Genomic DNA, 86,924 nt, shown 5'->3' on the forward strand with positions numbered 1-86,924 from the left:
ATTTATAATGTTAATTAGTGTAGATAAAACTCAGACTTTTATATGCGATAGCCCTAAAGTTCTATCCAACGGGTGGGATACTTTTCAATTATTTTAGTGGAGTACTTTTCAGTTATTATCTACAATACTATCCATCCTGCAGATATCCGCCCGCTACAAAATAGAAAAACAGAGAGGAGAAATATTCTTAAAGTAAATACATTGTCAAACCACAAAAAAACAGAATTATGAACAGTACATGATAAACAAATACAGTCCGTATCGGATATACGGACAAAAAGAATTGGGAATGTAGCGACCATTCCCAAATTCCAATTGTTAACCGGCAGGGAGCAACCTGCCAAGTATAAAAAATTAATATCTACAAAATTATGCATAAAAATTCATTAACCGGGCAAAATCATAAAGATTTTACTCTGAATCGGTTCGTCTGTATATCAGCCCTCTACTTATTTCTGCTCTTTACAGGCACATCAACCCTGAATGCCCAAAACGCAAAGCTCTCCTTGCACAAAGAAAACGCGACATTCGAGGAGGTATTTAAAGAGATAGAAGCAAAAACAGGCTACAAATTCGTTTATAGCACCTCCGATATCGACAAAAACGAAAGGGTCTCCATCCAAGAGACCGATCAAAGCTTGAACGAGGTGCTGCGGAACCTGTTCCGCAGCAAAAGAAATATTTCTTTTCGCATATCCAATAAGCACATCGCCCTGTTCCTGGCACAAATGAAAAAGATTTCCGGAACGGTCATCGACACACAAAAAGAACCGGTCATCGGCGCCAACGTCCTCATAAAAGGAACAGCGACAGGAACAATCACCGATATCGATGGCAAATTCAGTTTGGAAGCTGCCGAAGGCGACATCCTGCAAGTTTCTTTTATCGGATACAGCACGCAGGAGGTCACAATCAACCAAAAACAAGTGTTCAACATCACACTGGCAGACGATGCCGAAATGATCGACGAAGTCGTCGTTACGGCCTTAGGTATCAAACGGGAACAAAAAGCGTTGGGATATGCGGTCCAGGAAGTGAAAAACGACCAGCTGACCGTTGCCAAAGGTTCGGACGTCGCTACCTCATTGACGGGTAAAATTGCAGGTTTGAACATCAAGAATAGTACGGAATTTGCAGCCTCCCCGACCATCACGTTGCGCGGGAGCACGCCTTTGCTGGTGGTCGACGGAATCCCCCACTACAATGTCAACCTGTCGGATATCCCGGCTGACGACATCGAATCCATCAGCGTCCTGAAAGGTTCCACGGCATCGGCCCTTTACGGTTCGAGAGGCGGTGACGGAGCCATCATGGTCACGACTAAAAAGGCACAGAAAGACGGATTGGACATCTCTGTAAACTCCAACACGATGTTCCACGCCGGTTTCCTGAAGTTGCCCGAAGTGCAAAATTCATACAGTTCGGGAGGAAGCGGGAAATATGCACCCGGCGATTATGTATGGGGAGACAAGCTGGACATCGGGCGCACTGCCAGCCAGTACAACCCGCTCACATACGAATGGGAAGAGATGCCGTTGACATCCAAGGGCAAGGATAACTTCAAGAACTTCCTCGAACAGGCATTGGTGACCAACAACAATATCAGCATCTCCCAAAAAGGCGAATACGGGAGCGTACGCGCATCGCTGAACCATATCTACAACAAAGGACAGTATCCGAACTCCAGACAACAGAAACTGACTTTCTCCGTCGGAGGCGCGATGGATTACAAAAAGTTCCATCTGAAAGCCGACATCGCATACAACAAGAATATCTTTTCCAATAACTACGGAACCGGCTACGGCATGGGTAGTTACATGTATAACCTGCTCATCTGGACCGGTGCGGAATATGATCTTAGGGAATACCGCAATTATTGGCGGGCCGGAAAAGAACAGGAAGAGCAGAACTGGATGGACGACTGGTGGTACGACAACCCCTACTTCCTTGCAAACGAACGGACGAACCAGCGCCATCAGGACCTGACAAACGGAAGCCTGGACATGAGTCTGGACGTGACGGACTGGCTGAAACTGGTCATGCGTGTCGGAGGCGATGCTTTCAGGAACCAGTTTACGTTGAAAGAACCGATCAGTACCCGCGGCAACAGAAAGGGAGGATTCCGCCTGTCCAACTATTCGGGCTACAGTACGACCGACGACATCATGTTGCTGGCAAACAAAAAGTTCGGTGACTTCGCCGTCGACGGCTTCCTGGGCGGTTCCATCTATTTCAGGGAGAACGATTACCAGAGTTCATCCACGAGCAACGGTTTGAACATGCCGGGATTCTTTTCACTGAACGCGTCGGTCGATCCGGCGAGCACCTCTTCGTCTGTCACAAAAGAACAGATCAACAGCTTATACGGGAAAGTCGGATTGTCATGGAAAAGCGCGGTCTTCGTGGAAGTCACCGGACGTAACGACTGGGCATCCACGCTGGCGAAGTCCGAACGGTCTTATTTCTATCCTTCGGTATCCGGCAGCGTGGTCATTTCCGAACTGCTCCCGCTTCCTGAAATCCTGAATTTCTGGAAAGTAAGAGGCTCATGGACACAAACCAAATTCCCGACAGGCGTCTATGACATCAATTCGACATATAGCGTCTCCCGGAATTACTGGGGCAACATGACAGCCGCCTTCTATCCTTCGACCATCCGCGACGTGTCGTTGCGGCCACGCGCTTCCCGTTCATACGAAATCGGTACGGAACTGTATTTCTTCAAAAACCGTCTGAAGTTCGACCTGGCTTACTACCATAAGATCATGTACGACCTGCAGCGTTATGTCGATATGAGTTATGCCAGCGGTTTCTCCAACACGCTGATCAACTACGGCGAAGAACAGTTGAGCCGCGGTGTCGAATTTACGATCAGCGGCGATGTCATCAAACAAAAGGACTTCACCTGGACCTCTTCGTTCAACTGGGCGGCCGACAGGTACTATTACTCCAAGATCGATGAACAATACTCCACTCAAAAACCCTGGGTCGCACCCGGAAAGACCTGGCACTGGTTGGAAATGTACGATTGGGAAAAGGCTCCCGACGGGCAACTGATCCTTTACAACGGCATGCCGAAAGAAAGCGCCTATCCGACTTACGCAGGCACCTACAACCCGAAATGGATCTGGGGCTGGTCGAATACGTTCAGCTATAAAGACTTCACATTGAGCTTCTCGTTCGACGGCCGTGTCGGTGGCCACATGTTCGACTACATGAGTTCACGCCTGTGGCATTCGGGCCGCCATATAGACTCGGACAACGATTTCCGGTTTGACGAAGTCGTAAACGGAAACCACAAAGGATACATCGCCGAAGGCGTAAAGGTCGTATCGGGAGATGTGAAATATGATTCCGATGGAAATATCCTGGAAGACACCCGCGTCTTCGCTCCGAACGACGTAGCCGTTTCTTACGAAACGTACATGCGTTCTTACAACGGCAGCGAACGGAAATCCAATTTCTTGAAAAGCAAGACATTCTTCAAGTTGCGGGAACTCTCCCTGTCCTACCGGCTGCCGAAAAAATATTGTACCCATCTCGTAAAGGGAGCGGAAATAGCCCTTGTCGGACAGAACTTGCTGATCTGGACAAAGGATTTCAAATTCTCCGACCCCGACGTGGACACGGAAAACATCAACTCTCCCTCCATCCGTTACGTAGGTGCTAATCTGAAGTTCAATTTCTAAAATAAACATGACATGAAAAAAATAAAATCATATATCAACCATTTCTTGCTGATTATTTGTGCATGTATGGCCTATAGTTGCGACGGATTCGACGCTATCAACACCAATCCCGACGCGGCAACTACGGCAACCCCCGGTATGTTGGCTACAGGGCAATTGAGAGAAGCGCTTCGAACGGGCGGGAAATATGATGCCAAGTGGTTCTTCGGCGACATGTTCTTCACTAAAATGATCAGTTGGCATGAAGCCGCCGAAGATAGCAGGAAAGTCCAGTATAACCAGATTTCCACAACCGGATTCAGCGTGTACAAAGACTTGACCAACTGCCTCAAAATGGTCGAACTGGCAGCCGATATCGACAAGGACGCCTACGAAGGGCTGGCTCTGTTCATCAAGGCTTTCCGTCTCTACGACACGACAATGGCTTTGGGCGACATTCCCTATTCGGAAGCAATGAAAGGCGAAGAAGGAAACACACGTCCCAAGTACGACACGCAGAAAGAAGTCATCTTGCAAATGCTGGACGACCTTGATGCCGCTTATACGCATTTTTCAAATGCCACCCGCAATTTCGACGGCGATATCGTCTATGGAGGCGATCCTGTCAAATGGAAGAGAGCCGTGTCGGCTTTGCAATTAAGAATCCTGCTCAACTTGTCCAAAAAGGAACAGGATGCCGAGTTGAACGTCAGACAACGTTTCTCCTCGATCGTCGCCAAGCAAGAACTGTTCGAATCGAACGCTGACAATTTCCAGTTCATCTACGGTACGCTTTCTTCCCAACTTTATCCTCTCTACCTGTCACGGTTCAACCCCTATCCGGGAGTATCCGTCACAATCGTGGATGTATTGAAAAAATACCAGGACAACCGCCTGTTTTTCTACTGCGAACCGACGAAAGCCCAAACAGCAGCAGGCGTGCCGGATAGCGAATGGGATGCTTATCAAGGGATCGATCCTTCAAGGATCTACAGCGAAATCATGGATTTGTACACTTCCGGGAATATCTCCAACATCAACTCCCGCTTTTGGGAAATCGAAACTTGCCAGCCCACTATCCAGCTGGGATATGCCGAGCTGAACTTCGTCCTGGCCGAAGCTTGCCTCAGAGGCTGGATCGACGGCGATGCCAACCGATATTACCATACGGGGATAGAAGCCAGCATGAAGTTCGCGGCTACCTACACGCCTGCCGCCTACCGCCACGGTCGGGAAATAACAGACGACTATATCCAATCCTTCCTGGCAAAACCGGAATTGCAGTTGGGCAAAAAAGCCGATACGTTCGAAAAGGATTTGGAAGAGGTACTGACTCAAAAATATCTGGACCTGTTCATGCACAACTCCTACACTTGCTATTACGATTACCGCAGGACCGGCTACCCCGTGCTACCTGTCAACCCGCAATCGAACATGAACACGAAACCGGACCAGATGCCGCTAAGATGGCGATACGAACAACGCGAATACGACTTCAACCGCGAAAACCTGGAAGAAGCGCTTCAACGTCAGTATGACGGCAAAGACGACTGGAACGACAAAATGTGGATCATCAAATAATCACCGTACAACAAATTCAACATGAAACAATTCATAATTTGGATCGGACTGATCGCTTTGCTTTGTACAAGTTGTACATCCAAACAGCAGCATGAATTGAGCGTCTTGCATCTGAACATCTGGATGGATGCGACAGTCGTCGATCATGGCTTCGATGCCGTAGTGGATGAGATCGTCCGGGTAGATCCGGATATCGTAATGTTCAGCGAAGCCGGCAACAGAGACGGGGTACTCATCGTACCCCGCTTCATCGAGGCTTTGCAGAAAAAAGGCAAGAACTATTTCGGAGAAAGCAGTTCGTTGGATGTCGCCCTTTTATCCAAATATCCGATATTAGAGCAAACGGAAAACATCCCGCATAAAGACCGTACCATCAGAACCCGGTTGGATGTAAAGGGAAAACAGGTGGTGGTCTACACCGGACACTTGGACTATACCCATTACGCCTGCTATCTGCCACGCGGCTATAACGGCGTGACTTGGAAAAAGATGGACGCACCGGTAACGGACGTTACGGAAATAGAGAAAGCCAACAACGAATCTTTGCGAGACGAATCAATCCGTCTCGTCATTGAGGACGCGAAAAAACAGCAGGCTGACTTCATCATCCTGGGCGGAGACTTCAACGAACCTTCCCACTTGGATTGGACGGAAGAGACAAAAGAGATGTGGGACCATAACGGGACAGTCGTCCATTGGGATTGCTCGACTTTGCTGTACGAAGCCGGATTCCGGGATGCCTACCGCACGAAATATCCCAACCCCGTCACTCATCCCGGCTTCACCTTCCCTTCGGACAATCCGGCCATGCCGGTCGAAAAGCTGACCTGGGCGCCTGATGCCGACGAACGGGACCGCATCGATTTTATCTATTACATACCAGCCGAAGGTTGGAAAGTAAACGATGCTGTTGTCGTAGGTCCAAAGTCCTCCATTGTCCGTAGCCAACGTGTCGAAGAGGACAGCCAAGACCTCTTTTCCACTCCAACCGGCACATGGCCGACGGACCACAAAGGGGTGTTGATTACGTTTGGATTCTAACTTCATGAAGAAGGTGTGTCAAAAGAAAATCCTGCTTACAATAGACATAATTTAGGCACGGATTTCACGGATTTACACGGATAAATTTATTATCTTTCCGTGTAATCCGCGTAATCCGTGCCTTAAAGATCGTGATAAAGGAGTTTTGGCACACCTCCTTCTTTTTTCTGGTCTAACCCAATGATTACTTCTTCGCCTTCGCCATATCCAACGCCGAAGTCGTCGTGTAATACTTCGCCAGCATATTAGGCACTTCCCAATCCGGCAATTTGCCGTCCTTCAGATATTCCAGGAAATGTTCCGTCACCTGGCCGAAATGAGCTTCATGGCCTACACGGTATTTTGCGGGGATTTCGACCTGCCATACGCCGTCGCCGACCTTATTCAGGGCCACACCCGGATATTCCTTAGAGACCTTTTCCATAGAAGCGGTCAAGTCCTTTTCGTAAGCGGCCAGATCCACGCCCTTCACTGCTTCGACAAACAGTTCAGGCTGGTAGTTCTGTTCCTTGCCCTGGCGAATGACCAGGTCGGCCTTGCTGCCTTTCATGACGGAGAAGTGGGTATCGCCGCCGCCTTCCGGGAAGGTATAATTCCAGATCACCGAAACCTTCGCTGTCACACCTTTGATCTTATACACGATATCACCGTTGCAATAGACTTTCAATGTATCGTTTTCGACATCTTTCTTCAAGAAATCGGGATAGGCTTCCGTCCCCGTCACCTGTTTGAATTCTTCCGGGCTGATGGAGGTAGTCCAACGGTTGGCATCTATCAGTTCGATATCTTTCTTATAGTCGATAACCTGCTCAGGGAAGGCTTCCCACTGAACCAGGTCGACCAGGTGAGTCGTCACGTCGACAATGCCTTCCCCCTGCTGAGTCACATCCAGATACCATACCGGACGAGTCAACGGCTTATTGTCGACCAGCTTAAACAGATGGTGCACACTCTCTTTCACGATAGCCGGTTCTTCGGGCGAGCCTTTCAACTGCTCGCCATAAACAGCCGGGATAGTGGAAAGTTCGCGCTGCAACATCGTAGTGATCTCATTCCGTTCGGTCATGATGTCATACAGCATGATGTTTTTCTGTTTGGCGATAGCGAAACATTCTTCCAGCAATTTAAAGCTCTGGCTGTTGATCGCCATCGGTTTGTCGGAAAGCACATTGATGCCGGCCTCAAGCGTTTTCTTGATGTATTCGGTCTTCTTGCCGTTGTTTCCAGCCTGGATCATCACGTTTCCCTTCTTCTCGGCCAACATTTTCTCCAGATAATCATCCCCCGTATAAACGATTTCATTCCAAGCCGTCGGATTCTCCGCACGCGTGTTAAATCCCTGGATACGCTTCAGGTGCTCATCCACGTCGAAACCGGTGGGTGCGTACACATGAACATCTTTGGAAACTTGCGGATACGACACTTTCTGCACTAATGCGGCATGGAAATGTCCGGGATCGAGCGTGATCAACTTCACTTCTCCCGGTGCGCCGGTAAAGCCTTCGGCAGCCTTCTCCTGCTTTGTGTTACAGGAAACTCCGACCAACAGAGCCGCCATGGAAAATACAAGATAGTTTTTCATACTATTATAATTAAATTATTGATAAGCATTTTTTTACATTAGGCTGTTTGCGGCAACAAAGATAATATAAAAACAAAAACATCATGCAGAAAAACATCAAACGTTTTCCCCCTTCTTCCTCTTCTCCCGTATGTACAGTTCCACCGCCTCATGTGCCAGGCGGCGGAACTCCTCTTCGCCGGCGAGGTTGTAAAGGAGGGCGGCGAGGCGGGCGTAGTAGCTCAGGCGGAGGTCGCCCCTTTTTTAATCGCACTGTAGCTGCGGCTACCGGCAGACAGTTCGCTTCTATAAAAACGTTCGGTTATCCGGTAATGTCTCATCAACTTTTCAACGAAAAGTCCCAACAGAGGGAATGTCAACACTGTTTTCACGTTATAAATATTTAATTATTGATATATACATTGACATACGTTCACAATGGCCCCGACATGGCGGGGACATCATGAACGGAAAAATATACAACTTTGCCAAAAGTTTCAGAGGCTACTCCGGACGCTCCGTTCCCAAGCAGCATATCTGAACATTGAACAAATTTAATAAAACATTTTACATGGAAAACACATTCCGCCCCTCGCGCTTCGTCTCGCTCCGTGCGACCGCACCGTCTCCCTGCACATGGGAAGAAATCGTACAAGAGCTGACCGGCGAGCGCCATGCCGCCGCCACCGCCCTGTTCCGCACGCTTGCGGCCGGCAAAGGGCAAGACGCCGAAACATCGAAACGGCAGCAAAGCCGGATCAAGCAGAACCAACCCGCCTTCGTCCCTTCCGTCCTCCTGGAGGGAGGACGCTCCTCGAAGCATATCAAAGGCTATCCGGGCTCCATCATGGTGGACATCGACGACATCCCCGAAGAGATCTTCGACAAGGTCCTCGAACAGGTGAGAGCCGACCCGCACTCGTTCCTTGCCTACAAGACCTTGTCCGGACGCGGCATACGCGTCATCGCATGGATGGAAGGCGAAGTGACAAAAGAGAACTTCCCCGCCGCCTGGCAGACGGTGAACGCCTACTACGCCCGGCTCACCGGCATCGCCATCGACCGACAGTGCAAGAACGCCACCCGCATGTCCGTGATCTGCCACGATCCCGACGCGCTCTACCGCCCCGACGCGGAACGGCTGGAGTTCGCACCCCAGCCCGACGCCAAGGGCGGAAAAGAACCGCCTCCCTCCGCAGGAAAAAAGCGCAGAGGGTGGAAAACCTCCGCCGCACAGGCCGAAAGCACCGTGCGCCGGCTTGTGGAGGAAGAGGGCGTACACTACGCAACCGGGAGCCACAACGACTACATCAGCCGGTGCCTCTACCTGATGAACCGTTTCGGCGTGCCGGAGGCCGAAGCCGAGGCGTGGGCCGCCGAGCTGTTCTCCGACTACGACACGGCCTCCGTCCGCTCCACCGCGAAGAGCTGCTACATGCTGACCGCCGAGCACGGCACGATGCGCCTCTCCGACCTCGCCTCACGCGACGGAAACGGGCGTCGACGCAAAGCCACGATCGAAGAGATGGAACGCTTCATCGCCGGCTACATGCAACTGCGGATGAACCAGCTGACGCACCAGCTCGAATACCGCCCCGTCACCGACGGCATCCCCGCGTCCGACGACTGGGCGCCCATGAACGACACGGTCGAGAACTCCCTTTGGTGCTCCATGCGCCGCGAAGGGCTGGAGGCGGACCTCTTCCATTTGCGCACGCTCCTGCTCTCCGACTTCGCGCCCCGCTACCACCCGCTGGAAGAGTTCCTCGAAAAGGCGGGACCGTGGGACGGCGTGACGGACCACATCGCCGACCTGGCCGCAATGGTACACACCGCCGACGGTTGCGACGCGCGTTTCGAGCTTTGTTTCCGCCGCTGGTTCGTCGGGATGGTCGCCGCCGCACTCGACCCGAAGGTGGTGAACCATGTCATACTCGTCCTGATCGGGCGGCAGGGATGCTTCAAGACGTCGTTCTTCCAGAACCTCCTGCCGCCTGTCCTCCGACGTTACTACACCTCCAAGACCAACTCGCAACGGCTCACGAAGGACGACCTCTTCACCATGACGGAGAACCTGCTCGTCAACTTCGAGGAGATCGACTCCATGCAGCGCAGCGAACTGAATCAGCTCAAGGCCATGACCACCACGCTCTACGTGAACGAACGCCCTGCCTACGGGCGCAACAAGGTGCACCTGCCGCACGTGGCCTCGTTCTGCGCGACGGGCAACAACCTCCAGTTCCTCACCGACGACACCGGCAACCGCCGCTGGCTGCCGTTCGAGGTCACGGCGATCGACAACCCCTGGACCGCCCATATTGACTACGAAGGGCTCTACGCGCAGGCGAAGCACCTGCTCGACACCGGCTTCTGCTACTGGTTCCAGGACCACGAGATCGAGGAGCTGAACCTCGCGAACCGCCGTTTCGAAACGCCCAACCCCGCACGCGAACTGATCCTGATGTACTACCGCCATCCCGTTGATTACGAAAAAGGGACTTACGTCACCGCCAGCCAGATCGTCGCCCGCTTCGGCGGCAGCATCCGGCTGAACTCGGTGCAGGTCGGAAGGGTTTTAAAAGAGCTTGGCTACACATACACACGGACCATGCATGGCAACATCTGGCTGGTCGTCGAACGCACGACGGACGAGATGAAAGGCATCCTTCCCGAACCGGGCAATTCAGACATACCCCCTATCGACCTATGATAGATGATAGATAAAATGCCCTTTTTGTAAAACTTTTCCGAGTTTGAATTAAGAAACGTCACCTTAAAGGCGGCGTTTTTTAATTCGTTTTCCATAAACTTTTACAGAAACAGGCTTTTATCTATCATCTATCATAGCAAAACACTGATAATCAGCAATAGCATTTTTCAACACCCTCTTTTAATTTATTTCATGCAATAGAGTTTTATCTTTCCGTGTAATCCGCGTAATCCGTGCCTTAAAGATCGTGATAAAGGAGTTTTGACACACCGCCAGAAAAGCTATGCTTCGGACTCCCTAACCCATAGCCTTAGCCACCCTAAAGCAATGGGTTACGGTTCGCCGAGCGCCCCGACGATCTCCCGTACCTGGGCAGGGGTGTAGGAACGCGAGCCGGGCAGCTTGCCAAGCTCGGCAAGGCGGGCGGCGAGGCCGGGGTAATGGTCGATCCACCCCACCAGCTTCCGGTAGGCGGCCTTGGGGGTCAGGCAGGGGTTGTAAAGTTGCGCCAGCTCCGTACGGCCGTAGCTGCGGATGCGGAAATCAGTCTGTTTTTCCATGTCTTCCTTGTTTGATTTATTCCTACGAATATACGAAAAAACAATGAATTACAAGCTGTTTCAGGTGATAAAAAATATAACATGCACCTTTCGCACCCCGTTTTTGCCCTATAATGCGCACCTTTCCGACAGAACTCCCCGTAACTCCCCTTTACGCGCAAAGGCGCCTGCCGGGGGTGCTATCTTTGTTGTACCGGAAAGGGAAGAAAGGCAGGGCAGCTTCCCGGAACGGTAATCGGTTTCTTTATTATCCACTTTAAAATCAAACAAACATGATTCGTTACAAGAAGTATCAGAACCAGACCAAGTCCACCCCGCTCAGCGGCAAGTGGCTGGCAAGGGCGGTGGCGGACGAGACGCTCGACACGCGTGCCTTGGCCGAACACATGGCCAAGCACAACACGCCGTATTCGCAAGGCGCGATCCACGGGGTCCTCAAGGACATGACCTCCTGCATCAAGGAGTTGCTGCTCGACGGCAAGAACGTGAAGCTGGACGACCTCGCCATCTTCGGCGTGGGGATCCGCGGAAAACCTGCCGAAACGTCGAAAGACTGGTCGGTCACGACCCACGTGGTCGGGCTGCGCCTCAAATGCCGCGCCACGGGGACACTCGCCATCAACCAGCTGAAACTCGAAGCGCAGCTAAAGGAGCTTTCGCCCTACGACGTCGAAGGTGAAAATACCGGCGGTGGCGGCGAGGAGGAGCGGCCGGGGGAACTGTAGGGAATTAAAAATTAATAATTAAAAATTAAAAAATTAAAGATTGTAAATTGTTATGGAAGAAAAGAACGAAAAAAAGTCTGTCTGGGGAGTCATCCTCAAAGTGATCATCGTCGTGGCTACGGCCATCGGTAGCGCTTTCGGCGTCACGGCTTGCATATAGGGACAGGGAGAGCCGCACATGAGACGCATCACGCTATTCATCATCCATTGCAGCGCCACGCGCTGCGGGCAGCCCTACTCGTTCGAGGATTGCCGCCGGGACCATATCAATGGCCGGCATTTCCGCGACATCGGCTACCACTACTACATCACACGCGACGGCCGGGTTCATCCCGGCCGGCCGCTCTCCCTGGAGGGGGCGCATTGCTTCGGCCACAACCGCCACAGCATCGGCATCTGCTACGAAGGGGGACTGGACGGCAACGGGCGCCCGGCAGACACCCGCACACCGGCCCAGAAGACAGCCCTGGCGCAGTTGCTGCAAGAGTTGGGCCGGCAATTCCCGGCAGCCCTCACCGTGGGACACCGCGATCTGAACCCCCAAAAGGCCTGCCCTTCATTCGACGCGGCGAAGGAATACAAAAAAGACGCACCCCGTGGGAGGCCCTGAAGCCTCCGCGGGAGTGCGTCTCGTTTACGCTGTTATTGTTGTTATGCGCGTTTTCTCACGTCATTTTCCGGCCGGAACTTCTTCACCGACTTTCAACGGGGTGATGTTGTTCTCGGCACCCGGATAGCCGATGTTCTGGTTGATAACGCCACCGGTATTGCTGGTGATGGAACCTTCCGGAACCGGCCAAAGGACATGGTGCGTGCTGAAGCGATATTCGGCATAGTTCGTCTTTATTCCCTTGTTATAGAAATTGCTTTTTGCCGAAACCCAATCGAAATAGAAGTTTACCCCTAAATCTTTGCAATTTACGCCTGTCCCTTCGGGGCCTGAAAAGTCATCCAGTTTATACACACGTCCGCCAAACACCTCACAAGGTTTACCTGTCAAGGCATAGATATACGAAATACGGGTCAATTCCGAATGACGGGCTTCTTCATAATACAATTCGCGGGCACGTTCGTCCAGAACAGCACCGATATTGACATCCGAAGCAGTCAACGGATCTGCGCCAGCACGTAGGCGGACGACATTCAGCATGTTAGCCGCTTCCTGTTTCATGTCTTTCCAATAATAACATTCGGCCAACATCAAATAGGCTTCTGCCGAGCGATAAATATACCAAGGAGTTTCACCCCCCTTACGGTCAGTCGTGACAGAAGGGTCAGGAACAAACAATTTATAATGCGGCCATTGATACCAGCAACGGATTGAATCTGAAACTGCCATGTTAACCGGTTTAACAGGATGCTTACCATACCATTCTGTTCCTTTAAGTGCAGGAGCATTGTAATAAAGGTCGAACACGCCTTTCCAGCTATCCCGGTTATATACCCCTCTCAGATCGTTTTTTTCCTTTTCAGTCCATATATCATATTGGAAATAGTTAGTCGGACGGCATGTCCCGATACCACGACCGACATTGGCATCATTGTCGAGTTCCGTATCTTTAGCATCCGAAGCCGGGGAAATAGCCATGCCCGTTTTGCCTTCAGGTGTCCTGATAGAGCCATTTGCCCAATAAGGAACGGCATTCCTCATAATTTCCATGCGAGCACGCCCTTCAACCTCCGGATAGGAAACGACATACAGGATGCCTTCCGTATTCGACATATCCAGTTTTGCCTCCACACTGTGCAAGTCGTGCATCAGGTTCGTATTGGGCTTCGTTTTGTTTGTCGTAAAACGTTCAGTCATCAACGGATTAGCTGCAATAACTTCCTTTCCGACCTCGATCGCCCTGTCAAAATGTCCCAAAGACATGCAGACTTTCATCAACAGAAAACCACATGCCCATTTGTTAGGTTTTCCCCGGTCCACTTTTTCCGGAACCCACTGGTAAGCAAACTCCAGATCCTTCTCTGTCTGTTCCAGGATGCTCCATCTGTCATAGGTATAGAAATCGATTTTGGGTGTTTCTATTTCCTGGCTGATGTAAGGCACGTCCCCGAACTGATGCGTCAACTTATAATAACGATATGCACGCTGAAAATAAGCAGCGCCTCTTACCTCATTTTCTTCAGCTTCATTTTTAAAAGTCGCATTTTTCATTCGGTTTAAAGTGATGTTGGCATATTTGATCCCCTTAAAACCTTCATCCCAATACCATTGGACCCTGTTCTTATTGACATCACTGGCTGTACGGCTCGGCAACAAGTCAGCGTCCATATCCATCAAGGGACCCGATTTATCCGTCATCCCGTTGACAGCAATATCTGAAGTAAACATTTCCGTCAGAATAGGAGCGCCGTCTCCAAAATACTCATGACGCATATTTCGTTCACATGCGACCAATGAGGCATACAATCCGGCCGCATCCACGTATGTGTTTTCCGGCGTATAGATAGACAGCGGTTTCGGTTCCAACCAGCTGTCGCTACAAGAATTCAACAAAGGCAATCCAGCGACTGCCAAAACAAGACACTTCTTTATATGTTTCATCGTTTAATCCCCTCTTTTATAAAGTAAAATTCACACCAATATTGAATGTTCTCGGAACCCATCGGTCACTCTTATCCGGATCTTCTTCAGGATCCCTGAACGTATATCCGGACAATACGAACGGATTGCGGACACTTACAGACAAACGCATGTTCTGTACGGAAACCTTCTTCAGGAAATTTTTCGGGACACTGTAGGAAAGCGTGATATTTTCCATACGGACAAAAGACTTGTTCACATAATGGTTGCCCAGGTTCTTTGATCCCAACCGGCCGAATTCATTTGTAGGGTTATCAATCGTCCAACGTTCGATATCCAAAGCACTGTGGCGGTCAGCCAAATCAATGGCATTGGCGGCCGGATTGAATGTCCCGTATTTTCCTATATGAGAATACATCATGAAAGACAAAGAGAAGTCTTTATAAGAAAATTCATTTCTCCATGACAGGTAGAAACGAGGAGTCTTGTATTTCTGGAATATTTTATCCTCATCATTCAATACGCCGTCACCATTCTGGTCGACATATTTAAAATCGCCCGGCTTATTCCCATACTTAGCAGCTTCTTCCTCTTCTCCCAACTGCCATACGCCATCGCCTTCGTAATCCCAGATCTGGTCAGGATCATGGCCGATAAACCATTTGTTCTTATAGTCGTCGGATTCCTTCTGACCGATTACATTGCCGTTTTCATCTTTTACATCTTCCATATCGCCATAAAGATGTTTGATCTTACGACGGTTGAAAGAAAAAGTAACGCTCGAATTCCAGTTGAAATCCTTTCTGCTCAGCACATCTCCATTCAGAGACAATTCGAAACCACGGTTCGTCAAGGCGCCTAAGTTCGCTTTTACATCGGAAAAGCCGGTAATGTCAGGTAAAGAGCGTTTTACCAACAGGTCGTTCGTCTCAGACATATAGGTTTCCATGGAACCTCTCAATCGGTCATTGAACAAAGAAAAGTCCAAACCGATATTATAAGAACCTGTACGTTCCCACTTTAAAGCGGAATTACCCATATGGTTTACATAAACCTGGGAGGTGACATACACATTGCCGTTCTGATCAATATACGGACTCAAAGAAGAGTTCAACCATGCCAACGCTTCATACTGCCCGATATCACGGTTACCGTTCTGCCCCCATGAAAAACGGAGCTTACCATAGTTCAACCAATCGCTTGCCGGTTCCATGAACTTCTCGGAAGTAAATACCCATCCTAAAGCTACTGCCGGGAAGGCTGCACGCGGATTCATCATGCCAAAGGCAGAGTAGCCGTCACGGCGGACAGATGCCGTTATCATATACTTTTCCTTATAAGAATAATATAAACGCCCCATCAAGGCATCACCCGTTCTATATGTGTCCTGATTTCTGCCTTCATCCCTCAAAAACGACAGGACGGTTCCGGCTCCCATGTTATGGTATCCCAACTGATCGCTTGGAGAAAAATTTTGGGAACTTATAAAAGTATCCCAGTATTGGCCTTTTTCAGCATTCGCCAACAGCGTCACTTCAAAATTGTGCCCTCCGTTGAATTGACGTTTCCAACGGATAATATTATCCAAAAGCCAGTTGAATGTTTTCGAATTCCTGCGCTCTGCATATCCGCCTTTTCCGGCCCATTCCGGATGTTCGGCTGATTCATGTTTCATGAATTCATACCATTTATACTTCGGGGTAAAGTTCATCTGGTATTCAATTCCGAACGGAAGTTTTACTATCGCATAAATATTAGCATTCAACGCATGCTCTATTTCGCGCTTGTCGCGATACAAATTATCGAAGAATGGGTTCTTCGTATTGTTGTCGCCTGAAGGATACATCCGATACGGGCTCTCCGGATCATCGATATCATTTGTAGTATAAGGCGAATTATTTGTACGCTGCCCGACATCTGCCGCTTGTGCTCCTTTATCCTTGGTTGAGAACTGGGAAGTCAAACCGACAGTCAGGAAATCGGTAACTTTCGATTCCAGATTCAAACGCGTACGGAAGTTTTTGAAACGATCGCCCACCCGAATACCTTCACGGTCAGCATAACCTAAAGACCAATAATATGAAAAATCTTCTTTCTTATTTGAAATACTGGCCGTATAATCCTGTTGCAAAGCTGTTTGAAAAACAATATCATCCCAATTGGTTTCAATGCCATTCAAATAGTTTTCGATTTCGATTGTCTTTAACTCCAACCGACCCAACCAAGTTGTCAACATATCCTGATCCGATGGCAAAGTAGTCACAGGAGTAGCTTGGTCATAATTATACCAAGTCAACGGATCGACCCCAATTCCGCTTAATTGGCGTGGATCTGTAAATTTTCCAGGTACTTTCGCCAATTCTCCAGGTGTCAACTTTCCTTCCTCATAATCTTTTCGAAATTGAATAAACCCTGCACCATCCAACGCAGACGGGATTCGTGAAGGCTGTGCAAAACCGACGTTTGCATTGAAAGAGACAACAGGTTTGCCCGTTTTTCCTTTTTTAGTCGTAATGGCGACTACCCCATTCGCTGCTTTCGCTCCGTAAACAGCGACGGAGCTTGCATCCTTCAACACATCGACAGATTGAATATCCATCGGGTTGATATCAGACAAATCACCGTCATAAATAACACCGTCCAAAACCAACAAAGGAGAAGAACCGGCCGTCAGTGTATTTTTCCCACGTACCTGCAAATCTGCCGTACCGGCAGCATCAGTAGAAAGACCGATTGAAAGCCCCGAGGCACTTGCGCGAAGAAGATCCTGGACGGAACGTGGACTTTCTTTTTCCATACTTTCAGCTTTTACTGTCGAGATCGCCCCCGTCAAGTCTTTCTTCTTGGCCGTGCCGTAACCGATCACAACCACTTCTTCCAGCTCTTCCGTGTCTTCTTTCATCGTCACGTTGAGCGTTTTCTGATTTCCGACCGGAATCTCCTGGGAGATATAACCGATATAAGAGAACACAAGGATGGTCTTGCCTCCTTTTACAGAAACACTGTATTTCCCATCCACATCCGTGATGGAACCATTGGTCGTCCCCTTTTCCATCACATTCACACCAATCAGAGGTTCACCCGACTGGTCTTTTACGACACCGGTGATTATCACATTCTGAGCAAAAGACTGGGTAACAAACAGCCCTAACAGAATTGAGATCAAACCGAATCGTAGCAAAAAATTCAATTTACACTTTTGCATTTTGATTTAGGTAATATATTAGACATAAAAAATCACAACAAAACATGATCATCAAGGCATTAAATGCCAAAAGGAAACCAAACTGAAATTTTCGAGAATAAAAACAAAGACATCATGATATTACATTTAATTCATACCGTAGTTCTTGGGGAACTGTGGTCAGATAAATCTTTTTTTTGTTCAAATAAAAATCTATAATTTGCAATTATTAGAAAAAGTGCGTATGTTTGCGGCCACAAAAACAAAAAAAATAGAGTGAGTGTTAATTTTTTATCTAACAAATACCACAGTTCCCCAAGAACTATAGAAGGATAAATGGTCGATAGCATTTTATACATTATATAAACAGTCATCTCTTCCGCATAACGGCGGATGTGAAGACTGACGTATTGTCACACTTCCTGCCACCTGAACTTTTCCAAACCGATCCTTGTTACTTTGGCATACGATTTGTAGAATAGTTAATGCAACTCGAAAGAGAAAAGCAAATACAGGAAAATAATAACAATTAAAATAGTAGAAAATTATGGGAAAAATTATCGGTATCGACTTAGGAACAACCAATTCTTGTGTTGCCGTACTCGAAGGCAACGAACCGGTTGTAATTGCAAACAGTGAAGGTAAAAGAACAACACCTTCAATCGTTGCTTTTATTGAAGGCGGCGAACGAAAGGTCGGTGACCCTGCAAAACGTCAGGCTATCACAAACCCGGAAAAAACAATATTTTCTATCAAACGTTTCATGGGTGAAACCTATGATCAGGTTCAAAAAGAAATCAGTCGAGTGCCTTATAAGGTGGTGCGTGGCGACAACAATACACCGCGTGTCGACATTGAGGGACGCCTCTATACTCCTCAGGAAATTTCGGCTATGGTGCTTCAGAAGATGAAGAAAACGGCTGAAGACTACTTAGGACAGGAAGTGACGGAAGCCGTCATCACCGTTCCGGCATACTTTAGCGACGCACAGCGACAGGCTACTAAGGAAGCCGGTGAAATCGCAGGCTTGAACGTCCGCCGTATCGTAAACGAACCGACTGCCGCTTCTTTGGCTTACGGTCTGGACAAGACGAACAAAGACATGAAGATCGCCGTATTCGACTTGGGTGGCGGTACATTCGATATTTCTATACTGGAACTGGGTGACGGTGTGTTTGAAGTGAAATCGACAAACGGTGATACTCACTTGGGTGGCGATGACTTCGACCATGTGATCATCGACTGGTTGGCAGAAGAATTCCTGCGCGAAGAAGGCGTCGACCTGCGCAAGGACCCGATGGCTTTGCAACGTTTGAAAGAAGCTGCCGAAAAAGCCAAGATCGAATTGTCAAGCACGACAAGCACGGAAATCAACCTGCCGTATATCATGCCGGTAAACGGTGTTCCCAAGCACTTGGTCAAGACACTGACACGTGCTAAATTCGAACAGCTGGCAGACAGCCTGATCCAGGCTTGCGTCGAACCGTGCCGTCAGGCTTTGAAAGATGCCGGCCTGAGCACTTCCGACATCGACGAAGTCATCCTGGTAGGTGGTTCGACACGTATTCCGGCCGTACAGGCTATCGTTGAGAAATTCTTCGGCAAGGCTCCGTCCAAAGGCGTCAATCCGGACGAAGTGGTAGCTGTAGGTGCCGCTATCCAGGGGGGTGTATTGACAGGCGAAGTAAAAGACGTTCTGCTGCTCGATGTGACCCCGTTGTCATTAGGTATCGAAACTATGGGTGGCGTAATGACCAAACTGATCGAGGCCAATACGACTATTCCGACCAAGAAGTCCGAAACATTTACAACTGCCGTTGACAACCAGCCTTCTGTAGAAATCCACGTATTGCAGGGCGAACGTTCACTGGCTAAAGACAACAAATCGATCGGCCGCTTCCACCTCGACGGAATTCCTGCCGCACAGCGTGGCGTTCCACAGATCGAAGTCACTTTCGATATCGATGCAAACGGTATCCTCAACGTATCAGCCAAAGATAAGGGCACAGGCAAAGTGCAGAGTATCCGTATCGAAGCTTCCAGCGGTTTGAGCGACGACGAAGTAAAACGCATGAAAGAAGAAGCTCAGGCAAACGCCGAAGCCGATAAGAAGGAAAAAGAACGTATCGACAAACTGAACCAGGCCGACAGCATGATCTTCCAGACGGAAAAACAGTTGAAAGATCTGGGCGACAAACTTCCGGCCGACAAGAAGGCTCCTATCGAAACAGCCCTGAACAAGTTGAAAGAAGCCCACAAGGCCCAGGATATCGCCGGCATCGATGCCGCCACGGCCGAACTGAACACCGTATTCCAGGCTGCAAGCCAGGAAATGTACAACGCCCAGAACGCCCAGGGTGGCGCACAACCGGGTCCCGACTTCGGCCAACAAGCCGGAAGCAACGCCGGAAACAGCAACAAGCAGGATGGCGGTGTGACGGATGTTGATTTCGAGGAAGTCAAATGATTCCGATAAGGATACAGATAATAAACAATAAGCAAAAGCGTGCAGCTCAATGAGTTGCACGCTTTTTGCGTTTATGGGGTTCATGGTTGCTATGTGTTTTCTATGGGCTTTTTTATCTCTTATTTGCGACATGTTTGCGACACGTCTTATTTGGCGATAAGGTACAACTTAAATTGATATAAACCATTTAAAACGAGAAGAATATGCCAAGATGAAATTACACTATTCAAAGAAGTTGTGAGGAGTGCGGTAAAATCTTTACTCCTCCCACATTAGTGTCGAAGTATTGTTGTCCGACTTGTTCCAAGAGAGCGTATAAGAAAAGACAAGTCGCAAAAGAGAAAGAAGCGATACGCCAAGCACTGATTAGACGAATACCATCCTGCAAGGGGTATCTAACCGTAAAAGAGGCTATGTTGATTTACGGCATTAGTAAAGATGTACTTTATCGTATGATACGGCAAGGATTGATACCGTCATACAATTTTGGCCAGCGTCTGATACGCCTTAGTCGGCAGTATATGGATGAACATTTCAAAACAAAGGCAGGGAGTAGAAAGAGAAAAAAGGAAGCATTGTCCTTTGAACCCAAAGATTGTTATACCATCGGAGAGATCGCAAAGAAGTTCCATATCAATGATAGCAGTGTATTTAAACACATACGCCGTCATTCTATTCCTACACGCCAAATCGGCAACTATGTTTATGTTCCCAAATCTGAAATTGATAAATTATATAAGTCGTTATGAAGAAAGCATTACCTAATACCAAAGTGACCGTCAAGCTCAGAAGGTCGAATTATAAAGAAGAGTGGTTTCTGATTATAGAATCATACCCAGTTTATAAGCGAGGTTCAACTCGGGCAAGCCGTGTGGTGGAATCCCTTAACCGGACTATATCCACGCCTGTTTGGGACAAATCGTCCATTGCACGTATTTTGCCTCAAAGGTCAGGGTATAGATATGCGCTTTAATCGTGTTGATAATTCTGATAAGATTCGTGGTATATCATTTTGTCAAGATGGGTATAGTGTGGCTGGTTCCAAACTTGACCGCGATTTGAGTTTTAACAGCCTTTGCGTTACATTGGGCAATGTAACTGCGGAACTGATTATTCAACCTCATCAAGCCATAATCTCCGGTGGAGGTGGAGGAACAAGTAATGAACAGGGATGGCGAGACGATAAAGACAAGGATAACCAAAGATACGAACCTTTTTATAAACCCTCAAAACGTAGAAGATAATGAAAGAAGATGTAGTGGCAGCCAATCTTGCGAATTTGCGCCAAAGTATCAATGAATTGAAAGAGAGTATTGAAAAACAGAACGCTACTGTTCCTAAATCGGGACAGACTGTGAATTTGGGATTTGACGAGAAGACCATCTATAATGGAGTGGCTAAGACCTTCTGCGCTTGTTGGAATGATGCGCTGTCGGTAGTCAAGAAGCACGTTTGGAAACAACAGCCGGACACATTGCCATTTTCATTATGGTTTCCAAAACTTGTTGAACTGTTTAAGCAAAAGTCCAAACTTCTTGAATATCTTTACAGGCACGTTTGTGATTACAATGTTAATCGTATGACCATTGAAGCAAATACTGAGTGCATATTGAAACGGCAGAATGAGATTTTGGCAAAAATTCATGAGTTGAAAAGCCCTGTAACCATTATTTCACCCAATATCAATGGAATGTTTATACGGGGTTATCATATAAAACTCCGATATGTTGTAGCCTTTATTGTCGCTATTGTTACGTGGGCGGTTGCTGCTTCTGTTAGTAGTATGAGGTATAAGGAAGAGGGCTTTGCGTATTATTCGATGTTTCGGGCAATAAAAGAACAGCATCAGAACCTGATAGAAAAAACGGGGATAAATCAAAGATAAATATGGAATAACTTTTTTTGGGGGAATCATTCGTGGTTCATACTATTGTTTTTCCTTTCATAAACCACTTCTGACTCAGCCACCATGAGTGTATCATCTGTATCAGTCAGTTCGTATGCCTTGATTTTCCTATCTTCAAGAAAGATATGATTTAGTGTATAAGCTAATGACTCAAGCGTTTGCAAGCGGAGTTTAGGTTTTAATTGACACTCCCAAATTGTGATACAATGCCAGCCCATAGCAGCAAGCTGGCATTGTTCTTTTTTATCTCGTTCCTTATTCCTTTCTATCTTGTTTGACCAAAAATCAATGTTGGTTTTAGGCAGACGAAAGTATTTGCAGTTTTCATGACCATGCCAAAAACAGCCGTTCACAAAAATGACAGTTCTGTATTTGCGAAGCACCAAATCAGGATGACCAGGAAGGCGTGGATGGTTTAGCCGATAGCGGAAGCCACGGCTAAAAAGGAACTTCCGAACCAGTAATTCTGGTTTAGTGTCCCTCCCTTTTATAGCGGACATACAACGGTGACGTTGTTCTTTGGTTAGTCTATCCATATAGTTTTATGGTTTAACACATTCCTGTATAGGATTAGATGTTTCAAGATTGCATACAATTGTAAAGTAAATCAGAACGATGCGAAATCTTTGTTTTTGTAAATTTAATGATTTAATCCCTTAGGATGTTTTTTCGTTTTCTATCAAGTACAAACGAATTTCCATATCTCTATTAAAGATGGATTGCATAACATTGTCCAATTCATCCACAAAATTAATCCAACATTCAGAATGGAATATAGACTCAATAACATGAATTATATTATGTAGTTCATTAAGCAATGGAACATCATCTAATTCTAACAATTTGTTTCTTAACAGACCAATCATTGATTTGTGTTTCTTAAATTCGGTAAGGCATTTTTCTATATATATATTGATTACATGTAGTCCCAATTCATCTGTCTTTAAAACAGCATGTTTCATCTTTATTATTTGATGTCCAATGAACAGAATACTAGTAGCAAGAGACATTATATCCTCATAATTTAAAAGCTTTGCATCAACAGTTTCTTGTTTCTCGGAGATAAAAATAGGATATAATGAATTGTTGTTTTCTTTAGTGCCCAATAAATGTCGTACATTATAATTGCGAACCATAGATGAAACTCTATGCTTATTACCGTTTTTGTCAATATACAGTGATTGTACTGATATTGTTATGATCGATTGTCTTAGAATATATTCCTGACTTGTATAAATATCATATTTCCCAAGTATATTTGTCAGAATATCATCAATATGCATGTAAGCTCTATTATATTCTTCAATGTCGTAGAATTCAATTACTATATTGAGATTTTGTTTCTCTCTATTTATAATACAATTTATTCCTTCATCAAAAAAATCATTTCTAATGCTATTTGCTATTTTTTGAGGTAAATTGGTCTCCAATTGTTTATATCTTGCCATCTGAGATGCTATAGTTACGTTGGTGATATTACGACACAGTGTTTCCCAAAGAACCCATAATGATAGAATTGAGTTGTATTCTTTTTTGTCCAATAATTCAATATTTTGTTTATCAGAAATATAATCCAACAATTGTTCCTTGAATTTCGTTTGCATTACCTTTATTGCGATCAATGCTTCGAATAAACAAGCCTTTGACTGCATTCTATTATTATCTTTTTGTGATAAAACAGTAGGGAATTGGTGATAGAATCCTAAAAGATTTGATAAATAATTATTGATAGATTTAACAAATGCATCCCATGAGCTGTTTTTCCCACAATCGGAACTGTCTGTTATTCCATAACCAAATTCATTGGAATTGACAAAAGTTAATTCAGGAATTTCTTTACTCGTAGAAGATATACATAAATCGTATGCTTCTTTTATTTCTTTCAAATTAAATACACCCTTTTTAAAAAAGGTGGAGAATGCATTAGTCAACCGCTGGTTTGCAGTTGCAATTTCTTTTCGTATGGATATGAGTTTTGATGCATAATCTTTTTTATTAGGTATGCCGATTTTATTCTTATATTGATTAACAATGCATGCCCTTATTTCATACATAGCATCTATTGGAAGATTTGATTTTTGAATATTTTTCTCTGAATCAATAATCATATTTGATAAATCATCTTTGCCAAATTTTACATGATAGTTTTCCTTTTCAGGGAATGCTTTTCTTAACAGATTTATAATTTTGACTAGATGAGAATTTGTTGAATTGTCTTTTATCTGCTGATTTGGTGAATAATCATGTCCTCCAATGTAATCAAGATAGCAGGTTGCTTCAATACTGCTGTCTGAAATATTGAAATTGGTTATCAATTGTTCTATTCTAAGTTTTTTAACAAAGGTATTTTCAAGAGTTTTCCAACAATCTTTCTTTATCTCTGATGACTTCAAACCAAGAAGTATGGATGAGATTTCATCTGTAGTTAAAGGTGCTAATTCAAGTTCTCCTTTTAAATTAATACATGGAGAGGAATGTCCTAAACTTATGCGGTATAATGCATCTGATAAGGTTACCCAATCAGAACTAGAAGAACAAGAGACAGTAAGTTCATTACTGATAAATTTATTTAGAAGACAGAATATCTGATACTGAGAAGGGAATGAATTAACTATATCAGAAACATCAGGTACATTAGGAAAGTTATTTAACAAATCATGCAAACTTTGCCTAATGTTAATTTCTGTGAGATTTATAGGCAAATGGTATTCCCAAAAAGAACCACTCTTCTCTTTGAGTTGATCTATTAAATGACGGTTTTCATAGATATACTCTTCTGTTCCCTTCCATATTAGTGCACGAATAATGCCAGCAAACAAGTTTGCCGGGAGTATAGATTCACTAAAAGCAGAAGAGATTAATTGGTTTGTACTCATTCCTTCCCTATAGAGATTGAGCAAATACAAATGAGCATCAGTTATTTCTAATTTATAATAAAGAGACAATGCATTTTTTATTATTGCACAGCTATCGTTTCTGTATATTGACTCTATCAATATTTTAGTTCTTATTGGGTGAACTTCGGATAAAATTCCATTAGTATTTTCAACAAAAAATTCACCGTTATATTTTTTGATAGCGTGTTGGACATTAGAATATGAACCATTTCCGAGTAACGCCTTGGAGTTTCTATTTATATTGCCGCCGAGATAATTTGCGGTGACAATTTTTTCAAAAATGGACATTTCATATGGTAGTAATGTCTCCCATTGTGATATAAGTTTGTCTTTCAATGCTTGACCTTGAGTTATGAAATAAACAAATTCAAGTAATGGAACATTGTTACCAAGTCTATCCCAAGAAGATTCAAAATCAGCAGTTACCTGATGATTTCGATGGTGCAATGCATCATAAATGAGTTTTGCTTCTTCCTTAGTTAATACTAGTTCAATATCTTTGTACATAACTTCACTCCCCAATTTAGAGCGATATTGATTCCAATCTTCATTTCTGAGTGAAATTAAACAACATACATTTTTTATCATGCTAAATGCTTTAACTAACAGAATCCAAGAATCATCAGATGGCTTAGCATCGAAAAACAACATTATAGGGACTGTTATCCCGGTACATAACTCTATTAAAGTCGCTTGTAAATTTGATAAATTATTTTTGTCGCAGGAAGTTATTTCATATGCTAATGCGCAGTTATCTTTAATATAACGATAGGCCAAAGTACTTTTCCCCTGTCCTGAAGCCCCATGAATGATAACAACATTTTTTTCTTTGAATGCATTATGTATTGCAATATTTTTTTCAGGTCTAATTATATCTAAATTATTGGCAATGTGATTTGATGATACAGAAACGCCAGAATAAAATTGTTGCTTCAGGATGTCTGTGTCAATATGAAGAGACTGCTCAAATAGAGGGATCACACGAATACCAAATTCACTCAATGCGGTCTTCTGCCTGTTTTCAAAAGTTTGATAGCATTGTAACTCTCTTATAAATTCTTCATAAGTAAAATCGTGATGTTTTTCGGCTTTATCGCTTACCCATTGGAGCATGTATTTGATTTCTTTTTCGGGATTGAATATTGGAAATTGTTTCTTCAATTTCCCGATGATTTCACTATATAAAGTATCTTCATTAACAATATTTACTTCATATTGTGATGACAAAAGTTTGGCATATTTCTTTAGTTCTTTATTCTGAGAAAGAAATTCATATAGAAAAGGTGCATTTTGAAGATAATTACTCACTTCTCCAAATGAGATAAAACGTATGCATGCATGCCTGTCTCTTGATAGAGTCTGGATAGCACGCTTAAAAAAAGATGTTGTACCAGCAGGTGAAGCTAAATCGGATGGCTGAATTTTTTTATTATAATTCTTTATTTGAATGGTTTCAATAACTCGACCATTCTTTTTGATGTCTAAATCCTCAATACCTTCAGGAACATAAAGCAAATTAGAATCGCAATCGTTTATTACTCTGTGTATTGTATATAGAAATTGAGTTCTAAATCCTCTTATTGTGTCACTTACTGCCATAACTTTATTTGATAAATTACAATCCTTTATCCATTATAACTTTCTTATCCAACTCTTCAAAGGTCGTATCAATAAACGTGTAGTTTATCATCTTGCTTGTATTGATGGGCTGAATGTTAGCATATTGTTTGCGGAAGTATCGCAGTTCAAAAGCGAGACGAAGGTCGTTAATTCCTTCCTCTCCCTCTATTTGCTTCACCTCTTTTGATGTGATAGTTCTAACTCCTACTATCTCATATATATCACGAATCCCTTCTCCTTTAAAATAGGGCATGAAATAATGTAGGTTTTGCAGAGCAATTGTCGTTGGGAAATGACTACCTGTGTAGTAGAGGGTGGCATTGCCATCCTTGAAACTTTGTAGATAGCCTTTTCGACTACTGTTAATCACTAATCCAATGAGTACACGATTACCGACTTCTACGAATGCACCCTTTTGTGGTATCACTTTCGATACGATTTCGTGCGACTTGTTTTGGATAAGTTCTTCAATGAATTGTTCCAGAAGTAATCGGTTATGAGTGTCTTTTGGACGGAGTGGGAATGCTCCAATATTTACCTCATCAATGGTTTTACGGAACTTGGATACGGCAACATCTGCCGGTTCACCATCACCTGGGAACAGAATGTAGCCGCCTATGACCTCTTTTTTCAAAGCATCCGATTGGTGGTCTTTATAATAGATGGCATCGCGGTAACGGTGCATTTGGTTGATGGCATCTTCCGGTGGAACATCAACACCATTTTTGTTCTTCCCGTCAATACGGTATTTCGCATCAAAGAGATAGGTCATCTTCATTCCTTGTTGCAAATCGTTCTTGGCGAGTTGCAGTACAATATCCGGCTTTTGGGGTACGGTTGGTACTACCAAATCCTTTATGCCCACAGAACTGCTTTTGTGCTCCGAACTCTTGGAATTGTAAATAAGTTCAGCCAGTTCCACATTATCTTTCTTAAAAAGAATACGCGAATGTTCTCCTTTGCCTAAATCCCATGTAAACAGACCATTCATTTCCATACGGTTTCTATGGTCTATATCTTCATCAGATAAGTGCAGTTTTTCTTTTACTATATGGCTTACTTCTATGAAACACCAGATTTCATAAAGCGTTGCAATATCTTTGGTTTGCAAGCGATATATGCCATCATTCAGTGAATAGGAGCGTTGGAGTAGGCTCCATGTACGATATACTTGACTATATCCGGTAGCCTTTTGTAAAACTAAACTTTCTTGATTCATTCCTTTGTAGTTTCCTACAGTGCGGAAAAAGGAATTTCGTTGCAGATGTTTAAGTGCTGTTAATGTGGTTTGCATATCGTCCTTCATCACATCGGAAGCATTTTTCACAGCTTCTATACGCTTTTTCAAGATTTCATATTTGTCAGTAATTTGTCCAAGTGCAAATTTCAGAAACCTGTTTTCCTGTGTATCATTTGTCCATACATGTTCCTCTACACGGTATAAATGAGAGCAGTCATTTCTGTGTTCTGCCAATTCGTTTTCTATGTAAGAGGGAATAAATGTCAGCTTGTCAGCACGTTTGTAAGCATCCTTCCCATGTAGCCGATGCCGTGGGCGGTCAATGATATTTTTACAAGCCTTTATGAATTTCTGTTGTTCATTGGCAAATACGCTCCACCAGATTATTTCTGGGGTATCTCCGTTCGTATCGGGCGAAAAGCCATGAAAGGTTCTTCGCATATAATCAAGTGAAAGCATCCTGTACTCCTGTTCGATATCCTCGATAATGGTTTTCCAATGCTCGTGATAGTTGAGCTTTGTGCTTAACACTTCAAAAGAGAAAACAAACCTACGGATCTCTGTCCCTACTTGATATATGAACTGTATTTCACTGCGCCCAACCTCATTCCCATAGTTCAAGAAACCGGCTAATATCTGTCTGCGAAAAGTAAATTTCTCATTTTCATTTTGAAGAATGGAACCGAACTGTGCTTTTTTCACATAGTCCTTGAATTCAATCCAAATAGGATAATCGACATTATCAAAAAACACGGCAGGGGCTTGTTGGTTGTCCTCAATCGCAACTCTTTCTCCGATACGGTTGCTTAAAGTAACAGATGCCACTCCCTCCGACCAAGAGTAAGTAGAGTATAAACCTTCTTCTCCCACATTGCTCTTAGCCTTGCGCCAAATGTCATCGAACTTTGTACATTCGACAATCATTTCAAAATCCTGATGCTTTATGGTAAGCAGTTCCATCGTCCTTTGCGAATATCTGATTGTTTTTAGCTCCAGAAACTTGTATAGCCGGATGATAACCGTTCTTGCATCTCTTTCAGTTTGACTATGGAAACGGATTCTATTTTCTTATCTTCTCCGGTCAATGCCAACAGTTGCGCTTCGATAGTGGTAATCAACTTTTCAAGAAGTGAGTGCTTGACTTTTGTGTCGTCTCCTTCAATATGCGACAGTATTTTCATGCTTGTTATTTCATCCAATGCTGTTGCTATAACTTCATCCTCACTGAACTCATTTCCGTTTTCATCCATGTTGTATGGCAAATTGTTTACCACATAAAGTAAAAATTCGTTTCGCGTGCGGTAGGCGATTTTGAATGGTGTGCCATTAAGGACATCATTCACGGCTTGCAAATAGGTTAGTGCCTTGTTGCAAACATCTTCGTTCTCTGCATATACATCTACACCTTCTACGGCTGTACCGATAAGCATATCGCTATTCAGTTTACCAATGCGTTCATATTTGCTGTCCAATCCGGCATACAAATCCACTTCATTCATTTCTATGGTCATGGCACGATCAAGTACCTTTCGGGAGAAAGAGAAGGTTGTCTCGTCCATATTTACCGTACCCACAACAATAAGATTTTGTGGGATGGTGATGCCTTCTTCCAAAAAGCGACTCCTTAATGCTTCATTGTTTCTTGTCAGTTCGGCAGTCAATACCCGATACCAATCTTCCATACTTTTCTTTAAGATGGGATCTGTGGAAATTGTACTATCTTCATTACTTTTGCGAGATTCTATTACGCTAAGAAATTCAGCAAAGTATTGTTCTACAGGAGCAAGATTCATTTCATCCAGACAAAGGAAGTAAGGTACATCTAAGTTTTCCCAAGCTTGTGTGATAAATCTTAAGAAATCACCAATCACATATATGGGGCTTCCACTGACACGACTCACATATCCCATGAGTTCGGTCGAATCGTGCCAATTAGGTTTTACTTGAATTATCTCGAAATTTTTAGGTTTCTGAGCTTTGTATTCAGCGGAATTTTCGTCCCAACACGCACGGGCAAGTTCACGAACAATGCGACTTTTGCCTGTACCGGAAATGCCAGCAAGCAAAAGGAAGGGCTTGGTCTTGATGGCGGTTATATAGGAACGGAATTTCATGTTAACAATGGTTTCTTCATTTATATTCTTTGCCATAACAGGCTTTTTTGAATATGTTACTTCTTTATATTCTTGATAAATTTCAAGATATAAATTTAAAAGTTTAAGACCTTTTTCTTCATCTTCTATATTCCACAATGTATAATAAATGGCTCCAGCTCTATATCTTTCATCCGTAACATTCGCATTCCCATCTTGCTTGAGAAATTCGTTTTTTTGATTTAGGATGCCTCTGATAAGTTGAGTGTTTTTAGTAATATCTCTTATTCCCAGCCTTGGCCCGAACAGACCAGGCACAGTTGTTCCTTGGTTTAGAGTCAAATAAACTTGTTTATAATCTGATGAAAATAAAAACACCAGATATACACCTTCACGGGTGGAATTAGTTATATCCTTATCCATAATAGCAATCCAAGGCGTTTTTGTAGCTCTTCCTACTCCTACAGATCCCTTTATTGTATAACGGACTGAAACATTGCCTAAAAATTTATTGAATGCTGAGGGAAGTTGATGACATATTACATCTGTAGCCTCCCTATTTATATCAGAAGTCTTTTCTGCGTTTTTAAAAGAATCCGCTTTTGCAAATACTTTGCGAAAAAGGATATTTATATCTTTTATTATCATAAACTCTTTCTATGAATACTTAAATTATTCTCTGTGATATACTAAAAATAGATTCTTAAAATGTAGAAGTTATAGAGATATTATTTGATTGACCAAAGTAAATCTTTCACATCCACTTCTAAACATTCTGCAATCTTAACTAATGTCTCCAAATTCGGTTGCATGGTATTTGTACACCATTTTGAAATAGTTCCCGGATCTTTTCCTAACTGTTCTGCTAACCATTTATTGGTGCGTTTCTTTTCGGCTAAAACCACCTTCAAGCGATTTATGTCTTTATTCATATGTTCTATGATATATTTAATGAACAAAGGTAATCATTAAAATATAAACTCAGTTCAAATTATAATGATTTTCTAATAAATATATGTCGAAAAACGACTTTATATTGAAATATATTTCAATGCATATATTAGGAAACTTACTTAGATTGATTTTCTTTCTCCCTTCTTTCCCTAACTTTCTCCAATCCCGGCATCTTTTTAGCCAATGCACTTTCTCCGGCAGGAAAATAGAGAGGAAAAACTTTATATAAGAAACTCACAATTTCACTACGGCTTTTATCCATATTGTAAAAAGCAGAGCAGACAAAGTACATTAGTTCTTGCTGACTACATGTTTCTTTGGGCTGTATGCTTATTGAGGGGGCAACTATCAAGTCATGTTCAGCAAATGATAAGGCACTGGCAAGAATAGCTTCCTGTTCTTCTTCGGTAAACATCTTTATTTTTCCAGCCAACCATTCAAGCTTTCTTTGCTGAAGTGCTTGTTGCTTTTCGTTTTGATGCTCCAATAGGATTGCTACATTTTCTTGTTGCTTTTCTGTCAAGGCGTTTTCTAATGCTTGGTTCTTTCGTTTAAGAACATTGAACTTCAGTAAAGCGGCAATATACATACAGAAATATCCTACTGCAATATCGAATATTAGGACAAGCAGATTATTGTTACTTGAATTTTGTGTGTCACCAGCCATATACTCACTAATAGGGATAACAGCAAATAGCATGATGATGGCTATTGCATAAAGTACCCTGTATCGCATCTTGTGGCTTACTTGCGGTAAAGAGGCAAACAAAAAGGCGATAATCAAAACGGCAATTATTGCACTGAATGGTATGAAAGATGTCTCCATAGTTTTATTGCTCAGTTTGAGGGTTAACAATAATGCGCCAATAGCCACCATGATCTGCTCCTTCACGAGACAAAATTCCCATAGAACGAAGCTTTGAAATATGTTTTTCTACGGCTCGGGAGCTTATTCCTATTTTATAGGCCATTGCTTCTGCAGACATTGATGGGTCGGAAATGACGAAATCAATAATCTTTTGTGCGGTTTTCCCAATGCTTTTAGATTTGTTTTTCGAATCTCCGAACTTTTTCTCCGAACCTTTTTGGATTATCTCCGAACCTTTCTCCGAACTTTCTTGCGTATCACCAAAGGTTTTCACCGAACTTTTGCTGTTTCCACCGAACTTTTCCACCGAACTTTCTTCGTTTTCAGGGTACTTTTCGAGGGTACTGTTTACCCTGTTAGCCACTTCCTCAACAGGTATTCTTCCGTTGTCACCCCAGTTCAGATTATAGAAAGTGGTGTAGAAAGAAGTCGCTTCCGTTTGATATTGAGGTTCTTTGCCTTGCAGGAAATTGGGTAGTTTTTCCGTAAGCTCCCGCATTTTGCGTAAACCGGAGCCACGTTTCTCCATATAGTCCAACTGTGTGAACATGTCTGCAATGACAGGGTTGCGGCGCATGGACGGCACTTTGTATATGTCACGGTCTTGAATCTGTGTACCGTCAAGCATTGCGCCCGGTGATACTAGTTCTACTCGGTCATCGTAAATGTCAATATGTACTTCACCGCCCATCACGGTGTAATCCCGATGGATAAGGTGGTTTACCAATCCTTCGAAGATAGCACGGTCTGAATAGTCGGGGAGGTTTAGACGATAGTTCGGCATCTTCACCCAACCGCTCATGGTATAGTTCTTGATGAAGTCCATGCCATATTTCAAAAGCAATACAAGATTTGCCCGATGCTCTACGGAACTGATGGCATCATCTTTATAGAATCCAGTCCAACGGGTACAGAAGATACGGGATTGAAATACCGTGCAATTATCAACAAACAGCAATCCGGCATTGGTCAGTTTACCTTCAGGAGTTACCAGCCCGAATGATTCCAAATGCTTATCGTTCCATTCCTGATGGGTTTGCTCACGGAAGGTATTGGCAAGGATGATGAAAGAGTGCTTGCTGGCATCCACTTGGGTAGGTAGTGAATCCCACGTCATGTGCGTACCCTTCAATACCAACGAAAGAAGTTGTTGTGAATTGCACTCCACACTTTCATTACCCACTCGTGTATAGGCGGTACGTGTTCCGTCTTGATAATAATAATAAGGTGTAAGCGTTCCTGCCTTTACTTTCACTTCAAGCAGCGTATGTCCTTCATGTTCTATTGGGATGAGCTGTACTTCCGGCACAGGGTCAAGCCTTACCTTTATCATTTCACTGATGAAGTCTGCATCGGCTTGCGGATTTTCCAAACCTACAATCATTCCGTCATCGTTTACTCCATAGAACAAGCTGCCACCGTCCGTATTGGCAAATGCCGACACCGATTTAAGCCATGACTTCACTTTCTTACGTTCCAGCATTTCCTTGAAATCGTAAGTCGAACATTCCGCTATCAAGGTATTGTTATGTATCTGCATCCTTTTCTTATTGTTGTTGGGGTATAAACCATCTGTTTCCAGATACAAAGTTATGGATAAAAACGGAGAAACTGTTAAAATCACTGTTTTCTTTTGATTTTTATGCTTTTATCCTGCGTTCTTTATCAAGAAAAAGTGTACTTTTGTGGATGAGAGCCATTGTTGCTTATAGATGCTTATTTTCGGATTTGCGATATATTTGCAACACGTGTACGTAAATTGCTGATAGAGATAATATGTTGATTTTGAGGAAGTGAAGTAAACATATTTTTCACATAACACAAAAAGCGATTGCCGGGCATAACCGACAATCGCTTTTTTGTGTTCAAATCCGAAATCCTATCAGGGAAATATCACTTGATTTCAAACGTATCCGCGTCTTTCCATGCCGGGAACTTAGCCCTCAGGTCTTCCAGGTCTGCGCGGGTAAGCGTACAGGTACGGGTAACTTCCTCACGTTTGCCGGCATCCGCCAGCTTTTTGCCTTTCGGAGAGAAGATCATGGAATCGCCCCGGTACACAAAACCCTTGCCGTCGATTCCTACCCGGTTCACCCCGCAGACATACGCCATATTCTCCATAGCACGTGCCTGAAGCAGAGTTTTCCAAACTTTCTTACGTGCCTCAGGCCAGTTGGCGACATAGATCAGCAGGTCGTATTCGTTGTTCACGTTCCGGCTCCAAACCGGGAAGCGAAGATCATAGCAAACTTGCAAACAGATATTCCAATCCTTATACCGTACAATGGTCTGTTTATCCCCGGCAGTGAAATGCCGGTCTTCGCCTGCCATCCGGAATAAATGACGCTTGTCATACAAATAAGTTTCACCTTCAGGAGTTATGAAGAAAGCACGGTTAAAATATTTCCCGTCTTCTTTTGCAATAAAACTCCCTGCCACGGCGAGTTTATACTTCTTCGCCCACCCTTTTACAGTGGGGATGGTCGGCCCGTCCATCGTGTCGGCCAGTTTTTCAACTTCCATAGAGAAACCCGTCGTAAACGTTTCCGGCAAAACGGCTATATCCGTCTTACCGCTGACCCGCCGAAGCAGTTCTCCATAATAACCCAGGTTTTCATCTCTGTCCTCCCAGATAATATGGGACTGGACCATACTGATACGCAAATTGTCTGCCATACTATTAAATTTGAACAAAGTTTTCCGGATGACAAGCTGTCACTCCTCTATAATGCTCACGGATCTCACGGATATCTTTATCCGCATCACCCGTAGGATAGAATATTCCTTTGAAACCGGCTTCTTTCTTTTTATAGTCGAAATAAGCCATCAGGATAGGCACGTCGGCTTTTTGCGCGATATAGTAGAACCCCTTCTTCCAGTCATTCACCCGTTTGCGCGTACCTTCGGGAGTCACGGCCAACTGAAATTCTTTCCGCCGGTTAAACTGGTCCACCATCTGGTCCGTCACCGAGGTCCGTTTATGACGGTCCACAGGCACGCCGCCCAACCAGTTAAACAACAGGTTGAACGGGAAAAAGAACCATTCCTTTTTAATCAGGAAACTGGCATTACGTCCGATCGAGGTATAAAACAACTTTCCTACGATAAAATCCCAGTTACTGGTATGCGGAGCTACGCATATCACACATTTAGGCACGTCCTCGACCACCGGTCCCAGTTTCCAGCCGGCCAGGCGAAGAAGCGCCTTACTAATAGCTTTCTTCATTCTTTACTTCCTATTTGCTCAACTCTCCGATTTCAGTTGCTATTGCGTTTATTTCCGTTTGCAGGTCCGCCCGCAATTTACAATAGTATTCTTTCACCCGTTTTTTGTTTTCTTTTCCGTCAGGACGGTTGGCACGACGAACAAATTCGTCCTGCATATCGAGTATTCTCGCCATCACCACATCAGCCTTCTCAGGATCGACACCCGGGAGATACAGTTTACAAAACAATGCTTCCGAAAACAAATCACCAGCCACATAGCTGATGTCTTTCTTTAAAATTCTTCTTTTAGCCATAGTTGTTTACATTAAAATATCCACAAATCTACATAATTCATTCATTAAACAAGCCCTATAGTTGAAAAAAAGACAAAAATTCGTATCTTTGCCCCCTCAAAATATCTGATTATAAACAAAATCGTTTATGGATAATATAACAACAACGCCAGAATATCTTTTCGAGAGCAGTTGGGAAGTATGTAACAAAGTAGGCGGCATCTATACCGTCCTTTCAACGAAAGCGCATACGTTACAACAGTTATTTAAAGATAAATTAATCTTTATAGGGCCCGATGTGTGGGCTAACACAAACGCTCCCGACTTTATTGAAGATGATGTTCTGTTTGCTGACTGGAGAACTTATACGGAGACCACAGAAAACCTGAAAGTAAAAGTAGGTCGCTGGAATGTTCCGGGGACACCGCCTGTAATCTTGGTAGATTTTAAACCTTTCTTCAAAGAAAGAGATTCTTTTTTCTACTCGATGTGGGAAAGTTTCCGCGTAGACTCGATTCATGCATACGGCGACTACGACGAATCCTGTATCTTCGCTTACGCAGTAGGCAAAGTCATCGAAAGTTTTTATCATTTCTACAAACTGGAGAACAAAAAGGTTGCCGCCCTGTTCAACGAATGGATGCTGGGAATGGGTGCGCTTTACATCCGAAAGCAAATCCCGGCCATCGCAACGCTCTTCACGACACATGCCACTTCCATCGGACGTTCTATCGCCGGAAACAACAAAGCCCTGTATGCATATATGGACGGTTATAACGGCGACCAGATGGCAAAAGAGCTGAATATGGAAGCGAAACATTCGTTGGAAAAACAGACTGCCTTGCATGTAGACTGCTTTACGACGGTGAGCGACATCACAGCACGCGAGTGCGGACAGTTGCTGGACAAAGCACCGGACATCGTCACGCCGAACGGCTTCGAACCTAACTTCGTCCCGGCCAAAAAGGAATACGACAAGAAGCGTACGGCAGCCCGCCGCGACCTGCTCAACGTCGCTGAGAAACTGCTCGGATGCCCCATCTCGCCGGATGCATTCCTGGTTTCCACCAGCGGCCGTTACGAATACCGCAACAAGGGTATCGATGTCTTTATCGAAGCGATGAACCGGGTACGCACATCCGGCAGGCTCCAGCGCGAAGTCGTCGCCTTCATCATGGTACCGGCCTGGGTACGCGATGCACGCGCAGACCTGAAAGAAGTCATCGACAAGAATATCCGCACCACCTCTCCCATGCAAATGCCGTTCGTCACGCATTGGCTGAACCTGATGGAGCAGGACAAAGTGCTGAACTATATCTCCCACTCCGGTTTCACCAATTCGGCAACCGACAAGCTGAAAATCATTTTCGTTCCCTGCTACCTGGACGGACGCGACGGCATCCTCGACAAACCCTACTACGATCTGCTGATCGGCATGGATGCAACCGTCTATCCTTCTTACTACGAACCCTGGGGATACACTCCGCTGGAGAGTATCGCATTCGGGATCCCGACCATTACCACCGACCTTGCCGGTTTCGGTCTATGGGCGAAGAAGCATGTGACAGGCAACAATATCGGCGAAGGCGTAGCCGTCGTGAACCGCGACGATTTTAATTATTTCGAAGTGGCAGATGCCATCACCTCCTCGATCCTGGCGCTTGCCGGAAAGGACAAAAAGGAAGCGGCAGAGATCCGTAAACGCAGTTTCAACCTGGCGGCAAAAGCAGAATGGAGCAAATTCATTGTCTACTATGAAGAAGCTTTCAGGATCGCTTTAGAGCGTGTCGACAAAAGAAATAATTAAAATACGCTCATAATTAAACAGATAATCTCTATCTTTGCAATGTTTTTAAGCAAAAAAGAGATTATACAATATTAATATAGTAATTGAAACATTTTAAACTTCACAATAATGAAAATCAAAGCGAATAACGCAAACAGCCCGATTTGGAAAGATGTTTATTCCCATTCTATGCTCCCCGAACAATTACAGCCCTTATATGAAATGGCTACAAACCTATGGTGGGTATGGAACCATGAAGGAGCCAAATTATTCGGTAAGATCGATTCTGAACTTTGGGCATCAACGGAAGGCAATCCCGTACTTCTACTTCAAAGTTTGTCCTACAAGCGTATTGAGGAAATCCTGGCTGATGACGTCCTGATGGCAGAAATCAAAGCTGTGTACTCGATATTCAAGGATTATGTAAATGTCAAACCGGATCAGACAAAACCGTCTGTTGCCTATTTCAGTATGGAGTATGGCTTGACAAACGTACTGAAAATCTATTCCGGCGGTCTGGGTGTACTGGCAGGCGACTATCTGAAAGAAGCCAGTGACAGCAACATCGACCTGACAGCTGTAGGATTCCTCTATCGCTACGGCTACTTTACTCAGTCTCTGTCTATGGACGGACAACAGATTGCCAATTACGAACCGCAAAACTTCAACGCACTGCCTCTTACACAGGTCATGCAGGCAAACGGCGAACCGATGGTATTGGAAGTCCCCTACCCCGGCCGTACCGTTTATGCGCACATCTGGAAAGTAAGCGTAGGACGCGTTCCTTTATATTTGATGGATACGGATATCCCTCAGAACAGCGAATGGGACCGTTCCATCACTCACCAACTGTATGGCGGTGACTGGGAAAACCGTATGAAGCAGGAATACCTGCTGGGTATCGGCGGTATCCTGATGCTTAACAAGTTGGGAATCAAAAAACAGATTTACCACTGCAACGAAGGACACGCCGCATTGATCAACGCACAGCGCTTGGTTGACTTCATCCAGAACGACGGCCTGTCATTCAACCAGGCTTTGGAAGTCGTACGCGCATCTGCTTTGTACACCGTCCACACACCGGTTCCGGCTGGTCACGACTACTTCGACGAAGGTCTGTTCGGTCGTTACATGGGCGAGTTCCCCGGCAAGTTAGGTATCAGCTGGCAGGAATTTATCGACATGGGACGTGAAAACCCAGGCTCCAACGAGAAATTCTCCATGAGCGTATTCGCATTGAACACTTGCCAGGAAGCAAACGGCGTAAGCTGGTTGCACGGAAAAGTATCCCAACGCATGTTCGCTCCGGTATGGAAGGGCTACTTCCCCGATGAACTGCACGTAGGATATGTCACCAACGGCGTGCACATGCCGACTTGGGCTTCAACCGAATGGAAACGTTTCTTTGCTGACAACTTCAATAAGAAATTCTTCAAGGACCAGTCGAACAAGTTATATTGGGAAGCCATCCAAAACGTTGCGGACGAAGATATCTGGTCTATCCGCAAGACACTGAAGAACAAACTGATCACATACATCAAGAACCAGTACAAGACAAACTGGCTGAAGAACCAGGGAGATCCTGCAAAGGTTGTTTCCATCCTGGACAAGATCAACCCGAACGCCCTGCTGATCGGTTTCGGTCGCCGTTTCGCTACTTACAAACGTGCCCACTTGCTGTTCACCGACTTGGATCGTTTGGCTAAAATCGTAAACAACGAACAATACCCGATCCAGTTCGTATTCACCGGTAAAGCCCACCCGGCCGATGGTGGCGGACAAGGATTGATCAAACACATTGTCGAAATCTCCCGCCGTCCGGAATTCTTAGGTAAGATCATCTTCCTGGAAAACTACGATATGCGTCTGGCCCGCCACCTGATCGCAGGTGTCGATGTTTGGTTGAACACTCCGACCCGTCCTCTGGAAGCATCCGGCACATCCGGTGAAAAAGCGGAAATGAACGGTGTTCTGAACTTCTCCGTATTGGACGGATGGTGGTACGAAGGTTACAAACCGGGCGCCGGTTGGGCATTGACCGACAAACGCACGTACGAGAACCAGCAATACCAGGATCAGTTGGATGCCGCTACAATCTACCATACACTGGAAACAGAGATCATCCCGACTTATTATGCTAAAAACAGCAAGGGCTACTCTCCCGAATGGATCCAGTATATCAAGAACTCGATGTCCGAAATTGCTCCCGACTATACAATGAAACGTATGTTGGACGACTATATCGACCGCTTCTACAACAAACTGGCCACCCGTTCCGCCCACTTGCGCGAAAACGACTTTGCCGAAGCCAAAGCACTCGCTGCCTGGAAAGAAGAAGTGGCTGAACACTGGGACAGCTTCCAGGTAGAATCGTTTACAAGTTCAAAGGATCTGTCTATAGACGGTCTGGTGATCGGCAAAGATTATAAGTTCGATCTGGTTATCGACCGCCACGAACTGAAAGGAATGCTGGGTGCCGAACTGGTTGTTACAAAAGAAAATCCGGACAATCACCAGTTAGAATTAATCACGACAGAACAATTCAAGTTAATAAAGGAAGAAGGTTCCAAACTGTTCTTCGAACTGAAAACGACTCCGAGTGAAGCCGGTCTTCACAAGATGGGCTTCCGCGTTTACCCTGTAAACAAGGAATTGCCTCACCGCATGGACTTCGCTTTCGTTCGCTGGATCCAGTTGTAATCGACACAAGCAAAACAAGTATAAAAGGTTGTTCTCTCAAAAAGGGGACAACCTTTTGTTTTTACTACATGTCCGACTACTTCGGATTCCGCCTGCGTACTATAAGGACAGACTAAAAAAAATTTATTATTTATGGGGCAATATGCAACATTAGCAGCAAAAAGGTAGGCACCTATTCGGCAACCGATGCCTACCTTTTCGGGGAGCGACAGGCATCTATTTTGAGTCATTCTTGTGCCGATAAGATAGTAACGAGAACTTACAAATCAAACTTATAACCTAACGATAAATAAAAAGCTCGGTTTTGGAACCCTCCCACGCCCTTATAAACGCTTGTCAATCCCAGTAAATATCTGAAATCAAAGAGCAACCCGTTTTGCGCTTCATATCCAGCCCCGAAGGCGAGGCTGAGATCGAAAGGCTGTTTCTTTCCCAACAGTGCCTGCGACTGCACCTCTTCACCATACCTTAATCTTCTTTTCAACATAAAGCCGACCTGCGGTCCAAACTGGAGGTTCAGCCCTGTCCGATGCGTAAATTTGGCCAAAAGAGGGATTTCCAGATAATGAAGGGCGACATCCATATCCAATGGAGCCTCTCCTATATTTTCATATTCATAAACATAATCCTTCAACTTGTATCCACATTTCATATACAACAATTCAGCCTGCAAACCAAAATAATGGTTGAACTGATATTGAGTAAAGAAACCACCGTTCAGCCCCATACAGTATTTACCATCAAGTTCCACACCCCCACCACCTGGAAAATGCACGGAAGAACCATTCAGCCCGACTTTCCCTCCAACAGCCCATTGGGCATATAGAGGAAAGAAAAGGAACAGGACAACTACTGAGGACAATAATTTTCTTACATTCATATTCTTATACAAAAATCGTATGAGTGAACAAATACAAAATATTAGATCAAGCAAGATTTTAACCAATTAGTCAATATAAAAGCATATTTCAATGAGACTTTTTTCTTGAAATAAGAGTTTTACTGAAATATGCTTTTTAGTGTAATTATCCATATATAAGTTTTTTGGTCATATCTATATCTGATTTTAAATAAGGATTGCGGATCGCCTGTTCTTCAAGCAAATCGACTTTTCTACCCAAAAGTTTTTCCAATGCATACTTTAAATCAAAGAAGTTGGAAAAATAATCATCTACCTTTTCTTTGTCAAAATCCACCACCAAGTCTATATCACTCTTATCGGTAAAACGATTAGTCAAGACAGAACCAAAAGCAAACAACCTTTTTACCTTGTACATTTTGCACAAAGCGATAATACCCGGATAATATTGGACGAAGAAATTCATAATTATCATGTTTGCTTACGACAAAGATAAATATTTCAGGCAAATAACCAAATCATTTCTTTGCCCTATACTTCTCTATCTCCGGCAAATGCTGCTTAATCTCATTGATGCGGGTGGCATCGCTGGGGTGCGTGCTCATAAATTCGGGGGTAGAGCCGGATTTGCCGGCGGACATTTTTTGCCAGAAGTTGACGGCGACTTCGGGGTTATAGCCGGCCATTGCCATAAAGACCAGTCCCATATAGTCCGCCTCGGATTCGTGCTTACGGGAGAAAGGCAACATGACACCATACTGAGCGCCCAAGCCGTAAACAGAGTTACCGATCTGCTGGACGGCAGCCGATTTGTTGCTTAACGCCTGCCCCAATATCTGCGCACCGTATTGCGCCATCAATTGCTGGCTCATACGCTCGTTGCTGTGCTTGGCTACGGCGTGCGCCACTTCATGACCGACCACGACGGCCAATTCGTCGTCCGACGAAACCAGTTGCATCAATCCTTCATAGACAACGATTTTGCCACCCGGCATACAGAACGCATTGACCTGCGGATCGTTCACCAAGTTAAACTCCCAGGCGAAATTCTTGATTTCACTCTCCAACCCGTTGTTTTTCAGATATTGCTCGGTAGCGGCAGCGATCTTCTTTCCAACACGTGTCACCATAGCGGCACCATCTTTCGATGACGACTTCTTAGCCGATTTCATATAATCGGAATATTGGGTCAGGCTGGACGATAACACTTCCTGATCCGAAACAAGCAATACCTGCTTCCTCCCAGTCAACGGAACACTTCCGCAACTGCTCAGCAACAATAACATGGCAACGAATAAACTTGTAATCTTCTTCATTTTCTATCCTTTATTTATATACCCTGCAAAATTATAATTTCTCTTCATAAATACGACTACCGATTTTATCAAAATGTCACTGCCACCCCATCAAAATCGAATTAGTACCCCATATATTTGAATTACACTTAAGGGTAATATTTTTTAACCTTTCTATTTGATGCCCTTTGCCCATGTGGAGATTACAAATAGAAATTTATGCAAAAAAGAACGCCCAATTGTATAATTATTCAATTATACTCTTTATATTTGCAGCATCGTTGCATAAATATACAAGTATGAGTACGAAAAAAGAACGATTGGATGCCATTTGCCGCATTATAAAGACAGAGAAAATAGGTAATCAGGAAGAGCTGCTTAAGCAATTGGAAAATAGCGGATTCCAGGTTACCCAAGCCACCCTGTCGCGCGACATCAAGCAACTGAAAGTCGTCAAAGTACATGACGAAAACGGGAACTATGTATATCGCCTGCCCGATTATTCGGCGCTTATGCAACCGGTGAAAGAGCAGATGCAACATCACCCCAACATCGAGTTTTCGGGTAACTTGGCCGTTGTCAAGACCCGGCCGGGATATGCAATGGGGATCGCTTCGGATATCGATACGCATGCGCCCTACGAAATATTGGGAACAATTGCCGGAGACGACACGATCCTGATCATCCCACGCGAAGGGATCAGCCGGGACAAAATCGTTAAAGCATTGGCGCATTTTATATAATATATCAATGTATAGGGAACCGGTCGTTTGCTCCCATTAACAACAGAAGATAAAAAGAACAAACATAAAGATGGAACAAGAAAGAAAAATTGATGTGATGATTGCTGAAGCTTGCCACGAGGAATATGTAGATATCATCCTCGACACGATCGAAGCAGCCGCCAAAGTGCGCGGAACCGGCATCGCCAAGCGTACGCATGAATATGTTGCACAGAAGATGAAGGAGGGGAAAGCCGTCATTGCCCTGGAAGGCAACAAATTTGCAGGTTTCAGCTATATCGAGTCTTGGGGTAACAAACAGTATGTGACCACTTCCGGCCTGATCGTCCATCCGGACTTTCGCGGACTGGGCATTGCCAAAAGAATCAAGGAGATGACCTTCCAGCTGGCCCGTATGCGATGGCCGCACGCCAAGATTTTCAGTCTGACTTCAGGCGCTGCCGTTATGAAAATGAATACGGAATTAGGATATGTGCCGGTCACTTTTGCCGACCTGACGGACGACGAATCGTTCTGGAGAGGTTGCGAAGGCTGTGTCAACCACGATGTCCTCGAACGTACCGGCCGCCGTTACTGCATCTGTACCGGAATGCTCTTCGATCCGGACGATCCTCACCGGGCCGAGAGGGAGGCGAGAGAAATTAAGAATTAAGAATTAAAAAATAAAGATCAATACAGGTATACAAAATGAAGAAAAAAGTAGTAGTCGCATTTAGCGGAGGATTGGATACATCTTTTACGGTTATGTATCTGGCCAAGGAAAAAGGATATGAAGTGTATGCAGCTTGTGCCAACACAGGCGGTTTCAGTGAAGAACAGTTGAAACAAAACGAAGAAAACGCCTACAAGTTAGGGGCTACTAAATATGTGACAATCGACGTTACAAAAGAATATTATGAAAAGAGCCTGAAATATATGGTCTTCGGAAATGTGCTCCGCAACGGCACTTATCCGATCTCCGTTAGCTCGGAACGTATTTTCCAGGCGCTGGCAATCGCCCGCTATGCAAACGAGATCGGCGCCGATGCGATCGCCCACGGTTCTACCGGGGCCGGAAACGACCAGATCCGTTTCGACATGACCTTCTTAGTGCTGGCTCCGAATGTCGAGATCATCACGCTGACACGCGATATGGCATTGAGCCGCGACTACGAAATCAACTATCTGAAAGAACATGGTTTTGAAGCGGACTTCACGAAACTGAAATATTCTTATAATGTAGGTTTGTGGGGAACATCCATCTGCGGTGGAGAAATTCTCGATTCCAAACAAGGCCTGCCGGAAAGCGCTTACCTGAAACAGGTGAAGAAAACCGGCAGCGAAGAGCTCCGTCTCGAATTCAAGAACGGTGAAATCCATGCCGTGAACGGTGAAGTATTCGAAGACAAGATTGCCGCCATCCAGAAAGTGGAAGAAATCGGTGCGGCATACGGTATCGGCCGTGACATGCATGTGGGAGACACGATCATCGGCATCAAGGGACGTGTAGGATTCGAGGCAGCCGCTCCGATGCTGATTATCGGCGCTCACCGTTTCCTCGAGAAATATACGCTGAGCAAATGGCAGCAATACTGGAAAGACCAGGTTGCCAACTGGTACGGGATGTTCCTCCACGAAAGCCAGTATCTTGAACCGGTCATGCGCGACATCGAAGCCATGTTGCAGGAATCACAGCGCAATGTGAACGGAACAGTCATCCTGGAACTTCGCCCGCTTTCGTTCTCTACCGTCGGTGTCGATTCAAAAGACGACCTGGTTAAAACCAAGTTCGGCGAATACGGAGAAATGCAGAAAGGTTGGACAGCCGAAGATGCAAAAGGTTTCATCAAGGTCACATCCACCCCGTTGCGTGTTTATTACAACAACCATAAGAACGAAGAGATATGATCAAAGTCGGAATTATTGGAGGTGCAGGATATACGGCAGGCGAACTGATCCGCCTGCTGCTGAACCATCCGGACGCCGAGATTACATTTGTGAACAGCACGAGCAATGCCGGCAACAGGATCACAGACGTGCATAGCGGACTTTATGGCGAGACCGATTTGGTGTTCACCGACGAACTTCCACTGAACCAGATCGACCTTCTTTTCTTCTGTACCGCCCACGGCGACACAAAGAAATTCATGGAAAGCCATACCGTACCCGAAAACGTGAAGATCATCGACCTCAGCATGGACTACCGCATCGAAAGCCCTGAACACGATTTCGTTTACGGTCTGCCCGAACTGAACCGACGCCGTATCTGTAACACACAGCATATTGCAAACCCCGGATGTTTTGCCACCTGTATCCAATTAGCTGTTTTACCATTGGCCAAACATCTGATGCTGAACTCGGATTTGCATGTAAACGCAATCACGGGATCGACGGGAGCAGGCGTCAAACCGTCGCCGACCTCCCATTTCAGCTGGCGAAACGATAACATATCGATTTACAAACCGTTCACGCACCAGCATCTGGCAGAGATCGGGCAAAGTTTGCGGCAGTTGCAGAACAGCTTCGACAGTGCAATCAACTTTATCCCGATAAGGGGTAATTTCTCACGAGGCATTTTCGCTACGACCTATTTAGATTGCAAGATCGAACTGGATGAGATCAAACGTATTTACGAAGAATACTACGCCGATCACTCATTCACTTTCGTCACGGACAAGAACCCGGATCTGAAACAGGTAGTGAATACGAACAAGTGCCTGATTCATCTGCAAAAGCATGAAGACAAGTTGCTTATCATTTCGATGATCGACAACTTGCTGAAGGGAGCCAGCGGCCAGGCAGTCCACAATATGAACCTTCTCTTCGGTTTGGAAGAGACGGTAGGGTTGCATCTGAAACCGTCAGCGTTCTAAATGATTTATGATTTATGATTTATGATTTATGATTTGAAAGCATACACAATCAGACCATAAGCCATAAGCCATAAATCATAAATCCCCTATAAATCATAAATTATAAATCATAAATTATAAATCTAATGACTCTATTCGACGTATATCCATTATTCAATATAGAGATAGTCAAAGGCAAGGGATGCCATGTATGGGATGCAGAGGGAAACGAATACCTCGACCTGTATGGCGGACATGCCGTGATCTCGGTCGGTCATAGCCATCCCACTTATGTTAAGGCTATCACCGAACAGGTGAACAAGTTGGGGTTCTATTCCAACTCCGTCATCAACAGCCTCCAGCAGAAGTTGGCAGACAAATTGGGCAAGGCATCCGGTTATGACGACTATTCGCTCTTCCTGATCAACTCAGGAGCCGAAGCCAATGAAAATGCATTGAAGTTAGCCTCTTTCCACAATGGAAAGAAACGGGTGATCGCTTTCAAACACGCTTTTCACGGACGTACATCTGCTGCCGTACGCGTGACAGACAATCCGAAGATCATCGCTCCGGTAAATGAAGATCTTGCTGTGACCTACCTACCTCTGAACGATGTGGCGGCAGTAGAAGCCGAATTGCAGAAGGGGGACGTATCTTCGGTAATCATCGAGGGTATTCAAGGCGTGGGTGGCATCCAGTTGCCGGCCGATTCCTTTATGCAGGAACTGCGTGCTTTGTGTACGAAATATGAAGCCTGCCTGATCCTCGACGAAATCCAGTCGGGTTACGGACGTAGCGGTAAGTTCTTCGCCCACCAGTATGCCGGTATCAAGCCGGACCTGATTTCGGTGGCAAAAGGCATCGGCAACGGTTTCCCGATGGGCGGATTACTGATCAGCCCGATGTTCAAACCGGTATACGGGATGTTAGGCACGACCTTCGGAGGCAATCATTTAGCTTGTGCGGCTGCCATTGCCGTGCTGGAGATCATGGAGAATGAAAAGCTGATCGACAATGCGCGGGAAGTAGGAACTTACCTGTTGGACGAGCTGCATAAGCTGCCGGGAATTAAGGAAATTCGCGGACGCGGCCTGATGATCGGTATCGAGTTCGAAGAATCGATCAAGGAAGTGCGCAGCAAGTTGCTGTTCGAAGAGAAGGTATTTACGGGAGTCGCCGGAACCAACACGATCCGCCTGTTGCCGCCGCTCTGCCTGAGCATGGACGAAGCGAAAGAGTTCATCGCACGGTTCCGCAAGGTGCTGAATGCTTAAAAAAAGAAGACGGTTCGCGGACCGTCGCTATGCAGCTTAATTGTTCCTTTATATAATAAGATCCACCATCGGAGCTTCCGGTTGGTGGATCTTTTATTTTTTTGGGGGGACAATTATGGAAGTGTGTCAAAACTCCTTTATCACGATCAATTCACCACAAAAGTATAGCTGCCGGAACCGATCTTCCCGGCATAGAGGAACGGCTCGCCCTTCATCTTAACGGTTTTCACCGGAGCGCCATTATTCGTTACGGTATATTTGCCGGACGGGAGCGGAAGATACACTTCGGCATCCATATTGGCAGGAATCGTCACTTTCAGGCTATAGGCATCCGCCTTATTCTCCACCTCCATGCGGATCGCGCCCCGGATCGTCGGGATCGTAGCCTCCGCCCATTCGAGCGAAGCAAGCTGCGGTTTGATGCGGGCAGTACCGAAACCGGGTGTCAGAGGTTCCACCCCCATCAGGCGGCGCGGGATGATGTTGGCAGGAGCGGCTCCCCAGGCATGGTTCCAGTCCTGGTTCGGTTTGTACTTGTTGTCCCAGGCTTCAAGCGAGATAGTCGAGCCGACACGGATCATATTATACCAACTGCGGTCGTCCGTCTTGGTCAGCATATGCAAGGCATATTCGGCATCATTCGCTTCATAGAGGGCATCCATCAGGAATTGCGAGCCGTAGACACTGCAAGCCATCCCGCGGGTTTGGATAAAACCTGCGACGCTTTGCTTCTTTCCGGCCGGAACGAGGTCGAACGCCAACGGGAACATATTGCCATGCAGGGAAGCATGATCGGTATCGGCAGCAAGGCCATCCGTGAAACAACCCTTTCGAGCATTGAAGAACGAACGGATAAACCGTTTTTTGAAAGCGTCCGATTCGGATGCATAGAAAGCGGCGTCATCCTGCTTACCCAATGCACCGGCAATCCCCTCCATCTGCTTCAAAGCCTTGTAATGCCAAGCATTCGTCACCACATTATAATCGGTAAAGGCAAATCCGTCGTCTTCTCCCCCTTGCTTCTTTCCCAAACCGAGTATTCCGGTATGCGGCCAGTCCACAATATCCCGTATCTGTCCTTTGAAACGGATCGAACGAAGGAAATCTTCCGTCTGCAATCCGGTCGTCGTGCTGATCAGCCCGTTCTTCTCGCGGAGAGCCATCAGGACGCGTGGTTTGAGCCATCCGTAACCGGATTCAAGCGAACGGCTATCGCCCGTGTACAGATAATCGTACCAGGCAATCGACAACGCCTGCAAGATCCATTCGGTCGGCCATGTCGGATGTTGCAGCAAGTATTCATGCGAACGGCGGGCAATCGCATATTCACGGTCCACCCCATAATGGCAAAGCTGGTTGATCAGGGCATCCGCCTCATAAGGGATACGTTCGCGGTCGCCATCCACATAAATCCCAGAGAAAGAAGTAGCGCGGACAGAATATTTGCACAATTCCCAGATCTGATTCAACGTATCATTGGAACAACGGAAAGAAGAAGCCGTCTCATCAAACGGATAATGCACCGTCTCGCGGACAACCGAAGTTGGCGACAGAGGCGCCTTATACCCTTCGATCTCGCAATAGCGGAAAGGGACGACTTCGCCCACATAATCCGGTATCAACACGGCAGCCGATCCGGTGTTCCGTTTATCTTTCTTGATCTTGATCCGGTATGTGTTCGTCCCCTTCAACAAAGCCAACGGATAACGATGATAGCGAATCGTCGACTTACCCGGATCACGCAAGATACGCCCGCCTTCGAGGCATTCCCCTAAATGTACGACCACAGAATCCTGCGAGCCGTCGGATGCCAGCGTCAGCACCAACTGCCCGAAAGCATCCCGCCCGAAATCGACGAGACGTGTGCCGGGACGTATTTCCTTTATCCCGGCCGGAAATTCCATCGTCTTCACCTGCGGATAATAGGCTGTTTCATATTGGGACAGGCGGTCGGCGGTTCGGAATGCTTTCACTTCCGACCATTCGCTTTCCCCTTCGGTATTGGTCACCGTCTTTACCCGCCAGAAATAGGACTTGCCCGGCTGCAAGGCTTCACCGGCATAACGGACGGCAACAGAGCGGTCGCTCCCGACCATCCCGCTGTCCCACAGGTTCCCTTTTCCGGAAGCGGCATCCTCGCGGTTATCAGCCACGATCACGTGGTAAGCGGTCTGCCGCGTCCCCCCGGTTTCACCGGGAACAATCCAGGAAAAGGCGGGATGTGTCGAGCGGATGGCAGCATATTGCAACGGTTCGATCGCCTCGTCAAGTTGCCATACCGGCAGGTTCGACGCGTATCCGTTCTGCCACGTTTGCCCGGTATGTTCGATGAGGTCGGTCATCAGCCCGGAGGGTTTCTTATCGGCAGCCTGCAGGCCAAAAGCCGAAAAGGCGAAAGAGACTAACAGGATAAAGCGGTTCAGTAATGTACTCATGGTATTTTTCTTTTTTCGTGATTCGGGGATAAAGATAGAATGAGCAAGAGATTCATCCCTTCATATATCTGACATTTTTATTTTGAAAAATGCACAAAAAGACGAACGAGCGAACCTCCCACAAACAGAGCGGCAACACAGGCAAAGAAGACAACACGTCGCTCCCGTCCCCCGTCAGGCGGTGAAGAGGAAAGATCGCTTTAAAACTCCTGTTCTTCTATCGAACGGACTGCCTTATAAAGTTTTTTGGTTGCCGCCTCGATGATATTTTCGATTTGTTCTTTTGATTTCCCTTTTTCATCTTTGCTGATTTCATAAATGCTTTTCCCTTTGAAATATTGCATGGCAATACGTTTTTGAACCGGACTCTCGATAAAAGAGAACAAAAACTGAAGAACAAGATCATAAAGGGGCATACTCTTATAAAACGCACGGAGCACGAAAAACAATCGTTCTTCTTTATCGATAATAGCTGCTATCTCATTTTCCAAAAGATATTGGCTGTCACGCAAGGATGTCACCCGGTTCCTGAATTTGGCCTGTTCCCTGATAAAGTCTTTTTCTTCTTTCCGGTGGCTTTCGAGCTGTTGGGCCAATTCGGTACGTTGCATTTTGAATTTTTCTTCTTTCAGTTTCTGGTTCTCATAGTCCTCCAATGAAAAAGCGGGAGCCAGTTTCTTCAACGTGCCTTCCAAATCTTTTTTCATTTCGTTTATTTTATCCGTATGCTTCAAGACCCATAAGTAATTGGGATATACTCTGACCAGGAACTCCTTCCGGTCACTTAACCTCTGGCTTTCCTGTTTCAGTTCTTCCTCCTTAAACATCAAGTCGACTTTCCAACGGTTCAATTGTTCCCGGACATCTTCGACCGCCTTGTTCAAGGCTTGCTCCACATCGCTTATGCTCCCGCTGTATATCTGGTCGCCGAAGTAAATGCAGATAGTGTTTTTCCCGTTTTCAACCAAGCCGTCTTGCTTCGGGCATTTTTTCTTCAATCCGCTCTCCAAAGTGGCTATCGCCTGTTTTTTCTTGTCATAAAAATCGATCTGCGAATGCAGGTCCTCAATCTTATTATTCGCTTTTTTCAATTGGTACTGCAAACTTGAAATCCGCCTTAACATCTCCTGCTGGACAGTGCCGGGGCTTCCGTTCTCGAAACGATAGTCCCCGACTCTCGGCGTGGCTCCATTTTCCCTTTGCAAAACGGTTATCTGCTGGCCCATGACGACATTCTGCTTTTTCCAGAAAAGCGCATCTTTCAGAAGCAGGGCATAGTCGTTTTTCAAACCGGTATTATCATTTTCCAGTTTGCTGATTAAACTATCCTTTTTCTTTATCTCGGAACGCAATCGGCTTCCTTCATTTTCGAGCTGATGAATTGCATCTATTTTTTCATCCCAGGCGGCAGTTAATGATTTTTCCTTTTCATCTACCTCGGAACGCAACTTGTCGTTTTCCTTTTCGTATTGACGGATGGTATTTTCTTTTTTAGCCAAGGCCGAACGCAAATCCGAATTCTCTTTTTCCAACGAGGCTACTTCCGCTTCAGATTTCTTTAACTTTTCATATATAGAGTCGAAAGTTTTACTCATACCCATAAAAATGTCATCGCTCAAAAAGCTATACCTTATTTCATCTGAATACAATAACTTGTCAATAAATCCCGACATGGATTTATCGTCCTTGCATTTCTCTATAATTTCCTGTTGAAAAGATAAAATATCCGGTTCATCCGGAATGGAAGCCTCCTCGGCTGGTTCCGATGCATTATCCGGGACGGAAGGTTCTTCCTGTTTTTTTTTATTCTTGAAATAGCCTGCTATCGCTTTAAACATAATATATAGATTTGAGGCTCTAAGTTAATTATTTTTTCTTTCATAAAAACATTTTTTTGCCCATCTCGCAAAACATTCCGTTATTTGCACACGGATAATTATAAAAACTAATATACATGAAACTAAACAAACTCATTCTTCCGGTAGCGTGCATCCTGCTGGCCGGAAACGTAAGCATGGCACAGGTAATCATGCCGTGGGAAAACCGGACGGATACGGACGGCGATCCGTTTGCACAAAGCGAAACGGCCGCAGTAAAGGGCAAACTCCATTTGGAAGATGTCGTCGGAGGACGGCTGGTGCAGACAAAAGGGATCGGCGCCATGACATGGATGAAGGACGGCGAACGGTATAGCCGGATGGAACCGAACGCCGAGACAGGCGGCATCGACATCGTCGCCTATCGCGCCAAAGACAACCGGCGGGAAGTCATCATTCCCTCCTCCATGTTTATCAGCAAAGAGACCGGAAAACCGATTGCCATCCGCAGCATCTCCTGGAGCGCCGACAATGGGAAGGTCTTGATCTATAACAACACGAAGCGGGTATGGCGTTACGACACGCGGGGCGACTACTGGGTGCTGACACTGAAGGACGGGACCTTGCGCCAGTTAGGGAAGGGACTGCCCGAATCGTCGATGATGTTTGCCAAATTCTCGCCTGACGGGACACGTGTGGCTTTCGTCTCGAACAATAATATATATGTAGAAGATATCGCCTCCGGCCGGATCACGCAGCTGACTCATGACGGGAGCCAGACGATCGTGAACGGTACGTTCGACTGGGTGTATGAAGAAGAATTCGCTTGCCGCGACGGTTTCCGTTGGAGCCCGGACGGACAATATATCGCCTATTGGCAGAGCGATACCGAGGGAACAGGCGTCTTTGATATCATCAACAATGTAGATTCCATCTACCCGACCATCCTGCATTTCCCCTATCCGAAGGCAGGATGCACGAACTCGGCCGTCAAAGTCGGCTATGTGTCTGCTTCAGGAGGCGTGCCGACCTGGATCGAAATCCCCGGTGATCCGCGGGGCAACTACATTCCCCGCATGGAGTTTATCCCCGGAAGCAACGAACTGTTCATCCAGCAGATGAACCGTCCGCAGAATACGAACAAAGTCTGGATCGCCCGCATCGGCAGCGCGAAACCCGAAAATATCTTCACTGATACCGATGCAGCCTGGTTAGACACGAACGATAACATCCAATGGCTGAAAGACAACACCTGGTTCACCTGGGAAAGCGAACGCGACGGTTGGCGCCACCTGTACCGCATCAGCCGGGACGGGAAAGAGATCGTGCCTGTCACGAAAGGCGACTTCGATTATATCTCGCCGGTCGGGACGGACCTGCAAAAGGGACTGGTTTATTTCATCGCATCTCCCGATAATTTCACGCAACGGTATCTGTACAGCGCCGAACTCTTCGGCAAGGGCGAAGTGAAACGCCTCAGCCCGATGGACCAGCCGGGACAACACCGCTACACGATGTCGCCCACCGGGAAATGGGCGGTCCATACCTATAGCAATGCGGCGACTCCTTCGGTGATCGACATGGTTTCCTTCCCCAAGCACCAGTCCGTACGGGTGATAGAGGACAATGCAAAGGCACGCGAACAATATGCCGCACTGGGACTGAACCCGAAAGAGTTCGTCAAAGTGACCTCCGGCGATCTCGAACTGGATGCCTGGATGATCAAGCCGGTCCATTTCGATCCGGCAAAGAAATACCCTGTTATCATAGAGGTCTATGGCGAACCGGCCAGTTCGACCGTACAGGACGTATGGGGAGGCGGCGACCTCTGGAACCAGTATGTCGCCAACCTCGGATATATCGTGGTCAGCATCGACAACCGGGGAGCCAACACACCGCGCGGCCGTGAATGGCGCAAATGCATCTATGGCGAAGTCGGCACGTTCGCTTCCGAAGACCAGGCACGAGGCATCCAGGACATGGCACGCCGTTATCCGTTTATCGACGCGTCCCGTATCGGCATCACCGGATGGAGCGGCGGCGGAAGCCAGACGCTGAACTCCATGTTCCGCTATCCGGATGTCTTCCACACGGGGATCGCCATCGCTTTCGTTGCCGACCAACGTACCTACGACACGATCTACCAGGAACGGTATATGAACACGCCGCAGAACAACCCGGAAGGGTATCGCAAAGGTTCCCCGATCACATACGCATCCGGCCTGAAAGGGAATCTGCTCCTGATACACGGGACGGGCGACGATAACGTCCATTATCAGAACTGCGAGATGCTGGTCAACGAGTTGGTGAAGCATGGCAAGATGTTCAGCCAGGTCAGCTACCCGATGCGCAGCCACGGCATTTACGAACGTCCGGGCACGACCTTGCATCTGCGGATGACGATGGCCAAATACTGGCTGGACCATCTGCCCGCCGGAGGTAAATGATAGAACAGGATCCATCTAACAGAAGTTTGACATGAAACAATTACCGGTTTATTTCCTGATCCTCATCGGGATATTTGCCACCAATGCCCAAGCCCAGGCTCAACTGATCGAGAAAGCGGAACAATTGCTCCAGACTGCGACAGGCGAGCCTCGGCCCGATTCTCTTCCGCCCGCCGCAGCCGATACGTTGAGCGTCGAAGAACTGCACAGGCAGGATTCGATCCGCATCCAGGAGATGGCGCTCCAGTTGCAGGAGATGAAGCTGAACGAGATCGTCCTCCGCACCGAGCTCGACAATGTCCGTAACCTGAACCAGACGTCCGACTCGCTGAAAAGAGCCGAACAACGCCGCAGCATCGATTCGTTGCGGGCGCTTACCCCCGGTGTCCCCGTCTTAGTGGACGGCGACACGCTGTTCACGCTCTATGCCAAGAGAGGCGGGCACTCAGCCCTCGACCGTGCGGATATGATCAACGATATCCTGATGAAGATCGGCAAGGACAGAAGCCTGCACCGTGATTCCGTCCACACGCTGGAAAGCGAATACTACATCGATATCATGTACGGCAACAAGGTGATCGTCAGCATCACCGACCAGGATGCGCTTTGGCAAGGCACGTCGCGGCGGGAACTGGCCGAACAGTATGCCCCTGTCCTGGCCGCCAAGATCAAGGACCTGAAAGAGGAGCACAGCCTGTTGCAGGTAGCCAAGCGGGCCGCTTTGTTCGTGTTGGTGCTGGCAATACAATATCTGCTGTTCCGGCTGACGAATTTCCTGTTCCGCAAGCTGCGCCGGCAGATCATACGCTTCAAGCAGCAACGGCTGAAACCGATCATCATCCGCGACTACGAGTTCCTGAACACGCACCGGCAGGGACGGATCCTGATCTTCTTCAGTAACCTCCTGCGGTACATCGTGCTGCTGATACAGTTGATGTTCAGTGTCCCGATGCTGTTCGCCATCTTTCCGCAGACGGAAAAGCTGGCGCTGAAGATCTTCCTCTATATCATGGAACCGATCAAGATGGTGCTGAAGTCGATCGTGGAATACATACCGAACCTGTTCATCATCCTGGTGATCTGGTACTGCATCAAGTATATCATCAAAGGCCTGCAGTATATTGCCAATGAGATCGAGAACGAGAAGCTGAAGATCACCGGGTTCTATCCGGATTGGGCGCAACCGACATTCAATATCATCCGCTTTCTGCTCTATGCGTTCATGATCGCGATGATTTATCCCTATCTGCCGGGCTCCAATTCCGGCGTGTTCCAGGGGATTTCGGTATTTGTCGGCCTGATCATCTCGCTCGGTTCCAGCACGGTGATAGGGAATATCATTGCCGGACTTGTCATCACCTATATGCGTCCCTTCAAGCTCGGCGACCGCATCAAGTTGAACGATACGACCGGCAACGTGATCGAGAAAACTCCATTTGTCACCCGCTTGCGTACCCCCAAGAATGAAGTCGTGACGATACCGAATGCTTTTATCATGTCATCCCATACGGTCAACTACAGTGCTTCGGCACGCCAGTTCGGGCTGATTATCCATACGACGGTCACGATCGGCTACGACGCTCCCTGGCGACAGGTCCACCAACTGCTGATCAATGCGGCACGCAGCACGCACGGAGTCCTGGAACATCCGAAGCCGTTCGTACTGGAAACAGAACTTCAGGACTACTATCCTTGTTATCAAATCAATGCTTACATCAAAGATGCCGACCAACTGGCGCAGATCACTTCCGACCTGCACCAGAACATCCAGGATATCTTTAATGAGGCAGGCGTAGAGATCATGTCGCCTCACTATTTTGCCGGACGTGACGGAAGCGCCACCACGATCCCGGAAGACTACCTGAAAAGTAAATAAAAGTTCATTTTATCTGAAATAGTTAAAAAGACCCTCTGCAAAAACAAAATGCAGGGGGTCTTTTGTTATATCTCCAAAAGTCACTAAATCTCTAAATAAAAAGCACAAAATGAAAAAGTATTTTATCGCAGTAGCAGCACTGGCATTTTTGGCTGCATGTAACGGGAAGGCTGCAAAAGACACTCCCGTGTTGGTTGAAGAAGAAAGTATTGCCGTCGCCGAAGCAGCTCCCGATGCTCCTTCCCTGCCGGAGTTGCCGGTAGTAAAGGCCAAACCGGCTAAACCGATCAATATGCGCGACTCCTTGAAACTGGATCCGAAAAAGGGTGCAGTCGTACAGAAAAAATATAAAGGGACTGTTCCGGCAGCCGATTGTCCCGGTATCGTTTACGACCTGACTTTGTTCTATCAGCAAGATAGCGACGACGGCGTTTACGAACTGGACGCCACTTACCTGGAAGCTGAAAACGGCAAAGACCAGACATTTACTTCTACCGGCAAACGCCTGGTGAAAAAAGGGACTCCTGCCGATGCAAGCGCAATCGTATATGAACTGATCCCAAGCGATGGCAGCATGGTCTTTTATTTCCTGGCAGAAGGGGATAGCCTGACCATGTTGAACCAGGAATTACAAAAAGCCGCCTCCGACCTTAATTATACGCTAAAACTCGTACAATAATCGATACATCTTCACAGCACATCTTTGTATAAATAGAAAAGAGGCCTCCGATAGCAATCGGAATGCCTCTTTTTTAATTCTTAATTCTTAATTTTTAATTTACTTAATTCCCAACTTACCCTTGATCGCTTTGGGAAGCGCATCTTTGTGAACGACGATGTTCATAGTCTTGTAGCGCACGAATGCTTTGGATGCATACCAGATGCCTTCATACTTGTTGGAAGTACCCCAAGAGTTCTTCACCATGTAATATTCGTTGCCTTCCTGGTCTTTAGCGATACCATAGATCTGCATACCGTGGTCATCAGTCGTTTCGTAGTTGTCATAAGCCAACTGACGTTCTTCCTGTGTACACCATTTCTGCGGTTGGGGCTTCGTATTCAGTTTCTTTTCTTCCGGTTTCAATTTCAACCAATGGGCCATATCGGAACCGCTCAGTTCCTGAACCTTTTCATTATCAGGCATAACAGCAACACCGTCACGTGTAAAGCCGGATTCGCTCACATCAGCCCCCCAGGCAATCGTGTAGCCGGTATTGATAGCATTGTCGAACACTTCCATCAATTCGTCGATAGGCAAGTTGTAAGACAATCCATGACGCCAGTTGTCCTGGACTTCGATCGGGAATTGGGTATAGAACGGACGATGCGTATAAGAAGTCAGGGACACATAGTCGGAAGGATTCAAACCGGTAGACTTATAGAAAGACTGCGGTGTGTATTCCTTGCCTTTATAAGTAAACTTCTCAGGAGCCTTGCCCAAATAAATCTCGTGAACGGCAGCCACCGCTTTCTTCCACAACATGGCGTTATTTTCATCCGATTGCAATTTACGCAGTTTGCCTTTGGCTACGGCAGCGACCATTGCATCCGTAAGGGCGGAAAGTTCGGTATGGTTGCTCAACGTATCGCCGTACATCACACCCGGACGCATTTCTTCTTCCGGAACCAGGCCGAAAGCCTCCATTCCATACATCACGTCATAGAAAGAACCGCCTTGTGAAAAGGAAACGTCTCCGTGGGTACGCACAGCAGCATCCGCACGATCGAGATAAGTGTTGTAAACCGTAAACATCTCGGATAAATCATATTCACCCTTTCCCATACGGAGCAATTCCGATTCCAGGAATGCCATTGTAGAATAACACCAACAAGTTCCGGCGCGATTCTGGTTCTTAATCGAAGTGATCGGATTCTCCTTTACTGTCGTAAAAACAAACCCTTCTTCCTTTTCTTTCTTCTCTGATTCTTGTGCATGGATTGTTGCGGACATCGTCATGGCGAACAGCATCCCCGCTGCAATAATTGTCTTTTTCATGTAATTCTATTTATATTATGTTATTAGATTAATTTTGAAAGGCAAAGATACGATTAAATTGACAATGAGCAATGGACAATTGACAATTTAAGCTGTATCTTTGCCAGACATAACAACTGTAACAGAAGAAAACATGAAGATCACAATTATCGGTGCCGGGAATATCGGCGGTGCCATAGCACGGGGATTGGCTAAAGGCCATATGTTTAAGGCATCGGACATCACTTGCACGGCACAATCGGAAACGACTTTGGAGAAAATGAGGAATACGAATCCGGATTTCGTCCTCTCGCTGGACAATGTAGAAGCGGTCAAAGGCGCCGACATCATCGTCATTGCCGTGAAACCCTGGCGCGTGGAGGAAATCATCGACCAGATCAAAGGCATACTCAACTACGACAAACAAATCATCGTTTCCGTTGCCGCAGGTATCACCTTCGACCTGTTGAACACCTATCTGACCAAAAACACGGGGTTCGACGATTGCTTGGTCACTCCGACTATTTTCCGTATCATGCCGAATACGGCGATCGAAGTGCTTAGCAGCATGACTTTCGTAGCTGCCCGTAATGCGTCCAAGGAGCAAACGGACTTGATCATTACCATCTTCAACGAATTGGGGAATGCGATGTTGGTCGAGGAACGCCTGATGTCTGCCGGAACGGCTTTGGCTTCCAGCGGGATTGCATTCGCCCTGCGCTATATCCGCGCTGCCATCGAAGGGGGGGTTGAATTGGGCTTTTACCCGAAGCAGGCACAGGAAATCGTCGTCCACACGGTGAAAGGGGCCGTCGACCTCTTATTGGAAAACAAAAGCAATCCTGAAATGGAAATCGATAAGGTAACGACTCCGGGAGGTATCACCATCAAGGGATTGAACGAAATGGAACTCTCCGGCTTCACATCCTCCGTCATCCGGGGGCTGAAGGCAAGCAAATGATGGGATCTATCAATCATGCCCATCTTCCGGCTTTCTACACCCGGATGTTGCCGTTCTCTACACCCCGATGTTCGGGACGGCTACACCCGGATGTACAGAAAAGCCATATATGTATCACCCGAACACTGATAAGAGAGTGTGATATATATGTGATACAGGAGTGATACATAAATCCGGCATGTATCACTCCTGCATCACATATATATCAACGTTCACAAGAGAAAGTGTGATAGAGTGACAGAGGATTCGGCAGAAACGGCATGAACCCTCCGGCCTCACCCTATAATCAGTTCAAATGTCAGATCAGAAAGCGTACGATACGCCGATAGCAGGCATCAAGGCGACAGTATCATAATGTCCGCCGAACGTACGGGGCTGTCCCAACAGATCCAGATCCGTATAAGAGCCGTCACGTCCGAAGCCGGTCACATAAGAGAAAGCCACATCCACCGAAAAGTTTGTCAAGGGACGGAAACTCAAACCGGCTGTAATCCCCAGCTTGTTCATACTCGGAGTTTCAGGATTCAGATAATCGTCCTCAACAGGAGTTTCGTCCAGGTAAGCTCCCAAGCGCACATCCAAACGGCTGGTAGCAGCAAACTGGCCGCCGATGCGATAGGTGCGAGAATTTTTATAGTGCTTCGGAGCATTGATATCATGTTTTCCCAACTCTTCAGCCGGGCTGAAGTTGACGATCAAAGAATTGTATGCTCCCCAGCCTATGAACTGAACTTCGCCAGAGAGCGTCCAACGAGCAGCAGGACAATAGGTCACACCCACGCTCCAAACACTCGGCAACGGCAGTTCGGCAGAGAAAGTCCCTTTATCCAATTCCGGGACTTCAATCTTTTCAGGTACACCGGGAAGTCCTTGCAACTGGCCCAACAATCCGTTTACCTGCTGCAACAAGCCTTTAAATTCCAACTCATTGGCATAATCCAGCGCAATGTCGCCTTCTTTTACCTTTGCCATCACTTTCGAACGATAAGATGCACCGATCGTAATCTTTTCATTCACGTCGAACATCGCACCGATATTATATCCCAAACGCACACCGGCATCCCCTTTCAGACCGACAGAAGCAGCCGATACATAATCATATTTGGCCATAACCTCTTTCAGTTGCTGCGGGATCATTGCCCCCAAAGCCGGATTCCCTGCGGTCAGCTTGCCGGCCAATCCACTCATGGCACCCGGAGCGATCAAAGAACGGTTCAAAGAAATATTGCCAAACTCCATCATCAGGCCCGCTCCGATGCTCAACCGGTCCATGATCTTCCAGGAAATCGTGGGCTGGATATTAAATGCTTTCAAAGATATATCCTGGATAAGATGGGAACCTCTCCAATCATTTCCCCAATGGATGCCGCTTCCAAAAGGAGTATTGACCATTACGCCGGCAGCCAGGTTATCATAAATCTTGAAACCGGCATAAAGATACAAAGGCGTACTGGCCTTATTATCCGTTTCAAAAGAATAATCGTCTGTCAATGATTTATATTTAGCAGTGGCAAACACTCCCGACACGCCTGCCGACAGGTCGATACTACGGTCCATAAATGCCAATCCGGCAGGGTTGAAATGCATACTTTCCGCACCCAGTTTCATTGCGACGCCTACATGCCCCATACCGGCCTGCTTCGTACTCTGTGCGTTTACCTGGTAACCTTCCGCGGCCACATACGTCATTGGAAGCATGGAAAGACATGCCAACGCGATAACTTTCTTCATAAAAACTTTATTTGTTAATACCTATTTCTATTATGCCTTCCCCGACATAAACGGCGGCAAAGATAGATACTTTTTTTAAACATTGCACATTTTTGGCAGAAATGTGCCGCACAGATTGATAAAGGTTGTGCAATCACTCCTTTCTGCCTCCTCCAATTTCCAGCTTTCAATTCTCCATTTTCAATTAAAAAAGTATCTTTGCAGGCGAAAAGGAATGTCTCCTTTTCCGTGTGCTTGCTAAACCACGTACTAAAAACAAGAAAGATATGAAACATCAAGAAGCCGCTTTGGTATGCTTCTCCGGTGGACAAGACTCCACAACCTGCCTGTTCTGGGCCAAGAAGCACTTTTCGCGCGTAGAAGCCGTATGCTTTACATACGGGCAAAAACATTCACTGGAAATAGAGGTCGCACGAAAGATCGCAGCCGATGCCTGTGTCCCGTTCCAACTGTTGGACGTGTCGTTGATCAGCCAGCTCGATCCGAACTGTTCGCTGACCAATGCCGGCATTTCAATGGACCGGGAAAAACCGGCAGACAGCTATCCGAACACGTTCGTGCCCGGGCGCAACATGGTTTTCCTGACCTTCGCCGCTATCCTGGCACGCAGCAAAGGAATCTTCAACCTGGTAACCGGCGTTTCGGAAGCCGATTTCAGCGGTTATCCCGATTGCCGCGATACATTCGTCCGCTCCCTCAACGTCACCTTGAACCTGGCGATGGACGAACAGTTCGTGATCCACACTCCCCTGATGGACCGGGACAAAAGCGAGGTGTGGGAACTGTCTGACGAGTTAGGCGTCTTCGACCTCGTACGGACCCAAACCCTCACCTGCTACAACGGCGTCATGGCAGAAGGGTGCGGCCATTGCCCCGCCTGCAAACTACGTCGCGAAGGTTTGGAGAAATATTTAAAAAGACGCCGGTAAATCATCATTTACAAGAATAAGGAACAGAAATCATGGATACAAGAAAAGATGAACACGAACTGCACCTGTTAGGCGGTTCAACTGTTTACAAACAAGATTATGCTCCGGAGGTACTGGAAGCGTTTACGAACAAACACCCCGAGAATGATTACTGGGTGCGCTTCAACTGTCCGGAATTCACAAGCCTCTGCCCTATCACCGGCCAGCCGGACTTTGCCACCATCTACATCGATTATATCCCTGATGTGAAAATGGTGGAAAGCAAGAGCCTGAAATTATATTTGTTCAGTTTCCGCAATCACGGGGCTTTCCATGAAGATTGCGTCAATATCATCATGAAAGACCTAATCCGCCTGATGGCCCCCAAATATATCGAAGTCACCGGTGTTTTCACGCCGCGCGGCGGCATCAGCATCTACCCGTATTGCAATTACGGCCGGCCGGGTACCAAATACGAACAATTGGCAGAACAACGGCTTTTCAATCATAAGCCATAAAGGACGATTTTTAAAGTATTCTGCAAAAAAACGGCAATAGGGTAACTACCGTATTGCCGTTTTTTATACATTTGCAAGCAATAAATTCTAAACCTAATATAAAAAATTTAGACCATGAACAAAAGCATTACAATGAAGACTGCTTTGGCAGCTCTCGCTTGTACAGCCTGTATCAGTGCAAGCGCACAAAAACAGTACCCCGAACAGGAAAAGATGAAACCGGGGATGTCCGAATACTGGACACCGCAACCGAAAGTAGTCACTCCGGGTGACATCAAAACAAACAGCGCTCCTTCCGACGCCATCGTCCTGTTTGACGGGAAGGACCTCTCAGCTTGGGAAACACCTAAAGGCGGACCGGCCGAATGGATTGTAAAGAAAGGAGTCTTCACTGTAGACAAAAAGAAAGGAGACATTCAGACAAAACAAAAGTTCGAGAACTTCCAGCTGCATATCGAATGGTGCGTACCTGAAAACATCACCGGCACAAGCCAAGGACGCGGCAACAGCGGTATCTTCCTGCAAGACATGTATGAGATCCAAGTATTGGATTGCTACAACAACGAGACATACGTGAACGGCCAGACCGGCAGTATCTACAAACAAACGCCTCCTCTGGCAAATGCCATGCGCAAACCGGGCGAATGGAATGTCTACGATATCATCTATTCCGCTCCTATCTTCAAGGAAGACGGCACTTATCGTGTTCCGCCACGTGTTACGGTCATTCAGAATGGCGTCGTATTGCAGAATAACACGACCATCCTGGGTACTACGGAATATATCGGTTTCCCGAAAGTAGTAAAACATGGTGCAGGCCCGATCCGCTTGCAGTCTCATGGCGACCCCAGCGAACCGATCAGTTTCCGTAATATTTGGATCAGGGAAATGTAAATAATGGATAATTGGCAATTGACAATCAATCAGAAGTAAATCTTAAATTGTCAATTGCCAATTGCTCAGTCGAGCGTTAGATTAAACTCGTCCTTCAACTTAGCCAAAACCGGATTTATATTCAGCAAGTGTTCATACTTCTCTGCCGATGTATAGGCCAAATGTTTCTGATTCGTTTCATCTATACGGACACGCATCTGAATACGGGTATTCTTCAACTGCACCCGCAGATAACTCAATATATCGATACAATTGTTCGTCAACTCATCCTGCTGGCCCGGATTATGCACACAGACTTCAAAATAATAGTTATCCTGCAAGACCGGCTTACAGTTGATCATCGTATTTTTCAGATATACCTTCTTATCAATCGTAGAGGCATAAACATCCCAGTAATGTACCAATGCCTCCTGGCTGAAAGGGCTCTGCATTTCCTGCACCACGGTAGCAGTCTGCGTCGCCGCCTGCGCTTTCGGATGCTCCACCCCTATCTCTTTGATGGAAGTGCCGAACTGAGGCGGACGCGCCACTCTCTTGGGTACAGACGCCGGAGGAGCCTGCGGAATAACAGTCGGAGAAGGCGGCACATGGGTGGGAACTACCTGTTGACGGGAAGTCGCCCCGGTCATTTCCTGCGGAGATTGTACCGGGCGTTGCAAAGGAGGGGCGGATTGTACGGTGTACGTCTGAGCCGCTACAGCCTGTTGTGATTGCGGTTGGGCAGTAGCCTGCCCCGGTCCGTTGGATGCGATCGGCTCAATCAGCCCTTTTTTTTTATCATCGGCCGGTTGTCCGGCACCGCTTAACTGGCAAAGCTGGATAAGCGTAAGCTCCAGCAACAGGCGTTTATTCCGGCTGGCCCGGTAATTCAGGTCACAAGTATTTGCCAGTTCGATCGCCTTGAACAACAGCCCGTCGGAACAACGCTTCGCCATCTCCTTGTAACGTTCACGGATAGAAGCTCCCACTTCGAACAGGATCAAAGTAGCCTCATCCTTGCAAACCAGCAAATCACGGAAATGCGATGCCAGACCGGTTATGATATTCTGTCCGTCAAATCCTTTGCTCAATATATCATTCAGGATCAGGATGGCAGACCGGACATTCCCGGAAAGCATTGCATCCGTCAACCGGAAATAATATTCGTAATCCAGGACATTCAGGTTATCGATAACTGCCTGATAGGTAATATTCCCATTCGTAAAGCTGACCACCTGATCGAAGATGGACAATGCGTCGCGCATACCGCCATCCGCTTTCTGGGCAATCACATTCAGGGCTTCCGGTTCAGCCGTCACCCCTTCGCAGGAAGAGACGTATTCCAGATGTTCCACCATATCGGCAATCGAGATACGCGAAAAGTCGTATATCTGGCAACGGGACAGGATAGTCGGCAGCACCTTGTGCTTCTCCGTCGTCGCCAGAATGAACAAGGCATGATGGGGCGGTTCCTCCAAAGTTTTCAGAAACGCATTGAAAGCCGCCGAACTCAACATATGCACCTCATCGATAATAAAGACCTTGTATTTTCCGATAGGAGGCGGAATGCGCACCTGGTCGATCAGGGCACGGATGTCGTCAACCGAGTTATTGGAGGCGGCATCGAGCTCGTGGATATTATAAGAACGCTGCTCGTTGAAGGCCTTGCAGGATTCGCATTCGTTACAGGCTTCTCCGTCGGCAGTCGGATTCAGGCAATTGATCGTCTTGGCAAAGATACGGGCACAAGAAGTCTTACCCACTCCACGAGGGCCGCAAAAGAGGTAGGCATGAGCCAGCTTGTTACTTTGTATTGCATTTTTAAGTGTAGTTGTCAAGGACTTCTGTCCTACCACACTACGAAAAGTAGAAGGACGGTATTTCCTTGCCGATACAATATAATTATCCATTCTCTGCTTTTTTATTAACAAGACAAAGATAAACAAAATAATTCATTTACCTTTGCAAAAACGAAGTTCCTATGTCACGCATAAAAGACTTTTACAACAAGTATCTATCCAGGATCAATGCCTATTGGCTGGTAACCATCGTGTTCTTCGCTCTGACATTTGCAATGGGCGATAGCAGTCTGTATAAGCGTTATACCTATGATGAAAAGATCCGCAGCCTGGAAAAGGAAATCAAGCATTACCAGAAGGAGATCGAAATCAACAGCAAAAAGCTGAACGATCTGCATACGGATAAGGAAGGCCTCGAACGTTTTGCCCGTGAAGAATATTTCATGAAAAAGTCGAACGAGGATGTGTACATTATTAAGAATAAATAAATGAACGAAAAAGCAAGAACAATCGTTTTCAATATCTCCGCCTTGCTGTTACTCGCCGGTGCGGGATTATATTTAGCATTGCCGGTAATAGCTCCTTACCTGTTCGCCGTCGGGGCGGCCGGCATAGCGGTCAGTTACCTGACAATGCCTACCAAGGATATGGATTTTCGCAGACGCAGGTTGCACCGTTACAATATATTTGCGGGATTGCTGTGCATATTCGCTTCCGCCCTGATGTTCAGCGGACGGAAAGAATGGGTGATCTGCCTGACCATTTCCGCCTTGCTTCAGCTATACACGGCATTTGTCGCCCCTAAAAAAGAAAACTAAAGGCGAAAAATACCTACATATAGTTAGAAGCATTGTCAAAATGGCAATTACAGGAACAATCAAATTACCTAAAATCCGCGATTGATGCGCTTTCCATTTATAAAGACCTTTGCAGCGTTTTACTAACGATACAAAACTCTTTATAAATTGAAAGCGACTATTCTTAAAATTTCCGGTCTATTCATATTCCTCTTGACTGCGATCTCCGCCTCTGCCCAAGACAAGGCGATGATCTCAGGTAAAATCATATCTACGGATAAAGAAACCATAGATTTCGCAACGGTCTACCTGAAAGGAACCACGTATGGCGGAACAACCGACGAACAAGGCATTTACCATCTGAAAGCTCCGGCCGGCGACTATACATTAGTCGTATCCGCCATCGGCTATAAGACGGTTGAGCAACCGGTGAAACTTGCCGGCGGCGAAAGGACCAGGCAGGATATCACCATTACTCCGCAATCGACGGAACTGGACGAAGTGGTCGTTGTCTCAAACGGAATAAGCCGTTTGAAACGTTCGGCATTCAATGCCGTAGCACTCGATACGAAAGAACTGCAAAATTCCAACAGAAGCCTGAGCGAGGCACTGGCCAAAGCGCCGGGAATGAAAGTGCGTGAATCCGGAGGTGTCGGTTCGGACATGCAACTTACGCTGGACGGTTTCAGTGGCAAGCACGTTAAAATATTTATCGACGGTGTGCCGCAGGAAGGTGTGGGAAGTTCGTTCGGACTGAACAACATCCCGGTCAACTTTGCCGAACGCATCGAAATCTACAAAGGCGTGGTCCCGGTAGGCTTCGGTACGGATGCGATCGGGGGCGTGATCAACATCATCACTAAAAAGAAACGGGACAGGTGGTTTGTAGACGCCTCCTATTCCTATGGTTCTTTCAACACACACAAGTCTTACGTGAATTTCGGGCAAACGTTCAAAAACGGATTCACCTACGAAATCAATGCTTTCCAAAACTATTCGGACAATGACTACTACGTGAACGCTCCGGTGGAAAACTTCGAGACCGGAAGCATCGACAGAAGCAAGAAGGAACGGGTGAAACGCTTCAACGATACCTACCACAACGAAGCGGTCATCGGCAAGTTGGGGATCGTAGACAAGAAATGGGCGGACCGGCTGTTGCTGGGTTTCACCTATTCCAATATGTATCAGGACATACAGACCGGTGTGCGACAGGAAATCGTTTACGGGCAAAAGCACCGCAAAGGACACTCCCTGATGCCTTCGCTGGAATATGGCAAACGCAACCTGTTCGCCAAAGGGCTGGACATCGTGCTGACCGCCAACTACAATAAAAACCTTACGACCAACGTGGACACTTCTTCTTACGAATACAACTGGCGTGGAGATAAACGCCTGATGAACTCCGCCGGAGAACAGTCAAGACAACATTCACGGGCAGACAACCATAACTGGAACGGCACGTTGACGCTCAATTACCGGGTCGGAAAAATACACACGTTCACCTTCAATCATGTGTTGAACACTTTCCATCGTTCCAACACCTCCCTGCTTGCGACCGAAGAGATGAAAAGCGCCATTGCCAAAGAAACCCGTAAAAACATTTCGGGCCTTTCCTACCGGTTGATGCCGTCCGAACACTGGAACTTTTCCGCTTTCGGTAAATACTACGACCAATTTGTAGCAGGCCCGATGGCAACATCGAGCACGCAGGACGAATATGCACGCCAGACACGTTCCGTCAACTCATTCGGATACGGAGCGGCCGGAACCTACTTCATCCTGACAGGCCTGCAGGCCAAGCTGTCTTACGAAAAGGCTTATCGCCTGCCGACCATCGAAGAGATGTTTGGTGACGAAGACCTGGAAATGGGCGAACTGAGCATCCGACCGGAAAACAGCGACAACATAAACCTCAACCTGAGCTACAACAAGACATTCGGAAAACATACCTTGTATGTGGAAGGAGGAGTGGTCTACCGTAATACGAAAGATTACATACAACGTAACATCACTGATTTGAGTGGCGGCAGACAAGCGGCGACCTATATCAACTACGGCAAGGTCGAGACAAAGGGGTTTAGCCTTTCCGCCCGCTACAACTTCGCAGACCTGGTAAGCGTAGGCGGCAATTTTACCCAGATGGACGTACGCGACAAAATGAAGACCTCCATTACCGGCAGCGCCGAAAACCTGGCCTACGGGGAACGGATGCCGAACCTCCCCTACCGGTTTGCGGATGCCGACCTGTCGTTCTACTGGCGTAACCTCTGGAAAAAGGGCAATGTGCTGACCGTGACTTACGACAATCAATACCTGCACAGCTTTACTTACTATTCGGCCGCTATCGGATCGAAAAACAACGACTATGTCGTACCGAACCAGTTTTCCCACAATCTATCTCTCTCCTACAGCCTTCAGAACGGACGGTACAACGTGTCGTTCGAATGCCGCAACTTTACAAACGAAGACCTGTACGACAACTTCAGTTTGCAGAAAGCCGGACGCGCTTTCTATGGCAAAGTGAGAGTCTATTTCGGAAATTAATTCAATTATCACAGTTATTAAATATAAATACATTTATTGCAAGATGAAAAAGAATCATTTATTGACCGGTATTGCCGCAGCCTTGCTGGCGGGTGGACTGTTTGCTTCCTGTAGTGACAACGATATTCCGGTACCGGACGAAGGAGGGAAAGACGAAACCCAAAACACGTTCGTAATCCCCGCTTCCACAACGGCATCCGGAAATACGACCAACGTACTGCTTACAGCCGAAAGTGTGGACGAAGGGACCGTCACGACGTTGAACAACGGCCTCGTGAATGACGGAGCCACACAATGGGTTTTCTATAAAGACCGGTATTTGTATGGCCTGACTTACAATCAGGGAAATGCCGGAGACACACGCTCGTATATCCTGAATGCGGACGGCGGACTCGAAGCCCGCTCACAGAGCTATAAGGTCAAACGCTTCACCACCTACGGGGTTTACGACAAATACATCATGACCCTTTCTTCAGGTGACGGCCCGACGGAATGGGCCGACGAGAACGGCTACGTTCCCCAGTCATTCCTGGTTTCCCTTTTGGATGTCGCCGCCCAGACAAAGACGGACAACGACACGAAGAACAAAGCCTATCTGTCCGAAAACTTCTTAGGCAATGGCGAATATGTAACATTAGCAGGCATTTTGGAACATAACAGCAAGATCTATAGCGTGGCCGTACCGATGGGATTAAGCCAGTACGGGACAAAAGACGGAAACGGGAAATGGATCCTGCCGGGTAACGAAGACTTGGTGAAAACCGAATCCGGAGGCTCGAACAGCAGCGCTTACGAAAAAGACGAGCTATTGTGGACACAATATCCGAATTCCTGTTGGGTTGCCATCTTCGACGACGAGACATTTACAAATAAGAAAATCATCAAGACCGATAAGATCAGTTACGCTTGCGGCCGTTTCAAATCGCAATATTACCAGATGATCTGGGCAGCCGACAACGGCGACATCTATGTATTCTCACCGTCTTATGCCAAAACGATGACCGACCCGCGTCAGCAGACCCACTTGCCGGCCGGTGTAGTGCGCATCCCGAACGGAAGCGAAGATTTTGACGATTACTACTGTAACCTGGAGGCGCAGAGCAACGGCAACTCCTTCCTCCGCAGCTGGCATATAACAGAAGACTATTTCCTGTTGCTGATGTACGACCGTCCATTCAGCGAAACAGGCTATACGGCAAATCAGTTGGCCGTATTCAAAGCCGGAGCCGAAAAGTTGACTTACGTGACCGGACTTCCTTCGACCGATATAATCTCCGGTTTCGGAAACTCGATACACGTTGAAGACGGCAAGGCTTACATCGCCATAACGACAACCGAAGGCCATCCTGCCATCTACAAGATCGATCCGGCTAACGCCAGTGCTACAAAAGGCGTAACAGTCGAAGCTACCCAAATAACCGGTATCGGCAAACTGACAGCCCAATGAAAAAGTTCTTTGCGAAAATACATGTATGGTTATCGATACCTTTCGGTATCATCATCGCGATCGTCTGCCTGACAGGAGCAATCCTGGCGTTCGAAACGGAGCTACTGGAGCTTTGCTATCCTTCCCGCTATTTCGTCAAAGAGGCAAAAGGCGAACCGCTTTCGCCGGCCGCGCTCATGGATACCGCCCGCAAGCAACTTCCCGGCTCCATCAAAATAAACGGAATACGGGTTCCCTCCGACCCCAAACGGACCTACCAACTGATTTTACCCGGGAAAAAGGCTGCTTGCTTTATCAACCCCTACACCGGAGAAATCACCGGCATAGACGATGGGAAAGGGTTCTTTATGAAGATGATGCGCCTTCACCGCTGGCTGCTGGACGAATACAAACGGGATGGAAGTTTCAGCCGGGGCAAAGCTGTTGTCGGATATTCGACCTTAGCACTGGCTATTATTATCATAAGCGGACTTGTCATCTGGTATCCGAGAAACAAGAAAGTGCTGAAAAACCGGCTCAAAATAAAAACGAAAGCCGGCTGGTTCCGCTTCCTTTACGATCTGCATGTCTCCGGAGGTTTTTATGCGGCTTTACTTTTGCTTGTCCTGGCATTAACCGGCTTGACCTGGTCGTTCGGTTGGTATCGTGACGCGTTCTATACCGTGTTCGGTATCAGTACGACTTCCCAACAGGCTCACGCCCCGGCATCTGCCGCTCCTCAGAAAACGGCAGGTGACAGAGGAACGAAGAGACACCCTGAAACCGATTACACACAATGGGGCGAAGTCCTGGCCGGCTTACAAAGCCGTTACCCTGAATATCAATCGATCGCCATCCAGGACGGATCGGCAACGGTTTCTACCGCCAACTATGGAAATACAAGAGGGAGCGACCGTTATTCCTTTGACCCGGCTACCGGCAGGATCACCGAAGCCCTATTATACAAGGACCTTCCCGAATCCGCCAAAATAAGAGGATGGATCTATTCCGTCCATGCCGGAACATGGGGAGGAATGGCTACCCGGATATTAAGCTGCCTTGTTTCACTCTTAGGAGCTGTCTTTGCCATAACCGGCTACTATTTCTGGTTCAGGAAGAAATTCGGAAAACCCGACAAGCCATATCGCAAAACCTATCGGACGACCGGGCACAAGAAAAGCCCCGAATAATGCATAGGGTTACGAGGTCTAAAGCATAGGGTTACGGAGTCTAAAGCATAGGGTTACGGAACCTAAAGCATAGAGTTACGGAACCTAACGCTAAACCATGATCCCACAACGCAAAAAGGCTGCCTTCGCATATCGCCAGGCAGCCTTTTCCTATGTACTTCTGATTTCTTTATTTGCCGGAAGAGTAGTTTTTATTCAGCACTTCGAGAAATTCGGCAGTGATGTCGTATGCCGGATTAGATAACAAAATGTTGTCACCCATTGTATTGCTGAAAATGATCTGATAACCTTTTGCCTGGTTGAAAGTCGTCAACTGGGCGACGATCGTATCGCGAAGCTGTCCGTTCAGTTCCATCTGCTTGGCGGCCAATTCCTGTTCTTTCTTAGCCGCATAGTTCTGAAGTTCCTCTTGCTTTTTCTGCAAACGGTTTCCTTCTTGCTGCGCCCTTTCCGTGGTAAGGAAAGCATTGGCCTCATATTTACGTTGGAAATCATTCAACTCAGTCCGTAAGGCATTTGACCGCTGGGTCATATCTAAACGATAATCTTCCTGCATCTTGAGGATACGTTCATTCAGATCTTTCGAATAGTTGTAATTCGATAAAAGAGAGTCTACATTCACATATGCTACAGGGAGCAAATTAGTAGAATCTCCCTCCGTTGTGAAAGCCGGAGCTACTGTTGATTCTTTTTTACTGGAAAACTGCATAACAAACAAGATTATGACAGCTACCGCGAGCACACCATTAATAACGTAGTTAATGTTCTTCATAAAGTGTAAATTAAATCTTTATTTTATTTTATTCTTCTATTTCCTTTATCTTATCATATAGATTCTTCCGCAAACCATCGCGCTTATGCTGGGTTTTAGCACAGCATATACCTTTCTCCCTTAGTGCCGCGTTACCCTCAATGTGTGTATTCGGGAACTTCCCTCCCTTTTTGAAAAGAACTTTTACACTGAGCAACACAACACAAATAACAAGAATTATGACGGTAATCAATAACGTTGTAAGCATTTTCTCTATATTTGTGGACGCAAATATAAGAGTTTAAGTGATTGGAAAGTATGTTTTTGATATTTAATTGTACTTTTTTTCATACAACCCCCTGTTTGCACTGGTATTATTAACTATAGAGTAACATCTATAATATATTGTAACATTATGAAGATTACTGATTTAAAGCCTGAAATCGTCTGGAAGTTCTTCCACCAGGTAACACAAGTGCCCCGTCCTTCAAAAAAAGAAGGAAAAATGATCGAGTTCCTTGAATCGTTCGCCAAACAGTATAAAATAGCCATCAAAAAAGATGCCGCAGGCAACATCCTGATGTCCAAACCGGCTACTCCCGGCAAAGAAAACCTGCCGACAGTCGTTCTGCAATCCCACATGGATATGGTTTGTGAAAAGAACAACGGGACCGCACATGACTTCGACCATGATCCGATCGAGACAATCGTCGACGGGAACTGGCTTCGTGCCAACGGTACGACTTTGGGAGCCGACAATGGCATCGGTGTAGCCGCCGAACTGGCCATCCTCGCTTCGGACGATATCGAGCACGGGCCGATCGAATGCCTTTTCACCGTAGACGAAGAAACCGGGCTGACCGGAGCCAAAGCACTCGAAAAAGGATTCATGACAGGCGATATCCTGCTGAACCTCGATAGCGAAGACGAAGGTGAAATCTTTATGGGCTGCGCAGGCGGTAAAGACACGCAAGCGGTGTTCCATTACGAATCACGCGAGACCAATCCGGACATGCAATATTTCAAAATCGAAGTGAAAGGGTTGAACGGCGGACATTCCGGTGGCGAAATACATAAAGGCTTGGGTAATGCAAATAAAATATTGGTCCGCTATCTTTACCTGTTGAACAACGAGGTAGATTTCAATCTTTGCTCTATCCAAGGCGGTAACCTCCGCAATGCCATCGCCCGTGAGGCACAGGCCGTCATCGGTCTGTATCCGGAAGACAAGGAGACAGCACGCATCCTCTTGAACCACTACACGGCAGACATTGAAAACGAACTGAAACACGTCGATCCGAATGTACGGATTTCAATGGAATCGACAGACCGGCCGGATACATGCATAAGCGATTTATGGGCACAAAAGATCATCTTGTCATTGCACGCTTGCCCGCACGGCGTAATCGGCATGAGCCACGACATCGAAGGCCTGGTCGAGACTTCCACCAACTTGGCATCCGTCAAGATGGGGCCGGACGATACGGTCATCATAGGCACAAGCCAGCGCAGTTCCATCGAATCATGCAAGAATATGATCGCCAACCAGGTCGCATCCGTTTTCAAACTGGCAGACGCAATCGTCACTCATGGCGACGGCTATCCCGGCTGGGCGCCTAATCCGGATTCAAAGATTCTGAAAGTGGCACAGGAAACCTATAGACGATTGTTCAACAAAGATGCCAAGATCATGGCGATCCATGCAGGATTGGAATGCGGTTTGTTCCTTGAAAAATATCCGAATCTGGATATGATTTCATTCGGACCGACGCTTCGCGACGTCCATTCTCCCAACGAACGCATACAGATTGATACCGTCGGCTTGTGGTGGTCCCACTTGCTCGAACTATTAAAGAGCATCCCCGCAAAATAAAACGGTACATTTCCCGTTATAGAAAGAGGATTAACATTTGACGGATGTTTTTCCTCTTTTTTTATGTTAATGCCCGAAAACTTATTTATGATAAATTTGTTTTCTTATTGACATTATATGGTAAATAAGATTTACCTGGACTATTAATAATTAATGAAATGAAAAAATTAGCCGCTCCGTTACTCATATTATTCTTTATAATACTCAACCTGTTGTCGTGCGACGGGCTGGACGAGAACTATTCGAGTAACCCCAACCATCGGCTGAGCTTCTCGGTCGACACGCTTTCTTTCGATACGGTTTTCACCACGATAGGCTCCGCAACCAAAGAGTTCATGATCTACAACCGCAACGACCAGCCTTTGCTGATCAGCGAGATCCTGTTGGCGAGCGGTGAAGAGACCGGCTTCCGCATCAACGTGGACGGGCGTAAAGGCGACCATTTCCAGGATGTAAGGATACAGGCAAACGACAGTTTGTATGTTTTTGTGGAAGTGACCGTCAATCCGAACGCCTCCAACCAACCGTTGCTGGTGGACGATTCCATCATCTTCACCACAAACGGGGTCAAACAGTCCGTCCGCCTCGAAGCATACGGGCAAAACGTAAACCTGCATAAAAACGGGCTTATCCTGACACAGGACACGCATTTTACAGCCGAGCGGCCTTACCTTATATATGACAGCCTGGTTATTTCTCCCGATATCACGCTCAGCATCGATCCGGGCGTTACGTTCTATATGCACGACACCGCGAAGGTTATCACATACGGAACATTGCTGGCCAAAGGGACACGCGAAAAGCCGATTGTCTTCCGCGGGGACCGCCTGGATTTCATTCTGAACGATATCCTGCCCTACGACCGGACCCCGTCGCAATGGGGAGGCATTTTCTTCCGGACGGAAAGCTACCATAATATCATGGACAATGTAATCGTGCGAAACGGGAAAACAGGACTGACGTTCGAAAAGTCGTCTCCGGACGAATCCAAACTGAAATTAAGCAATTCCCAGATCACGAATATGGGAGAAAACCTGTTCTTCGCACTCAATTGCAATATTGAAGTGGCCAATACGGAATTGACGAATGCCGGAGGAGGCGTCGTCGTGCTGATCGGCGGAGAATACCGGTTCATCCATTGCACGCTTGCCAATTTCATGACATTGGAAAAACGTTACACGTCTTGCCTCACGATGGCAAACAATGCGAATGAAGAGGCTTATCCGCTCAAAGCGACATTCGACAATTGCATCATCGACGGCAGTTTCGATGCCGGCAAGGATGCATATAAAGGAGAACTCAATCTATCCGTCGACGGTGCGGCATCATTCGAATACCTGTTCAACCATTGCGTAATCAAAACGAATGGCAGCAACAATGACCGCTTCAAAGAGGTATTGTTCACCAATACCAGTCCGTCCTACAGGTTAAAAGGTGGCGAAAAGAACAAATACCGCTTTGATTTCCGTCCGGATTCGACAACCACCTTAGGAGTGGGAAAAGCGGATATCTTCGTTACGCAACAATATCCGGTGGACCGCTACGGCATAAACCGCCTGACAAACGACGGTCCCGATATCGGAGCCTACGAATTCGTACCGAAAGAAGATGGAACAAAATAAAACGATATGACCCGGATCTTAACTATGACGTTTTTTATCCTGGAATTGTTTTCCTTGTCTTCACAAGGACAGACAGACTTTCGCGTGATGAGCTACAATGTCGAGAACCTGTTCGACACGGAAGACGATCCGCTTGCCGCCGACAATGATTTCCTTCCCTCCGGCAACCGTCACTGGACACCCGGACGATTTTACCATAAATTACAGCAGCTGGCAAAAGTCATCACGGCAGCGGGAGAATGGAGCACGCCGGCTTTGATCGGACTTTGTGAAGTAGAAAACGATTCCGTACTTGTCCGGCTTCTGGACTTCACTCCGCTCCGCCGGCAACATTACCGCTATTGCATGACGCACGGACAAGACACGCGAGGCATCAACGTGGCATTGCTTTACCAGCGGGACAAGTTCCGCTACCAAGGGCACACGGAGCACCCTGTCCGTTTTACCCGCCAACAGCATAAGCATACCCGCAATATCCTGCATGTATGGGGAGATGTGATTACCGGAGACCGGATCGATGTTTTTGTCTGCCACTTCCCTTCCCGCTACGGAGGAGAAAAAGAAAGCGAACCGGACCGTTCGGATGCGGCACGGACCCTGCGCACATTATGCGACTCGATCCATAGCCTCCGTCCAGCCCCGCACATCCTGATCATGGGAGATTTTAATGATACGCCGGACGACACGAGTATCCGGGAAATATTGGATGCCCATCCGGTTCCAATTCCATGCCTGTCCGATTCCGGTTCCATGCCTATGGAACTCCGGACGGATGCCAGTCCGTCTCTCCATCTATACAATCTATTTGCCGGGAACAGGCCGGGTCTTCCGGGCAGTCATAAATATCAAGGGGAATGGAGCCAGTTAGATCAAATCATCCTGTCGTCCTCTCTCGCCGACACCACCTCCCGGATGCAGGTCATCCCAGGAAGCGCCCGTATCTTCTCCCCGCCATTCCTGCTTACAAAAGATAAAACCTGGCGAGGCGAACGCCCTTTCCGCACCTACTACGGTTTCAAATACGAAGGCGGCTACAGCGACCATCTCCCCTTGATCGTCGACTTTCTACTATTGAAATAAATGATTACTTTTGTTTTTCCAAATACACATACAATATGTACAAACTATATATCGCCATACTGGCTTTTTGCATACAGACAATAAGCGCCCAACAACTCCGTCAACCCTTCGATTTCCCGATCTTGTTGAGCGGTAACTTCGGGGAGTTGCGCAACAACCATTTTCATTCCGGAATAGATTTTAAGACACAAGGGGTGGAAGGGAAACCCGTTCACGCCGTACAGGAGGGATATGTATCACGCATATCCGTCAGTCCGTGGGGATACGGAAACGGCTTATACCTGACACATCCGGACGGGACGACGACCGTCTACGGCCATTTGCAACGATTCGTCCCTTCCATCGCCCGATATATCAAGGCGCAGCAATACGAACAGGAAAGCTTCAACGTGAACCTGTTCCTCGACCCGGACCAACTCCCGGTCAAAAAAGGAGAAATTGTCGCCTACAGTGGAAACACCGGAAGTTCGGGCGGCCCGCATCTCCATTTTGAAGTGCGCGACACGGAAAGCGAAGAGGTCCTCGACCCGATCGAATATTTCAAGGAGAAGATAACCGACACCCGCGCACCGAAAATACAGGGAATCCTGGTCTGTCCGCAACAGGGCAAAGGAGTGGTCAACGGCAGCAACCGTAAACTGGAGCTGAAACCGGTCACGGCCAAAAACGGCAAGCAAACCATCACCGGCAAGATCGAAGCATGGGGAGAAGTCGGGCTGGCGGTCAAAGCCTACGATTATATGGATAATACGACAAACATCTACGGAGTGAAAGATATTACCCTCCGTCTGGACAGCCAGACGATCTACCATAGCAACCTGGACCGTTTTGCGTTCGACGAGACCCGCTATTTGAACAGCTACGTCGATTATGAGGAATGGAAAGACCGCCGTTCCTTCTATATGCGCAGTTTCGTCGAACCGGGCAACCGCCTGCGTTTCAGCGAAAGCATCAACCGGGGGATCATTCATATAGAAGAAGAAAAAACCTATCATCTCACGTACACGCTTGCCGATGCATTCGGCAACACCGCCCGCCTCTCCGTTTGGATAGAAGGGAAAGAGCAGGAGATTCCGGAGATCGAGACCGAAGGTACAGAACTGTTTCATTGGATGGCCGACAACCGGTTCGGAGCAAAAGGCATCCGGATGACGATCCCGAAAGGCAATCTGTACGACGATCTGTATTTCCGTTATTCGGTAAAGGAAGACAGCACGGCACTGGCTGATACGCACATGCTGCATAACCGCCCCGTCCCGCTTCACAGCTCGGCGCAACTGTCCTTGCGTTTACGGATCGACACATTGGAAAACAAGCAGCAATATGGTATCGTCCGCACTCAGAAAGGCCGTCAATCCTGGATCGGCGGCACTTACCGGAACGGCTGGATCGACGGCACGATCAAAGAACTGGGCCATTATACGATCGGGCAAGATATCAAAGCGCCGACGATCACCCCGTTGGGTGCCGGCACGTGGATCAGCAAACAGGCATTCGTCTTCCGCCTGTCCGACAACCTGAGCGGCGTGCAAACCTACCGGGGAGAGATAGACGGGCAATACGTCCTGTTCGAGATGAACAGCAAATCGGTCATTACCTACAAGTTCGACAAGGAACGGCTCGAAAGAGGGAAACACACCCTCAAACTAACCGTTACGGATGCCGCCGGAAACCGGTCGGAGTACGAGCATCCTTTTGTCTGGTAAATAAAAAGCCTGAATCTTGGGAATTATCAATTTATTTGTATCTTTGTTCATTTCAAAATCAGGATTTCTTTAAATTAAAAGCAAGACATATAGGTCATGGAAAACAAGGAACTGTTAGAAATGGTAAGAAGCAAGGCGCAAAGCTGGCTTACTAAAAGTTATGACGCTGAAACACGTGCACAGGTGCAGGCTCTGTTAGACAACGAAGATCCGACGGAACTGATCGAATCGTTCTACAAAGACCTGGAATTCGGTACAGGTGGGTTGAGAGGCATCATGGGAGTAGGTTCAAACCGTATGAACATCTACACCGTAGGGGCAGCCACACAAGGCTTATCCAACTATCTGAAAAAGGAATTTGCCGATCTGAACCAGATCAAAGTTGTAATCGGGCATGACTGCCGTAACAACAGCCGCAAATTTGCTGAAATCTCTGCCGACATCTTCTCTGCAAACGGCATCAAGGTGTATCTGTTCGAAGACCTTCGTCCGACTCCTGAAATGTCATATACCATCCGCAAGTTGGGATGCCAGAGCGGTATTATCCTGACTGCTTCGCACAATCCGAAAGAATATAACGGGTACAAGGCGTATTGGGACGATGGCGCCCAGATGATCGCCCCGCATGACAAGAATACGATTGCCGAAGTTAACAAAATCCGCAATGCCAGCGAAATCAAGTTCGAAGGGAACAAGGAACTGATCGAAATCATCGGCAAGGAAATCGACGAACAATATATCAACGACCTGACAAAGATTTCTTTGTCACCGGAATCTATCGCACGCCACCACGATATGAAGATCGTCTATACGCCGATCCACGGAACAGGCGTAACGGTTATCCCGCCGACATTGAAAGCATTCGGCTTCACGAATATCATTCACGTACCCGAACAGGACGTAGTAAGCGGTGACTTCCCTACCGTTGTTTCTCCGAACCCGGAAGAACCGGCCGCATTGGCTCTGGCAGTTGAAAAAGCCAAGGAAACGGATGCAGAGCTGGTGCTTGCTTCCGACCCGGATGCAGACCGCGTAGGTGCAGCCGTCAAGAACAACGAAGGCGAATGGGTATTGCTGAACGGCAACCAGACTGCTTTGATGTTCGTCTACTACCTCATCACCCGCTGGAAAGAACTGGGCAAGATCAACGGCAAGGAATATATCGTCAAGACAATCGTCACGACCGAACTGATCCGTACGATCGCGGAGAAGAACGGTGTCGAAGTGTACGATGTTTACACCGGCTTCAAATGGATCGCCGATGTCATGAAGAAGAACGAAGGCAAGAAAAATTATATCGGTGGCGGTGAAGAAAGCTACGGCTTCCTGTGCGAAGATTTCGTTCGCGACAAAGACGCTGTTTCCGCTTGTGCCATCCTGGCCGAAATCGCAGCCTGGGCGAAAGACCAGGGCATCACGATGTACCAGCTATTGCAGAACATCTACGTTCAGTATGGTTTCTCTAAAGAAAAAGGCATCTCCGTTGTAAAGAAAGGAAAGAGCGGTGCTGAAGAGATCGAAGCGATGATGAAGCACTTCCGTGAAAACCCGTTGCAGGAAATCGCAGGTTCCAAAGTCACGTTATTCTACGACTACGCATCCCTGAAAGGCAAAGATTATGTAGAAAACGAAACATTGACATTGGATATGCCGACAACTTCCAACGTCCTCCAATATTTCACTGAAGACGGAACGAAAGTATCTATCCGTCCTTCCGGCACGGAACCGAAGATCAAGTTCTATTGCGAAGTCCATTCCAAAGTGAAGAGCCTCGACGAACTGCCGGCTGCCGAAAAAGCAGGAGCAGAAAAGATCGAAGCGATCAAAGCGTCATTGGGTATCTGATCCCGGACGGGAAGTAACTGAATATTAAAAAGGAGCGTCATGGCAACAGATGGCGCTCCTTCTTTTTTATTCTAAATCTTTTGCCCCGAAACAAAGCGGCAGCAACGACTCGGCACTTTCGGCCACTACGACCTCTTTCTTTCCACACAATAAGACTTTCATCGGCTTGCCATAACGTTGCTCCGTTTCCAACAAGACCTGGCGGCACGCCCCGCACGGGGAAATGCTCTCGACCTGGCGGCCATTCGTCACGGCGGCAATGGCCAAGGCGATAACGGGCATATCCGGATATTGATGGCCGGCATGAAACAACGTCACCCGCTCGGCACACAGGCCGGAAGGATAAGCGGCATTTTCCTGGTTACTGCCGGTCACGATCGTGCCGTCCTCCAACAGAGCCGCCGCTCCGACATGGAACTTCGAATAAGGGGCATACGATTGTCCGGTCGCTTTTATGGCAGCTTCCATCAACGGCAATTCCTCATCCGGCAATTCAGCAAGAGGATAGATCCGGATTCTTGTCTCCAACTTGATTTCTTTCATAAGGCAGCATTTTAAATGATACAGGCAAAAATACTAAAAATTAAGCCACAATTTGAATGCCGACAGTTTTTCTTCGCTAACCGTCACTTTAGTCTTATAAGGCGGACGTACCGTTACCACGATCTTCCCGTTAAAATAAGGTTCCGCGTGGTCAATGGCATCTATACAAACGATGATCTGCCGGTTAGCCCGGAAGAAACGGGCGGGATCCAACTGGTCCGCCAATTTATTAAGGGACAAATCGACAATATGCTCCTGGGCGTTTTTCGTAACGGCAAACGTCACCTTGTTTTCCGAATAAAAATAGGCTATATCATCTACCCGCAACGTCCAGAAACGATCGACTCCTGAAATCAGAAAGCGGGAACGATAGCGCTTCTCCTTATTTTGCAACGTATCGAGAAGCATATCCAGATAATCCTGCGACTTGACATAACCGTTTCCGATCATCGTCTCATACTTCTGAATGGCATCCGAAAGCCGCTTTTCGTCTACCGGTTTCAAGATATAGTCGATGCTATTGACTGAAAAGGCGCGGATGGCATACTGGTCGTAGGCAGTCGTAAAAATAATCACGGAAGAAGGGTTCGCCGCCGAAAGGAAATCGAACGAATTCCCATCCGCCAACTGGATGTCGAGAAAGATTATATCCGGATGCGGATGCTTGCGAAACCACGAGACCGCTTCGTCGACACTGCCCGGCAGGACGACCACGTTCCATTCAGGACGCAAGCGTGTCACCATCGAATTCAACAGACGGGCAGCGGGTACCTCATCTTCTATTATGACTACATTCAATTTACTCATATCAACAACGGTACTTTTACAATAAACAGTTCTTTTTCATGCAAGACCAGTATCTCCTCCCCTAACATCAACTTACACCGGTTCGACAGGTTTTTCAACCCGACACCTGACGACTCCTGGCTTTTCCGGGGTTGCACCAGGTTACCGACCACCAGACGGCCTTCCTCCAAGAAAATATCGATCTTCATCGGCCGGGCGGATGTGATCGTATTATGCTTAATCACATTTTCCACCAGCAACTGTAAGGTAAGCGGAGGAAGCATAGCTTCAGCCAGATCGGCAGGGATATCGCATACACAACTGATGCAATCCCCCAACCTCACCTTATGCAAAAACAGATAAGAATCCAGGAATTCCAATTCTTCAGCGAGAGAGACCAGCGTCTTGTCCTGGCTTTGCAAGACATAGCGATACACACTCGACAGGTTTTTCGTGAAACGGACCGCATTATCAGGGTTATACTCGATTTCGGCTATTAACGTATTCAGGCTATTAAACAGGAAATGAGGGTTTAACTGGCTTTGTAGAGCCGCATAACGAGCCGTATTGTTTTCTTTCTGCAACGCGGCGGCCTCCTGCTGCAATTTCAAGGTGCTCTGGATAGAACGGTTTGCCAACAATAAGCCCAAGATGACCAACTCGACCAGCCAGACGAGCAGCAGAACACGCCATCCGCCATTGGGGAAGATTAGCGGATCGTTCATTCCGACCAATATCTTGGCAACCACCAGCAAACTGTAATTCAATAAGAGAAACAGCAACATTACGACCGCATAAATCGAAACAATCTTCCATCTTTTCCGGATATTCAACGCGTACTGGCTATTCATCCACGAACTGATCCGCAACGTCGAATACCCCAAGACATTAAAGGCGGCAATAAAAAAAACAAACGCGCCCTTCGAATACAGAACATCCGCCACGTGGGCGGAAAGTTCCGTATAATTAACGAGTAAGAGATAGGAAAAAGCCCCTAACCCGGAAAACAACAAACCATATAAAATTGCATTCCATTTCATACCCGTTTCATCCAAATAAGAGAATATATCACTTCACACACAATCAATATCTGTTTAACGCTTTTATCAATCCCGAATAATACCCCTGTGCAAGCACCTTGGCCTGTACATAATCCAATTGCGAAGTCTGTCGATATGCTTGCGCTTCTATCACTTCCACAACCGATATTTTTCCTTCCGCGTAACGTTCCAAGGCCATCCGTTCGTTCTCACATGCTTTTTCAAGCGAGTTTTCAGCCAGATCGACCCGTTCGAGTGCTTGAGACAAAGAAGTTCGGGCCGTCTGTACTTCGAGGTTCACCTGGTCTTCGACTTGGTTGATCCGGTCATTTGCCATACCGATTTTCATTGCCGAAGCCCGCTTCTCGTTGCGGCGTTTCCCCCACTCGAACAAAGGTACGGACAATTTGGCATATACCGCATAGTTAGGATCCAAATCCGCGCGGAAATCATAACCGGGAGACGAGTAACTTCCGTCAAGCCCGATGTATAACTGCGGTTTGTATCGGGAATCCGTCAGTTTCAACGCACTTTCCGCCATTTTCAATTGATCGTATGCCATGCGTATCTCCGGCCGACCTGTTCCGTCCGATATCCAGATATCGTTCGTGTAACAGACTTCCGGGATGCTCCGATCCATCTCGGTCGTATCCTGCAAATTCACTCCTATCAATGAGTTGAGAGCCATGCGGCTTGTCTCGAAATCACTCTGAGCCTGCAACAGCCGGTATTCCGCCTCATTTTGCTTAACCTCGACCATCAACAGCTCCTGCGGGTCGACCAAGCCCGCCTCTACCCGCTCGCGAATCGTCTGAGCCAGAGTAGCCATCGAATTGCGGTAATCAAGGGCCACATCGACAATTTCTCTGCGTGCTACCGTATTCCAATATTGCATATCCGTCTGATAGCAAACAGCCGAACGGAACAGTTCTTCCTGATTGGCGGCAAACGAATGGCGATGTCCGGCCATACGGATCGATTCCAGAATCCGCCCTCCCGTATAAATGGGTTGGAGCAAAGAAAGAGAAGCCCCGTATTTCAGATCACGACCTTCGAACGTCATCGGCCGTTCCAGAGAAGGAAGAGCCAATGTCAATTGCAACGGCTGCCCGATATACTGGAAATCGGCATTTCCGGACAACTTCGGTTTCCAGTCCGCCTTCGCCGCTTTTTCCAGTTCGATGCTGGCAGAGATATTCTTCTCTGCCGATTTAAGATCATGGCTGTATGACAAAGCCATAGAACGGTATTTTTCGAGCAACGGACTTTGCTGGGAATAAGAAAATCCGGTATAGATCAGGAACACACTTATCAATAGATGCTTTTTTCTCATATCTGTTCTTTTTTAACCTTATAAAATAGCGTGTACAGTGCCGGAGTTACAAACAAGGTCAGCAGTGTAGCAAACGTCAATCCGAAAATAATGGTAGCCGCCATTCCACCGAATGCCACATCAAAAAGCAGCGGTACCATACCAAGGATAGTGGTAGTTGCAGCCATCAGCACCGGACGTGTCCTGGACACGGTAGCCTCGACAACCGCCGTATAGGGGGCAACGCCGTTCTTACGTTGTACGTTGATTTCATCCAGCAGGACAATCACATTCTTAATAATCATCCCCAACAGCCCTAACCAACCGGCAATAGGGAAAAAACCGAAATCGAAACCGGTCAATAACATTCCGATCGCCACTCCGATCAGCGATAATGGCAACACACAGAGAATAATAACCGGTTGTCGGAAGTTGCCGAACAGGGCGACCAAGATCACAACCAACATCAGGAATGCCAGCGGGAAAAACTTGGCAAGAGCCTGTAAACCTTCGCTCTGATCTTTATATTGGGAATCCCAGAAAAAAGTATATCCCTCCGGCAACTTCATCTGTTCCACCTCATCGCGAATCTCGCCATGCACTTCCGCCATCGTATGTCCCGGTTTCACGCCGCACATCGCCGCCATGGACAATTGCCGGTTGTAGGTGCGCACTTGCGGGAACTCCCAGGTTGTTTCGATCCGCTCCGTCACCTGCGACAAGGGAGCCGACCGCTCGCCGTTCCACACGGAAAAGCTCCCAAGCGAACGGACATCCGCCACTTCCGCCCCATCCGATTTCAACAAGACGGGAACCTTTTTCTCGTTATCACGATAGACACCGACCACCGTTCCGTCGTTGATGGATTTGACGGACTCCATCATCGCAGCTTTGGTTATGCCTAACGCTCCTGCTTTGACCGGATCATAGACCGGACGGATCATCATCGACATATTTCCCCACTCATTACGGGCATCGGCCACCTTCGGATTACGGCGCATGATCTCGATCGCTTCCCCTACCAGCGAATCCAGCACAAACGGATCAGGTCCGAGAAAACGGGCTTCGATCACCGCCTCCGTAAGCGGACTCAATTCGAACTTATTGACTTTGATCAGCGGACCGGGAAAACGGGTACGGATCGAATCTTGCAACAAAGCATGCAATTCGCGCGACTCCCTGGAAGACTTGCATTTGACCAGGACTTGCGCATAATTGGACTGCGGGCCGAACGAGACGTTGGACAGATAATAGCGCGGAGGAGTACGTCCGGCATACGTCGAAACCATCTCCGTCTGTTCATATCCCCGGATATAGTCCGCCATCTCCATTGCCAATCGATCCGTTTCTTCGATCTTCACGCCTTCCGGCAACCAGACATCCAAGGTGAAATACTGCTTGTCCAACGCCGGGACAAACACTTTCGGGATAAACTTGAAGCTCCAGGCCGAAAAGACCAGCATCACGACCAGGCTACCGATCGCAACCGTCCGGTGCCGTATCACCCAATGCAGGGAAGAGCGGAACTTCTCATAATATCGACCGGAAAACAACGAATCCTGCAATTCCTCAGGACGAGGACGCCGCACGAACTCCTGGATAAAGAAAGGGGTCTGTGTCAAAGCAAACACCCAACTGAACATCAGGGAAACACCGATAACCACCACCAGCGAAGACAAAAGCTCACCTGTGATATGAGGCGAATAATAAATAGGCAAAAACGTCAGGATCGCAATCACGGTAGCCGCCAACAGAGGAAGCGCCGTTGCCGAACAGGCCCGCATAATCGCCACTCGTTTACGCATGCCACGCTGCATGTTGACCAATGCCGAGTCCGACACCACAATCGCATTGTCGACCAGCATTCCCATCGCGATGATAATGGCAGCCAACGACATGCGTTGCAGTGCTATTCCCGATCCGAACATGACGATCAAAGTCGCAAAAATAGAAAAGACCAATCCGCTCCCGACCAGGATTCCATTCTTGAATCCGATAAAGAACAACAGGATCGCCACCACGGTAACGACCGATATGATCAGGTTAAGGATAAAACCCTGATTGGCCACATCCGATTCATATCCCTGATCATATATGGATTGCAGTTCGAATCCTTCCGGCATACTTTCGGACAACTCCCCGATACGCGCTTTCACCGCCTCCGCCATGTCCACCACATTTCCAGTCGGGACGGTAGAGATGGCGATACCGACAGCCGGGCGACCGTCTATCCGCATCAGGTTGGAAGCCGGTTGCTGATAGCTTTCTTCGACAGTCGCAATATCGGCCAAGCGGAAATATTCTCCGGTACGCGAGACAATCGTCAGGTTCCGGATATCGTCCGGCGAATAGAAATTTCCGGTCGATTCGATCCGGATCCGGTTCTGCCCGGCATCGATCCCCCCGGCATCCACTACCCGGTTCTGGGCATCGAAAGCACGGGCGATGTCGGCGGTCGTAATGCCGCTACGCGCCATCACGGAAGGACTGACGGACACATCGATTGTCGGCGTCCGGACTCCGTATATTTCAACTTTGGCAACATCCTTGACCTTCAGCAGCTCATTCTTGACACCTTTGGCCTGGTCTTCCAGTTCGCGATACGTGTACCCGGTTCCGGTCAGACCGTAAAACACGCCCAGGACATCGCCGAAATCGTCATTTACAATAGATGTTCCGGCTCCTGCCGGCAACTTTCCCTGTACATCGTTCACCTTCCGGCGCAACTTGTCCCACAACTGCTGCATCTCGTCGGCCCGGATTTCCTTTTTCACATAGACCGTGATCTTAGACAGGCCAGCCCGGTTCTCCGTCTTCAGGTAATAGAGTTCGCCGAGCGATTGGATCGCCTCTTCCAGCACATCCGTCACCTGTGACTGCACTTCCATCGGGGATGCGCCGGGATAAGGCGTCAACACCAAAGCCTGCTTGATCGTAAAAGGAGCGTCTTCCAACTTCCCCATCTTGGCATACGAGAAAAGTCCTCCGGCCAGGACCAAGACCAACAACAGTATCGTGACTGCTTTCTTTTGCAGAAAATACTTTACCAGCTTCATCGTTTCCCTTTTTCTGAAATTGATACTTTCCTACCGTCCGACAAGAAACGAAGCCCGCTTGTCGCCACCATTTCACCCACTCGCAACCCTTCCTCGATCCGGACAGTCCCGTCCGGCAATAACTCGCCGACCGTTACGGACTGTCGGGTAACACGGCTTGTTTCAGGACTCACCACCCAGACAAAATCGCCCACCGAAGGACGATGGCAAAGAGCCGCCTGCGGAACAGAGATACTCCCGGAAACCACAGGAGCAGATTGCAGTAAAGCCTTACCCGACATACCGGACAGCAACCGGTTTTCTTCATTCGGAAGAATGGCTGTCAATAAATATGACAGGTTGTTACGGGTCGTTCCTTTGGACACCTCGACAACGTTTGCCGTATAAAGCCGGTCGGGCTGTGTGTCGAAACGCAGACGAATCGTATCGCGGGGTCGTATGGAGCAAGCGATATCCTGTGTCACATAGACTTCTATTTTAAGGCGGTCGATGTCGATAAAGGAAATCACAGGCTGCGAAGCCTTTACATCCTGAAACTTTTCCAGATAAACTTCTCCTACATATCCGTTGAACGGAGCTACCAGCTTCGTATCTTCCAATTCATTCACGGCTATCTCGAAAGACGACTTTGCCGACACATAATCCGCTTTCGCTTTCTCATAAACACTGGCCGCCACGTTTTCTTTCTCAAACAAGATCCGCACACGTTCATATTCGGCTTTTGCCTGGAGATAGGCCGCCTCAGCACGGTTCCGGCGAATCCGGAAATCACGCGGATCGATCCCGGCAATGATACTTCCACGCGTATACCGGCTACCGGCATACACGTCAAACTGGTCGATCGGACCGCTCACACGAAAAGAAAGCTCCGAGATCCGGAACGGTTGGGCAATAAAGGCAAACTCCGTATTGCCTTCAAAGGAAACAGGCGATACCCGGGCTGTATTCACCTCTATACCCGATTCTTGCTCCACATCTTTACCTTTACAGGATGCCAGCAACAAAGCAACACAGGCAAACAGAACTGGATGTAATCTTATCTTCATAACACTTCTTTTAAATTCCGCCCAAAAGTAAAAGTCCTGTTCGGTTATGGACGGAAATAAAATCCCGAAACCGGAAAAAACGTACCTGAAACCCCTATTCCAGTAGACACGTGGTTGCCGAATATGGAACATTGACGCCATAGCTTGCGCCCTTATCCCCTTATTGTCATATTTTCAAAAAAGGCATTGGTCCAAATCGAAACTACTACCGCATCTATTTCGAATTTATACCCCATTTAATTCAAATGGGTCTTGTTCACTTTTGCTGCCTTATACACAAATCATCATTCTTTTGAGTAGTTCTATGCTTCCTCGTCCATAACACATTCTTTTAATCATCTTTAATTTGTTGACAAATCCTTCTGTAGTAC

At 46.9% G+C, this 86,924-nt stretch carries 65 protein-coding genes and 2 pseudogenes; 36 read left to right on the top strand and 31 right to left on the bottom strand.

From position 1 onward, the window contains the following. Window positions 1-371 precede the first annotated feature (371 nt). The 3 genes from ACW6QF_RS13665 to ACW6QF_RS13675 are packed head-to-tail and all read left to right on the top strand — an operon-like array spanning window position 372 to window position 6,290. The gene (locus ACW6QF_RS13665; protein WP_456088233.1) at window positions 372-3,689 is read left to right on the top strand and encodes a SusC/RagA family TonB-linked outer membrane protein; all 3,318 of its coding nucleotides are present in this window, start codon (window positions 372-374) and stop codon (window positions 3,687-3,689) included. A gap of 12 nt (window positions 3,690-3,701) precedes the next feature. Beyond that, window positions 3,702-5,249 (top strand): SusD/RagB family nutrient-binding outer membrane lipoprotein, encoded by a 1,548-nt coding sequence (locus ACW6QF_RS13670; protein ID WP_456088234.1) that lies wholly within the window; start codon window positions 3,702-3,704, stop codon window positions 5,247-5,249. A gap of 21 nt (window positions 5,250-5,270) precedes the next feature. Further along, a complete protein-coding gene (locus ACW6QF_RS13675) occupies window positions 5,271-6,290 on the top strand; it encodes an endonuclease/exonuclease/phosphatase family protein (RefSeq protein ID WP_456088235.1) in 1,020 nt (339 codons plus the stop codon). Between the two features lie 184 nt (window positions 6,291-6,474). On the opposite strand, the gene ACW6QF_RS13680 is transcribed toward ACW6QF_RS13675, so the two are convergent. Together ACW6QF_RS13680 and ACW6QF_RS13685 are read right to left on the bottom strand one after the other, a co-directional pair. After that, window positions 6,475-7,872 carry a putative oxidoreductase C-terminal domain-containing protein gene (locus ACW6QF_RS13680; RefSeq protein ID WP_456088236.1) on the bottom strand — a complete coding sequence of 466 codons (1,398 nt, stop codon included), beginning with the start codon at window positions 7,870-7,872 and terminating at the stop codon, window positions 6,475-6,477. A gap of 221 nt (window positions 7,873-8,093) precedes the next feature. Beyond that, complete coding sequence (locus ACW6QF_RS13685) at window positions 8,094-8,243, bottom strand: hypothetical protein (RefSeq protein WP_456088237.1); 150 nt, start codon at window positions 8,241-8,243, stop codon at window positions 8,094-8,096. Window positions 8,244-8,422: 179 nt separating this feature from the next. On the opposite strand from ACW6QF_RS13685, the gene ACW6QF_RS13690 reads away from it, so the two are divergent. Beyond that, the gene (locus tag ACW6QF_RS13690) at window positions 8,423-10,561 is read left to right on the top strand and encodes a VapE domain-containing protein (protein ID WP_456088238.1); all 2,139 of its coding nucleotides are present in this window, start codon (window positions 8,423-8,425) and stop codon (window positions 10,559-10,561) included. 332 nt (window positions 10,562-10,893) lie between these two features. Here ACW6QF_RS13690 and ACW6QF_RS13695 read toward each other — a convergent pair whose 3' ends face one another. Further along, complete coding sequence (locus ACW6QF_RS13695) at window positions 10,894-11,121, bottom strand: DUF4248 domain-containing protein (protein ID WP_298551666.1); 228 nt, start codon at window positions 11,119-11,121, stop codon at window positions 10,894-10,896. Between the two features lie 272 nt (window positions 11,122-11,393). Between ACW6QF_RS13695 and ACW6QF_RS13700 the strand changes: the two genes are divergently transcribed. The 3 genes from ACW6QF_RS13700 to ACW6QF_RS13710 are packed head-to-tail and all read left to right on the top strand — an operon-like array spanning window position 11,394 to window position 12,456. Further along, window positions 11,394-11,846: an HU family DNA-binding protein gene (locus tag ACW6QF_RS13700; RefSeq protein ID WP_298551668.1), complete on the top strand. Its 453-nt coding sequence runs from the start codon at window positions 11,394-11,396 to the stop codon at window positions 11,844-11,846. Window positions 11,847-11,898: 52 nt separating this feature from the next. Next, window positions 11,899-12,006 carry a smalltalk protein gene (locus tag ACW6QF_RS13705; RefSeq protein WP_298551670.1) on the top strand — a complete coding sequence of 36 codons (108 nt, stop codon included), beginning with the start codon at window positions 11,899-11,901 and terminating at the stop codon, window positions 12,004-12,006. A gap of 18 nt (window positions 12,007-12,024) precedes the next feature. Further along, window positions 12,025-12,456: an N-acetylmuramoyl-L-alanine amidase gene (locus ACW6QF_RS13710; RefSeq protein ID WP_456088239.1), complete on the top strand. Its 432-nt coding sequence runs from the start codon at window positions 12,025-12,027 to the stop codon at window positions 12,454-12,456. A gap of 60 nt (window positions 12,457-12,516) precedes the next feature. Here the strand turns inward: ACW6QF_RS13710 and ACW6QF_RS13715 are convergent, their stop codons facing one another. Both ACW6QF_RS13715 and ACW6QF_RS13720 read right to left on the bottom strand, forming a co-directional pair. Then, on the bottom strand, window positions 12,517-14,397 hold the full coding sequence (locus tag ACW6QF_RS13715) for a RagB/SusD family nutrient uptake outer membrane protein (protein ID WP_456088240.1): 1,881 nt from the start codon (window positions 14,395-14,397) through the stop codon (window positions 12,517-12,519). Window positions 14,398-14,413: 16 nt separating this feature from the next. Continuing rightward, window positions 14,414-17,581, bottom strand: coding sequence for a SusC/RagA family TonB-linked outer membrane protein (locus ACW6QF_RS13720; RefSeq protein ID WP_456088241.1), 3,168 nt, complete (start codon window positions 17,579-17,581; stop codon window positions 14,414-14,416). 526 nt (window positions 17,582-18,107) lie between these two features. On the opposite strand from ACW6QF_RS13720, the gene dnaK reads away from it, so the two are divergent. From dnaK to ACW6QF_RS13745, 5 genes and pseudogenes are all read left to right on the top strand, one after another. Continuing rightward, on the top strand, window positions 18,108-20,027 hold the full coding sequence (gene dnaK, locus ACW6QF_RS13725) for a molecular chaperone DnaK (protein ID WP_298551678.1): 1,920 nt from the start codon (window positions 18,108-18,110) through the stop codon (window positions 20,025-20,027). Between the two features lie 224 nt (window positions 20,028-20,251). Beyond that, a complete protein-coding gene (locus tag ACW6QF_RS13730) occupies window positions 20,252-20,776 on the top strand; it encodes a helix-turn-helix domain-containing protein (RefSeq protein WP_456088273.1) in 525 nt (174 codons plus the stop codon). Beyond that, window positions 20,773-20,970: pseudogene (locus ACW6QF_RS13735) on the top strand (site-specific integrase); the annotation flags it as partial. The gene ACW6QF_RS13730 and the pseudogene ACW6QF_RS13735, both read left to right, overlap by 4 nt. Then, a pseudogene (locus ACW6QF_RS13740) lies at window positions 20,969-21,271 on the top strand (relaxase/mobilization nuclease domain-containing protein); the annotation flags it as partial. The pseudogenes ACW6QF_RS13735 and ACW6QF_RS13740, both read left to right, overlap by 2 nt. Then, complete coding sequence (locus tag ACW6QF_RS13745) at window positions 21,271-21,912, top strand: hypothetical protein (protein ID WP_456088242.1); 642 nt, start codon at window positions 21,271-21,273, stop codon at window positions 21,910-21,912. The pseudogene ACW6QF_RS13740 and the gene ACW6QF_RS13745, both read left to right, overlap by 1 nt. Before the next feature lie 26 nt (window positions 21,913-21,938). On the opposite strand, the gene ACW6QF_RS13750 is transcribed toward ACW6QF_RS13745, so the two are convergent. The 10 genes from ACW6QF_RS13750 to ACW6QF_RS13795 form a co-directional block, all read right to left on the bottom strand. Then, complete coding sequence (locus ACW6QF_RS13750; protein ID WP_456088243.1) at window positions 21,939-22,469, bottom strand: very short patch repair endonuclease; 531 nt, start codon at window positions 22,467-22,469, stop codon at window positions 21,939-21,941. Between the two features lie 120 nt (window positions 22,470-22,589). Next, on the bottom strand, window positions 22,590-26,429 hold the full coding sequence (locus ACW6QF_RS13755) for a hypothetical protein (protein ID WP_456088244.1): 3,840 nt from the start codon (window positions 26,427-26,429) through the stop codon (window positions 22,590-22,592). A gap of 16 nt (window positions 26,430-26,445) precedes the next feature. After that, window positions 26,446-28,650: a DUF2357 domain-containing protein gene (locus ACW6QF_RS13760; protein WP_456088245.1), complete on the bottom strand. Its 2,205-nt coding sequence runs from the start codon at window positions 28,648-28,650 to the stop codon at window positions 26,446-26,448. 26 nt (window positions 28,651-28,676) lie between these two features. Then, on the bottom strand, window positions 28,677-30,431 hold the full coding sequence (locus ACW6QF_RS13765) for an MrcB family domain-containing protein (protein WP_456088246.1): 1,755 nt from the start codon (window positions 30,429-30,431) through the stop codon (window positions 28,677-28,679). An 80-nt stretch (window positions 30,432-30,511) separates the two neighbouring features. Further along, entirely contained in the window at window positions 30,512-30,715 is a 204-nt protein-coding gene (locus ACW6QF_RS13770) for a helix-turn-helix transcriptional regulator (protein WP_456088247.1), read from the bottom strand. A 137-nt stretch (window positions 30,716-30,852) separates the two neighbouring features. Next, entirely contained in the window at window positions 30,853-31,563 is a 711-nt protein-coding gene (locus tag ACW6QF_RS13775; RefSeq protein ID WP_456088274.1) for a hypothetical protein, read from the bottom strand. Window positions 31,564-31,567: 4 nt separating this feature from the next. Then, on the bottom strand, window positions 31,568-33,145 hold the full coding sequence (locus ACW6QF_RS13780; protein WP_456088275.1) for an ATP-binding protein: 1,578 nt from the start codon (window positions 33,143-33,145) through the stop codon (window positions 31,568-31,570). A 353-nt stretch (window positions 33,146-33,498) separates the two neighbouring features. Then, window positions 33,499-34,281 (bottom strand): amidohydrolase, encoded by a 783-nt coding sequence (locus ACW6QF_RS13785; RefSeq protein WP_456088248.1) that lies wholly within the window; start codon window positions 34,279-34,281, stop codon window positions 33,499-33,501. A gap of 4 nt (window positions 34,282-34,285) precedes the next feature. After that, window positions 34,286-34,831: a 1-acyl-sn-glycerol-3-phosphate acyltransferase gene (locus ACW6QF_RS13790; RefSeq protein ID WP_298551682.1), complete on the bottom strand. Its 546-nt coding sequence runs from the start codon at window positions 34,829-34,831 to the stop codon at window positions 34,286-34,288. Window positions 34,832-34,841: 10 nt separating this feature from the next. After that, window positions 34,842-35,126 (bottom strand): hypothetical protein, encoded by a 285-nt coding sequence (locus ACW6QF_RS13795; protein ID WP_298551684.1) that lies wholly within the window; start codon window positions 35,124-35,126, stop codon window positions 34,842-34,844. A gap of 127 nt (window positions 35,127-35,253) precedes the next feature. Between ACW6QF_RS13795 and ACW6QF_RS13800 the strand changes: the two genes are divergently transcribed. Beyond that, window positions 35,254-36,912 carry a glycosyltransferase gene (locus ACW6QF_RS13800; protein ID WP_456088249.1) on the top strand — a complete coding sequence of 553 codons (1,659 nt, stop codon included), beginning with the start codon at window positions 35,254-35,256 and terminating at the stop codon, window positions 36,910-36,912. A gap of 108 nt (window positions 36,913-37,020) precedes the next feature. Then, window positions 37,021-39,591 (top strand): alpha-glucan family phosphorylase, encoded by a 2,571-nt coding sequence (gene glgP, locus ACW6QF_RS13805; RefSeq protein WP_456088250.1) that lies wholly within the window; start codon window positions 37,021-37,023, stop codon window positions 39,589-39,591. A gap of 259 nt (window positions 39,592-39,850) precedes the next feature. On the opposite strand, the gene ACW6QF_RS13810 is transcribed toward glgP, so the two are convergent. The 3 genes from ACW6QF_RS13810 to ACW6QF_RS13820 form a co-directional block, all read right to left on the bottom strand. Then, entirely contained in the window at window positions 39,851-40,471 is a 621-nt protein-coding gene (locus ACW6QF_RS13810) for a porin family protein (protein WP_456088251.1), read from the bottom strand. Between the two features lie 145 nt (window positions 40,472-40,616). Further along, on the bottom strand, window positions 40,617-40,916 hold the full coding sequence (locus ACW6QF_RS13815) for a nucleotidyltransferase family protein (protein WP_456088252.1): 300 nt from the start codon (window positions 40,914-40,916) through the stop codon (window positions 40,617-40,619). 52 nt (window positions 40,917-40,968) lie between these two features. After that, window positions 40,969-41,766, bottom strand: coding sequence for a M48 family metallopeptidase (locus ACW6QF_RS13820; RefSeq protein ID WP_456088253.1), 798 nt, complete (start codon window positions 41,764-41,766; stop codon window positions 40,969-40,971). Between the two features lie 278 nt (window positions 41,767-42,044). Between ACW6QF_RS13820 and argR the strand changes: the two genes are divergently transcribed. The 5 genes from argR to ACW6QF_RS13845 all read left to right on the top strand — a co-directional run bounded on the left by argR (window position 42,045) and on the right by ACW6QF_RS13845 (window position 46,593). Next, a complete protein-coding gene (gene argR / locus ACW6QF_RS13825) occupies window positions 42,045-42,488 on the top strand; it encodes an arginine repressor (protein ID WP_298550746.1) in 444 nt (147 codons plus the stop codon). A 70-nt stretch (window positions 42,489-42,558) separates the two neighbouring features. Continuing rightward, on the top strand, window positions 42,559-43,140 hold the full coding sequence (locus ACW6QF_RS13830) for a GNAT family N-acetyltransferase (protein ID WP_298550748.1): 582 nt from the start codon (window positions 42,559-42,561) through the stop codon (window positions 43,138-43,140). A gap of 35 nt (window positions 43,141-43,175) precedes the next feature. Beyond that, a complete protein-coding gene (locus tag ACW6QF_RS13835) occupies window positions 43,176-44,375 on the top strand; it encodes an argininosuccinate synthase (RefSeq protein WP_298550750.1) in 1,200 nt (399 codons plus the stop codon). Continuing rightward, window positions 44,372-45,340, top strand: coding sequence for an N-acetyl-gamma-glutamyl-phosphate reductase (gene argC / locus ACW6QF_RS13840; RefSeq protein ID WP_456088254.1), 969 nt, complete (start codon window positions 44,372-44,374; stop codon window positions 45,338-45,340). Before ACW6QF_RS13835 ends, argC begins: the two co-directional genes overlap by 4 nt. A 125-nt stretch (window positions 45,341-45,465) precedes the next feature. Continuing rightward, window positions 45,466-46,593 carry an aspartate aminotransferase family protein gene (locus ACW6QF_RS13845; RefSeq protein ID WP_298550754.1) on the top strand — a complete coding sequence of 376 codons (1,128 nt, stop codon included), beginning with the start codon at window positions 45,466-45,468 and terminating at the stop codon, window positions 46,591-46,593. Between the two features lie 146 nt (window positions 46,594-46,739). Here ACW6QF_RS13845 and ACW6QF_RS13850 read toward each other — a convergent pair whose 3' ends face one another. After that, window positions 46,740-49,028 carry an alpha-L-rhamnosidase-related protein gene (locus tag ACW6QF_RS13850; RefSeq protein WP_456088255.1) on the bottom strand — a complete coding sequence of 763 codons (2,289 nt, stop codon included), beginning with the start codon at window positions 49,026-49,028 and terminating at the stop codon, window positions 46,740-46,742. A 200-nt stretch (window positions 49,029-49,228) separates the two neighbouring features. Beyond that, window positions 49,229-50,866, bottom strand: coding sequence for a hypothetical protein (locus ACW6QF_RS13855; RefSeq protein WP_456088256.1), 1,638 nt, complete (start codon window positions 50,864-50,866; stop codon window positions 49,229-49,231). A gap of 116 nt (window positions 50,867-50,982) precedes the next feature. Here ACW6QF_RS13855 and ACW6QF_RS13860 point away from each other — a divergent pair, with 116 nt between their 5' ends. The 3 genes from ACW6QF_RS13860 (at window position 50,983) to ACW6QF_RS13870 (ending at window position 55,847) form a co-directional block, all read left to right on the top strand. Then, the gene (locus ACW6QF_RS13860; RefSeq protein ID WP_456088257.1) at window positions 50,983-53,292 is read left to right on the top strand and encodes a S9 family peptidase; all 2,310 of its coding nucleotides are present in this window, start codon (window positions 50,983-50,985) and stop codon (window positions 53,290-53,292) included. Window positions 53,293-53,323: 31 nt separating this feature from the next. Continuing rightward, window positions 53,324-55,168 carry a mechanosensitive ion channel family protein gene (locus ACW6QF_RS13865; RefSeq protein WP_456088258.1) on the top strand — a complete coding sequence of 615 codons (1,845 nt, stop codon included), beginning with the start codon at window positions 53,324-53,326 and terminating at the stop codon, window positions 55,166-55,168. A 109-nt stretch (window positions 55,169-55,277) separates the two neighbouring features. Beyond that, window positions 55,278-55,847 carry a copper resistance protein NlpE gene (locus ACW6QF_RS13870; protein WP_298550765.1) on the top strand — a complete coding sequence of 190 codons (570 nt, stop codon included), beginning with the start codon at window positions 55,278-55,280 and terminating at the stop codon, window positions 55,845-55,847. A gap of 99 nt (window positions 55,848-55,946) precedes the next feature. Here the strand turns inward: ACW6QF_RS13870 and ACW6QF_RS13875 are convergent, their stop codons facing one another. Next, window positions 55,947-57,164 (bottom strand): aminopeptidase C, encoded by a 1,218-nt coding sequence (locus ACW6QF_RS13875; RefSeq protein ID WP_456088259.1) that lies wholly within the window; start codon window positions 57,162-57,164, stop codon window positions 55,947-55,949. A gap of 133 nt (window positions 57,165-57,297) precedes the next feature. Here ACW6QF_RS13875 and proC point away from each other — a divergent pair, with 133 nt between their 5' ends. Continuing rightward, window positions 57,298-58,104 carry a pyrroline-5-carboxylate reductase gene (gene proC / locus ACW6QF_RS13880; protein WP_298550769.1) on the top strand — a complete coding sequence of 269 codons (807 nt, stop codon included), beginning with the start codon at window positions 57,298-57,300 and terminating at the stop codon, window positions 58,102-58,104. A 303-nt stretch (window positions 58,105-58,407) separates the two neighbouring features. On the opposite strand, the gene ACW6QF_RS13885 is transcribed toward proC, so the two are convergent. After that, entirely contained in the window at window positions 58,408-59,835 is a 1,428-nt protein-coding gene (locus ACW6QF_RS13885) for an OmpP1/FadL family transporter (protein WP_298550771.1), read from the bottom strand. 266 nt (window positions 59,836-60,101) lie between these two features. On the opposite strand from ACW6QF_RS13885, the gene queC reads away from it, so the two are divergent. The 3 genes from queC (at window position 60,102) to ACW6QF_RS13900 (ending at window position 62,155) form a co-directional block, all read left to right on the top strand. Further along, window positions 60,102-60,764 (top strand): 7-cyano-7-deazaguanine synthase QueC, encoded by a 663-nt coding sequence (queC, locus tag ACW6QF_RS13890; protein ID WP_298550773.1) that lies wholly within the window; start codon window positions 60,102-60,104, stop codon window positions 60,762-60,764. A 32-nt stretch (window positions 60,765-60,796) separates the two neighbouring features. Beyond that, window positions 60,797-61,261, top strand: coding sequence for a preQ(1) synthase (gene queF / locus ACW6QF_RS13895; RefSeq protein WP_298550775.1), 465 nt, complete (start codon window positions 60,797-60,799; stop codon window positions 61,259-61,261). A gap of 114 nt (window positions 61,262-61,375) precedes the next feature. Next, window positions 61,376-62,155 (top strand): 3-keto-disaccharide hydrolase, encoded by a 780-nt coding sequence (locus ACW6QF_RS13900; protein WP_298550777.1) that lies wholly within the window; start codon window positions 61,376-61,378, stop codon window positions 62,153-62,155. A 65-nt stretch (window positions 62,156-62,220) separates the two neighbouring features. Here ACW6QF_RS13900 and ACW6QF_RS13905 read toward each other — a convergent pair whose 3' ends face one another. After that, on the bottom strand, window positions 62,221-64,044 hold the full coding sequence (locus ACW6QF_RS13905; protein ID WP_456088260.1) for a DNA polymerase III subunit gamma/tau: 1,824 nt from the start codon (window positions 64,042-64,044) through the stop codon (window positions 62,221-62,223). Window positions 64,045-64,115: 71 nt separating this feature from the next. Between ACW6QF_RS13905 and ACW6QF_RS13910 the strand changes: the two genes are divergently transcribed. From ACW6QF_RS13910 to ACW6QF_RS13930, 5 genes are all read left to right on the top strand, one after another. Beyond that, the gene (locus tag ACW6QF_RS13910) at window positions 64,116-64,421 is read left to right on the top strand and encodes an FtsB family cell division protein (RefSeq protein ID WP_298550781.1); all 306 of its coding nucleotides are present in this window, start codon (window positions 64,116-64,118) and stop codon (window positions 64,419-64,421) included. After that, window positions 64,422-64,751, top strand: coding sequence for a hypothetical protein (locus ACW6QF_RS13915; RefSeq protein WP_456088261.1), 330 nt, complete (start codon window positions 64,422-64,424; stop codon window positions 64,749-64,751). It begins immediately after the preceding gene. 228 nt (window positions 64,752-64,979) lie between these two features. Then, window positions 64,980-67,277 (top strand): TonB-dependent receptor, encoded by a 2,298-nt coding sequence (locus ACW6QF_RS13920; protein WP_456088276.1) that lies wholly within the window; start codon window positions 64,980-64,982, stop codon window positions 67,275-67,277. Window positions 67,278-67,320: 43 nt separating this feature from the next. Continuing rightward, a complete protein-coding gene (locus ACW6QF_RS13925; protein ID WP_456088262.1) occupies window positions 67,321-68,724 on the top strand; it encodes a DUF4374 domain-containing protein in 1,404 nt (467 codons plus the stop codon). After that, window positions 68,721-69,893, top strand: a complete 1,173-nt coding sequence (locus ACW6QF_RS13930) for a PepSY-associated TM helix domain-containing protein (RefSeq protein WP_456088263.1) — start codon at window positions 68,721-68,723, stop codon at window positions 69,891-69,893. The genes ACW6QF_RS13925 and ACW6QF_RS13930 overlap by 4 nt, the downstream gene beginning before the upstream one ends. A gap of 169 nt (window positions 69,894-70,062) precedes the next feature. On the opposite strand, the gene ACW6QF_RS13935 is transcribed toward ACW6QF_RS13930, so the two are convergent. Next, entirely contained in the window at window positions 70,063-70,665 is a 603-nt protein-coding gene (locus tag ACW6QF_RS13935; RefSeq protein ID WP_288651146.1) for an OmpH family outer membrane protein, read from the bottom strand. A 28-nt stretch (window positions 70,666-70,693) separates the two neighbouring features. Continuing rightward, on the bottom strand, window positions 70,694-70,912 hold the full coding sequence (locus ACW6QF_RS13940) for a hypothetical protein (protein ID WP_298550793.1): 219 nt from the start codon (window positions 70,910-70,912) through the stop codon (window positions 70,694-70,696). A gap of 147 nt (window positions 70,913-71,059) precedes the next feature. Here ACW6QF_RS13940 and ACW6QF_RS13945 point away from each other — a divergent pair, with 147 nt between their 5' ends. From ACW6QF_RS13945 to ACW6QF_RS13965, 5 genes are all read left to right on the top strand, one after another. Continuing rightward, complete coding sequence (locus ACW6QF_RS13945; protein WP_456088264.1) at window positions 71,060-72,517, top strand: aminoacyl-histidine dipeptidase; 1,458 nt, start codon at window positions 71,060-71,062, stop codon at window positions 72,515-72,517. Window positions 72,518-72,675: 158 nt separating this feature from the next. Continuing rightward, complete coding sequence (locus tag ACW6QF_RS13950; RefSeq protein ID WP_298550796.1) at window positions 72,676-74,139, top strand: hypothetical protein; 1,464 nt, start codon at window positions 72,676-72,678, stop codon at window positions 74,137-74,139. 6 nt (window positions 74,140-74,145) lie between these two features. Next, a complete protein-coding gene (locus ACW6QF_RS13955; RefSeq protein ID WP_456088265.1) occupies window positions 74,146-75,219 on the top strand; it encodes an endonuclease/exonuclease/phosphatase family protein in 1,074 nt (357 codons plus the stop codon). Window positions 75,220-75,254: 35 nt separating this feature from the next. Next, window positions 75,255-76,925 (top strand): peptidoglycan DD-metalloendopeptidase family protein, encoded by a 1,671-nt coding sequence (locus tag ACW6QF_RS13960; protein ID WP_456088266.1) that lies wholly within the window; start codon window positions 75,255-75,257, stop codon window positions 76,923-76,925. A 96-nt stretch (window positions 76,926-77,021) separates the two neighbouring features. After that, window positions 77,022-78,770 (top strand): phospho-sugar mutase, encoded by a 1,749-nt coding sequence (locus tag ACW6QF_RS13965; protein ID WP_456088267.1) that lies wholly within the window; start codon window positions 77,022-77,024, stop codon window positions 78,768-78,770. A 66-nt stretch (window positions 78,771-78,836) separates the two neighbouring features. On the opposite strand, the gene cdd is transcribed toward ACW6QF_RS13965, so the two are convergent. From cdd to ACW6QF_RS13995, 6 genes are read right to left on the bottom strand one after another with little or no spacing between them, the layout of a single operon-like run. Further along, window positions 78,837-79,313 (bottom strand): cytidine deaminase, encoded by a 477-nt coding sequence (gene cdd / locus ACW6QF_RS13970; RefSeq protein ID WP_456088268.1) that lies wholly within the window; start codon window positions 79,311-79,313, stop codon window positions 78,837-78,839. Window positions 79,314-79,346: 33 nt separating this feature from the next. After that, on the bottom strand, window positions 79,347-80,120 hold the full coding sequence (locus ACW6QF_RS13975; RefSeq protein ID WP_298550806.1) for a LytR/AlgR family response regulator transcription factor: 774 nt from the start codon (window positions 80,118-80,120) through the stop codon (window positions 79,347-79,349). Further along, window positions 80,117-81,139, bottom strand: coding sequence for a sensor histidine kinase (locus ACW6QF_RS13980; protein ID WP_456088269.1), 1,023 nt, complete (start codon window positions 81,137-81,139; stop codon window positions 80,117-80,119). The genes ACW6QF_RS13975 and ACW6QF_RS13980 overlap by 4 nt, the downstream gene beginning before the upstream one ends. A 43-nt stretch (window positions 81,140-81,182) precedes the next feature. Beyond that, on the bottom strand, window positions 81,183-82,472 hold the full coding sequence (locus ACW6QF_RS13985) for a TolC family protein (protein ID WP_456088270.1): 1,290 nt from the start codon (window positions 82,470-82,472) through the stop codon (window positions 81,183-81,185). Continuing rightward, window positions 82,469-85,507, bottom strand: a complete 3,039-nt coding sequence (locus ACW6QF_RS13990) for an efflux RND transporter permease subunit (RefSeq protein WP_456088271.1) — start codon at window positions 85,505-85,507, stop codon at window positions 82,469-82,471. Before ACW6QF_RS13990 ends, ACW6QF_RS13985 begins: the two co-directional genes overlap by 4 nt. Continuing rightward, window positions 85,504-86,553, bottom strand: coding sequence for an efflux RND transporter periplasmic adaptor subunit (locus ACW6QF_RS13995; protein ID WP_456088272.1), 1,050 nt, complete (start codon window positions 86,551-86,553; stop codon window positions 85,504-85,506). Before ACW6QF_RS13995 ends, ACW6QF_RS13990 begins: the two co-directional genes overlap by 4 nt. Window positions 86,554-86,924: the final 371 nt, after the last annotated feature.

The sequence above is a fragment of the Parabacteroides sp. genome (genome assembly GCF_977054455.1).

What these genes read in the sequence shown, in the direction of transcription:
- ACW6QF_RS13665 (WP_456088233.1), top strand. Translation starts at nt 372, where the DNA reads ATGCATAAAAATTCATTAACCGGGCAAAATCATAAAGATTTTACTCTG.
- ACW6QF_RS13670 (WP_456088234.1), top strand. Translation starts at nt 3,702, where the DNA reads ATGAAAAAAATAAAATCATATATCAACCATTTCTTGCTGATTATTTGT.
- ACW6QF_RS13675 (WP_456088235.1), top strand. Translation starts at nt 5,271, where the DNA reads ATGAAACAATTCATAATTTGGATCGGACTGATCGCTTTGCTTTGTACA.
- ACW6QF_RS13680 (WP_456088236.1), bottom strand. Translation starts at nt 7,872, where the DNA reads ATGAAAAACTATCTTGTATTTTCCATGGCGGCTCTGTTGGTCGGAGTT.
- ACW6QF_RS13690 (WP_456088238.1), top strand. Translation starts at nt 8,423, where the DNA reads ATGGAAAACACATTCCGCCCCTCGCGCTTCGTCTCGCTCCGTGCGACC.
- ACW6QF_RS13695 (WP_298551666.1), bottom strand. Translation starts at nt 11,121, where the DNA reads ATGGAAAAACAGACTGATTTCCGCATCCGCAGCTACGGCCGTACGGAG.
- ACW6QF_RS13700 (WP_298551668.1), top strand. Translation starts at nt 11,394, where the DNA reads ATGATTCGTTACAAGAAGTATCAGAACCAGACCAAGTCCACCCCGCTC.
- ACW6QF_RS13705 (WP_298551670.1), top strand. Translation starts at nt 11,899, where the DNA reads ATGGAAGAAAAGAACGAAAAAAAGTCTGTCTGGGGAGTCATCCTCAAA.
- ACW6QF_RS13710 (WP_456088239.1), top strand. Translation starts at nt 12,025, where the DNA reads ATGAGACGCATCACGCTATTCATCATCCATTGCAGCGCCACGCGCTGC.
- ACW6QF_RS13715 (WP_456088240.1), bottom strand. Translation starts at nt 14,397, where the DNA reads ATGAAACATATAAAGAAGTGTCTTGTTTTGGCAGTCGCTGGATTGCCT.
- ACW6QF_RS13720 (WP_456088241.1), bottom strand. Translation starts at nt 17,581, where the DNA reads ATGCAAAAGTGTAAATTGAATTTTTTGCTACGATTCGGTTTGATCTCA.
- dnaK (WP_298551678.1), top strand. Translation starts at nt 18,108, where the DNA reads ATGGGAAAAATTATCGGTATCGACTTAGGAACAACCAATTCTTGTGTT.
- ACW6QF_RS13745 (WP_456088242.1), top strand. Translation starts at nt 21,271, where the DNA reads ATGAAAGAAGATGTAGTGGCAGCCAATCTTGCGAATTTGCGCCAAAGT.
- ACW6QF_RS13750 (WP_456088243.1), bottom strand. Translation starts at nt 22,469, where the DNA reads ATGGATAGACTAACCAAAGAACAACGTCACCGTTGTATGTCCGCTATA.
- ACW6QF_RS13755 (WP_456088244.1), bottom strand. Translation starts at nt 26,429, where the DNA reads ATGGCAGTAAGTGACACAATAAGAGGATTTAGAACTCAATTTCTATAT.
- ACW6QF_RS13760 (WP_456088245.1), bottom strand. Translation starts at nt 28,650, where the DNA reads ATGGAACTGCTTACCATAAAGCATCAGGATTTTGAAATGATTGTCGAA.
- ACW6QF_RS13765 (WP_456088246.1), bottom strand. Translation starts at nt 30,431, where the DNA reads ATGATAATAAAAGATATAAATATCCTTTTTCGCAAAGTATTTGCAAAA.
- ACW6QF_RS13770 (WP_456088247.1), bottom strand. Translation starts at nt 30,715, where the DNA reads ATGAATAAAGACATAAATCGCTTGAAGGTGGTTTTAGCCGAAAAGAAA.
- ACW6QF_RS13775 (WP_456088274.1), bottom strand. Translation starts at nt 31,563, where the DNA reads ATGGAGACATCTTTCATACCATTCAGTGCAATAATTGCCGTTTTGATT.
- ACW6QF_RS13780 (WP_456088275.1), bottom strand. Translation starts at nt 33,145, where the DNA reads ATGCAGATACATAACAATACCTTGATAGCGGAATGTTCGACTTACGAT.
- ACW6QF_RS13785 (WP_456088248.1), bottom strand. Translation starts at nt 34,281, where the DNA reads ATGGCAGACAATTTGCGTATCAGTATGGTCCAGTCCCATATTATCTGG.
- ACW6QF_RS13790 (WP_298551682.1), bottom strand. Translation starts at nt 34,831, where the DNA reads ATGAAGAAAGCTATTAGTAAGGCGCTTCTTCGCCTGGCCGGCTGGAAA.
- ACW6QF_RS13795 (WP_298551684.1), bottom strand. Translation starts at nt 35,126, where the DNA reads ATGGCTAAAAGAAGAATTTTAAAGAAAGACATCAGCTATGTGGCTGGT.
- ACW6QF_RS13800 (WP_456088249.1), top strand. Translation starts at nt 35,254, where the DNA reads ATGGATAATATAACAACAACGCCAGAATATCTTTTCGAGAGCAGTTGG.
- glgP (WP_456088250.1), top strand. Translation starts at nt 37,021, where the DNA reads ATGAAAATCAAAGCGAATAACGCAAACAGCCCGATTTGGAAAGATGTT.
- ACW6QF_RS13810 (WP_456088251.1), bottom strand. Translation starts at nt 40,471, where the DNA reads ATGAATGTAAGAAAATTATTGTCCTCAGTAGTTGTCCTGTTCCTTTTC.
- ACW6QF_RS13815 (WP_456088252.1), bottom strand. Translation starts at nt 40,916, where the DNA reads ATGAATTTCTTCGTCCAATATTATCCGGGTATTATCGCTTTGTGCAAA.
- ACW6QF_RS13820 (WP_456088253.1), bottom strand. Translation starts at nt 41,766, where the DNA reads ATGAAGAAGATTACAAGTTTATTCGTTGCCATGTTATTGTTGCTGAGC.
- argR (WP_298550746.1), top strand. Translation starts at nt 42,045, where the DNA reads ATGAGTACGAAAAAAGAACGATTGGATGCCATTTGCCGCATTATAAAG.
- ACW6QF_RS13830 (WP_298550748.1), top strand. Translation starts at nt 42,559, where the DNA reads ATGGAACAAGAAAGAAAAATTGATGTGATGATTGCTGAAGCTTGCCAC.
- ACW6QF_RS13835 (WP_298550750.1), top strand. Translation starts at nt 43,176, where the DNA reads ATGAAGAAAAAAGTAGTAGTCGCATTTAGCGGAGGATTGGATACATCT.
- argC (WP_456088254.1), top strand. Translation starts at nt 44,372, where the DNA reads ATGATCAAAGTCGGAATTATTGGAGGTGCAGGATATACGGCAGGCGAA.
- ACW6QF_RS13845 (WP_298550754.1), top strand. Translation starts at nt 45,466, where the DNA reads ATGACTCTATTCGACGTATATCCATTATTCAATATAGAGATAGTCAAA.
- ACW6QF_RS13850 (WP_456088255.1), bottom strand. Translation starts at nt 49,028, where the DNA reads ATGAGTACATTACTGAACCGCTTTATCCTGTTAGTCTCTTTCGCCTTT.
- ACW6QF_RS13855 (WP_456088256.1), bottom strand. Translation starts at nt 50,866, where the DNA reads ATGTTTAAAGCGATAGCAGGCTATTTCAAGAATAAAAAAAAACAGGAA.
- ACW6QF_RS13860 (WP_456088257.1), top strand. Translation starts at nt 50,983, where the DNA reads ATGAAACTAAACAAACTCATTCTTCCGGTAGCGTGCATCCTGCTGGCC.
- ACW6QF_RS13865 (WP_456088258.1), top strand. Translation starts at nt 53,324, where the DNA reads ATGAAACAATTACCGGTTTATTTCCTGATCCTCATCGGGATATTTGCC.
- ACW6QF_RS13870 (WP_298550765.1), top strand. Translation starts at nt 55,278, where the DNA reads ATGAAAAAGTATTTTATCGCAGTAGCAGCACTGGCATTTTTGGCTGCA.
- ACW6QF_RS13875 (WP_456088259.1), bottom strand. Translation starts at nt 57,164, where the DNA reads ATGAAAAAGACAATTATTGCAGCGGGGATGCTGTTCGCCATGACGATG.
- proC (WP_298550769.1), top strand. Translation starts at nt 57,298, where the DNA reads ATGAAGATCACAATTATCGGTGCCGGGAATATCGGCGGTGCCATAGCA.
- ACW6QF_RS13885 (WP_298550771.1), bottom strand. Translation starts at nt 59,835, where the DNA reads ATGAAGAAAGTTATCGCGTTGGCATGTCTTTCCATGCTTCCAATGACG.
- queC (WP_298550773.1), top strand. Translation starts at nt 60,102, where the DNA reads ATGAAACATCAAGAAGCCGCTTTGGTATGCTTCTCCGGTGGACAAGAC.
- queF (WP_298550775.1), top strand. Translation starts at nt 60,797, where the DNA reads ATGGATACAAGAAAAGATGAACACGAACTGCACCTGTTAGGCGGTTCA.
- ACW6QF_RS13900 (WP_298550777.1), top strand. Translation starts at nt 61,376, where the DNA reads ATGAACAAAAGCATTACAATGAAGACTGCTTTGGCAGCTCTCGCTTGT.
- ACW6QF_RS13905 (WP_456088260.1), bottom strand. Translation starts at nt 64,044, where the DNA reads ATGGATAATTATATTGTATCGGCAAGGAAATACCGTCCTTCTACTTTT.
- ACW6QF_RS13910 (WP_298550781.1), top strand. Translation starts at nt 64,116, where the DNA reads ATGTCACGCATAAAAGACTTTTACAACAAGTATCTATCCAGGATCAAT.
- ACW6QF_RS13915 (WP_456088261.1), top strand. Translation starts at nt 64,422, where the DNA reads ATGAACGAAAAAGCAAGAACAATCGTTTTCAATATCTCCGCCTTGCTG.
- ACW6QF_RS13920 (WP_456088276.1), top strand. Translation starts at nt 64,980, where the DNA reads ATGATCTCAGGTAAAATCATATCTACGGATAAAGAAACCATAGATTTC.
- ACW6QF_RS13925 (WP_456088262.1), top strand. Translation starts at nt 67,321, where the DNA reads ATGAAAAAGAATCATTTATTGACCGGTATTGCCGCAGCCTTGCTGGCG.
- ACW6QF_RS13930 (WP_456088263.1), top strand. Translation starts at nt 68,721, where the DNA reads ATGAAAAAGTTCTTTGCGAAAATACATGTATGGTTATCGATACCTTTC.
- ACW6QF_RS13935 (WP_288651146.1), bottom strand. Translation starts at nt 70,665, where the DNA reads ATGAAGAACATTAACTACGTTATTAATGGTGTGCTCGCGGTAGCTGTC.
- ACW6QF_RS13940 (WP_298550793.1), bottom strand. Translation starts at nt 70,912, where the DNA reads ATGCTTACAACGTTATTGATTACCGTCATAATTCTTGTTATTTGTGTT.
- ACW6QF_RS13945 (WP_456088264.1), top strand. Translation starts at nt 71,060, where the DNA reads ATGAAGATTACTGATTTAAAGCCTGAAATCGTCTGGAAGTTCTTCCAC.
- ACW6QF_RS13950 (WP_298550796.1), top strand. Translation starts at nt 72,676, where the DNA reads ATGAAAAAATTAGCCGCTCCGTTACTCATATTATTCTTTATAATACTC.
- ACW6QF_RS13955 (WP_456088265.1), top strand. Translation starts at nt 74,146, where the DNA reads ATGACCCGGATCTTAACTATGACGTTTTTTATCCTGGAATTGTTTTCC.
- ACW6QF_RS13960 (WP_456088266.1), top strand. Translation starts at nt 75,255, where the DNA reads ATGTACAAACTATATATCGCCATACTGGCTTTTTGCATACAGACAATA.
- ACW6QF_RS13965 (WP_456088267.1), top strand. Translation starts at nt 77,022, where the DNA reads ATGGAAAACAAGGAACTGTTAGAAATGGTAAGAAGCAAGGCGCAAAGC.
- cdd (WP_456088268.1), bottom strand. Translation starts at nt 79,313, where the DNA reads ATGAAAGAAATCAAGTTGGAGACAAGAATCCGGATCTATCCTCTTGCT.
- ACW6QF_RS13975 (WP_298550806.1), bottom strand. Translation starts at nt 80,120, where the DNA reads ATGAGTAAATTGAATGTAGTCATAATAGAAGATGAGGTACCCGCTGCC.
- ACW6QF_RS13980 (WP_456088269.1), bottom strand. Translation starts at nt 81,139, where the DNA reads ATGAAATGGAATGCAATTTTATATGGTTTGTTGTTTTCCGGGTTAGGG.
- ACW6QF_RS13985 (WP_456088270.1), bottom strand. Translation starts at nt 82,472, where the DNA reads ATGAGAAAAAAGCATCTATTGATAAGTGTGTTCCTGATCTATACCGGA.
- ACW6QF_RS13990 (WP_456088271.1), bottom strand. Translation starts at nt 85,507, where the DNA reads ATGAAGCTGGTAAAGTATTTTCTGCAAAAGAAAGCAGTCACGATACTG.
- ACW6QF_RS13995 (WP_456088272.1), bottom strand. Translation starts at nt 86,553, where the DNA reads ATGAAGATAAGATTACATCCAGTTCTGTTTGCCTGTGTTGCTTTGTTG.